At 70.6% G+C, this 109,466-nt stretch carries 95 protein-coding genes and 1 riboswitch; of the genes, 39 read left to right on the top strand and 56 right to left on the bottom strand.

Annotated features, from left to right (window positions below; translation table 11 throughout):
• Positions 1 to 662: 662 nt before the first annotated feature.
• The 3 genes from ABZ896_RS11240 to ABZ896_RS11230 all read left to right on the top strand — a co-directional run bounded on the left by ABZ896_RS11240 (position 663) and on the right by ABZ896_RS11230 (position 3,195).
• Positions 663 to 896, top strand: coding sequence for a hypothetical protein (locus ABZ896_RS11240; protein WP_360925497.1), 234 nt, complete (start codon positions 663 to 665; stop codon positions 894 to 896).
• Positions 897 to 1,498: 602 nt separating this feature from the next.
• Positions 1,499 to 1,987, top strand: a complete 489-nt coding sequence (locus ABZ896_RS11235; RefSeq protein ID WP_360925495.1) for a DUF6668 family protein — start codon at positions 1,499 to 1,501, stop codon at positions 1,985 to 1,987.
• Positions 1,988 to 2,601: 614 nt separating this feature from the next.
• Positions 2,602 to 3,195 (top strand): NAD(P)H-dependent oxidoreductase, encoded by a 594-nt coding sequence (locus ABZ896_RS11230; RefSeq protein ID WP_360925492.1) that lies wholly within the window; start codon positions 2,602 to 2,604, stop codon positions 3,193 to 3,195.
• A 15-nt stretch (positions 3,196 to 3,210) separates the two neighbouring features.
• Here the strand turns inward: ABZ896_RS11230 and ABZ896_RS11225 are convergent, their stop codons facing one another.
• The 5 genes from ABZ896_RS11225 to ABZ896_RS11205 form a co-directional block, all read right to left on the bottom strand.
• On the bottom strand, positions 3,211 to 4,158 hold the full coding sequence (locus ABZ896_RS11225) for an ABC transporter permease (RefSeq protein WP_360925489.1): 948 nt from the start codon (positions 4,156 to 4,158) through the stop codon (positions 3,211 to 3,213).
• Positions 4,145 to 5,137, bottom strand: a complete 993-nt coding sequence (locus tag ABZ896_RS11220) for an ABC transporter ATP-binding protein (RefSeq protein ID WP_360925486.1) — start codon at positions 5,135 to 5,137, stop codon at positions 4,145 to 4,147. Before ABZ896_RS11220 ends, ABZ896_RS11225 begins: the two co-directional genes overlap by 14 nt.
• Before the next feature lie 71 nt (positions 5,138 to 5,208).
• Positions 5,209 to 6,450 carry a sigma-E factor regulatory protein RseB domain-containing protein gene (locus ABZ896_RS11215; protein WP_360925483.1) on the bottom strand — a complete coding sequence of 414 codons (1,242 nt, stop codon included), beginning with the start codon at positions 6,448 to 6,450 and terminating at the stop codon, positions 5,209 to 5,211.
• A 254-nt stretch (positions 6,451 to 6,704) separates the two neighbouring features.
• Entirely contained in the window at positions 6,705 to 7,664 is a 960-nt protein-coding gene (locus ABZ896_RS11210) for a CHRD domain-containing protein (RefSeq protein ID WP_360925479.1), read from the bottom strand.
• A gap of 110 nt (positions 7,665 to 7,774) precedes the next feature.
• Positions 7,775 to 8,785, bottom strand: a complete 1,011-nt coding sequence (locus ABZ896_RS11205) for a polyprenyl synthetase family protein (RefSeq protein WP_360925476.1) — start codon at positions 8,783 to 8,785, stop codon at positions 7,775 to 7,777.
• A 209-nt stretch (positions 8,786 to 8,994) separates the two neighbouring features.
• Between ABZ896_RS11205 and ABZ896_RS11200 the strand changes: the two genes are divergently transcribed.
• The 3 genes from ABZ896_RS11200 to ABZ896_RS11190 all read left to right on the top strand — a co-directional run bounded on the left by ABZ896_RS11200 (position 8,995) and on the right by ABZ896_RS11190 (position 13,492).
• Entirely contained in the window at positions 8,995 to 10,515 is a 1,521-nt protein-coding gene (locus ABZ896_RS11200; RefSeq protein ID WP_360925473.1) for a peptide MFS transporter, read from the top strand.
• 10 nt (positions 10,516 to 10,525) lie between these two features.
• Entirely contained in the window at positions 10,526 to 12,562 is a 2,037-nt protein-coding gene (locus ABZ896_RS11195; RefSeq protein WP_360925471.1) for a CocE/NonD family hydrolase, read from the top strand.
• Positions 12,563 to 12,831: 269 nt separating this feature from the next.
• Positions 12,832 to 13,004, top strand: a riboswitch (cyclic di-AMP (ydaO/yuaA leader).
• 5 nt (positions 13,005 to 13,009) lie between these two features.
• A complete protein-coding gene (locus ABZ896_RS11190) occupies positions 13,010 to 13,492 on the top strand; it encodes a transglycosylase SLT domain-containing protein (RefSeq protein WP_360925468.1) in 483 nt (160 codons plus the stop codon).
• Here the strand turns inward: ABZ896_RS11190 and ABZ896_RS11185 are convergent.
• The 5 genes from ABZ896_RS11185 to ABZ896_RS11165 all read right to left on the bottom strand — a co-directional run bounded on the left by ABZ896_RS11185 (position 13,489) and on the right by ABZ896_RS11165 (position 18,630).
• Entirely contained in the window at positions 13,489 to 14,301 is an 813-nt protein-coding gene (locus ABZ896_RS11185; RefSeq protein ID WP_360925466.1) for an HAD family hydrolase, read from the bottom strand. The genes ABZ896_RS11190 and ABZ896_RS11185 overlap by 4 nt on opposite strands.
• 85 nt (positions 14,302 to 14,386) lie before the next feature.
• The gene (locus tag ABZ896_RS11180) at positions 14,387 to 15,415 is read right to left on the bottom strand and encodes a LacI family DNA-binding transcriptional regulator (protein WP_360925463.1); all 1,029 of its coding nucleotides are present in this window, start codon (positions 15,413 to 15,415) and stop codon (positions 14,387 to 14,389) included.
• A 22-nt stretch (positions 15,416 to 15,437) separates the two neighbouring features.
• Positions 15,438 to 16,322, bottom strand: coding sequence for a carbohydrate ABC transporter permease (locus ABZ896_RS11175; protein WP_360925460.1), 885 nt, complete (start codon positions 16,320 to 16,322; stop codon positions 15,438 to 15,440).
• Positions 16,319 to 17,302 carry a sugar ABC transporter permease gene (locus ABZ896_RS11170; RefSeq protein ID WP_360925457.1) on the bottom strand — a complete coding sequence of 328 codons (984 nt, stop codon included), beginning with the start codon at positions 17,300 to 17,302 and terminating at the stop codon, positions 16,319 to 16,321. Before ABZ896_RS11170 ends, ABZ896_RS11175 begins: the two co-directional genes overlap by 4 nt.
• Positions 17,299 to 18,630: a sugar ABC transporter substrate-binding protein gene (locus tag ABZ896_RS11165; protein ID WP_360925454.1), complete on the bottom strand. Its 1,332-nt coding sequence runs from the start codon at positions 18,628 to 18,630 to the stop codon at positions 17,299 to 17,301. The genes ABZ896_RS11170 and ABZ896_RS11165 overlap by 4 nt, the downstream gene beginning before the upstream one ends.
• Before the next feature lie 387 nt (positions 18,631 to 19,017).
• Here ABZ896_RS11165 and ABZ896_RS11160 point away from each other — a divergent pair, with 387 nt between their 5' ends.
• From ABZ896_RS11160 to ABZ896_RS11150, 3 genes are all read left to right on the top strand, one after another.
• A complete protein-coding gene (locus ABZ896_RS11160) occupies positions 19,018 to 20,181 on the top strand; it encodes an arabinogalactan endo-1,4-beta-galactosidase (RefSeq protein WP_360925451.1) in 1,164 nt (387 codons plus the stop codon).
• A gap of 308 nt (positions 20,182 to 20,489) precedes the next feature.
• A complete protein-coding gene (locus ABZ896_RS11155; protein ID WP_360925448.1) occupies positions 20,490 to 20,885 on the top strand; it encodes a hypothetical protein in 396 nt (131 codons plus the stop codon).
• 372 nt (positions 20,886 to 21,257) lie between these two features.
• The gene (locus ABZ896_RS11150; RefSeq protein WP_360925445.1) at positions 21,258 to 21,992 is read left to right on the top strand and encodes a hypothetical protein; all 735 of its coding nucleotides are present in this window, start codon (positions 21,258 to 21,260) and stop codon (positions 21,990 to 21,992) included.
• A gap of 56 nt (positions 21,993 to 22,048) precedes the next feature.
• Here ABZ896_RS11150 and ABZ896_RS11145 read toward each other — a convergent pair whose 3' ends face one another.
• Together ABZ896_RS11145 and ABZ896_RS11140 are read right to left on the bottom strand one after the other, a co-directional pair.
• Positions 22,049 to 23,248 carry an NAD(P)-binding domain-containing protein gene (locus ABZ896_RS11145; protein WP_360925442.1) on the bottom strand — a complete coding sequence of 400 codons (1,200 nt, stop codon included), beginning with the start codon at positions 23,246 to 23,248 and terminating at the stop codon, positions 22,049 to 22,051.
• A 70-nt stretch (positions 23,249 to 23,318) separates the two neighbouring features.
• Complete coding sequence (locus ABZ896_RS11140; protein ID WP_360925439.1) at positions 23,319 to 24,563, bottom strand: ATP-grasp domain-containing protein; 1,245 nt, start codon at positions 24,561 to 24,563, stop codon at positions 23,319 to 23,321.
• 247 nt (positions 24,564 to 24,810) lie between these two features.
• Between ABZ896_RS11140 and fahA the strand changes: the two genes are divergently transcribed.
• From fahA to ABZ896_RS11100, 8 genes are all read left to right on the top strand, one after another.
• Positions 24,811 to 26,034, top strand: a complete 1,224-nt coding sequence (gene fahA / locus ABZ896_RS11135; RefSeq protein ID WP_360925436.1) for a fumarylacetoacetase — start codon at positions 24,811 to 24,813, stop codon at positions 26,032 to 26,034.
• Positions 26,035 to 26,238: 204 nt separating this feature from the next.
• Complete coding sequence (locus ABZ896_RS11130) at positions 26,239 to 27,180, top strand: M56 family metallopeptidase (RefSeq protein WP_360925433.1); 942 nt, start codon at positions 26,239 to 26,241, stop codon at positions 27,178 to 27,180.
• Positions 27,181 to 27,397: 217 nt separating this feature from the next.
• Positions 27,398 to 28,183: a GntR family transcriptional regulator gene (locus ABZ896_RS11125; protein WP_360925430.1), complete on the top strand. Its 786-nt coding sequence runs from the start codon at positions 27,398 to 27,400 to the stop codon at positions 28,181 to 28,183.
• Between the two features lie 114 nt (positions 28,184 to 28,297).
• The gene (locus ABZ896_RS11120) at positions 28,298 to 28,525 is read left to right on the top strand and encodes a ferredoxin family protein (RefSeq protein ID WP_018568287.1); all 228 of its coding nucleotides are present in this window, start codon (positions 28,298 to 28,300) and stop codon (positions 28,523 to 28,525) included.
• A gap of 16 nt (positions 28,526 to 28,541) precedes the next feature.
• Entirely contained in the window at positions 28,542 to 29,891 is a 1,350-nt protein-coding gene (locus ABZ896_RS11115; protein ID WP_360925427.1) for an ABC transporter substrate-binding protein, read from the top strand.
• Positions 29,888 to 30,811, top strand: coding sequence for an ABC transporter permease (locus ABZ896_RS11110; RefSeq protein ID WP_360925424.1), 924 nt, complete (start codon positions 29,888 to 29,890; stop codon positions 30,809 to 30,811). Before ABZ896_RS11115 ends, ABZ896_RS11110 begins: the two co-directional genes overlap by 4 nt.
• Complete coding sequence (locus ABZ896_RS11105; RefSeq protein ID WP_360925421.1) at positions 30,795 to 31,622, top strand: ABC transporter ATP-binding protein; 828 nt, start codon at positions 30,795 to 30,797, stop codon at positions 31,620 to 31,622. Before ABZ896_RS11110 ends, ABZ896_RS11105 begins: the two co-directional genes overlap by 17 nt.
• A 41-nt stretch (positions 31,623 to 31,663) precedes the next feature.
• Entirely contained in the window at positions 31,664 to 34,552 is a 2,889-nt protein-coding gene (locus ABZ896_RS11100; protein ID WP_360925418.1) for a fumarate reductase/succinate dehydrogenase flavoprotein subunit, read from the top strand.
• Between the two features lie 108 nt (positions 34,553 to 34,660).
• Here the strand turns inward: ABZ896_RS11100 and recQ are convergent, their stop codons facing one another.
• Positions 34,661 to 36,634, bottom strand: a complete 1,974-nt coding sequence (gene recQ, locus ABZ896_RS11095) for a DNA helicase RecQ (protein WP_360925415.1) — start codon at positions 36,632 to 36,634, stop codon at positions 34,661 to 34,663.
• Positions 36,635 to 36,918: 284 nt separating this feature from the next.
• On the opposite strand from recQ, the gene ABZ896_RS11090 reads away from it, so the two are divergent.
• Positions 36,919 to 37,485 (top strand): hypothetical protein, encoded by a 567-nt coding sequence (locus tag ABZ896_RS11090; protein WP_360925412.1) that lies wholly within the window; start codon positions 36,919 to 36,921, stop codon positions 37,483 to 37,485.
• A 56-nt stretch (positions 37,486 to 37,541) separates the two neighbouring features.
• Here ABZ896_RS11090 and nuoN read toward each other — a convergent pair whose 3' ends face one another.
• The 14 genes from nuoN to ABZ896_RS11020 are packed head-to-tail and all read right to left on the bottom strand — an operon-like array spanning position 37,542 to position 53,610.
• Positions 37,542 to 39,191 carry an NADH-quinone oxidoreductase subunit NuoN gene (gene nuoN, locus ABZ896_RS11085; protein ID WP_360925409.1) on the bottom strand — a complete coding sequence of 550 codons (1,650 nt, stop codon included), beginning with the start codon at positions 39,189 to 39,191 and terminating at the stop codon, positions 37,542 to 37,544.
• On the bottom strand, positions 39,188 to 40,759 hold the full coding sequence (locus ABZ896_RS11080) for an NADH-quinone oxidoreductase subunit M (protein ID WP_360925406.1): 1,572 nt from the start codon (positions 40,757 to 40,759) through the stop codon (positions 39,188 to 39,190). Before ABZ896_RS11080 ends, nuoN begins: the two co-directional genes overlap by 4 nt.
• A gap of 5 nt (positions 40,760 to 40,764) precedes the next feature.
• Complete coding sequence (nuoL, locus tag ABZ896_RS11075; RefSeq protein WP_360925403.1) at positions 40,765 to 42,738, bottom strand: NADH-quinone oxidoreductase subunit L; 1,974 nt, start codon at positions 42,736 to 42,738, stop codon at positions 40,765 to 40,767.
• Between the two features lie 14 nt (positions 42,739 to 42,752).
• Positions 42,753 to 43,052: an NADH-quinone oxidoreductase subunit NuoK gene (gene nuoK / locus ABZ896_RS11070; protein WP_004927567.1), complete on the bottom strand. Its 300-nt coding sequence runs from the start codon at positions 43,050 to 43,052 to the stop codon at positions 42,753 to 42,755.
• Entirely contained in the window at positions 43,049 to 43,891 is an 843-nt protein-coding gene (locus tag ABZ896_RS11065) for an NADH-quinone oxidoreductase subunit J (RefSeq protein ID WP_360925400.1), read from the bottom strand. Before ABZ896_RS11065 ends, nuoK begins: the two co-directional genes overlap by 4 nt.
• Complete coding sequence (gene nuoI / locus ABZ896_RS11060; protein ID WP_360925397.1) at positions 43,888 to 44,529, bottom strand: NADH-quinone oxidoreductase subunit NuoI; 642 nt, start codon at positions 44,527 to 44,529, stop codon at positions 43,888 to 43,890. Before nuoI ends, ABZ896_RS11065 begins: the two co-directional genes overlap by 4 nt.
• Positions 44,522 to 45,886: an NADH-quinone oxidoreductase subunit NuoH gene (gene nuoH, locus ABZ896_RS11055; RefSeq protein WP_360925394.1), complete on the bottom strand. Its 1,365-nt coding sequence runs from the start codon at positions 45,884 to 45,886 to the stop codon at positions 44,522 to 44,524. Before nuoH ends, nuoI begins: the two co-directional genes overlap by 8 nt.
• The gene (locus ABZ896_RS11050) at positions 45,883 to 48,387 is read right to left on the bottom strand and encodes an NADH-quinone oxidoreductase subunit G (RefSeq protein WP_360925391.1); all 2,505 of its coding nucleotides are present in this window, start codon (positions 48,385 to 48,387) and stop codon (positions 45,883 to 45,885) included. The genes nuoH and ABZ896_RS11050 overlap by 4 nt, the downstream gene beginning before the upstream one ends.
• Positions 48,384 to 49,733, bottom strand: coding sequence for an NADH-quinone oxidoreductase subunit NuoF (gene nuoF, locus ABZ896_RS11045; RefSeq protein ID WP_360925388.1), 1,350 nt, complete (start codon positions 49,731 to 49,733; stop codon positions 48,384 to 48,386). The genes ABZ896_RS11050 and nuoF overlap by 4 nt, the downstream gene beginning before the upstream one ends.
• Positions 49,730 to 50,590 carry an NADH-quinone oxidoreductase subunit NuoE gene (nuoE, locus tag ABZ896_RS11040; protein WP_360925385.1) on the bottom strand — a complete coding sequence of 287 codons (861 nt, stop codon included), beginning with the start codon at positions 50,588 to 50,590 and terminating at the stop codon, positions 49,730 to 49,732. Before nuoE ends, nuoF begins: the two co-directional genes overlap by 4 nt.
• On the bottom strand, positions 50,587 to 51,924 hold the full coding sequence (locus ABZ896_RS11035) for an NADH-quinone oxidoreductase subunit D (protein ID WP_360925382.1): 1,338 nt from the start codon (positions 51,922 to 51,924) through the stop codon (positions 50,587 to 50,589). The genes nuoE and ABZ896_RS11035 overlap by 4 nt, the downstream gene beginning before the upstream one ends.
• Positions 51,921 to 52,685 carry an NADH-quinone oxidoreductase subunit C gene (locus tag ABZ896_RS11030; protein WP_360925379.1) on the bottom strand — a complete coding sequence of 255 codons (765 nt, stop codon included), beginning with the start codon at positions 52,683 to 52,685 and terminating at the stop codon, positions 51,921 to 51,923. The genes ABZ896_RS11035 and ABZ896_RS11030 overlap by 4 nt, the downstream gene beginning before the upstream one ends.
• Positions 52,682 to 53,236, bottom strand: a complete 555-nt coding sequence (locus tag ABZ896_RS11025; RefSeq protein ID WP_003998928.1) for an NADH-quinone oxidoreductase subunit B — start codon at positions 53,234 to 53,236, stop codon at positions 52,682 to 52,684. The genes ABZ896_RS11030 and ABZ896_RS11025 overlap by 4 nt, the downstream gene beginning before the upstream one ends.
• 14 nt (positions 53,237 to 53,250) lie before the next feature.
• Positions 53,251 to 53,610, bottom strand: a complete 360-nt coding sequence (locus ABZ896_RS11020; protein WP_007383963.1) for an NADH-quinone oxidoreductase subunit A — start codon at positions 53,608 to 53,610, stop codon at positions 53,251 to 53,253.
• 735 nt (positions 53,611 to 54,345) lie between these two features.
• Here ABZ896_RS11020 and ABZ896_RS11015 point away from each other — a divergent pair.
• Complete coding sequence (locus ABZ896_RS11015) at positions 54,346 to 55,158, top strand: C40 family peptidase (RefSeq protein ID WP_360925375.1); 813 nt, start codon at positions 54,346 to 54,348, stop codon at positions 55,156 to 55,158.
• A gap of 66 nt (positions 55,159 to 55,224) precedes the next feature.
• Here ABZ896_RS11015 and ABZ896_RS11010 read toward each other — a convergent pair whose 3' ends face one another.
• The gene (locus ABZ896_RS11010; RefSeq protein WP_360925372.1) at positions 55,225 to 57,063 is read right to left on the bottom strand and encodes an FAD-dependent oxidoreductase; all 1,839 of its coding nucleotides are present in this window, start codon (positions 57,061 to 57,063) and stop codon (positions 55,225 to 55,227) included.
• Positions 57,064 to 57,152: 89 nt separating this feature from the next.
• On the opposite strand from ABZ896_RS11010, the gene def reads away from it, so the two are divergent.
• Positions 57,153 to 57,785, top strand: coding sequence for a peptide deformylase (def, locus tag ABZ896_RS11005; protein ID WP_360925369.1), 633 nt, complete (start codon positions 57,153 to 57,155; stop codon positions 57,783 to 57,785).
• A gap of 124 nt (positions 57,786 to 57,909) precedes the next feature.
• On the opposite strand, the gene ABZ896_RS11000 is transcribed toward def, so the two are convergent.
• The gene (locus ABZ896_RS11000) at positions 57,910 to 59,205 is read right to left on the bottom strand and encodes a geranylgeranyl reductase family protein (protein ID WP_360925366.1); all 1,296 of its coding nucleotides are present in this window, start codon (positions 59,203 to 59,205) and stop codon (positions 57,910 to 57,912) included.
• 120 nt (positions 59,206 to 59,325) lie between these two features.
• Between ABZ896_RS11000 and ABZ896_RS10995 the strand changes: the two genes are divergently transcribed.
• Positions 59,326 to 59,850 (top strand): GNAT family N-acetyltransferase, encoded by a 525-nt coding sequence (locus ABZ896_RS10995; RefSeq protein ID WP_360925363.1) that lies wholly within the window; start codon positions 59,326 to 59,328, stop codon positions 59,848 to 59,850.
• Positions 59,851 to 59,933: 83 nt separating this feature from the next.
• Positions 59,934 to 60,281, top strand: a complete 348-nt coding sequence (locus ABZ896_RS10990; RefSeq protein WP_360925360.1) for a PASTA domain-containing protein — start codon at positions 59,934 to 59,936, stop codon at positions 60,279 to 60,281.
• Between the two features lie 40 nt (positions 60,282 to 60,321).
• Here the strand turns inward: ABZ896_RS10990 and ABZ896_RS10985 are convergent, their stop codons facing one another.
• The 4 genes from ABZ896_RS10985 to ABZ896_RS10970 are packed head-to-tail and all read right to left on the bottom strand — an operon-like array spanning position 60,322 to position 65,053.
• Positions 60,322 to 61,017, bottom strand: a complete 696-nt coding sequence (locus tag ABZ896_RS10985) for a demethylmenaquinone methyltransferase (protein ID WP_360925357.1) — start codon at positions 61,015 to 61,017, stop codon at positions 60,322 to 60,324.
• A gap of 35 nt (positions 61,018 to 61,052) precedes the next feature.
• Complete coding sequence (locus ABZ896_RS10980; protein WP_360925354.1) at positions 61,053 to 62,366, bottom strand: acyltransferase; 1,314 nt, start codon at positions 62,364 to 62,366, stop codon at positions 61,053 to 61,055.
• On the bottom strand, positions 62,367 to 64,649 hold the full coding sequence (locus tag ABZ896_RS10975) for a bifunctional polysaccharide deacetylase/glycosyltransferase family 2 protein (protein WP_360925351.1): 2,283 nt from the start codon (positions 64,647 to 64,649) through the stop codon (positions 62,367 to 62,369).
• A gap of 20 nt (positions 64,650 to 64,669) precedes the next feature.
• Positions 64,670 to 65,053, bottom strand: a complete 384-nt coding sequence (locus tag ABZ896_RS10970) for a hypothetical protein (RefSeq protein WP_360925348.1) — start codon at positions 65,051 to 65,053, stop codon at positions 64,670 to 64,672.
• A gap of 305 nt (positions 65,054 to 65,358) precedes the next feature.
• Between ABZ896_RS10970 and ABZ896_RS10965 the strand changes: the two genes are divergently transcribed.
• Entirely contained in the window at positions 65,359 to 66,390 is a 1,032-nt protein-coding gene (locus ABZ896_RS10965; RefSeq protein WP_360925345.1) for a chitinase, read from the top strand.
• A gap of 85 nt (positions 66,391 to 66,475) precedes the next feature.
• On the opposite strand, the gene ABZ896_RS10960 is transcribed toward ABZ896_RS10965, so the two are convergent.
• The 3 genes from ABZ896_RS10960 to ABZ896_RS10950 all read right to left on the bottom strand — a co-directional run bounded on the left by ABZ896_RS10960 (position 66,476) and on the right by ABZ896_RS10950 (position 69,121).
• A complete protein-coding gene (locus tag ABZ896_RS10960) occupies positions 66,476 to 67,057 on the bottom strand; it encodes a hypothetical protein (RefSeq protein ID WP_360925342.1) in 582 nt (193 codons plus the stop codon).
• Between the two features lie 18 nt (positions 67,058 to 67,075).
• Positions 67,076 to 68,275, bottom strand: a complete 1,200-nt coding sequence (gene mqnC, locus ABZ896_RS10955; protein WP_360925339.1) for a cyclic dehypoxanthinyl futalosine synthase — start codon at positions 68,273 to 68,275, stop codon at positions 67,076 to 67,078.
• A gap of 120 nt (positions 68,276 to 68,395) precedes the next feature.
• Complete coding sequence (locus tag ABZ896_RS10950; RefSeq protein ID WP_360925506.1) at positions 68,396 to 69,121, bottom strand: A24 family peptidase; 726 nt, start codon at positions 69,119 to 69,121, stop codon at positions 68,396 to 68,398.
• Positions 69,122 to 69,345: 224 nt separating this feature from the next.
• On the opposite strand from ABZ896_RS10950, the gene ABZ896_RS10945 reads away from it, so the two are divergent.
• Positions 69,346 to 71,736, top strand: coding sequence for an endonuclease/exonuclease/phosphatase family protein (locus ABZ896_RS10945; protein WP_360925503.1), 2,391 nt, complete (start codon positions 69,346 to 69,348; stop codon positions 71,734 to 71,736).
• A 7-nt stretch (positions 71,737 to 71,743) separates the two neighbouring features.
• Here ABZ896_RS10945 and ABZ896_RS10940 read toward each other — a convergent pair whose 3' ends face one another.
• Both ABZ896_RS10940 and ABZ896_RS10935 read right to left on the bottom strand, forming a co-directional pair.
• Positions 71,744 to 73,453, bottom strand: coding sequence for a serine/threonine-protein kinase (locus tag ABZ896_RS10940; RefSeq protein ID WP_360925336.1), 1,710 nt, complete (start codon positions 73,451 to 73,453; stop codon positions 71,744 to 71,746).
• A 38-nt stretch (positions 73,454 to 73,491) separates the two neighbouring features.
• A complete protein-coding gene (locus tag ABZ896_RS10935) occupies positions 73,492 to 74,340 on the bottom strand; it encodes a menaquinone biosynthesis protein (protein WP_360925333.1) in 849 nt (282 codons plus the stop codon).
• 282 nt (positions 74,341 to 74,622) lie between these two features.
• On the opposite strand from ABZ896_RS10935, the gene ABZ896_RS10930 reads away from it, so the two are divergent.
• Complete coding sequence (locus ABZ896_RS10930) at positions 74,623 to 74,826, top strand: cold-shock protein (protein ID WP_003992177.1); 204 nt, start codon at positions 74,623 to 74,625, stop codon at positions 74,824 to 74,826.
• A 107-nt stretch (positions 74,827 to 74,933) separates the two neighbouring features.
• Here ABZ896_RS10930 and ABZ896_RS10925 read toward each other — a convergent pair whose 3' ends face one another.
• Positions 74,934 to 75,500 (bottom strand): XRE family transcriptional regulator, encoded by a 567-nt coding sequence (locus ABZ896_RS10925; protein ID WP_360925330.1) that lies wholly within the window; start codon positions 75,498 to 75,500, stop codon positions 74,934 to 74,936.
• A 68-nt stretch (positions 75,501 to 75,568) separates the two neighbouring features.
• Between ABZ896_RS10925 and ABZ896_RS10920 the strand changes: the two genes are divergently transcribed.
• The 3 genes from ABZ896_RS10920 (at position 75,569) to ABZ896_RS10910 (ending at position 77,253) form a co-directional block, all read left to right on the top strand.
• Entirely contained in the window at positions 75,569 to 76,237 is a 669-nt protein-coding gene (locus ABZ896_RS10920; RefSeq protein WP_360925327.1) for an AzlC family ABC transporter permease, read from the top strand.
• Positions 76,234 to 76,548: an AzlD domain-containing protein gene (locus ABZ896_RS10915; RefSeq protein WP_360925324.1), complete on the top strand. Its 315-nt coding sequence runs from the start codon at positions 76,234 to 76,236 to the stop codon at positions 76,546 to 76,548. The genes ABZ896_RS10920 and ABZ896_RS10915 overlap by 4 nt, the downstream gene beginning before the upstream one ends.
• Positions 76,549 to 76,620: 72 nt before the next feature.
• On the top strand, positions 76,621 to 77,253 hold the full coding sequence (locus ABZ896_RS10910; protein ID WP_360925321.1) for a methyltransferase domain-containing protein: 633 nt from the start codon (positions 76,621 to 76,623) through the stop codon (positions 77,251 to 77,253).
• A gap of 25 nt (positions 77,254 to 77,278) precedes the next feature.
• Here the strand turns inward: ABZ896_RS10910 and kstD are convergent, their stop codons facing one another.
• Together kstD and ABZ896_RS10900 are read right to left on the bottom strand one after the other, a co-directional pair.
• The gene (kstD, locus tag ABZ896_RS10905) at positions 77,279 to 79,015 is read right to left on the bottom strand and encodes a 3-oxosteroid 1-dehydrogenase (protein WP_360925318.1); all 1,737 of its coding nucleotides are present in this window, start codon (positions 79,013 to 79,015) and stop codon (positions 77,279 to 77,281) included.
• 63 nt (positions 79,016 to 79,078) lie between these two features.
• Positions 79,079 to 79,621 (bottom strand): DUF6817 domain-containing protein, encoded by a 543-nt coding sequence (locus ABZ896_RS10900; protein WP_360925315.1) that lies wholly within the window; start codon positions 79,619 to 79,621, stop codon positions 79,079 to 79,081.
• Between the two features lie 169 nt (positions 79,622 to 79,790).
• On the opposite strand from ABZ896_RS10900, the gene ABZ896_RS10895 reads away from it, so the two are divergent.
• From ABZ896_RS10895 to ABZ896_RS10875, 5 genes are all read left to right on the top strand, one after another.
• Entirely contained in the window at positions 79,791 to 80,672 is an 882-nt protein-coding gene (locus tag ABZ896_RS10895; protein WP_360925312.1) for a LysR family transcriptional regulator, read from the top strand.
• Between the two features lie 102 nt (positions 80,673 to 80,774).
• The gene (locus ABZ896_RS10890) at positions 80,775 to 81,164 is read left to right on the top strand and encodes a hypothetical protein (protein ID WP_360925309.1); all 390 of its coding nucleotides are present in this window, start codon (positions 80,775 to 80,777) and stop codon (positions 81,162 to 81,164) included.
• 3 nt (positions 81,165 to 81,167) lie between these two features.
• On the top strand, positions 81,168 to 81,854 hold the full coding sequence (locus tag ABZ896_RS10885) for a hypothetical protein (RefSeq protein WP_360925306.1): 687 nt from the start codon (positions 81,168 to 81,170) through the stop codon (positions 81,852 to 81,854).
• Between the two features lie 229 nt (positions 81,855 to 82,083).
• Positions 82,084 to 88,281, top strand: coding sequence for a DNRLRE domain-containing protein (locus tag ABZ896_RS10880; RefSeq protein WP_360925303.1), 6,198 nt, complete (start codon positions 82,084 to 82,086; stop codon positions 88,279 to 88,281).
• A 93-nt stretch (positions 88,282 to 88,374) separates the two neighbouring features.
• Positions 88,375 to 88,620, top strand: a complete 246-nt coding sequence (locus ABZ896_RS10875; protein WP_360925300.1) for a hypothetical protein — start codon at positions 88,375 to 88,377, stop codon at positions 88,618 to 88,620.
• Here ABZ896_RS10875 and ABZ896_RS10870 read toward each other — a convergent pair whose 3' ends face one another.
• Together ABZ896_RS10870 and ABZ896_RS10865 are read right to left on the bottom strand one after the other, a co-directional pair.
• Positions 88,621 to 89,703 (bottom strand): ABC transporter substrate-binding protein, encoded by a 1,083-nt coding sequence (locus ABZ896_RS10870; protein WP_360925298.1) that lies wholly within the window; start codon positions 89,701 to 89,703, stop codon positions 88,621 to 88,623.
• A gap of 7 nt (positions 89,704 to 89,710) precedes the next feature.
• Entirely contained in the window at positions 89,711 to 90,124 is a 414-nt protein-coding gene (locus ABZ896_RS10865; RefSeq protein ID WP_360925295.1) for an ATP-binding protein, read from the bottom strand.
• Positions 90,125 to 90,240: 116 nt separating this feature from the next.
• On the opposite strand from ABZ896_RS10865, the gene ABZ896_RS10860 reads away from it, so the two are divergent.
• On the top strand, positions 90,241 to 91,095 hold the full coding sequence (locus tag ABZ896_RS10860) for a helix-turn-helix transcriptional regulator (protein WP_360925292.1): 855 nt from the start codon (positions 90,241 to 90,243) through the stop codon (positions 91,093 to 91,095).
• Positions 91,092 to 91,274: a DUF397 domain-containing protein gene (locus ABZ896_RS10855; RefSeq protein ID WP_360925289.1), complete on the top strand. Its 183-nt coding sequence runs from the start codon at positions 91,092 to 91,094 to the stop codon at positions 91,272 to 91,274. Before ABZ896_RS10860 ends, ABZ896_RS10855 begins: the two co-directional genes overlap by 4 nt.
• Here the strand turns inward: ABZ896_RS10855 and ABZ896_RS10850 are convergent.
• The 5 genes from ABZ896_RS10850 to ABZ896_RS10830 form a co-directional block, all read right to left on the bottom strand.
• Positions 91,255 to 92,154, bottom strand: coding sequence for a hypothetical protein (locus ABZ896_RS10850; RefSeq protein WP_360925286.1), 900 nt, complete (start codon positions 92,152 to 92,154; stop codon positions 91,255 to 91,257). The genes ABZ896_RS10855 and ABZ896_RS10850 overlap by 20 nt on opposite strands.
• Before the next feature lie 144 nt (positions 92,155 to 92,298).
• Positions 92,299 to 92,712, bottom strand: a complete 414-nt coding sequence (locus ABZ896_RS10845; RefSeq protein WP_360925283.1) for a hypothetical protein — start codon at positions 92,710 to 92,712, stop codon at positions 92,299 to 92,301.
• A 720-nt stretch (positions 92,713 to 93,432) separates the two neighbouring features.
• On the bottom strand, positions 93,433 to 93,906 hold the full coding sequence (locus ABZ896_RS10840; RefSeq protein ID WP_360925280.1) for a carboxymuconolactone decarboxylase family protein: 474 nt from the start codon (positions 93,904 to 93,906) through the stop codon (positions 93,433 to 93,435).
• A gap of 79 nt (positions 93,907 to 93,985) precedes the next feature.
• The gene (locus ABZ896_RS10835; RefSeq protein ID WP_360925277.1) at positions 93,986 to 95,899 is read right to left on the bottom strand and encodes an AMP-dependent synthetase/ligase; all 1,914 of its coding nucleotides are present in this window, start codon (positions 95,897 to 95,899) and stop codon (positions 93,986 to 93,988) included.
• 215 nt (positions 95,900 to 96,114) lie between these two features.
• On the bottom strand, positions 96,115 to 98,061 hold the full coding sequence (locus tag ABZ896_RS10830) for an AMP-binding protein (protein ID WP_360925274.1): 1,947 nt from the start codon (positions 98,059 to 98,061) through the stop codon (positions 96,115 to 96,117).
• 311 nt (positions 98,062 to 98,372) lie between these two features.
• On the opposite strand from ABZ896_RS10830, the gene ABZ896_RS10825 reads away from it, so the two are divergent.
• Both ABZ896_RS10825 and ABZ896_RS10820 read left to right on the top strand, forming a co-directional pair.
• The gene (locus tag ABZ896_RS10825) at positions 98,373 to 99,704 is read left to right on the top strand and encodes a 3-oxoacyl-ACP reductase (RefSeq protein WP_360925271.1); all 1,332 of its coding nucleotides are present in this window, start codon (positions 98,373 to 98,375) and stop codon (positions 99,702 to 99,704) included.
• Positions 99,705 to 100,105: 401 nt separating this feature from the next.
• Positions 100,106 to 101,161, top strand: coding sequence for a MaoC/PaaZ C-terminal domain-containing protein (locus ABZ896_RS10820; RefSeq protein ID WP_360925268.1), 1,056 nt, complete (start codon positions 100,106 to 100,108; stop codon positions 101,159 to 101,161).
• Positions 101,162 to 101,321: 160 nt separating this feature from the next.
• Here the strand turns inward: ABZ896_RS10820 and ABZ896_RS10815 are convergent, their stop codons facing one another.
• From ABZ896_RS10815 to ABZ896_RS10785, 7 genes are all read right to left on the bottom strand, one after another.
• The gene (locus ABZ896_RS10815; RefSeq protein ID WP_360925265.1) at positions 101,322 to 101,972 is read right to left on the bottom strand and encodes a TetR/AcrR family transcriptional regulator; all 651 of its coding nucleotides are present in this window, start codon (positions 101,970 to 101,972) and stop codon (positions 101,322 to 101,324) included.
• A gap of 196 nt (positions 101,973 to 102,168) precedes the next feature.
• Entirely contained in the window at positions 102,169 to 102,483 is a 315-nt protein-coding gene (locus ABZ896_RS10810; protein WP_360925262.1) for a DUF4229 domain-containing protein, read from the bottom strand.
• 75 nt (positions 102,484 to 102,558) lie between these two features.
• On the bottom strand, positions 102,559 to 103,083 hold the full coding sequence (locus ABZ896_RS10805) for a GNAT family N-acetyltransferase (protein WP_360925259.1): 525 nt from the start codon (positions 103,081 to 103,083) through the stop codon (positions 102,559 to 102,561).
• Between the two features lie 16 nt (positions 103,084 to 103,099).
• A complete protein-coding gene (locus ABZ896_RS10800; protein WP_360925256.1) occupies positions 103,100 to 103,753 on the bottom strand; it encodes a UdgX family uracil-DNA binding protein in 654 nt (217 codons plus the stop codon).
• Positions 103,754 to 104,075: 322 nt separating this feature from the next.
• The gene (gene mqnE / locus ABZ896_RS10795) at positions 104,076 to 105,239 is read right to left on the bottom strand and encodes an aminofutalosine synthase MqnE (RefSeq protein ID WP_360925253.1); all 1,164 of its coding nucleotides are present in this window, start codon (positions 105,237 to 105,239) and stop codon (positions 104,076 to 104,078) included.
• Positions 105,240 to 105,277: 38 nt separating this feature from the next.
• Positions 105,278 to 105,733 carry an Lrp/AsnC family transcriptional regulator gene (locus ABZ896_RS10790; RefSeq protein WP_360925250.1) on the bottom strand — a complete coding sequence of 152 codons (456 nt, stop codon included), beginning with the start codon at positions 105,731 to 105,733 and terminating at the stop codon, positions 105,278 to 105,280.
• A gap of 61 nt (positions 105,734 to 105,794) precedes the next feature.
• Positions 105,795 to 106,457: a UbiX family flavin prenyltransferase gene (locus tag ABZ896_RS10785; RefSeq protein WP_360925500.1), complete on the bottom strand. Its 663-nt coding sequence runs from the start codon at positions 106,455 to 106,457 to the stop codon at positions 105,795 to 105,797.
• 110 nt (positions 106,458 to 106,567) lie between these two features.
• Here ABZ896_RS10785 and ABZ896_RS10780 point away from each other — a divergent pair, with 110 nt between their 5' ends.
• Positions 106,568 to 107,170 (top strand): rhomboid family intramembrane serine protease, encoded by a 603-nt coding sequence (locus tag ABZ896_RS10780; RefSeq protein WP_360925247.1) that lies wholly within the window; start codon positions 106,568 to 106,570, stop codon positions 107,168 to 107,170.
• Positions 107,171 to 107,434: 264 nt separating this feature from the next.
• On the opposite strand, the gene ABZ896_RS10775 is transcribed toward ABZ896_RS10780, so the two are convergent.
• Positions 107,435 to 107,809 carry a peptidoglycan-binding domain-containing protein gene (locus tag ABZ896_RS10775; RefSeq protein ID WP_360925245.1) on the bottom strand — a complete coding sequence of 125 codons (375 nt, stop codon included), beginning with the start codon at positions 107,807 to 107,809 and terminating at the stop codon, positions 107,435 to 107,437.
• A 282-nt stretch (positions 107,810 to 108,091) separates the two neighbouring features.
• Here ABZ896_RS10775 and ABZ896_RS10770 point away from each other — a divergent pair.
• The coding region (locus ABZ896_RS10770) for an AfsR/SARP family transcriptional regulator (RefSeq protein ID WP_360925242.1) at positions 108,092 to 109,466 on the top strand (1,375 nt) is incomplete at its 3' end.

Below are 109,466 nucleotides of genomic sequence, written 5' to 3'. Positions count from 1 at the left end.
ATGTCGCCCCCTGGAAGTGTCTTGACCACTGTGTGCCCTCCGTATGATCCCGCACCCGGCCCCGGTGGTCTGACACCCCGCCAGAGTGATGTATACGACGCGAAAGGTGCCGGCGTGGAAGCGGGTGGGGGTGTGGAGTCGCCGGGGCTTGTGGGGGTGGGCGGTGAGACAGGGGCGGCCGGGGGTACGGAGTCGGCGGCGGTGCTTGTGGGGGTGGGTGGAGGCAGGAGGGCGGGGGCTGGCCAGGAGACCCGGTCGGTCGGGGGCTCCGGGGTGTGGGGGGCCGGGGGCAAGGGGGTGGTGCTCGGCGGCAGCGGCGCAGCGGTGCCCGTGGGGGCGTCCATCACCGGGGGTGGGCCGAACTCTCCGCGTGGGGGTACGGCCGTGCCGGGGGCCGGGGCGGGCTGCTGCGCGGCGGGCGGCAGCCGACGCAGCACCTGGGTCGGGGACGGCTCTACGTCAGTCGGCTCGGGTGCGACGGGCAGCGGGCGCAGGCGGTAGGTCGGGGACGGGTCCTGCGGGGGCTCCGGGAGCTGCGGCGAGGGGCGCGCGTCGTCCGCGGGGTCGGCGGGTTGCCGTAGGAGATGGGTGTCGTTCGTGGGCTCGGCGGGTCGGCGGAACAGGTGCGTGTCCTGAACGGGCTCCGGGAGCCGGCGTAGGAGATGCGTGTCCCGCACCGGCTCCGCGACGGATCGCTCGAAGCGGTCCGTGTCCTGCGGGGGCTCGTGGGACTGCCGTACGGAATGCGCGTCCTGCACAGGCTCTGCGGGCTGCCGGAAGGGGGGTGGGCCCTGGGCCGGCTCCGCGGGCTCCCGCACGAGGTGCGTGTTCTGCACCGGCTCCGCGGGCTCCCGCACGAGGTGCGCGTCCTCTTCCGGTTCCGGAGACTGCCGTAGGGGATGGGGGTTCTGACCCGGCTCCGCCGGCTGGCGTAGGAGGTGGGTGGGGCGTTCCTCGGGGGCTGGTTCTTCGGTGGGGGCTGGGGGCCACGCGGGGGTGAGGGGGGCGGGGTGGGGTGTCGGGCCCTGTGCCGGGTCGGGCGCCGCAGGCATCCGGCAGGGTTCCGCCGTGAAGCGGCTGGAGCCGTCCGTGGCGATCTCCAGGGGGACCACATAGCCGATGCGCTCGTCGTGGACGGTCGCGTGGATGGCGTGTCCCGCGGTGCGGGCGAGGGCGTGGAGGTGGGTGAGTACCGCCTGGTGGAGCTCCTCGCCGCCGGACGAGGTGACCGGTGTGCCGGCGACCGTCGCGGCCGGCCCCGCCAGGGACACCCGGACCTCGATGGGTACGGCGGGTGCGGTCCCGCCCTGCTGGTCCCGCTTCTTGTCGCGGCTGAGTCGAGACATCTCATCCCTCACGGTCGTGCACGTACTGTCGAGTCTCTCCGCTCCCCCACGGTTCTCACGTCACCGTGATGTCACAGGCCTGTTCCAGCGACGGCCGCGACGACGTGCAGCATCGGCGACGGGGCGAGGGATGGCAAGGGCGGGAACCGGGCATGCGGACAGGGGTGCGGCGAGAGGTGGCGAGCGTGTGGCAGGGGCCGGAGATGTGGATCCGCGGTCCGGTGAGCGTGTCGGGACGGCGGTTCTCCTGGGTGGGTACGCACGGCGGCGCCGGGGTCTCCACCCTGGCCGCGGTCTACGGCGGCCACGACGGCGGACGCGACTGGCCCGGCCCCGGCGCGCCGACCTCCGTCCTGCTCGTCGCCCGGACCCACGCCCACGGGCTGCTGACCGCCCGTCGCGCCCTGGAGGTCTTCCGGCGCGGTGAGGCTCCGCCGGGGCTCGACCTCGACGCGCTCGTCCTGGTCGCCGACGCACCCGGCCGACTCCCGAAACCACTGGCCCAACAGCTGCGGGAACTGGAGTCCGCGATCGACGTCCACCGCGTCCCCTGGGTACCGGCGTGGCGCCTGGGCGACCTGGACTCCACACCGCCCCGCGAGACGGCGGCACTGTCCCGGCTCATGGGCACGCCCGGGTGAACGACCCCAACCGCCCGGCCGTGGCGACCCGGTGGATCGGATCCGCCGGGGGGGGTGACGGGGGTATCGGGGGCTACCGGGGCCGCTGAAGCCGCTGGGACCGCTGGGACCGCTGGGGGCACGAGAGCCACGGGGGTCGCGGGGCCACGAGGAACAAGGGGGCCATGGGGACCACAAGGAGCACAAGGGCCATGGGAACCACGAGGACCACGGGCGCCTTGGAAACCACGAGGACCACCGGAGCCACGAGAGCCACGAGAGCCACGGGAGCCACGGGAGCCACCGAGCCTGTCGGATCCGCCGCGTTCGGCAGCTTCGCAAGGCCCACCGGATCCGCGAGGTCCACCGAGCCCATCGAGTCCGCCGAACCCACCGAATCCGCCGGGTCCACCGAATCTGCCGGGCCCGCCGAATCCGTCAGATCGGCCGAGCCCGGCACGCCCCCCGAGTCCGCCGAGGTTCGGACCCGACGGGTGTCCGGTCGGGCTCCAGTTGGTCGCGCGGCACGGGCGGGAGGACTCGCTGCTCCAGGTCGCCGATTGCCCTGATTGATTGCGTGTGCATAAAATGCGTGCGCAATCAGATTCCTCGTGCGCCGACCTCCGGGAGCCCTCATGACCCGCCGCTTCCTGTTCGTCCTGAGCAGCAGCCGCAACGACGGCAACACCGAGCTGCTGGCCCGCCGCGCCGCCGAGCAACTGCCCACGGGCGTCGAGCAGGAGTGGATCAGCCTCGCCGAGCACCCGCTGCCCGACTTCGTGGACCTGCGCCGGGACAGCGACCACGTACGCCCGCCCGAGGGCAGTGTCGCGGCCCGTCTGCTGGACGCCACGCTCGCCGCGACCGACGTCGTGATCGCCTCGCCCCTGTACTGGTACTCCGTCTCCGCCCACGCCAAGCGCTACCTCGACCACTGGTCGGGCTGGCTGCGCACCCCCGGCCTCGACTTCAAGGCGACCATGGCCAACCGCACCCTCTGGGGCGTCACCGCGCTCGCCCACGAGGAGTTCGAGGTCGCGGACCCGCTGGTCGGCACGCTCCGCAACTCGGCCGCCTACATGGGCATGCGCTTCGGCGGAGTCCTGCTCGGCAACGGCAGCCGGCGCGGCGATGTCCTCCACGACGCTGCCGCCCTGACCCGCGCGAAGACGTTCTTCGCCCAGGAGGCCCCGCTCGCCCGCTTCCCCTATGAGGCGGAAGCGGCCTGACCTCGGCGCAACGCCCTACGCCGTGATGTCCTTCGCCGTGAACCGGGCCCAGGCCGCCGAACCGAACACCGCCGCGTACAGGCCCTGGAGTTCGAGGTTCTTCACCAGGTCGTCCCAGTAGACCGGTTCCCGCATGAGGTCCGCGAAGGACAGCCAGTAGTGGGAGAAGAGATACGGCTGGATCGCGTGCAACTGCGGTATCTGGTCCAGGATCTGGATCGTGATCAGCAGGCCGACCGTCGTGGCCATCGCCGCGATACCGCTGTTCGTGAGGGTCGACACGAACAGGCCCAGCGCGGCCACGCCGACGAGTGACGCGGCGACCACCAGCGCGATCAGGAACGCTCTGCCCAGCCCCTCGGCGAACGTGATCTGTGTGCCGGAGATCGTCGTGAGATCGCCGAGCGGGAACAGCAGCGCGCCCACCGTGAGCGCCGATATCGCCACCACCAATGTCGCCACCAGGCAGAACGCCATCGTCGTCGCGTACTTGGTGAGGAGCAGGCGGGTGCGGCCGGCCGGGGCGACAAGGAGGTAGCGCAAGGTGCCGGCGTTGGCCTCACCCGCGATCGCGTCGCCCGCGATCACGCCGATCGCCATCGGCAGGAAGAACGGGAGGGTGGCGGCGAGGGCGGTGAAGACCAGGAACAGGCCGTTGTTGGTGACCTGGGAGATGAAGGCCGGGCCTCCGCCGCCACCGCCGCCTCGGTCCGGGCCTGTCGAGTCGCCGGTTTCGATCTTGATCGCGATGCCGATGAGGATGGGGACGGCGGCGAGGACGGTGAGGAGGGCGAGGGTGCGCCAGCGGCGGAAGGTGGTGTGGAGTTCGTTGCGAAGGAGGGTGCCGTAGAAGGTTGTACGGCGGCTTGCGGGTTGTGGGGGCTGAGCGCGCCCACGCGGCGGTAGCCCCAGATTCGATGCAGCCCCGCGCCCCTGAAATGCCTCCATCTCAGCCTGCGACATCGAAGCCCTCCCCTGTCAGTGCCACAAAGGCGTCTTCCAGGGACGGTCGCTCCACCCCGAACCCTCGGACCCGTACCCCTGCCTTCACCAACGCCGCGTTGATGTCCGCCAGTTCACGGGTCGGGGGCTCGGCCGTCACCTGGTCGTCCGTCACCACCACGTCGCCCACGCCCTGTTCCTTCAGGATCCGCGCCGCATCCCCCGTGTCCGGCGTCGTCACCACCAGGCGGCCCCTCGCTCCCGCCGCCAGGTCCGCCACCGGGCCCTGGGTGATCAGGTGGCCCTGGGTCATCACCGCCGCGTGGGTGCAGACCTGTTCGATCTCGTCGAGGAGGTGGGAGGAGAGGAAGACCGTCGTGCCGTCGGAGGCCAACTCGCGGACCAGGGAACGGATCTCGCGCATGCCCTGGGGGTCGAGGCCGTTGGTCGGCTCGTCCAGGACGAGGAGCTTGCGGGGCTGGAGGAGGGCCGACGCCAGCCCCAGTCGCTGCTTCATGCCGAGCGAGTACGCCTTCGCCTTCTTGCCGGCGGCGGCCGCGAGGCCCACCCGGTCCAGCGCCGCCGCGACCCGGGCGCGCCGGGTGCGGGGGTCGGCGGTCGGGTCGGCGGCGTCGTAGCGTACGAGGTTGTCCCGGCCGGAGAGGAAGCCGTACAGGGCCGGGCCCTCGATGAGGGCGCCGACGTGCGGGAGGACGGTCCGTGCGGAGCGCGGCATGGGGTGGCCCAGGACGCGCGCCGAGCCGGAGGTCGGCTCGATCAGGCCCATCAGCATGCGGATGGTGGTGGTCTTGCCCGAGCCGTTCGGACCGAGGAAGCCGAAGACGCTGCCCGCCGGGACGGTCAGGTCGAGCCCGTCGACGGCGAGCTGCCCACCGCGGTAGCGCTTGGTGAGGGCGCGGGTGTGGATGACACCGGCCGCTGCGTCCTCACCGGCGTCCGACCCCTCCGGATCCGGCTCCGTGGCGGACCGCTCGCCCATCGGCTTCCTCGATTCGTCGTGCCTCGTGCGGCGACGCGGGTCATGTCCTCGCGTCGCCTCCCCGCGTCCCCTTACTTCCCCGCGTCCGCCGCCTTCACCAGCGCGTCCTTGGTGACCGCGCCCACGTACACCTTGCCGTCGTCGGTGATCAGGGCGTTGATCAGGCGGGTCTTGAAGACGGTGCCCTCGCCGAACTTCCCGGAGACCTTGTCGCCGAGCGAGTCCAGGAAGCCGCCGAAGTCGCCGCCGCCCGCCTCGGAGCCGGACGGTATGCCCTGGCCGCCGGTGTCGAAGGTGGCGATGGAGTCCCAGCCGTCCCCGATGACGTCGAGGCCCTTGAAGTCCTCGGCCTCACCGGAGGCGCCACCGGGGAGCTTGGGCAGGTCCTTCGGGAGGTCCTTGCCGTCGGAGTCGGAGTGTTCGGACGCCTTCGGGGCGTCCTCCTCGGTGACCTTCGCGCCCTTCGGCGGGGTGAAGTCGAAGGTGGAGGCGGCCGGCTTGGCGAAGGTGACCTGGGTGAAGCCCGCGTCCACCACGGCCGCGCCGCCGCTCGCCGGGGTCAGCGTGAACTTCAGCGGCAGGCCGGTCTTCGCGTCCACCGCCACGGTGATCCGGCCGACCGTCGTGCCCTCGTCCTTGGGCTTGATGACGAGCCGGTAGGCGTCTCGGCCCGCGACCTGCGCGGTGCCGTCCACCGTCACCGAGGTGGTCTTGTCGACCGCCTTGAGGGCGTCCTCGGCGAAGTCCTTGGGCGTGGCCGGGACTTCTTCCTGCTGGCCGTCGCCCTTCTCCACGGTGGTGTGGAAGACGGAGTTGGACCCGCTGTCGTAGCCCCAGACGTCCTTGCCGTTGTGGATGAGGCTGTACTCGGCCGCGTCCTCCAGGAGCGAGACCTTCTGCTTGTCCTCGCCGTCTGCCGCGACCCGCAGCGTGTGCGTGCCGGAGGCGAGTTCGGTGAGCTTGGTGGACGGGTCGGCGGACGAGCCGTCCCCGGAGGAGGACCCGGCACCGGAGCCGAGGCTCTTCTCCAGGCCGCCGAGGTCCGGCAGGCCGAGGTCGGTGGTGATCTTCACGGTGCCCGACAGCTGCTGCACGTCGGACGTGGCGATCTTCTCGATGAGTTCCTGTGCGCTGATCTTCGGCAGGTCGGGGTCACCGGAGTCGGCGAGCGCCGGGACGAGCCCGATGGTCGCCGCGGCGACTCCCACCACTGTGGCCGGCACGAGGTACCGCGCGGCCTTGCGCCGGCGCGCCGAGCGCAGCTCCTCGGCGTCCGCGGCGCTCACGCTGTCGTCGGATTCGAACGGTGCCATGTGTGCCTTACCTCCGTCGTCGGCGGCGGCTGTTCAACTCCCGTGCGTACACCCCGTAGCCGCCATTCTCACCCGAATCGGTGAGGAGTGGTGTTTTCCGTGGTGTCCATCTGACCAAATCCGCCGGGATGATTCGTCAGCCCTCGGAGCCAACTCCGCGTACCTCTCGGGTATGACACGACACGACGGCGCCCCCTAGTACCCGTAGGGGACGCCGTACCTGCCGGCGGGTCAGCCGCGACCGAACCGGAGCATCAGCCCCGCAGGAACAGGTAGTCCGCCTGGTACGGCACGCCGACGATCGCGCCCGGTCGGCACGAGCCCGCCGGGGCGACCCCGCCGACCGTGTTCAGCCGCAGGATCTCCGTGGTGTCGGCGAGCAGCCCGCGGTGCTTGCCGGACTGCTTGGCCTTGAGGTCGAGCTCCGGGATGTTCGTCTCCCCGTTCGGGGTCTTGGACAGGAGCTTTCCGGTGACCGCGCTGCGGTCGGGCGCGATCCACTGCGGGGTACCCGAGTTGGGCTTCACGAAGGAGTGCGCGATCCGGCCGCCGAGCACGGCCGCGACATCCCGCTGGGCGAAGGCGTGGCCGCCGCCCTGGGCCGGCTTGCACTCGTAGATCTGCCTGCCCTTGACCACGGACGCCTGGAAGTTGCCCAGCGCGTCACGGAAGTCGAAGGAGGCGACGGTGACCTTGTGGAACTGGCCGCGGACGGCTCCGCCCGGGAACTGCTTGGTGTGCAGGTTGGCGTAGAACGAGCCCGGGTCGGACTTGAGCTTGGCGAGCAGCGCCTTGTCCTTGACCTTCACGGTGCCGGTGACGCTGTTGCGCCTGCTGTTCTTCAGCAGGTCGGTGAACTCCACCTTGATGCCGCCGTTGACACCCCGGGCGCCCTGGTGGATGTGGAGGGCGGTGGGCCGGTCGACGCCGGCCCACTTGACGGCGACGGAGATCCGGTCGCCCTTCACCTTGAGGAACTCCACGGCGGCGCCGTCCTTGTCGCCGACGGCCGGACCACCGGCGACGGGAACCTCGTTGGCGCCGCGGAGGCTGGCGGCGAGGACGGTGCCGCGATCGGTCTTGCCGCTGTGGGCGACCGCCGGGACGACCCCGGCGGCGACACCGGCGAGGGTGGTCAGCCCTATGCCGGTGACGATGAGGCTCTTACGGCGTGCAGAGAACGTCGGGCTCGAGAACGTCGTGTTGATGCCCATGATTCTGATTTCTCCCCGTATTGCGGCCGACGCCCCCTGCGTCGGCTTCTGTGCATGCAATACGGAAGGGATCTCAGATTGGATTTAGTCCAATGCTGTGACGTGTATCACTAACCCGCGCGGTGCACCACCGCGTCGCACAGCTCCACCAGCGCCGCCTTGGCGTCGCACTCCCGCAGCGGGGCCAGCGCCGCCCGGGCCTCCTCCGCGAAGCGCACGGTGTCCCGGCGGGCCTGCTCCAGCGCCGGGTGGGCGCGCAGCGCGACCAGCGCCTCCGCGTGCCGTACGTCGTCCGTGAGGTCGGAGTCGAGCAGTTCGCACAGCGCGAGGTCCTCGGGCAGCCGAAGCCGCTCGGCGCGCTCCCGCAGCCGCAGCACCGGCATCGTGGGGATGCCCTCGCGCAGGTCGGTGCCCGGCGTCTTGCCCGACTCGTGGGAGTCGGAGGCGATGTCCAGGACGTCGTCGGCGAGCTGGAAGGCGACGCCGAGGCGCTCGCCGTACTGGGTCAGGACGTCCACGACCGTCTCGTCGGCGCCGGACATCATCGCCCCGAAGCGGCACGAGACCGCGACCAGGGAGCCGGTCTTGCCGCCGAGGACATCCAGGTAGTGCTCGACCGGGTCCCGCCCGTCGGAGGGGCCCGCGGTCTCCAGGATCTGGCCGGTGACCAGGCGTTCGAACGCCTCGGACTGCACCCGGACCGCCTCGGGGCCGAGGTCGGCGAGGATGTGCGAGGCACGGGCGAACAGGAAGTCGCCGGTCAGCACCGCCACGGAGTTGCCCCAGCGGGTGTTGGCGCTGTCGACCCCGCGGCGCACGGCCGCCTCGTCCATCACGTCGTCGTGGTACAGCGTGGCCAGGTGGGTCAGCTCCACCACCACGGCCGACGGCACGATGCCCGGCGCGTAGGGGTCGCCGAACTGCGCGGCGAGCATCACGAGGAGCGGGCGGAACCGCTTGCCCCCCGCGCGCACGAGATGCTGGGCGGCCTCCGTGATGAAGGGGACCTCGCTCTTGGTGGCTTCGAGCAGTCCTTCCTCGACAGCCGCCAATCCGGCCTGGACATCGGCTTCCAGAGCCTGGTCCCGCACGCTCAGCCCGAACGGCCCGACGACGGTCACGAGGGGTCTCCTGTCTGCTGGTGTCTACTGGCTGGTTACGCGGAATGTCGATAGGTCGCTGCCATCACTCAAGTCAGCGTATCCGGTCACCTTTGGATCACCGATAGCGCCCGCCCCGTCCATGCCAGGCGGTATCGGATCACGACCGGTATGTTTTTGATCACCTGAAATGACCGGATATCTGTTGACTTGCAGGGAAGAAGCGGCCCGTGTCCCGAACCGACGTCGCCACAGAGCCCGAAGAACCCGCAGGTCCCGGAAGCCTCCCGCGCCCCGAGGACGACACCGCCTTCTTCGGCCAGCCCAGGGGCCTGCTGACCCTCTCCGGGCTGGAGGTCTGGGAGCGGTTCTCGTTCCTCGGCATGCAGGCCATCCTCGTCCTGTACTTCGCCGACACCGTGGCACACGGCGGCATGGGCATGTCGGCCGGTACGGCCGCCTCCGTCTCCGCGGCCTACGGCACCCTCGTCTACCTGGTCTCCGTCGCCGGCGGCTGGCTCGCCGACCGCATCCTCGGCTCGTACCGCGCGGTCCTGTGGGGCGGCGTCCTGATCGCCTGCGGCCACTACGCCATGGCCGTCCCGACCGGGACGATGACCTGGGTGGGCCTCGGGCTCATCAGCGCCGGCACCGGGCTCCTGAAGCCCAACGTGGCCACCATGGTCGGCAAGCTGTACCGCACCGACGACGAGCGCCGGGACGCCGGTTTCGCGCTCTACTACATGGCGATCAACATCGGCGCCTTCGCGGGCCCCCTGATCACCGGCTGGCTGGGCGACCACCAGGGCTGGCACCGGGGCTTCTCGGCGGCGGCGATCGGCATGACCTTCGGGCTGATCCAGTACGTCCTGGGCCGCCGTCACCTGGCCGGGCGCAAGCACTCGGCGGAAGTCGCTCTCGCGCCGCCTGCCATGAGACGTGCGGTTCGTCTGATCTTCATAGGTATCGCCGCCGTGAGCACAACAGCCGCCGCCCTGGCCCTGGCGGGCTGGCTCACCATGGCCCGCTTCGTCGACCTCCTCACCCTCGTCTCGGTGATCGCCCCGGTCGTCTACTTCACGGTGATGTTCACCAGCCCCCGGGTCACCCGGGAGGAACGCGGCCGCCTCAGGCCGTACATCGTGCTCTTCCTGGCCTCGACGGTCTTCAACTTCATCCTGTTCCAGGCCTACTCGACGATGATGCTGCTGGCCTCCACGAACGCCGAGACGGCCATCCTCGGCTTCGACTTCCCGGCCAGCTGGTACGCCTCCGCGCTGGGCGCCTTCGAGGTCGGGCTCGCGCCCGTGGTCGCCGCCCTGTGGGTGCGTATGGGGCACCGCCAGCCGCACGCCTCCAACAAGATCGCCATTGGGGTGGTCCTCGGCGGTCTGTCGTTCCTGCTGATGGTCCTGCCGACGAGCGGGCACAAGGGCGACGACTACCTGATGTCCGCCTGGTGGATCGTCGGCTCCTATCTGCTGCTGGGCCTCGGCGACATCCTTCTGGAGACCTCCGGAATGTCGGCCACCACCAAGCTCGCTCCTACGGCCTTCTCCAGCCAGACCATGTCCCTGTGGTTCCTGTCGCTCGCCCTCGCGAACGGCATCCAGGCACAGACGGTGAAGCTCTACGACGACGTCTCCCAGCCGGCCTACTTCGGCGTCAACGGCGCGATCGCGGTGGCCGCGGGCGTCGCCGTCATGGCCGCAGCACCCTGGCTGCGCCGCACCATGCACCCCGTCCACTGAGGTCACGCTCATGCGCATCCGTACGTCCTTCCCCCACGAGACGACCCACGAGGACGTCCGCATCCCGTTGCCGGACGGGACGCTCCTGTACGCGCGCGTGTGGCGCCCTCTCACCCCTCAACCGGTACCCGCGATCCTCGAATACCTGCCGTACCGCCTCACCGACTGGACCGCGCCCCGCGACCGGCAGCGCCACCCCTGGTACGCGGGTCACGGCTACGCCTCCGTGCGCGTGGACGTGCGCGGGCACGGCAACAGCGAGGGCCTGCCGACGGACGAGTACTCGGCGACGGAACTCACCGACGGGGTCGAGGTGGTGAACTGGCTGGCCGCACAGCCCTGGTGCGACGGCGCAGTGGGCATGTTCGGCATCTCCTGGGGCGGCTTCAACTCCCTCCAGATCGCGGCCCTCGCGCCCGAGCCGCTCAAGGCGGTCGTCACCGTCTGCTCCACGGACGATCGCTATGACAACGACGTGCACTACATGGGAGGTTCCGTCCTCGCCGTCGACATGCACGCCTGGGCGGCGACCATGCTCGCCTTCGTCTGCCGCCCGCCGGACCCGCTGTACGCGGGCGAGTCCTGGCGGGACCTGTGGCTGAAGCGCCTGGAGGCGGTCGAGCCGTTCGTGCACACCTGGCTGGACCACCAGAAGCGCGACACCTATTGGCGCCACGGCAGCGTCTGCGAGGACTACGGCGCGATCGACGCGGCCGTCCTCGCGGTCGGCGGCTGGCACGACCCGTACCGCGACACGGTCCTGCGTCTGGTCGAGCACCTGCCCAAGGAGCGCGTACGGGGCCTGATCGGCCCCTGGTCGCACCAGTACCCCGACCGCGGCCTGCCGCCCGGCCCGGCGATCGGCTTCCTCCAGGAGACCCTGCGCTGGTGGGACCAGCACCTCAAGGGCATCGACACCAGCGTCATGCGAGAGCCCCTCCTGAGGGCCTACGTCAGCGACTCGCACCCCCCTGCCACCGTCTACGACACCCTCCCGGGCCGCTGGGTCGGCGAGCCGTCCTGGCCCTCGCCGAACGTCCGGATCATCACGTACGGCCTTCAGGGCGCCCCTGTCCCGGTCCGCTCCCCGCAGCACACGGGCGTGGACGCCGGCCGCTTCTTCCCCTTCGGCAACGACGCCGACCTGCCGCCGGACCAGCGCGAGGAGGACGCCCGCTCGGTCTGCTTCGAGTTCGCGGTCGGCGAGGAGACCCGGGTGCTGGGGCGGCCGCGGGTACGGCTCAGGGTGCGTTGCGAGGTACCGCGCGCACAGGTCGTCGCCCGGCTGTGCGACGTGGCCCCGGACGGCTCCTCGACCCTGGTCACCCGGGGCGTGCTGAACCTCTCGGCGCGCCACGGACGCGACCGGGCGGTGCCCTGGGAGCCGGGGGCCACCGAGGAGGTCTCCTTCGAGCTGAACGGCATCGGGCACGCCTTCCCGCCCGGCCACCGCATCCGGCTCGCCGTGTCCTCCGCGTACTGGCCGTGGATCTGGCCGCAGCCGGGCTCGGAGGCGGGCTTCACGCTGGACCCGGCGGGAAGCTTCCTCGAACTGCCGGTACGCGCGCGTGAAGCGTCCTCGGAGGGCGCCGGCAAGGACGCCTCCAAGGAGACCCCCTTCGAAGAGATCTCCTTCGAGGAGCCGGAGCAGTCCGAACCCCTCGGCGTCAGTTACCCGGCCACCTTCGACGAGCCCCGCCCCGAGCGCCTGGTCGTCCGGGACGTCGCCAAGGGCGAGTGGCGTCTTGAGGTCGACCCCCGGTACGGCGGCACGCGCGTGTACCCCGACGGTCTGGAGTTCACCGAGGACGCGCTGGAGACGTACACGATCCAGGAGGCGGACCCGCTGACCGCGCGCACCCGCTCGGACTGGTCGATCCGGCTGCACCGCCCGGAACTCGGCTGGGACACGACCGTCCGCACCCGCTCGGAGATCGGCTGCGACGGGACGGACTTCCTCACCTCGAACGAGGTGATCTGCACCGAGGGCGGCGAGGTGGTCTTCCACCAGACCTGGGAGAAGCGGATCCCACGGACGGCCGGTTAACGATGAGTTGACGCCAGATGACCGTTTCACCCCACTTGCGATCGGGCGTGACTTGGCTCACTCCAACAGGCGGTCCGCGACGGATCCGACGCCGCCTCACCCCCCTTTGCCCGAGCCCGCGTTGAGGCTTGGCGGCCGCAAAGGATCAAGCGGCCCATAAGCCTCACACGCAGGTCAATAGGCGCAGTGTGTGAATCCGGCACTTGTTCCGGACATGTGCTCTCGCATACGTTCCCGGCCTGTCGGGCGGACGCCGAATCCTGCCGCCGCCCGTACACCCACCGAGAACCACGGCAGGAGCGGGGGACCCAGGTAAGTCGCCGGGCCGGGCGTCTTCGGACAAACCGGTACGGCTCGGGGTGAAGTCACGCCTTTCGTGGGCGTGGCCGGGCAGCTCCCGCCCGAACCCGACAGCTCACCTCGCAGGCGACGGAGAGGAACTTCGCCATGCCTGCTGCCGCTCAGCACCGTCACCGCCGCCAGGGCCGTCTCGCCCGCAAGCTCGCCGTCCTCGGCACCGGGGCCGCCGTACTCGCCCTCCCGGTCATCGGCGCGACCAGTGCCTCCGCCGCGACCGTGCCGGTCCAGACCGCCACCTCGCTCGGGTACGCCAACACCCTCGACGGCTGGATCCGCGCGTCCCTCGCGGTCATGGCCGAGAACGGCATCCCGGGGTCGTACAACGGCATCTACCGCAACATCATCCGGGAGTCCTCGGGCAACCCGTACGCGATCAACAACTGGGACTCCAACGCCGCCGCGGGCACCCCGTCCAAGGGCCTGCTCCAGGTGATCGACCCGACGTTCAACGCGTACCACGTCACGAACACGTCCTGGGACCCGTACGACCCGGTCGCGAACATCACCGCCGCCTGCAACTACGCGGCCCAGCGGTACGGCTCCATCGACAACGTGTGGGGCGCCTACTAGGCGAGCCTGAACAGTCTTTCGAGGACGACGGCGATGCCGTCGTCCTCGTTCGACAGGGTCACCTCGTCGGCCACGGCCTTGAGTTCGGGATGGGCGTTGGCCATCGCGACACCGTGGGCCGCCCAGTCGAACATGGGGATGTCGTTGGGCATGTCCCCGAACGCGATGGTCGTCTCCGGGCCCAGGCCCAGATGGTCGGCGGCCAGCGCGAGACCGGTCGCCTTGGTGATGCCGCATGGCTGGAGTTCGACGGTGCCGGGGCCGGACATGGTGACCGTGGCCAGCGAGCCCACCACCGAGCGCGCCGTCACCGCCAACTCGTCGTCAGACAGGTAGGGGTGACGGAGCAGCACCTTGCTGATCGGCTCGCACCACAGGTCGTCGCGGCGCCCGACCCGCACCGCGGGCAGCGTCGGATGGGGCATCAGATAGCCCGGCTCGATGAGCGTGAGCCCGTCGACGCCGTCCTGGTCGACAGCCGCGTACACCTGCCCGACCTCCGCCTCGATCTTGCCGAGCGCGGTCTCGGCCAGCTCCCGGTCCAGGGTCACCGACCACAGCAGACGGTCCGCGCCGGCGTCGTACACCTGCGCGCCCTGTCCGCACACCGCGAGCCCCGTGCTGCCGAGGTCGTCGAGGAGCGGCCGCACTCTGGGCGCGGGGCGTCCGGTCACGACGAGATGCTTCGCACCCGCCTCCGCCACCCGTTCGAGCACGGCCCGGGACCGGTCGGAGAGCGTGTCGTCGGCCCGCAGCAGCGTTCCGTCCAGGTCGGTGGCGATGAGTGAATATGCGGTGGAGGCGGCCATGATCAGAGAATACGGTCGGCAGGCCCGTGCGACTCGACGCGAACCGGACGGCTGCTGCTTTCACATACGTTGACGTGTGTTCCGGTTACGCGGAGCCCCGTACGACCAGTTCCGTCGGCAGGATCACCCCGGCCGTGTCCTCGCCCGCGATCTGCGCGAGCAGCATGCGGACCATCTCGGCGCTGATGCGTTCGAAGGGCTGGCGCATGGTGGTGAGGGCGGGCGCGATGGAGGTGGCCGCGTGCGAGTCGTCGAAGCCGCCGACAGCGATGTCATCCGGGACCGAACGCCCGCACTGCTGCAGGACGTTGACGACCCCGAGGGCCATCAGGTCGGAGGCGACGAAGACCGCGTCCATGTCGGGTGCCTGCGCGAGCAGCGTACGGGCCGCCTGTTCGCCGCCGCTGCGGCGGAAGTCGCCCTCCACCACGAGCGCCGGGTCGTAGGGCAGGCCCGCCTCGGCGAGCACGTCCCGGTAGCCGGCCAGCCGGTCGGGGCCGCCCGGCATGTCGAGCGGCCCGGTGACCATGCCGATGCGGCGGCGGCCGCCCGCGAGCAGATGGCGGACCATCTCCTGCGCGCCGTCGCGGTCGGCGGCGGCCACGTAGCTCACCTTGGAGCCGAGCCCTATCGGCTTGCCGCAGACCACCAACGGGATCCCGGCGTCGTGCAGTTCGGCGGCGACCGGGTCACCGCTGTGGTTGGAGAGCAGCAGCACCCCGTCGACGTGGCCCGAGGTGATGTACCGGGTCAGCCGGCGCCGGTCGTCGTCGCTGGCGGCCAGCATGAGCAGCAGCGGGATGTCGTGCTGGGCGAGGTGCTCCGTGCAACCGCGCAGCAGGATGTTGAAGTTGGGGTCCTCGAAGAACTTCTCCTGCGGTTCGGTGAGCAGGAAGGCCACCGAGTCGGACCGGCCGGTGCTCAGGCTGCGGGCGTGCCGGTTGACGACGTATCCCGTCTTCCTGATGGCGGCCTCCACCGACCGCCGGGCGGCCGGCGAGACGTAGTGGCCGCCGTTCAGGAACCGGGAGACGGTACCGCGCGACACGCCCGCCTCCCGGGCCACGTCATGGATGGTGGGAGGCCGGCGACGCCCGTTCGCACTGGTGGTCATGTTCCTCGTAACGCAGAAGTGACTAGGACTTGATGGAGCCGCTCAGCAGGTCCAGGGACCAGAAGCGCTGGATCACCAGGAAGAGGGCGATCAGCGGGAGGATCGCGAGCAGGCAGCCGGTGATGACCAGGGTGTAGAGGGCCGGCTGCGAGGCGCCCTGGGCGAGCAGCGTGTACAGGCCGAGGGTGATCGGGAACTTCTCGTCGTCCGCGAGCATTACGTAGGGCAGAAGGAAGTTGTTCCAGATCCCGACGAACTGGAAGAGGAACACCGTGATCAGGCCCGGCATCATCATCGGTACGGCGATCCGCGAGAAGATCCTCCACTCGCTCGCGCCGTCCATACGGGCCGCCTCCATGAGCTCGGCGGGCACCGACGCGGCCGCGTAGATCCGGACCAGATAGACGCCGTACGGCGACAGGATCGACGGCAGCAGCATCGACCAGTACGAGTCGGCGAGCCCCAGCTTCGCCAGCAGCAGGTACTGCGGTACGGCGAGCACGATGCTCGGCACCAGCACCCCCGCCAGGATCATCTTGAAGATGGCCTCGCGGCCCCGGAAGGCGAAGCGGCCGAGCGCGTAGCCGCCGGCGGCGGACACCGCGGCCGAGAGCAGGGCACCGAAACCGGCGTAGAAGGCCGAGTTGGCCATCCACCGCCAGTAGATGCCGTCCCGGTAGTCCGTCAGGTCGCCGAGGTTGGAGAAGAGGCCGGTGCCGGGGGCGAAGCTGAAGGTGGAGAAGAGCTCCGAGCGGTCCTTGGTCGCCGCGATGACGACCCAGGCGATGGGGACCATGCAGTACAGGGCGCCGAGGAGCAGGACGAGGGTCGGGACCCAGGCGGTGCGCCGGGCGCGGGCGGCCCTGGTGGGGGCGGCGGTGTCGGCGCTGAGGGTGAGGGGGGTCATGCCCGGTCCTCCCGGGTGTAGCGGTCGGAGATGCGCAGCAGCGTGAAAGAGAGGACGAACGTGGCCAGGGCCAGGACGACCGCGGTGGCGGAGGCGCCGTAGATGTCGGACTTCAGGAAGGCGCTGTCGTAGATGGCCATCAGCGGGCTCCAGGTGCTCTGGAGGTTGTTCGTCAGGGGCTTGAGGGTCATCGGCTCGGTGAAGACCTGGAGGGTGGCGATCACCGAGAAGAAGAAGGTCAGGACCAGGGAGGGCATGACGATGGGGATCTTGATCCGCAGAGCGATCGCGAGGTTGGACGCGCCGTCGAGACGGGCCGCCTCGTAGATGTCCGGCGGGATCGCCCGCAGCGCGGTGTAGATCACGATCATGTTGAAGCCGGTGCCGCCCCAGACCGCGATGTTGGCGAAGGAGAGGTACAGGTTGCCGCCGTCGAACAGGTCCGGCTGCGGGAGGCCGAACTTGTCCAGCATGTAGTAGAAGGGGCTGACCGACGGCAGGTAGAGGAAGCCCCACATGAGGGCGGCGATGATGCCCGGCACGGCGTACGGCAGGAAGATCATCAGCCGTGCGAAGGGCGCGCTGCGCGCCTTCGGGGTGTCCAGCATGAGCGCGAAGACCAGCGCCAGGCCCAGCATGGTCGGGATCACGATGAGGCCGTAGCCGAAGGCGCGCAGCACGCTGTGGCCGAACTCCGCGTCGTGGAGGACGTCGGTGTAGTTGCCGAAGCCGTTCCAGACCTGTTCGCGGGCGCCCTTGCCGAGGCCGATGCCCTTGACCTTCACCCTGTGCAGGCTCAGCCAGATCGCGTAGCCGATGGGGATCACGGTGAAGGCGGCGAAGAGCGTGAGCGTGGGCACCAGGAACCAGTACGGTGCGCTGCGGCCCTTGCGGCGGGGGCGGACGGACGTGCTGGTGCCGCCCGCCAAGGGGCCGACCGCGGTGATGCGGTCGGCGCCCTTGAGCGGAGTGCTGGTCATGCCTCGGTCACCTCGAAGCCCTGCTTCTTCATGTCGGCGAAGGTCTTCGACTGCACGGTGGCCAGGGCGGAGACGAACTGGGACTCCTTCTTCGCCTTGGTGGCCCCGCCGAAGCTGTCCTGGAAGGCGGTGTACGCGGTGTTGACGTTCGGGCCCCAGGCCGAGGCGGCCGTGGTCGCGGCGATCTCACCGGCCGTGGTGTAGAAGTCCGACTGGTTGGAGAAGAACTCCGGCGTCGACAGGACCGAGCCGGACTGGCCCTTGGTCGCCGCCGGGTAGATCGCGACCTCCTTGACCAGGGCGGCCAGCGCCTCCGGGTCGGTGTTCAGCCAGGTGGCGAACTTCGCGGCCGCCTCGGCGTGCTTGGAGTCGGTGGAGACGCCGGTGGAGGAGCCGCCCCAGCTGCCGGTGACGCTCTCGCCCGACTTCCACTGCGGCAGCGGGGCCATGCGCCACTTGCCCTTGGTGTCGGGAGCGGAGGAGACCAGCACACCGGGCGCCCACACGGCGGAGACCCAGGCGAGGTGGGTGCCCTCGTTGAGCGCCTTGTTCCAGGCCGGGGTGTACATCGGCTGGTTGTCGATGACGCCCTCCTGCACCAGCCCGCCCCAGAACTCGGCGACCTGCTTGGTGGCCGCGTCGTCGATGGCGACGGTCCACTTGCCGGCCGAGTCGACGGTCCACCACTTGGCGCCCGCCTGCTGGGACAGGCCCGCGAACAGGCCCGGGTCGTTGGAGGAGAAGGTGGTCAAGTAGGCGTCCGGGACAGCCTTCTTGGCGGCGCGGGCGGTCTCGGCGAACTCCGTCCAGGTCTTCGGGACGCTGAGCCCGTGCTTCTTGAAGAGGTCGTCGCGGTAGTAGAACATCAGCGGCCCGGCGTCCTGCGGGATCGCGTAGAGGGCGTCCGTACCGAGGGTGACCATGCCCCACAGCCCCTCGGCGAACTCGGACTTGGTGCTGCCCGCGTACTTGGTGAGGTCGGCGAGGACGTCGTTGGAGACCAGGGTGGGCAGCGACTGGTACTCGACCTGGATGAGGTCGGGGGCGTTGCCGGCCTTCTTCGCGGTGATCAGCTTGGAGACGATCTCGGCGCCGCTGGCCTGCTTGGACACCGTGACCGTGATGTCCGGGTTCTTCTTGTTCCAGATCGCGGCGACCTTCTCCATGTTCGGAGCCCACGACCAGTAGGTCAGCTTGACCGGCCCGCTGTCGCTGCCGCCGGAGTCGTCGTCGGAACCGCCGCAGGCGGCGAGGGTGCTCGTGAGGCCGACGGCTGCTGCCCCGGCGAGGATGCTGCGCCTGCTGATCTGGCGGCGGTGGATCGACATCTTTCATCTCCCCTGACTGTGAACCAGCCGGACTCGGACCGTCCCGCTTCGCGGCAACCGCCGTGGGGGGAGGTTCTGCGACACGTGACCGAGAGGCTGTGCGCGAGGGCCGCGCGGCTCTGTGATCGTGCACAGTAGAGAATTGTTTCCGCCCCTTGTCAATGGCGAGTGCGTGGGGTTACCTACTTGTTGCCCGCCGATAGCTGGGGCGAGGGGGGCTGTGCACGATCACAGAAACTGAGGGAGTTTCGTGGTCGTACGGCAGACCGCGGGGAGATTTCGCGGCCTGCCGGACGGCTCTCCTCGCCCCGTTCTCCGGCCTTCTCGCCCCGTGATGCCACCGTGTTCCGGCCATCTCCGGGGCCGTCCGTGAAAGGACCCTTTGACATGCGCAGACGCAGTGTGCTGGCCGCCGCCGGGGCGGCCGCGCTGGCCGCTCCCGTGGTGGGGGCGGCTCCCGCTTGGGCTTCGGTTGGGGCCGCTGAGGCCGCTGGGGCCGCTGGGGCCGGTGCCCGCCGTCTTGAGATCCGTGGTGTGGACATCTCCTCGCTGCCGAAGAACGAGGACCACGGCGCCGTGTACCGCACCCCGGACGGCCGCCGGGCCGACCCGGTCGCCCTGCTCGCGTGGGCCGGCGTCACCCACGCCCGGCTGAAGGTCTGGGTGAACCCGGCCGACGGCTACAACAACAAGGCGCACGTCCTGCCGCTGGCCCGCCGGCTGAAGCGGGCCGGGATCGGCATCTGGGTCGACTTCCACTACTCCGACACCTGGGCCGACCCGGCGCACCAGACCAAGCCGGCCGCCTGGGCGGACCTGGACGTGACGGCTCTGACCAGGGCGGTCTACGACCACACGGCGGATGTTCTCGGCGCGCTACGGAGGCAGGGCACCCCGGCCCAGCTGGTGCAGATCGGCAACGAGCTCAACGGCGGACTGCTCTGGCCCGAGGGCAACTGGGAGCACTTCGACAACATGACCGCCTTCCTCAAGGCCGGTCTGAGCGCGGCCCGCGACACCACCCCGCGCGTCCGCACGATCCTGCACCTGGCGAACGGCGGCGACAACGGGCTGTACCGCTGGTGGTTCGACAACGTGGTGTCGTACGGCGTCGACTTCGACATCATCGGACTGTCGTACTACCCGTTCTGGCACGGGCCGATCGCGGGCGCGGCCGCCAACATGGCCGACATCACGGCGCGTTACGGCAAGCCGTGCGTGATCGCGGAGACGGCGTACCCGTTCACGCTGGAGAGCGAGGACTCCGTCAACGACATCATGAACAGCCCCTCGCAGCTGACCGAGGGCTATCCCGCGACGCCCGAGGGACAGGCCGCGTGGCTGCGCGCGGTGGCCGACCTCGCGGCGGCCGTCCCCGGCGGACAGGGGCTCGGCTACTGCTACTGGGAGGGGCTGTGGACCTACCGCGCGGGCAGCGGCTGGGACTCCACGGACCCGGCGTCCGGGAACGCGTGGGAGAACCTCGCGCTGTTCGACTTCCAGGACCGTGCGCTGCCGGGGCTGCGGACGTTGGGGCGGTATCGGGGGTAGGGCTGTAAAAGGGCGGACGGGGGGTGTCGGCGGCGCAAAGCGGGGGAGCGTGTCGGCGGCGCGGTGCGGGTGGGCGGTGCGAGGCGCCGGGGGCGCGTCGGCGGTGCGGGTGGGCCGTGCGAGGCAGGTGGGCCGGGGTGTGCATGGGGCGCAAGGTGGCTTCGTCCGGGGCGCCGCCGTCCTCGGCGGTGTAGCTGGCTCCACCCCGCATACGCCGGTCCGCTCCATCGTGGCGGCGGGCGCGGGGCGGAATCGTGGACGGCACCGGGGTCCTCCGGAACGGACCGAACCGAAAGGCCGTCATCGCCATGCGCCGTCGCCGTACCTTCACCGTCGCCACCGCCCTCACCGCCGCCGCCCTGACCGCCGTCCTCGTCACCGGCTGCGATCCCGACGACGTCGACAACTCCCTGGACTGCCTGTCGAACGCGGATACGATCTCCGACAGCCTGAAGGCCATCCACGAGGCCGGGTGGGACGCGGTGAAGGATCCCTCGCGCACGGAGGAGTCCATCGAGACGATCGACAAGAACCTCGACAAGATCAACGCCGACACGGACGACAGCAAGGTCGACAAGGCCGTCGAGGACCTGGACAAGGCGGTCAGGGACTACAACAAGTCCATCCTGAACGGCGACACGAGCCCGGACTCCAGCAGGATCGACGCGGCGGCGGACCGGCTGAAGGAGGTCTGCACATCGTGAGGGCGAGGGGCGCGTGAGGGACGAGGGCGGGGACCGGGCCGTCGGCCGGGACAGGGACGGGGGCTCGGGCCGAGGAGCCGGCGAGCGGGGCGAGGGCCGAGTGTCGGGGCGAGCCGGACAACCGGGCGAGGAGCGGGCCGGGGGCCCAGCTGAGGCGCGCGGGAAACGCGGTGAGCGGACTGAGAGCCCAGCCCAGGCGCGCGGGAAACACGGTGAGCGGGCCGAGGGGCCGGCCGGGGAACACGGGGAACGCGGTGAGCGGGCCGAGGGACCGGCCCAGGCGTGCGGGGAACGGGCCGGGGCCGGTCTGGGGACTGGTCTGTGGAGGGAGCCGGGGGCCGTGTCGGGGCGCCGGAGTTGTCGCGGAGTGAGGTGCGGGACGAGGTCCGGGACGCGCTCGTCGCCCGGGCCGAGGCCGACGGCGCGGTCGTCGGGTTCGCGTTCACCGGGTCGCAGGCGCTCGGCACGCAGGACCGCTGGTCGGACACGGATGCCGTGCTGGCCGTCCGGGGCGACCTCGCGGCGACCCTGGAACGCTGGACGCGGTGGGTCTACGACACCTTCCGCGCCCGGCACCACTGGGACCTGCCGACCGGCTCGGGCGTCGTCCGGGTCTTCCTGCTGCCGGGGTGGCTGGAACTCGACCTGACGTTCGCCCCGGAGGCGGAGTTCGGTCCCCGGGGCCCGCAGTGGCGGACGGTCTTCGGCGAACCGGCCACGCTCCCGCCCTTCGCGAGCCCTTCCGTCGAGACCCTGACCGGCCTCGTCTGGCACCACGCCCTGCACGCCACGATCTGCCTCCACCGCGACCGCGTCTGGCAGGCCGAGCACTGGATCAGCGCCCTGCGCGACCACGCGATCACCCTGGCCTGTCTCCGCCTGGGCCTGCCCACCGCCTACGCGAAGGGCGCGCACCTCCTGCCGGAGACGGTGACGTCCCGGCTGGCGGCCACCCTGGTCCGCGCACCGGAGCATGCGGAACTACGGCGCGCCCTGACCGCGGCCGTCGAGCTCGCGACGACCGAGATCGCACACACCGACCCCGAACTCGCCGCCGTCCTCCGCCCGATGTTCGAGGAACTCCTCGACCCGGACACCTGGAGCTGACGGAAACGTCGGCGGCTCGGGCCCCGCATCCGATCGGCCCACCAGGTCCGCGTCCGTCAACCGTGCGCCCCCGCAAGGTGCTTCGCCAGCCGGGGTGAGGCGAACTCCGTGCCGCACACGAACCGCATCACCGGTCCGTACGACGCCGCCGCCGGAAGTCCGGTGAAGTAGAGCCCCGGTACGGAGGAGACGTAGCCGGCGCCCAGCCTGGGCGTGCCCCGGCTCACCGCCAGTTCCGTACGGAGTTCATGGCCGAGGAAGTCCATCGCCGCGAGGTCGACGCGGTAGCCGGTCGCCGCGATGACGTGGTCCGCGGAGAGCCGGTCGGTCGCCCCCGTCGCCGTACGGACCCTGAGCACCGGCCGGCCGTCGAGCGTGGCCGCGCCCTCGATGCCGTTCACCTCGGTGACCCGCACCTGACCCTCGAAGCGCTCACGCAGCCACCACGCGCCGAGCGGCCCGAGGACGCGGCGCACCAGGTAGTGGCGGACCTGCGCGGGCAACTGCCGGTAGGGGTGCGGGTAGTAGCTGAGCGCCCACAGCGACCAGGCCCGCCCGAACGGCGATTCGGGCCGCAGCCGGGGCTGCTTCCACGGCGGCGCCCCGAAGGCCACGCTGCCGCGCCCGCGCGCCACCACCCGCACCCGCGCGCCCGCCTCCGCCGCGAGGACGGCTGTCTCCAGCGCGGACTGCCCGGCGCCCACGACGATCAGCTCCTTGCCCGCGTACCGGGTGAGGTCGTGGTGCTGGGAGCTGTGCGAGACCGGCGCGGTGGGGGCGGGCCCGTCCGGTGCGGCGGCGGCCAGCTCCGGAGGCAGGTGGGAGAGCCCCGAAAGGCCGGTCGCGACCACGACCGCCCGCGCGGTGAACGACTCCCCCGAGTCCAGCTTCAGGTCGAAGCCGGCCCCCCGCCGGTCCACCGAGACCACCCGCACCCGCTCCAGCTCGGGGACCAGCTTCTGCTGGAACCACTCGCCGTAGCCGATGAAGGTCTCCACCGGGATGATGTCCTCGTCGGTCACCAGCCGGGGTATGCCGGCCGCGTCGCAGTAGTCGACCAGGGTGTGACCCGGTTGCGGGGCGTCGAAGGTGGAGGCCGCCGGCGTCGACTTCAGGAGCATGCCGACGGGCATGTTGTCCCGCCAGCTGACCATGGGGTCGCCGAAGACCCGGACGGGTATGCCGCGGGCCCGCAGATGGGCCGCGGTCGACAGGCCGAACGGCCCGGCGCCGATGACTGCTACCGGTTGGATCACGAAGTCCCTCCCCAGGACGTCACTTCGTCACTTCGCGGTGGTGCCGATCTCCACAGGGCGGTGCCGTCGGTCATTTCACGGCACCGCCGGCGCCACGGCGGTTGGTCCGCCACAGCTGATACAGGTGCTTCGCGCCCGGCCGCACGAAGCGCGCGAGCATCGTGAGGAACGGCAGCGGGTCGTCACCCGCGAGCCAGGCCAGCTCGGTCCCGCTCGGCCGCGCGGGCGCGTGCGGTGTCGTATAGCCGCTGCGGCGGTAGGCGAGGAGAGCGGGCAGGTCGATGTTCTCCACGACATAGCGGTGGCCGGCGCGCTGTTCCCCCTCCGGGACGGCGCGCCCGGTCAGGTCCAGGTGCATGGCGCGGACCACGTCCACCCCCGACTCGCTCTCGAAGAGCCGGAACTGGGCCCCCATGCGGGGGTTGAAGTCGAGCAGCTTGTACTGACCGTCGCGCCGGTCGAAGCGCAGGTCGAGGTCGATGATGCCGGTGTAGCCGATCTGTTTGATGAAACGTGCGGCGAGGTCCGCGAGTTCCGGGTTGTCGACGACGTACGCGTTCGCCGTCATGCCCGCGTGCGGCGGCCAGGAACGCACCTTGACCCCGGTGAACATGGCCAGCGGGGTGGAGTCCCGGTCGAAGTAGGCGTGCACGATCCAGTCCTCGGCCTCCTCCCTCGGCAGGTACTCCTGGAGGATCACCCCGGGCCGCTCGCCCCAGTCACGGGCGAGGGCGAGCAGCCCTTCACGGGTGGCGATGCGGGTGGTGCCGCCCACGGCCGGCCGGGTGCGCCGTACGAACGCCTCGCGGTTCTTGGCCACCACCGGGAAGCGGGCCTTCTCGGCGAAGGCCACGATGTCGTCGTACGACTGCGGGAAGGCCGCGGACGGGCTCGCGATGCCGTGTTCCACGCACAGTTCGTGCAGCCCCTGCTTGCTGGCCAGGCGGCGGGGCAGCCCGGGCTCGACGGGCGGGAAGAGGAAGCGGCGGCTCAGTTCGAGCTGGTGCTCGGCGATCAGGACCGCGGCCTCCTCGTCGGTCGGCACCAGGACGGCCGGGCGGCCGATCCGGCGCCCGATCCGCAGCAGTCCCTCCACCAGGTATCCGGGATCCTCGGTGCCGGTCGTCGGCCAGACGAAGGCACGAGTGAGGTACCGCGAGGCCGCGGCGGGCGTGTAACGGTCCTCCGTGATCGCGTACATGGGCACGCCCAGGCGCCCCAGACTGCGGATCGCGCCCACCCCGCCGTGGTGCAGCGGGTAGTCGCCGAACTTGACGATCAGGGCCGGTACTTCGCTGTCGGCCCCGAAAGACACACTGCTGCCGCTCCTGGCCACGGGTCCCCCCACGCGTCCCCCTACGGACGCGACCCCACCCATCCCGCCCGTGTCTCGCAAAGGACGCTAAGCCGGAACGGATCCTTCCGACTATCCCTTAACGGGACATTGCTAACTCTTTAGCCGTATTGCGAACCCTTTAGACACTGCCGCGACGGGCGGCCCGGCCGTAACGTGTGGCCCGACCACGGCACGCACGGCACCCGCGAAAGTGAGGCAGCACCCCATGCCCCCCTTCGATCTGCCCGAGGGCGACCCCTTCGGCTCGCACAATCTCCCGTACGGCGTCTTCTCCCTCCTCTCCTCGGACCCGGCCGAACGGCGCGTCGGCGTCCGGCTCGGCGACCACGTCCTCGACGCCGGCGCCGCCGCCACGGCCCTCGACTCGCCCTACGCCGCCCTGCTCGCCCAGCCGTCCCTGGGCCCGCTCCTCGCCGCGGGCCGCACCGCCTGGTCGGACGTACGGCGTGCCCTCACCGCCTGGGTGACGGTCCCCGCCCACCAGGAGGCCGTCGCCCACTGCCTCCACCCCCTGTCCTCGGTGACCCTGCACCTCCCCTTCGAGGTCGCCGACTACGTCGACTTCTACGCCTCCGAGAACCACGCCCGGAACGTCGGCCGCATCTTCCGCCCCGACGCCGCCGACTCCCTGACCCCCAACTGGAAGCACCTGCCAATCGGTTACCACGGCCGCTCGGGGACGGTGGTGGTCTCGGGCACGGAGGTCGTACGGCCCTCAGGGCAACGGAAGGCTCCCGCCGACCCCGCTCCCGTCTTCGGCCCCTCCGTCCGCCTGGACATCGAGGCGGAGGTCGGCTTCGTGGTCGGCGTACCGTCCCCGATGGGGCGCCCGGTGCCGCTCGCGGACTTCGGGGAGCACGTCTTCGGGCTGTGCCTCCTCAACGACTGGTCCGCCCGCGACCTCCAGGCCTGGGAGTACGTCCCCCTCGGCCCCTTCCTCGGCAAGTCCTTCGCCACCTCGGTGTCCGCCTGGATCACCCCGCTCGACGCCCTGGAGCCGGCGCGGGTCGCACCCCCGGAGCGGACCCACCCCCTGCTGCCGTACCTGGACGACACGGCGGCCGAGCCCTGGGGCTACGACCTGCGCATCTCCGTCGCCGTCAACGGCCACGTGGTCTCGGAACCTCCCTTCTCCACCATGTACTGGACCGCCGCCCAGCAGCTCGCCCACATGACCGTCAACGGAGCCTCGCTGCGCACCGGCGACCTGTACGGCTCGGGCACGGTGAGCGGACCGACCGAGCGCGAACGCGGCTCCCTGCTGGAACTGACCTGGAACGGCCGCGACGCCCTCGAACTCCCCGACGGCAAGCGGACGTTCCTGGAGGACGGGGACGTGGTGACCCTGTCCGCGTGGGCCCCGGGACCGGACGGGGTCCGGGTGGGACTGGGCGAGGTCACCGGACGGGTGGTGGCCGGGGGCGCGTGAGGGGGTGGGCGGGCCGGGTCCATTGGGGCCCGTGTGACGGTCGAGGTCGTCCGAGCCCTGCCGTAGGCCGCCCGGCCCCGGCATACTGGCGGCGGGTGGCATGCGCGGGACGACGCACTCGCCGCCCCGCACAGCGTCACCCGGAGCCCGTCCAGGGCTCTGCCTCCCCTTGCCCTTGCTCCCACCAGGATCCGGAGCCCGTGGATGACCGTCTGCCTGCTCCTGCTGAGCGTCGTGGCCGTGACCGCCGCCGTGCCGGTCCCGCGCGCGCTGACCCGGGCCGAGTGGCCGGAGCGGGACCCGGTGGTCGGGCTGTGGGTGTGGCAGTGCCTGGTCGCGACCGTCCTGCTGTGCTGTCTGACCGCGCTGGTGCTGGGCGCGGCCGCGGTCTTCCACACCGTCCGCGACCACGTCTTCGCCCCGGCGCCCCCGGCCGTGACCGCGGCGTACGACCTCTCCGCCGCACCTGCCTGGGCCTCGGCCCTCACCCTGCTGCTGGCCGCGGGCGCCGCCTGGACGACGGCGATGCTCGGCCGTGAGCTGGTCGAGGCGCGGCGGCGCCGCGGTCTGGCCCGCGCACACCTGCGGGAGCGGGCGCCGGATCTGCCGGCCGGTCTCGGCGACGCCGTACGCGGTCCGCTGCTGGTGCTGGAGGACGAGTACCCGGACGCCTGGTGGATGCCCGGCAACCCGCCCCAGCTGATCGTCACGACCGGTGCGCTGCACCGCCTCACCGACCATCAGCTCGACGCGGTCCTCACCCACGAGCGCGGACACGCCCGCGCTCACCACGACTGGCTGCTGCACCTGTCCACCGCGCTGGCCACGGGCTTTCCGCGGGTGCCGTTGTTCGCCCACTTCTGCGACCAGACGCATCGGCTGGTGGAGCTGGCGGCGGACGACACGGCGTCCCGGCGGTGCGGGCATCTGACGACCGCGTTGGCGCTGATCGAGCTGAACCAGCATCGGGGGGTGCTGTCCTGTGCGTCGAGTCATCGGTTGCTGGGTGAACGGGTGGACCGGTTGCTGGAGCCGTCGCCTCGGCTCGGGCGGCGGCATCGGGCGTTGACCGCGGTGGTGGCTTCGCTGGTGCCGTTGCTGCCGCTGCTGATCGTTTTCGGGCCCGGGTTGTCGGTGCTGGCTTAGTCGGCCGGTTGTTCGGGTGCGGCTGGGTGGGGGCTGGTCGCGCAGTTCCCCGCGCCCCTCAGGCAAGCCCACTTGCCCCTTACCTCCCAGTCGTCCGGTGGCAGATCTCCTCCACACCTTCCAGGAACCCCAGGTCAGCGGCTCAACCGGCGGAGCCGCTGGTGGCGCAACACTCTCGCAACACTCCATTCCCTACCCCCTCGGTATGGTTCACGCCATGCCTCATCCCGACCGTTTCCGCGACCACGCCGGCCAGGGCGCGACCACCGTCGCCGCCCGGGCCCGGCGACGGCTGCGGGCGGATCAGGCACGGCAGCTCGCCGATCTGCTCCGGCACCAGGTGCTCGCCGGCGGCTTTCCGGCGGGCACGCTTCCCCACGAGTCCACTCTCGCCGCCGACTACCGAGCCTCCCGCAACACGGTCCGCCAAGCCCTGGACCTGCTGCGCGCGGAAGGCCTGGTGGACCGGCTTCCCGGGGTCGGCACGGTGGTCGTCGGCCAGAAGTACCCCCATGGCCTCGACCGCCTGATGGGCCTCGCGGAGACCCTCCGCGAGCACGGCACGGTGACCAACGAGGTCCGCACCATGGGCCCCGCTCCCGCGCCCGCCCCCGTCGCCGAGCGCCTCCACGTCCAGCCCGGCACCGACGTCCTCTTCATCGAGCGCCTGCGCCGGCTGAACGGACTCCCCCTCTCCCTCGACCTCACCTACATCCCGCTCGACATCGGCACCGCCCTGCTCGGCGCCGACCTGGAGAACACCGACGTCTTCCGGCTCCTGGAGACGATCACCGGACAGCCCCTGGGCCACGCCGGGATCACCCTGGAGGCGGTGAACGCGGACGCCCACTCCGCCGCCGTACTCGAAGCCCCGCGCGGCTCCGCCGTACTGATGCTGGAACGCCTCACGCACCTCGCCGACGGCCGCCCCGTCGACCTGGAGTTCATCCGCTTCCGCGGCGACCGCATCACCATGAGCGGCCTGCTGCGCCGGTCTCTGTGACCACCCCCCTCTCGTCCCTTCCCCCTCTCACTTCTTCATCGTTCGGCTGATCCGCTTCGGTTCACGGCCGCGCGAAAAATCTCAGGACATCTCAGGAAATCTCTGGAGACAGCCATGCCCTTGGCGCCCCAGCGGGCCGACGTGCCCGTGACCATCGACGAGTCCAAGTGCATCGACGGCTGCACGCTCTGCGTCGACATGTGCCCGCTGGACTCCCTGGCCATCGACACCAGCAGCGGCAAGGCCTACATGCACGTCGACGAGTGCTGGTACTGCGGCCCGTGCGCGGCCCGCTGTCCCACCGGAGCCGTCACGGTCAACATGCCCTATCTGCTCCGGTGAGAGGCCCCGAACTCCCATGAAAACCAAGCCAGTTGCCGCAGCCGTCCTGCTCCTGCTCCCGTTGACCGCCTGCGGCGGCAACGCGGCGGCCGGAGACGGCGGCTCCACCGTCACCGTGACCGTCGGCTACCAGTCCAAGACCATCAACACGGTCACCGCCGGCACCCTGCTGCGCTCCCTCGGCTACTTCGAGAAGCAGCTCGACGCCCTGCACGACGGCCACACCTACAAGGTCGACTGGCAGGACTACGCCACCGGCGCCCCGATCACCGCGCAGATGACCGCCGGGAAGATCGACATCGGCTCGATGGGCGACTTCCCCCTGCTCATCAACGCGGCCCGCGGCAAGCAGCTCGGCAAGCCCACCCACCTGGTCTCGGTCACCGGCTACAACCTCCGCGGCGGCCTCAACACGATCGTCACCTCCCCCGACTCGAAGCTCGCCTCGCTGCAGGACCTGCGCGGCAAGAAGGTCTCCACGAGCGTCGGCTCCGCCGCCGACGGCACCCTCGTACGAGCCCTGCAGCGCGCCGGGATCAACCCCGACAAGGGCATCGAGAAGCTCAACCAGCAGCCCGCGGTGGGCGCCTCGGCCCTCGCCGCCGGCAGCACGGACGCGCTCTCCCAGTTCGTCGCCTGGCCGGGCCTGCTCGCCTTCCAGGGCAAGGCGAAGGCCCTGTACGACGGTGCCGAGCTGAACCTCCCCACCTTCCACGGCGTCACCGCCCGCGAGGACTTCGCGAAGAAGCGCCCGGCCGTCCTGGAGGCGTTCTTGAAAGCCCAGGCCCAGGCGACGGACTACCTCAACGACCACCCCGTCGACGCCTCCGAGAAGGTCGCGAAGGCCACCGGGCTGCCCGCCGAGGTCGTCTACCTCTACAACGGCGCCCACGGCATCTCCACCTTCGACCCCGCGATCAAGCCCCAGCTGGTCTCGGCGCTCAAGGAGGACGTGTCGGTCCTGAAGTCGGCCAAGCTGACCGGCGACGTGGACGTCGACTCCTTCGTCGACGACCAGTACGTCAAGAAGGCCCTCGGCGCGGACTACGCCAAGCGACTCGCGGCGACGCCGCCTGCCGCGGCTTCGGCGAACGAGGTGTGGCCGAAGGGTTCCGAGAAGACGGTCGCCTTCAAGTCCCCCGCCGAGCTGCTGGGTTACGTGGCCGCGCACCGGGACGGCATCCGCGCCGCCTACGTCCCCGACGCCACCACCGGCACCCTCTGGTTCGCCGACAAGGCGGTCTGGGTGGCGGACGGCGACCAGCTGCTGCCGTTCGTCGCCCCGGAGACCGCGCAGGCCTACGTCGCCGCACACGGCGGTGCCCGGGTCATCACGTACGCCGACGCCCTGGAGCAGGCGTCGTGAGCCGGCCCCTGCCGAAAGCCGGCCGGTACGCGCTGAGGGTGGCCTCGCTCGCCGCCGCCCTCGGTGTGTGGCAGCTGCTGACCAGCCTCGACATCGACCTGTGGCTGCGCTTCTCGCAGTTCCCCACCGTCACCGATGTGGCCCGCACCTTCGCCGACCGGCTCTCCGGCCCGGACTACTGGACGGACCTCACCGACAGCCTCACCCGCATCCTCACCGGCTTCCTGCTGGCCGCGGTGCTCGGTGTGGCGACGGGCGTGCTCGTGGCACGCTCCCGACTCGCCGAGGACCTGCTCTGCCCGCTGCTGGAAGTGGTCCGCCCGATCCCGGCGATCGCCCTGGTCCCGGTCGCGATCCTGCTCTTCCCCTCCAACGAGCAGGGCATTGTCTTCATCACCTGCACCGCCGCGTTCTTCCCGGTCCTGGTCTCCACCCGGCACGCGGTCCGCGCGCTGACCCCCACCTGGGAAGAGGCCGTACTGACGATGGGCGGCGGCCGGTGGCGGATCCTCGCCTCGGTCGTCCTGCCGGGCGCGCTGCCCGGCATCTTCGGCGGGCTGTCCGTCGGCATCGGCGTCTCGTGGATCTGCGTGATCTCCGCCGAGATGATCTCCGGCCAGTACGGCGTCGGTTACCGCACCTGGCAGGACTACACGGTCGTCGACTACGCGGGCGTCTTCGTCGGCATGGTCACGATCGGCATCCTCGGCTGGCTCACCTCCACGGCCGTGGAGCTGTTGGGGCGCCGTCTGACGCGGTGGCTGCCGAGGACGTCGTACGACGCCGGTGGCCGGCCCAGGACGACACGGACCGCACGTCCGGCACCACCCGCGCCCGCCCCCGCTACCGGCACCGGCACCGGCACCGGCACCAAGCCCAGCTCCGAGAGCGAGGAGGCACGTGATGAGCACCTCGTCTGACATCACCGAAGCGTCTGACACCACCGGAGCAGCCGTTACGGCACCCAGGGCCACCGCCGATGCCGCTCCTGCCCCCGCCCGCGGCACCCGTCTCACCCTCACCGGTGCCGGGCTCGGCCGTCCCGGCGCGCCCGTGCTGGACGGTGTCGACCTGGATGTCGCTCCCTGCGAGATCCTCACCGTCGTCGGCTCCTCCGGGTGCGGCAAGTCGACCCTGCTGCGCACCCTGGCGGGCCTGTTGCCCCTGCTCGCGGGCGAGGTCGCCCAGGACGGCCGGCCCCTGACCGGTCCCGGTGCCGACCGCGCCCTGGTCTTCCAGGAGGACGCCCTCCTGCCCTGGCGCACCCTGCGCGCCAACGTCGAACTCCCGCTCGCCATCCAGGGCTCGCCCCGCGCGGAACGCCGGAACCAGGCCGAGGCCTGGCTCACGCGCGTGGGACTCGCCGACCACGCCCGGCAGTTGCCGCACCGCGTCTCCGGCGGACAGCGCCAGCGCGCCCAGCTCGCCCGGGCCCTCGCCGCCCGGCCCCGTGCCGTCCTCATGGACGAGCCCTTCGGCGCGCTCGACGCCCAGACCCGCGCCGGGATGCAGGACCTGCTGGTGGAGGTGCTGGCGGGCACGGGCGCCACCGTCGTCTTCGTCACCCACGACGTCGACGAGGCCCTGTTCCTCGGCGACCGCGTGGCCCTCCTCGGGAACGGCCGGCTGACCGCCGTACGCGAAGTGCCGCGTCCGCGCGACCGTTCGGCGCACGACGACCCGGCGCGGCTCGCACTGCGGCGCGAAGTCCTCACATCACTCGGTTCTTGAAAGGCCCTGTCTTGAACGGCCATGTCCTGAAAGGCACCCCGGTGGACACCCCCCTGACGATCCCCGCCCTCACCGACGCCGAGGAACTGCGCTGCGACGTGCTCGTCGTCGGCGGCGGCACCGCCGGCACCATGGCCGCCCTGACCGCCGCCGAGCACGGCGCCGACGTGATCCTCCTGGAGAAGGCGCACGTCCGGCACTCCGGTGCGCTCGCCATGGGCATGGACGGCGTCAACAACTCGGTCATCCCGGGCCGTGCCGAGCCCGACGACTACGTCGCCGAGATCACCCGCGCCAACGACGGCATCGTCGACCAGTCCACCGTCCGCCAGACCGCCACCCGCGGCTTCGGCATGGTGCAGCGGCTCGAGTCGTACGGCGTGAAGTTCGAGAAGGACGAGCACGGCGACTACGCGGTCCGCCAGGTCCACCGCTCCGGCTCCTACGTGCTGCCGATGCCGGAGGGCAAGGACGTCAAGAAGGTCCTCTACCGGCAGTTGCGGCGGCGCGAGATGCGGGAGCGGATCCGCATCGAGAACCGGGTGATGCCGGTCCGTGTGCTGACGGCCGAGGGGCGGGCCGTGGGGGCGGTCGGCTTCAACACGCGCACGGGGGCGTTCGTGACGGTCCGCGCGGGCGCGGTGATCCTGGCTACGGGCGCGTGCGGCCGACTGGGGCTGCCGGCCTCCGGATACCTGTACGGCACGTACGAGAACCCGACCAACGCGGGCGACGGGTACGCCATGGCCTACCACGCGGGCGCCGAGCTCACCGGCATCGAGTGCTTCCAGATCAACCCGCTGATCAAGGACTACAACGGCCCGGCCTGCGCCTACGTCGCCAACCCCTTCGGCGGCTACCAGGTCAACCGGCACGGCGAGCGCTTCGTCGACTCCGACTACTGGTCCGGGCAGATGATGGCGGAGTTCGCGGCCGAGGTCGCCTCCGACCGGGGGCCGGTCTACCTGAAGCTGAGCCACCTCCCCGAGGAGTCGATCTCCTCCCTGGAGTCGATCCTGCACTCGACGGAGCGGCCCACGCGAGGGACGTTCCACGAGGGCCGTGGCCACGACTACCGCACCCACGACATCGAGATGCACATCTCCGAGATCGGCCTGTGCGGCGGCCACTCGGCCTCCGGCGTACGGGTCGACGACCACGCCCGTACGACCGTCCCCCGGCTGTACGCCGCCGGTGACCTGGCCTGCGTACCGCACAACTACATGATCGGCGCGTTCGTCTTCGGCGACCTCGCGGGCGCGGACGCCTCCCAGTACTCGGCGTACGAAGGGGAGTTGCCCGCCGACCAGCTCCGCGAGGCGCACGAGCTGATCTACCGTCCGCTGCGCAACCCGGACGGCCCGCCGCAGACCCAGGTCGAGTACAAGCTGCGCCGCTTCGTGAACGATTACGTGGCCCCGCCGAAGTCGGGTGCCCGGCTGTCGCTGGCCCTGGAGCACTTCGAGCGGATGCGTGCCGACATCGCCGCGATGGGTGCCCGTACCGCGCACGAGCTGATGCGGTGCGCCGAGGTCTCCTTCATCCGCGACTGCGCGGAGATGGCCGCGCGGGCGTCCCTGGCCCGCACGGAGTCCCGCTGGGGCCTCTACCACGACCGCCTCGACCACCCTCAGCGCGACGACGCCTCCTGGTTCCACCATCTCGATCTGCACAAGTCCCCCTCCGGTGCGATGGAGTTCACGGCCCGTCCCGTGGCTCCCTATCTGGTCCCGGTCGAGGAGTTCACCCCGACCGGCGGTCCCTCCCGGCACCTGGGCGAGGTGCACCCGGAGGAGGTGGCGACGGCCGGCGCACGGGACCGGGCACCGGTGGCGGCGGGGGCCGCTGCCGTGGGGGGCCAGGTGGGCGCCGGGTCCGGTGCCGTCACGGGTGAGGCCGGGGCCGTGGCCGGGATCGGGAGCGGTGACGCCGATGACGGCCAGCCCAGTGCCGAGAGCGTCGGGCTCCTGGACCCGCACTCCCCCTCGTCCGCCTCCCAGACCTCCACCCGCCTCCTCGAACTCGTCGCCCTCGCCGAGGAGCAGCCCGAACTCGGGGCTCTCCGGCCGTACTTGACCGACCCCGTCCCCGCCGTCCGGCGCGAGGCCGTCGCCGTGCTGACCGAGGCGTTGCCGCCGGGGACGGGTCCCGCCCTGGCCGAGGCGCTGCGTGACCCCGCTGCCGAGGTCCGCGCCGCCGCGGCCGCCTCACTGCGGGAGCTCGTGGAGACGCTCCCCGCCGAACCCGCCCTGCGCGACGGTCTCGCCGCCGCCCTCTCCGAACCGGACCCCGTCGTCCGCGCCGCCTCCCTCGACGTCCTGCGCGCCCTGCGCCTCGGCGACGCCGAACTCTTCGCCGGCTCCCTGTCGGACGCCGAGATCCCCGTCCGCATCGAGGCCGTCCGCGCCCTGGTCTCCGTCGACGCGGTCACGGAACTCACCCGCGCGGCCACGGCGGACCCGTCCCGCGAGGTCCGGGTCACGATCGCCAAGTCACTGGCGACGGTGTGGGCAGGACGGACAGTGGGACATACGGCGGACGGATCGGGCCCCGCGGTCCTCACCGCCCTCTCCCACCTCGCCGAAGACCCCGACGTCCTCGTCCAGGCCGCCGCCTACGCCGCGCTGGGCACCACCGGCTGCCCTGAACCCCTGGCCCTCCGCGCGGTGACCGCTCTCGCCGGTCCCGCCTGGCAGGTCAGGTCCGGCTCCGCGACCGCGCTGTCCGCTGCCGATCCGGACGTCGCCGTCCCCGCCCTGGCCAAGGCCCTCGCTGATCCCAACGCCGACGTCCGCAAGGCCGCCGTCCTGGCCCTGACCCGCCACACGGCCACCGAGGACGCCCGCGCGGCCCTCGCCACGGCCACGACCGACTCGGACGCGGACGTCAGGGCCTACGCGAACCGGGCGCTGCAGCCGGCGACGCCATGACCCACACCGGCGTCAACCGACGCTCGCCGTGACCTACAGGGCCGTCACACGGACCGCCGATCCCCCACGGCCCGCCCGCCCCGCAGCTCCCCCCCCGGAGCCCGTCGCCTATATCCAGTCCTCGGGCTCCGGCTCCGCGTCCATCTCCGGCCAGTCGTCCTCGCCGCCCACCGCACCGACGGTCGGCGCCGCTCCCGGCGCCCCGCCCAACCCGGCCAGCACCCCGAGCACCCCCTCGCCATACGTCACGAGCTTCTTCTCGCCGACCCCGCCGACGCTCCCGAGCTGTGCCACCGAGGTCGGCCACACGGTCACGATTTCCCGAAGGGTCGCGTCGTGGAAGATGACGTACGCCGGGACGCCCTGCTCCTTCGCCTGCTCGGCCCGCCACGCCCGCAGCGCCTCGAACGCCGGCAGCAGCGACTCCGGCAACTCGGCCGCCACGGCCTTGCCCTTGCCCCGCCCGGAGCCCGAGGACCCGGAGCCGCCCGCCGACCGCGAGGTCACCGGCTTCTTCGGCTCCTTGCGCAGCGGCACCTCCCGCTCCCGCCGCAGCACCGCCCCGCTCGCCTCGGTCAGCACCAGCGTGCCGTACTCACCCTCGACCGCGAGCAGTCCCTGCGCCAGCAACTGCCGGACGACACCCCGCCATTCACCCTCGGCTAGTTCCTCGCCGATGCCGAACACGGACAGCTGGTCGTGGTCGAACTGGATGACCTTGGCGGTGCGCTTGCCCAGCAGGATGTCGATGATCTGCACCGCGCCGAACTTCTGTCCGCGCTCCCGCTGGAGCCGCACCACCGTCGACAGCACCTTCTGCGCCGCGACGGTGCCGTCCCAGGTCTCCGGCGGGATCAGGCAGGTGTCGCAGTTGCCGCAGCCCGCCGGGTCGGGGTCCTGGCCGAAGTAGACCAGGAGCTGGCCCCGCCGGCACTGGGCCGTCTCGCACAGCGCCAGCATCGAGTCCAGGTGGGAGGCGGCGCGGCGCCGGAACGCCTCGTCACCCTCGCCGGACTGGATCAGCTTGCGCTGCTGTATGACGTCGTTGAGGCCGTAGGCCATCCAGGCCGTGGACGCGAGGCCGTCCCGGCCCGCGCGGCCGGTCTCCTGGTAGTAGCCCTCGACCGACTTGGGCAGGTCGACATGGGCCACGAAACGGACGTCCGGCTTGTCGATGCCCATGCCGAAGGCGATGGTCGCCACGACGACCAGGCCGTCCTCGCGCAGGAACCTGGACTGGTGGGCCGCGCGGGTGCCCGCGTCCAGGCCGGCGTGGTACGGGACCGCCTCGATGCCGTTGCGCGAGAGGAACTCGGCCGTCGCCTCCACCGACTTGCGCGAGAGGCAGTACACGATGCCCGCGTCGCCCGCGTGCTCCTCGCGCAGGAAGCTCAGCAGCTGCTTCTTGGGGTCGGCCTTCGGCACGATCCGGTACTGGATGTTGGGCCGGTCGAAGCTCGCCACGAAGTGCCGGGCGTTCGGCATGTTCAGCCGCTGGGTGATCTCCTGGTGCGTCGCGTGCGTGGCCGTCGCCGTGAGCGCGATCCTCGGCACGTCCGGCCAGCGCTCGCCGAGCAGGGAGAGCGCCAGGTAGTCGGGCCGGAAGTCGTGGCCCCACTGGGAGACGCAGTGCGCCTCGTCGATGGCGAAGGCGGCGATCTTCCCGCGCGAGAGCAGGTCGAGCGTGGAGTCGAGCCGCAGCCGCTCCGGGGCGAGGTACAGCAGGTCCAGCTCCCCGGAGAGGAACTCGGCCTCCACGACCCGGCGCTCGTCGAAGTCCTGCGTGGAGTTCATGAACCCGGCGCGCACGCCGAGCGCCCTGAGCGCGTCCACCTGGTCCTGCATCAGCGCGATGAGCGGTGACACGACGATGCCCGTACCGGGTCTGACCAGGGACGGGATCTGGTAGCACAGCGACTTGCCGCCGCCGGTCGGCATGAGGACCACGGCGTCCCCGCCGGCCACCACATGCTCGATGATCTCTTCCTGCTCGCCGCGGAAGGCCTCGTATCCGAAGACCCGGTGCAGCGTGGCCAGTGCCTCGCTGTCGGTCGCGCCCGGTGTCCCGGTGGTCCCTGGCATCTCGCTGATCCCGCCCATCCCGCCCATAGTCCCGTCCCCCGTACGTCGTCCCTCGACCACTGCCTCCACGATAGGGGCCCGGACTGACACCGTCGGAGTTATCCACAGGCCGGGCCCGGTGACGTTCCGTGATCATTCGATCGGACCCTGTCACATGGCGCACCCGTTCGAGCCGGGCACATGCTGCTCGGGCGGGCCGGCGAGGTCCGCCCCCTGCCCACACGGGGCACCCGAGCGCGCCTCGTCTCCCCGCCCGAACTCCCAGCGCCCCAAGGAGAACCACCATGGCCCCTCGCCCCCTGAAGGCAGTCCTCACCGTCGCGGCGGCAGCGGCCTTCTCACTGACCGCCGTCCCCGCGCAGGCGGCGCCCACGGACCCCGACCCGGCCGCCTGGGCCCAGCTGACCACGACGTACACCGCGACCGGCAAGTACGGCTACGCGCCGCTCGCCGTCGCCGACGGCTTCAAGCCCACCCCCTGCGTGCCCGGGATGGGCTACCACTACGTCAACCCGGCCAACGTCGGCCAGACCGACCCCGCGAAACCCGCCGCCCTCCTCTACGTGGACGGGCCGCACGGGCGCAAGCTCGTCGCCGTCGAGTGGGTCGTCCAGGCCAAGGACGGCGTGGCCAGACCGACGATGTTCGGCGAGGACTTCCAGGGCCCGGACACCCTGCCCGACCCCCTGGGGCCCAGCTACACGCTGCATGCCTGGATCTACAAGACCAACCCCAGCGGCCTCTTCAACCCCACGAACCCCGACGTGACGTGCGGTCCCGCGGCGCCCACCAGCACGCCTCCGCAGCCCGAGTGGCTCGCCGACATCGACTGGACCGACCTGGTCACCTGAGCGCATGCGAAGAGCCCCGGCCCCCTCGTGGAGGGAACCGGGGCCCTGTCGTCCGCTCAGCGCACGAACACTCCCGCCTGGTTGGCCAGGTCCAGGAAGTACTGCGGCGCCACACCGAGCACCAGGGTGACCGCCACACCGACCGCGATCGCCGTCATGGTGAGCGGCGACGGCACGGCCACGGTCGGTCCCTCCGGGCGCGGCTCGCTGAAGAACATCAGCACGATCACCCGGATGTAGAAGAACGCGGCGATCGCCGAAGAGATCACACCGACCACGACGAGCGGGGCGGCCCCGCCCTCCGCCGCCGCCTTGAAGACGGCGAACTTCCCGGCGAAGCCGCTGGTCAGCGGGATGCCCGCGAAGGCCAGCAGGAACACCGCGAACACGGCGGCCACCAAGGGTGAACGGCGGCCCAGCCCCGCCCACTTGGACAGGTGCGTGGCCTCGCCGCCGGCGTCACGGACGAGCGTGACCACCGCGAACGCGCCGATCGTCACGAACGAGTACGCGGCCAGGTAGAAGAGGACCGACGAGACGCCGTCCGGCGTGGTCGCGATGACACCCGCGAGGATGAATCCGGCGTGCGCGATCGACGAGTACGCCAGCAGCCGCTTGATGTCGGTCTGGGTGATCGCGACGATCGCACCGCCCAGCATGGTGACGATCGCGACGCCCCACATGACCGGCCGCCAGTCCCAGCGCAGGCCCGGCAGCACGACGTAGAGGATCCTGAGGAGCGCGCCGAACGCGGCCACCTTGGTCGCCGCCGCCATGAAGCCGGTGACGGGGGTCGGCGCGCCCTGGTAGACGTCCGGCGTCCACATGTGGAACGGCACCGCGCCGACCTTGAACAGCAGGCCCATGACGATCATCGCGGCGCCGATCAGCAGCAGCGCGTCGTTGCCCATGGTGTCCGCGAGGGCCGGATCCACGGTGGTGACGGTCCCGTCGACGACCTGCGCGATCGTGCCGTACGACATCGAGCCCGAGTAGCCGTACAGCAGCGCGATGCCGAACAGGGTGAACGCGGAGGCGAACGCCCCGAGCAGGAAGTACTTGACCGCGGCCTCCTGCGACAGGAGCCGCTTGCGGCGGGCCAGGGCGCACAGCAGGTACAGCGGGAGCGAGAAGACCTCCAGGGCCACGAACAGCGTCAGCAGGTCGTTGGCCGCGGGGAAGATCAGCATGCCGGCGACGGCGAAGAGCAGCAGCGGGAACACCTCGGTGGTGGTGAACCCGGCCTTCACGGCCGCCTTCTCGCTGTCGCTGCCCGGCACGGAGGCGGCCTGCGCGGCGAACGAGTCGGCCCTGTTGCCGTGCGTCTCGGGGTCGAGGCGGCGCTCGGCGAAGGTGAACAGGCCGACCAGGCCCGCCAGCAGGATCGTGCCCTGCAGGAACAGGGCCGGTCCGTCGACGGCGATGGCGCCCATCGCCGCGATGCCCGCGCGGGTGGTGGCGTACCCGTCGGCGGCGAGCGCCACGACCGCGGCGAAGGCCGCGACGAGCGCCACCACGGACACGAACAACTGGGCGTAGTAGCGGGCCTTGCGGGGCACGAAGGCCTCGACCAGCACCCCGACGAGCGCCGCGCCGACGACGATCAGGGTGGGCGACAATTGCCCGTATTCGATCTTCGGCGCGTCGATCTTGGAGATCGGGTCGGCCGCGGTTGTCCACAGGCTGTGGACGACTGTCGCCGTCACTTGGCCGCCTCCGTCTCGGGCTTGGGATCCTTCTTGTGTACGTCGGACATGGTCGACTTCACCGCCGGGTTGACGATGTCGGTGACCGGCTTCGGGTAGACGCCCAGGAAGATCAGCAGGACGACCAATGGGGCGACCACCGCGAGCTCGCGCAGGCGCAGGTCGGGCATCGCGGAGACCTCCGGCTTCACCGGGCCCGTCATCGTCCGCTGGTAGAGGACGAGGGTGTAGAGCGCGGCGAGCACGATGCCGAAGGTGGCGATGATGCCGATCACCGGGTAGCGCGCGAAGGTGCCGACCAGGACCAGGAACTCACTGACGAAGGGCGCGAGCCCGGGCAGCGAGAGGGTCGCGAGGCCGCCGATCAGGAAGGTGCCGGCGAGCACCGGGGCGACCTTCTGGACACCGCCGTAGTCGGCGATGAGCCGCGAGCCGCGCCGCGAGATCAGGAAGCCGGCCACCAGCATCAGCGCGGCCGTCGAGATCCCGTGGTTGACCATGTAGAGCGTCGCGCCGGACTGGCCCTGGCTGGTCATCGCGAAGATGCCCATGATGATGAAGCCGAAGTGCGAGATCGACGCGTACGCCACCAGCCGCTTGATGTCCCTTTGTCCTACGGCGAGCAGCGCCCCGTAGATGATGCTGATCACCGCGAGGACGAGGATCACGGGGGTGGCCCACTTCGAGGCCTCCGGGAAGAGCTGGAGGCAGAAGCGGAGCATCGCGAAGGTGCCCACCTTGTCGACGACCGCCGTGATGAGCACGGCGACCGGGGCGGTGGACTCCTGCATGGCGTTGGGCAGCCAGGTGTGCAGCGGCCACAGGGGCGCCTTCACCGCGAAGGCGAAGAAGAACCCGAGGAACAGCCAGCGTTCGGTGTTGGTCGCCATGTCGAGCGAGCCGTTGGCGCGCGCCTGGGCGATCTCCTGGAGGCTGAAGTTCCCGGCGACCACGTAGAGGCCGATGACCGCGGCCAGCATGATCAGACCGCCGACCAGGTTGTAGAGCAGGAACTTCACGGCGGCGTACGAGCGTTGGGCCGCCGCCTTCTCGTCGGAGCCGGCGTGGGCCCGGTCCCCGAAGCCGCCGATGAGGAAGTACATCGGGATCAGCATGGCTTCGAAGAAGATGTAGAAGAGGAAGACGTCGGTGGCCTCGAAGGAGATGATCACCATCGCCTCGACGCCCAGGATCAGGGCGAAGAAGCCCTGCGTCGGCCGCCACCGCTTGCTGCCGGTCTCCAATGGGTCGGCGTCGTGCCAGCCCGCGAGGATGATGAACGGGATCAGCAGGGCGGTCAGCGCGATGAGCGCCACCGCGATGCCGTCCACGCCCAGTTCGTAGCGGACTCCGAAGTCCTTGATCCAGGAGTGGGATTCGGTGAGTTGGTAGCGGTCGCCGTCCGGGTCGAAGCGGACCAGGACCGCGATCGCCAGGGCCAGGGTGCCGAGCGAGACGAGCAGGGCGAGCGACTTGGCGGCGTTGCGCCGGGCGGCCGGGACGGCGGCCGTGGCGACCGCCCCGATCGCCGGGAGCGCCGCCGTCGCTGTCAGCAGAGGAAAGGACATCGGTATCAGACCGCCCTCATCAGCAGGGTCGCGGCGACGAGGATGGCCGCACCGCCGAACATCGAGACCGCGTACGACCGCGCGTAGCCGTTCTGCAGCTTGCGCATCCGCCCGGAGAGGCCGCCGACCGAGGCCGCCGTGCCGTTGACGACGCCGTCGACCAGGGTGTGGTCGACGTAGACCAGGGACCGCGTGAGGTGCTCGCCGCCGCGGACCAGGACCACGTGGTTGAAGTCGTCCTGGAGCAGGTCGCGCCGGGCGGCCCGGGTGAGCAGCGAGCCGCGCGGGGCGACGACCGGCACCGGGCGACGGCCGTACTGGAGCCAGGCGATCGCGACACCTAGGACCATCACGGTGACCGTGGCCGCGGTGACCGTCGTCGCGCTGATCGGCGCGTGGCCGTGGTCGTGCCCGGTGATGGGCTCCAGCCAGTTGAGGAACCGGTCACCGATGCTGAACAGGCCGCCCGCGAAGACCGATCCGAAGGCCAGCACGATCATCGGGATCGTCATGGACTTGGGCGACTCGTGCGGGTGCGGCTCGGCGTGTTCGCCGTGGGTCTCCGCGGCCGGTTCCACGCTCGGCTCGGCCGGGGACGGCGTCTCGGCACGACGCCACCGCTCCTCGCCGAAGAACGTCATCAGCATCACGCGCGTCATGTAGAAGGCGGTGATGGCCGCGCCCAGCAGGGCGCAGGCGCCGAGGATCCAGCCCTCGGTGCCGCCCTTGGCGAAGGCCGCCTCGATGATCTTGTCCTTGGAGAAGAAGCCGGACAGGCCCGGGAAGCCGATGATGGCGAGGTAACCGAGGCCGAAGGTGGCGAAGGTGACCGGCATGTACTTCCTGAGGCCGCCGTACTTCCGCATGTCGACCTCGTCGTTCATGCCGTGCATGACCGAACCGGCGCCGAGGAAGAGCCCGGCCTTGAAGAAGCCGTGCGTCACCAGGTGCATGATCGCGAAGACGTAGCCAATGGGGCCGAGTCCGGCGGCGAGCACCATGTAGCCGATCTGCGACATGGTCGAGCCGGCGAGCGCCTTCTTGATGTCGTCCTTCGCGCAACCGACGATCGCACCGAACAGGAGCGTGACCGCACCGACGACGGTGACGACGAGCTGGGCGTCCGGGGCGAGGTTGAAGATGTTGGCGGAGCGGACGATCAGGTAGACGCCCGCGGTCACCATGGTCGCGGCGTGGATGAGCGCCGAGACCGGGGTCGGGCCCTCCATCGCGTCCCCGAGCCAGGACTGCAGCGGCACCTGGGCGGACTTGCCGCAGGCGGCGAGCAGCAGCATCAGGGCGATGCCGGTGAGGGTCGCCTCGGAGGCGCCGGTGACGAGCCCGGGCTTCTCATGGCTGCCGAGGACCGGGCCGAAGGCGAAGGTGCCGAACGTCGTGAACATCAGCATGATCGCGATCGACAGGCCCATGTCGCCGACGCGGTTGACCAGGAAGGCCTTCTTCGCCGCGGTGGCCGCGCTGGGCTTGTGCTGCCAGAAGCCGATCAGCAGGTAGGAGGCGAGACCGACGCCCTCCCAGCCGACGTACAGCAGCAGGTAGTTGTCAGCGAGGACGAGCAGGAGCATCGCCGCGAGGAACAGGTTCAGATAGCCGAAGAAGCGGCGACGGCGCTCGTCGTGCTCCATGTACCCGATGGAGTACAGGTGGATGAGCGAGCCGACGCCGGTGATCAGCAGGACGAACGTCATCGACAGCTGGTCGAGGCGGAAGGCGACGTCCGCCTGGAAGCCCTCGACCGGCACCCAGCTGAACAGGTGCTGGGTGAGCGTGCGGTGTTCGGCGTCCTTGCCGAGCAGGTCGGCGAAGAGGATGGCGCCGAACACGAAGGAGGTGCCGGCGAGGATGGTGCCGATCCAGTGGCCGACGGCGTCCAGCCGTCGGCCGCCGGTCAGCAGGACCGCCGCTCCGAGCAGGGGCGCCGCGATGAGCAGCGCGATCAGGTTCTCAGCGTTAGTCACGGTTCAGCGACCCCTTACAGCTTCATCAGGCTGGCGTCGTCGACCGAGGCCGAGTGGCGGGAACGGAACAGCGACACGATGATCGCGAGCCCGACCACGACCTCCGCGGCGGCGACGACCATCGTGAAGAAGGCGATGATCTGGCCGTCGAGATTGCCGTGCATCCGGGAGAAGGCGACGAACGCGAGGTTGCAGGCGTTGAGCATGAGCTCGACGCACATGAACACGACGATCGCGTTGCGCCTGATCAGGACACCGGTGGCGCCGATCGTGAACAACAGGGCGGCGAGGTAGAGGTAGTTGACCGGGTTCACTTCGACGCCTCCCTCTTGAAGGTGGCCGACTCGATCGCGGCCCGCTCCAGGCGCTCCTCGGAACGCTGCTCCAGGGCCTTGAGGTCGTTCAGCGCCTCGGTGGACACGTCACGGATCTGGCCGCGGTCGCGCAGCGTCTTGCTGACGGTGAGCTCCGACGGGGTGCCGTCGGGCAGCAGGCCCGCGATGTCCACGGCGTTGTGCCGGGCGTAGACGCCCGGGGCCGGCAGCGGCGGGACGTGCTTGCCCTCGCGGACGCGCTTCTCGGCCAGCTCACGCTGGGTCAGGGCGCGCTCGGTGCGCTCGCGGTGGGTGAGCACCATGGCGCCGACGGCGGCCGTGATCAGCAGGGCGCCGGTGATCTCGAAGGCGAAGACGTACTTGGTGAAGATGAGGGTCGCGAGCCCCTCCACGTTGCCACCGGAGTTGGCCTGCGCGAGGCCGTTGAACTGGTTGAGCGAGGCGTTGCCGATGCCCGCGAAGAGCAGGACGCCGAAGCCGAGGCCGCACAGAAGGGCCAGCCAGCGCTGGCCCTTGATGGTCTCCGTCAGCGAGTCCGCGGCCGTCACTCCGACGAGCATCACCACGAACAGGAAGAGCATCATGATCGCGCCGGTGTAGACGACGATCTGGACGACGCCGAGGAAGTAGGCGCCGTTGGCGAGGTAGAACACCGCCAGGATGATCATGGTCCCGGCGAGACAGAGCGCGCTGTGCACGGCCTTCTTCATGAAGACGGTGCACAGGGCGCCGATCACGGCGACGGTGCCGAGGACCCAGAACTGGAAGGCTTCGCCGGTGGAGGTGGCCGAGGCGGCGAGCTGAAGGGGCGCGGTCATCGGCCGATCACCTTCTCCGACGCCGGCTCGCCCTCACCGAAGGTGGATTCGGCCTCCTGGACCACCTCGCCCTTGGAGACGGCGGCCTGCTGGACCGTGCCGGGCGCGGCCTCCGTGACCAGGCCCCGGTAGTAGTCCTGCTCGTCGGTGCCCGGGTAGATCGCGTGTGGGCTGTCGACCATGCCCTCGTCGAGACCGGCGAGCAGCTGCTCCTTGGTGAAGATGAGGTTGGCGCGGCTGCTGTCGGCCAGCTCGAACTCGTTGGTCATCGTCAGCGCGCGCGTGGGGCACGCCTCGATGCACAGGCCGCACAGGATGCAGCGGGCGTAGTTGATCTGGTAGACGCGGCCGTACCGCTCCCCCGGGGAGTAGCGCTCCTCGTCGGTGTTGTCGGCGCCCTCCACGTAGATGGCGTCGGCGGGGCAGGCCCAGGCGCACAGCTCGCAGCCGACGCACTTCTCCAGGCCGTCCGGATGGCGGTTGAGCTGGTGCCGTCCGTGGAACCGCGGAGCGGTGGTCTTCTGCTGTTCCGGGTACTGCTCGGTCAGCCGCTTCTTGAACATGGCCTTGAAGGTCACGCCGAAGCCGGCGACGGGGTTCATGAAACCGGGTTTGGTCTCCTTGGGCTCCTCAGCCATCGGACGCCTCCTTTCCATCCAGAGATCCGTCACTCTGAGTATCGGGCCCACCACTGACAATCAGCTCCCGCTCCTGGCGCGAGCGGCGCCGCGGTACCGGAGGCAACTCCTGTCCGGGCAGCGGCGGGACGGGGAATCCGCCCGCCATCGGGTCGAATCCGGCGGGTTGTTCGGCGGGCTGCGCGGCCGCCTTCGACTTCTCGCGGAACATGTCGGCGACGAAGGAGAGCAGCAGCAGGACCAGGACTCCGCCGCCGATGTAGAGGGCGATGTCGGCGAAGTCGTAGTTCTCGTTGCGCAGGGTCCGCACGGTCGCGACGAGCATCAGCCAGACCACGGAGACCGGGATGAGGACCTTCCAGCCGAGCTTCATCAGCTGGTCGTAGCGCACGCGGGGGAGCGTGCCGCGCAGCCAGATGAAGAAGAACAGCAGCAGCTGCACCTTGATGACGAACCAGAGCAGCGGCCACCAGCCGTGGTTGGCGCCCTCCCAGAAGGTGGAGACGGGCCAGGGGGCCCGCCAGCCGCCGAGGAAGAGCGTGGTCGTCACGGCCGAGACCGTCACCATGTTCACGTACTCGGCGAGCATGAACATCGCGAACTTGATCGAGGAGTACTCGGTGTTGAAGCCGCCGACCAGGTCGCCCTCGGACTCCGGCATGTCGAAGGGGGCGCGGTTGGTCTCGCCGACCATCGTGATGACGTAGATGATGAAGGAGACCGGCAGCAGGACGATGTACCAGCGGTCCTGCTGCGCCTCGACGATCGCCGAGGTCGACATCGACCCGGAGTAGAGGAACACCGAGGCGAAGGCGGCACCCATGGCGATCTCGTACGAGATCATCTGTGCGCAGGAGCGCAGGCCGCCGAGGAGCGGGTAGGTGGATCCGGAACTCCAGCCCGCCAGGACGATGCCGTAGATGCCCACCGAGGCGACCGCGAGGATGTAGAGCATCGCGATCGGGAGGTCGGTGAGCTGCATCGCGGTGCGGTGGCCGAAGATCGAGATCTCGTTGCCGGACGGGCCGAAGGGGATCACCGCGATCGCCATGAAGGCCGGGATGGCGGCGACGATCGGCGCGAGGACGTAGACGACCTTGTCGGCGCGCTTGACGATGACGTCTTCCTTCAGCATCAGCTTGATGCCGTCGGCGAGCGACTGGAGCATGCCCCAGGGGCCGTGCCGGTTGGGGCCGATGCGCAGCTGCATCCAGGCGACGACCTTGCGCTCCCAGACGATGGAGAACAGCACGGTCACCATCAGGAACGCGAAGCAGAAGACGGCCTTGACGACGACGAGCCACCAGGGGTCGGTGCCGAACATCGAGAGGTCTTCAGCGGCGGAGTACGGGCTCATGCCTCCACCTCCTTGGGGGCGTCGGCGGCGAGCGTGGCCGGGCCGATGCGGACGAGGGAACCGGGCACCACTCCGGCGTCGGAGGACACTCCCCCGCCGGTGGAGTTCAGCGGGAGCCAGACCACCCGGTCGGGCATCTCGGTGACCTGGAGCGGCAGTTCGACGACTCCGGCGGGGCCGGTGACGGCGAGGAGGTCGCCCTCCTTGACGCCCGCCTCGGCGGCCGTGGCGGCCGACACGCGCGCGTGGGCCGCGTGTCGCGTCCCGGCGAGCGCCTCGTCGCCCTCCTGGAGGAGGCCCTGGTCGAGCAGCAGCCGGTGTCCGGCCAGGACGGCCTCTCCGGCGGCGGGCCGCGGCAACTGGGCCGCGGACTCCAGGGGTTCGGTGGCGCGCGGGCCGTCCCAGGGTCCGAGCCGGTCGATCTCCGCGCGCGTGGTGCGCAGATCCGGCAGTCCCAGGTGGACGTCCATGGCGTCGGCGAGCATCTGCAGCACGCGCGCGTCGGTGGGCGCGAGGCGGCGGGTCATCTGGTCGGGCTTGAGGGCGGCCTCGAAGAAGCGCACCCTGCCCTCCCAGTTGAGGAAGGTGCCGGCCTTCTCGGCGACCGCGGCGACCGGGAGGACGACGTCCGCGAGTTCGGTGGCCTCGCTCGGCCGCAGTTCCAGCGACACCAGGAAGCCGACTTCGCGCAGCGCCTCACGCGCGCGTGCCGGATCGGGCAGGTCGGCGATCTCGACGCCCGCGACCACCAGGGCCTGGAGTTCTCCGGACGCCGCGGCCTCGACGATCTGCCCGGTGTCCCGCCCGTAGCGGTGCGGGAGTTCGGCCACGCCCCATGCCGAGGCGACCTCGTCCCGCGCGCGCGGGTCGGTGGCCGGACGCCCGCCCGGCAGCAGCGACGGCAGCGCGCCGGCCTCGACGGCCCCGCGCTCACCGGCCCGCCGCGGGATCCACACCAGTTGGGCGCCGGTGGCGGAAGCGGCCCGTGCGGCGGCGGTGAGCCCACCGGCCACAGCGGCCAGCCGCTCTCCTACGACGATGACGGCGCCCTCGGTACGCAGCGCCTCGGCGGCCTGTGCACCGCCCTCCTCCAGGCCGACCCCGCCCGCGAGCGCGTCCAGCCATTCGGTCTCGGTGCCGGGAGCGGCGGGCAGCAGCGTGCCGCCGGCCTTCTCCAGGCCCCGGGTGGCGTGCGTGGCGAGCGAGAACACCTTCTGCCCATGCTTGCGCCAGGCCTTGCGCAGCCTCAGGAAGACGCCGGGCGCCTCCTCCTCGGCCTCGAACCCGACCAGCAGAACGGCGGGCGCCTTCTCCAGAGCGGAGTACGTGACGCCCGTACCGTCGAGGTCACGGCCGCTGCCGGCGACCCGCGCGGCCAGGAAGTCGGCTTCCTCGCTGCTGTGCACGCGCGCGCGGAAGTCGATGTCGTTGGTGTCGAGGGCCACGCGCGCGAACTTGCTGTACGCGTAGGCGTCCTCGACGGTGAGCCGGCCCCCGGTGAGGACTCCGGCCCGGCCGCGGGAGGCGAGCAGCCCCTGCGCGGCGATCTGGAGCGCCTCCGGCCAGGAGGCGGGCACGAGTTCGCCCTCCGGGTTGCGGACGAGCGGCGTCTGGAGCCGGTCGCGCTGCTGGGCGTAGCGGAAGGCGAACCGCCCCTTGTCGCAGATCCACTCCTCGTTGACCTCGGGGTCGTTCGCCGCGAGCTTGCGCATGACCTTGCCGCGCCGGTGGTCGGTGCGGGTCGCGCAGCCGCCGGAGCAGTGCTCGCAGACAGAAGGAGAGGAGACGAGGTCGAACGGACGGGAGCGGAATCGGTACGCCGCCGAGGTGAGCGCGCCGACCGGGCAGATCTGGATGGTGTTGCCGGAGAAGTACGACTCGAAGGGGTCGCCCTCGCCGGTGCCGACCTGCTGGAGCGCGCCCCGCTCGATCAGCTCGATCATCGGGTCGCCCGCGACCTGGTTGGAGAAGCGGGTGCAGCGGGCGCACAGCACGCACCGCTCGCGGTCCAGCAGCACCTGCGTGGAGATCGGCACGGGCTTCTCGTAGGTCCGCTTCTTGCCTTCGAAGCGGGACTCGGACTGCCCGTGGGACATCGCCTGGTTCTGCAGGGGGCACTCGCCGCCCTTGTCGCAGACCGGGCAGTCCAGCGGGTGGTTGATGAGGAGCAGCTCCATCACACCGTGCTGGGCCTTCTCGGCGACCGGCGAGGTGAGGTGGGTCTTCACCACCATGCCGTCGGTGCAGGTGATGGTGCAGGAGGCCATCGGCTTGCGCTGGCCCTCGACCTCGACGATGCACTGGCGGCAAGCGCCGGCCGGGTCGAGCAGGGGGTGGTCGCAGAACCGGGGGATCTCGATGCCGAGCTGTTCGGCGGCCCGGATGACCAGGGTGCCCTTGGGCACGCTGATCTCGGCGCCGTCGATCGTCAGAGAGACGAGGTCTTCCGGCGGGACCGCCGCCTCTCCCCCGCCTGAGGGGGCGCTCGTGGTCACCGTCATGCGTTCACCTCCGGGCGGTCCGCCCAGGCCGTCGACTTGGCCGGGTCGAAGGGGCAGCCCCGGCCGGTGATGTGCTGCTCGTACTCCTCGCGGAAGTACTTGAGCGAGGAGAAGATCGGCGAGGCGGCGCCGTCGCCGAGGGCGCAGAACGACTTGCCGTTGATGTTGTCGGCGATGTCGTTGAGCTTGTCGAGGTCGGACATGACGCCCTTGCCGGCCTCGATGTCGCGCAGCAACTGCACGAGCCAGTACGTCCCTTCGCGGCACGGGGTGCACTTGCCGCAGGACTCGTGGGCGTAGAACTCGGTCCAGCGGGTGACGGCGCGGACGACGCAGGTCGTCTCGTCGAAGCACTGCAGGGCCTTGGTGCCGAGCATGGAACCGGCGGCGCCGACGCCCTCGTAGTCGAGGGGGACGTCGAGGTGCTCGTCGGTGAACATCGGCGTGGAGGAGCCGCCCGGCGTCCAGAACTTCAGCCGGTGGCCCGGCCGCATTCCGCCGCTCATCTCCAGCAGCTGGCGGAGCGTGATGCCGAGCGGGGCCTCGTACTGGCCGGGACTGACGACATGGCCGCTGAGCGAGTAGAGCGTGAAGCCCGGGGACTTCTCGCTGCCCATCGACCTGAACCAGTCTTTGCCCTTTTGCAGAATCGCGGGAACCGACGCGATCGACTCCACGTTATTCACAACAGTCGGGCACGCATACAAGCCCGCGACCGCAGGGAAAGGGGGACGGAGCCGCGGTTGACCACGGCGGCCTTCGAGCGAGTCGAGCAGTGCGGTCTCCTCACCGCAGATGTACGCGCCCGCGCCCGCGTGCACGGTGAGTTCGAGATCGAGGCCGCTGCCCAGGATGTTCTGTCCGAGGTAGCCGGCCGCGTAGGCCTCGCTCACGGCCGAGTGCAACCGCCGCAGCACAGGGACGACTTCACCGCGCAGATAGATGAAGGCATGCGAAGACCTGATGGCATAACACGCGATGATCATGCCCTCGATGAGGCTATGCGGGTTCGCGAAGAGGAGCGGGATGTCCTTGCACGTCCCGGGCTCCGACTCGTCGGCGTTGACAACTAGATAGTGCGGCTTTCCATCTCCCTGCGGAATGAACTGCCATTTCATTCCGGTGGGGAATCCCGCGCCGCCGCGCCCGCGCAGACCGGAGTCCTTGACGTACGCGATCAGGTCGTCCGGCGACATCGCGAGCGCCTTACGGAGCCCCTCGTATCCCTCGTGCCTCTTGTAGACGTCCAGCGTCCAGGACCTGTCCTCGTCCCAGAAGGCCGACAGCACGGGTGCGAGCAGCTTCTCGGGGCTGTTGTTCTTCAGTTCGGGTGCCAAGGTCATCACTCCCCCTCCTCGGCGGCGGGCCCGGCCGGGTGGGCCGGGTCGGAGGCCGACGTGTCCTGTGGCGCGTCGTGTGAGCTCAGGTGCTCCGCCGGGGACGGGTCGTGGACGTCCCGGTCCTGCGGTGCGCCGTCGCGCGGATGGACCACGCGCGCGGGTGCGGTCTCTCCCCTGGCCAGGCGGAGGCCCACCAGCGACGCCGGTCCCGCACTGCCGCTCTCCTCGACGGCCCCTGGCCGCTCGTCGGGAAAACCGGCAAGGATCCGCGCGGTCTCCTTGAAGGTGCACAGGCGCGCCCCGCGCGTGGGCTCCACGGCCCGTCCCGCGCGCAGGTCGTCGACGAGGCGCTTGGCGCTGGCCGGGCTCTGGTTGTCGAAGAACTCCCAGTTGACCATCACCACCGGCGCGAAGTCGCAGGCCGCGTTGCACTCGATGTGCTCCAGGGTGACCTTGCCGTCGTCGGTGGTCTCGCCGTTGCCGACCCCGAGGTGCTCCTGGAGCTCCTCGAAGATCGCGTCGCCGCCCATCACAGCGCAGAGGGTGTTGGTGCACACACCCACCTGGTAGTCACCCGACGGCTTGCGCCGGTACATGGTGTAGAAGGTGGCGACGGCGGTCACCTCGGCCGTGGTCAGCTCCAGCACGTCCGCGCAGAACTGCATCCCGGTGCGCGTGACATGGCCCTCCTCCGACTGCACGAGGTGCAGCAACGGCAGCAGGGCCGAGCGGGAGTCCGGGTAGCGGGCGATGACCTCGCGCGCGTCCGCCTCCAGGCGGGCTCGGACGTCGTCCGGGTAGGCGGGCGCGGGCAGTTCGGGCATGCCCAGGCTGACGCCCCGCTCGGAAGATGAGGTGGTCACCGGTCGACGCCTCCCATCACGGGGTCGATGGACGCGACGGCGACGATGACGTCGGCGACCTGGCCGCCCTCGCACATCGCCGCCATGGCCTGAAGGTTGGTGAAGGACGGGTCGCGGAAGTGGACCCGGAAGGGGCGGGTGCCGCCGTCGGACACCGCGTGCACCCCGAGTTCGCCCTTGGGCGACTCGACGGCCGCGTACGCCTGTCCCGGCGGGACGCGGAAGCCCTCGGTGACCAGCTTGAAGTGGTGGATCAGGGCCTCCATGGAGGTGCCCATGATCTTCTTGATGTGGTCGAGGGAGTTGCCGAGCCCGTCCGGTCCCAGGGCGAGCTGGGCGGGCCAGGCGATCTTCTTGTCGGCGACCATGACCGGGCCGGGCTGGAGCCGGTCCAGGCACTGCTCGACGATGCGCAGCGACTGGCGCATCTCCTCCAGGCGGATCAGGAAGCGCCCGTAGGAGTCGCAGCTGTCGGCGGTCGGGACGTCGAAGTCGTAGGTCTCGTAGCCGCAGTAGGGCTGCGCCTTGCGCAGGTCGTGCGGCAGGCCGGTGGAGCGCAGGATCGGGCCGGTGGCGCCGAGGGCCATGCAGCCGGCGAGGTCGAGGTAACCGACGTCCTGCATACGGGCCTTGAAGATGGGGTTCCCGGTGGCGAGCTTGTCGTACTCCGGGAGGTTCTTCTTCATCTTCTTCACGAACTCGCGGATGTGGTCCACCGCGCCGGGCGGCAGGTCCTGCGCGAGTCCGCCGGGGCGGATGTACGCGTGGTTCATCCTCAGGCCCGTGATGAGCTCGTAGATGTCGAGAATCATTTCACGATCACGGAATCCGTAGATCATGATCGTGGTGGCGCCGAGTTCCATGCCGCCGGTGGCGATGCAGACCAGGTGCGAGGAGAGCCGGTTCAGCTCCATCAGGAGCACCCGGATGATCTCGGCCCGCTCGGTGATCTGGTCCTCGATGCCGAGGAGCTTCTCGACGGCGAGGCAGTAGGCGGTCTCGTTGAAGAAGGACGTCAGGTAGTCCATGCGCGTCACGAACGTGGTGCCCTGCGTCCACGTGCGGAACTCGAGGTTCTTCTCGATGCCGGTGTGGAGGTAGCCGATGCCGCAGCGGGCCTCGGTGACCGTCTCGCCGTCGATCTCCAGGATCAGGCGGAGCACGCCGTGGGTGGAGGGGTGCTGCGGGCCCATGTTGACGACGATGCGCTCGTCGTCGGCCTTGGCCGCGCTCTGGACGACCTCGTCCCAGTCGCCACCGGTGACCGTGTAGACGGTGCCCTCGGTGGTCTCGCGCGCCGAAGCGGCGGAGGCGGATGCGTGGGAAGTGCTCACGAGTACGACCTCCGCTGGTCCGGAGCCGGGATCTGGGCGCCCTTGTACTCGACGGGGATGCCGCCGAGGGGGTAGTCCTTGCGCTGCGGGTGGCCCTGCCAGTCGTCCGGCATCATGATCCGCGTCAGGGCCGGGTGACCGTCGAAGACGATCCCGAAGAAGTCGTAGGTCTCGCGCTCGTGCCAGTCGTTGGTCGGGTACACCGAGACCAGGGACGGGATGTGCGGGTCCGCGTCCGGGGCGCTGACCTCCAGGCGGATCAGCCGATTGTGGGTGATCGAGCGCAGGTGGTAGACGGCGTGCAGCTCGCGGCCCTTGTCGTGGAGGTAGTGGACTCCGCTGACGCCGGTGCACAGTTCGAAGCGCAGGGCCGGGTCGTCGCGCAGGGTCTGTGCGACGCGCAGCAGGTGCTCGCGCTCGATGTGGAAGGTGAGCTCGCCGCGGTCGACGACCGTCTTCTCGATGGCATTGTCCGGGAGGAGTCCCTGCTCCTCCAAGGCGCCTTCCAGTTCGTCGGCGACCTCGTCGAACCAGCCGCCGTAGGGGCGGGCCGCCGGTCCCGGGAGGCGGATCGAGCGGACCAGGCCGCCGTAGCCGGAGGTGTCGCCGCCGTTGTTGGCGCCGAACATGCCGCGCTGGACGCGGATCTCCTCACCGCCCTCGCCGCGCTGGCCGGGGAGGTTGGAGGCGCCGAGGTCCTTCTCGGGGTTCACCCCGTTCGAGCCCCCGTCGGCGCCGTTCACACCGTTCGCGTCGCTCACCGCAGCAGCCCCTTCATCTCGATCGTGGGCAGGGCCTTGAGCGCCGCTTCCTCCGCCTCCCGGGCCGCCTCCTCGGCGTTCACGCCGAGCTTGGAGGTCTGGATCTTCTGGTGGAGCTTGAGAATCGCGTCCATCAGCATCTCGGGCCGCGGCGGGCAGCCGGGGAGGTAGATGTCGACCGGGACGATGTGGTCGACGCCCTGCACGATCGCGTAGTTGTTGAACATGCCGCCCGAGGAGGCGCAGACCCCCATGGAGATGACCCACTTGGGGTTCGGCATCTGGTCGTAGACCTGCCGGAGCACCGGCGCCATCTTCTGGCTGACCCGGCCGGCGACGATCATGAGGTCGGCCTGGCGGGGTGAGCCGCGGAAGACCTCCATGCCGAAGCGGGCGAGGTCATAGCGTCCGGCGCCGGTGGTCATCATCTCGATGGCACAGCAGGCGAGGCCGAAGGTGGCCGGGAAGACGGACGCCTTGCGCACCCAGCCCGCGGCCTGCTCGACGGTGGTCAGCAGGAAGCCGCTCGGCAGTTTTTCTTCGAGTCCCATGAGTTAAAGGCCCCTCAGTCCCATTCCAGGCCGCCCCGCCGCCATACGTACGCGTAGGCGACGAAGACGGTGAGCACGAAGAGCAGCATCTCCACGAGCCCGAAGACACCCAGGGCGTCGAAGGTGACGGCCCAGGGGTAGAGGAAGACGATCTCGATGTCGAAGACGATGAAGAGCATCGCCGTCAGGTAGTACTTGATGGGGAAGCGCCCGCCGCCGGCCGGCGTGGGGGTCGGCTCGATGCCGCACTCGTAGGCCTCGAGCTTGGCCCGGTTGTACCGCTTCGGACCGATCAGCGTGGCCATGACCACGGAGAAGATCGCAAAGCCTGCCCCGAGGGCTCCCAGTACGAGGATGGGCGCATAGGCGTTCACCGCTCCTCGCTCCTCTCAGTCGGCACTGACTGCTGGCGATGGCATCGGACTCACACCCGCTTCCTACGGCGTTCTCACCTTCCGTTCGTCCCAACGAAGATCGAGAACATGTGAAGCAGGTCACAAGCCCAACTGACCCGCATCTTATGCCCGCCGGTCTGTGATCTGCGACACGGGGTATTGCACAAGCTTTGTGATCTCCACCACCCGACAAGGGATCATGAAGCCGGATCGGCGGCGATCTTCGTACGGCAAGCGCCCAAGTGATCACCAGAGGTGACATTTCCGCTAGTGGATGCGGGTCGAGGGAGGCGTCTCCATATCAAGAGAGTTCCACTGCATGCAAATTGGTGCTGGACTCGGCGCCTTGATAGTGCGCCGCATTCACACATCAGAAGGAGGGGTGGGGACGGATGTGGACGCGTGCACGCGTTCACGAGCGGCGGCCGCCCGCAGACGCAGCCGCCGTCGTAACCGTTGCGTGACCTCCGCCACACGAGTGAGAGCTTCACGAGAAGGGGGCTTGGCCATCGGTCTCAACCGGTGGTAGGTGCGGGGCAATTCGGACGTAACAGCGAAAGGGCATGATCACAGGCTTGATCACCTGAGTCCGCAATGTCCGTTACGGCGTCAATAAAGAGAGACGCAGCAGGGTTTCGGGGGCACCGTTGAACAACTGTGGCGCAGCACACGTTTCTTGAAGGTATGGAGGAGCCCCTGATACCGGTTGTTCTCATGTCCCACACCGCTCACATACGCAGCCACCGGAAACCCCGCCGCAGCGCGACGACTTCGATCGCCGTGCGTGCCGGAGTCGCCGGTGGCGTCCTCAGCATGGCAGCGGCGGGCGCGTCGGCTTCGGCGTTCGCCGCCGAGTCGACGACGCAGACCCTCGAACTGCCCACCCTCTCGGCCGACCTGGGCAGCCAGGTGGCCGAGACCGCCGACGCGATGCAGCAGGCCGCGGCCAACTACCAGCTGCAGGCCGAGCGCGACTCGGCCGCCGCCGCGGCCGCCAAGCAGGCCAAGGCCGACCTCGCCGAGGCCAAGAAGAAGGCAGAGGCGAAGAAGAAGGCGGAGGAGGCCCGCCGGGCCGCCGCCGAGGAGGCCGCCTCCCGCAGCACGGAGCGGGCCACCCTGTCCGCGTCGGCGAGCGCGAGCACCTCCACCTCCACCTCCACGAGCACGGCGACCGGTTCGGCCGCCGCGGTCATCGCCTTCGTCAAGGCGCAGATCGGGGACGCGTACGTCTCCGGCGGCACGGGCCCCAGCTCGTGGGACTGCTCCGGCCTCGTGCAGACCGCCTTCAAGCAGGTGGGCATCGACCTGCCGCGCGTCTCGCAGGACCAGTCGACGGCCGGCACCCAGGTCTCGCTGAGCAACCTGCAGCCGGGCGACATCCTGTACTGGGGCAGCGCGGGCAGCGCGTACCACGTCGCGGTGTACGTCGGTGACGGCATGTTCGTCGGCGCGCAGAACCCGTCCACGGGCGTCGCCGAGAAGCCGCTGTCCTACGACCCGCCGACCGGCGCGGTGCGGGTGCTCTGACGAGCGACCACGGCTCAGTCGTACGGAAGGGACCGCTACCGCCCGGGGGCAGCGGTCCCTTCCGGCTCACCCCAGGTCGAAGGTGTTGGGCAGGCCCAGCCGATAGCGCACCTCGTCGACCCGCTTGAGGGGTTCCATCTCCGGGGGCCGGTACAGCTCCCACACCCGGCAGCGCTCGGCGTCCGAATTGTCCGCCTCCAGCAGGGCGTTGACCGCGAGCCGCGCGGACTCGTTGGCGCCCTCCATCGTCGCCAGGTCCACGTCGGTGCGGACGTAGTCGCCCGCGAGGAAGAGGTTGGGGACCCTCGTACGGGCCGTGGGGCGGTTGTGGAGCGTCCCGGTGGGGTGGATGAGGAGTTGCTCCCGGTTCCGCGGCTCGAGGCCGCCCAGGCCCGTCACAGCGGGATCCATGAACCAGCCGAGCCGGTCCTCGTCGCGCAGCACGGTCCTGCCGGAGTCGTTCAGGCCGTCCTTCAACTGCGCCCAGAGTTCGGCGACGACCTCCTCCTTGGTGCACTCACGAGCCGTCTTCCCGTACAGGATGCCCGGCTTGTCCCACTCGGAGATGATCGCGGACAGACAGTCGTGCGCCCGTCCGTCGCCGTAGTCGCGCGCGAAGTCCCGGCCGTCCCAGAACTGCGCCTGGCCGACGCCGGTCACCGACCAGGGTGAGTCGAGGCAGTTGATGTGGCCGTGCACGACCGGGGTGGGCGTGCGGAGGTAGAACATCACCCCGGTCATCCAGTCCGTCCGCAGGGCGTCGCAGCGGGCGAGCTGCGGGTCCGCCGCGCGCAGGGCCGGGCCCCACGTCACGCGCGCGTGCTCGACGGGGAGGGCGCAGACGTAGTGGTCGGCGGTGATCGTACGGTCGTCGCCGCCGTCGCGGGCCGAGACGTGGACGCCGGTGACCCGGCCGCCGCCGTACAGGATCTCCCGGACCTCGGTGCCGAGGTCGAACTCGACCCCCAGGGAGCGCAGGTGGGTCTCCCAGGGGTCGATCCAGGCCTCGCTGGTGGGGGCGTTCAGGACGCGGTCGACGTCGGCGTCGGGGCCGTCGAGGCCGCGGCCGAGCAGGCCCCAGAGGATGAGGGCCTCGATGATGACGCGGCCGACCGTGCGAGTGGAGGCGACTTCCGCGCGGGTGGCGACGAGGTTGCGGGTCTGGCCGATGCCGAGGAGCGTCCGGTACTCCGCGCTCATCTCCTCCGCGCGGATGAAGTCCCACCAGGGGGTCCGCTCCCACTGGTCCTCGCGGCGGGCGTCGCAGCTGGTGAGGTGGACCAGCACGCGGTCGGCGAAGTAGGCGGCCTCGTGGGCGGGGAGGCGGGTGGCGAGGTCCAGGACGGAGAGGATCTGGTCGCGGATCCAGGACGGGGTGAGATCGCCGGGGGCCGGCGGGGTGGTGGCGCGACGCAGCGGGAAGTGCAGGTCGGGGCGGCCGGAACCGCGGGCGAACAACTCCTCGGTGGCGTTGCGGAGGTTGCCGCGGACCCCGCCCGCGTTGCCCGCGAAGGGGATGCGGCGCATGGTGTCGGGGAGGTTCCGGTAGAAGCCGGGGAAGAAGCGGAAGCCGTGCTCGGCGGGGAGGTCCGCGCGGCCGCCGGACGCCGTGCCCGGGACCGGCATCGAGCGGGCCTTGCCGCCGAGGACGTCGTAGTACTCGTGGACGGTCACCGAGTAGCCGCGCTCGGCGAGTTCGTGGGCGGCGCTGAGGCCGGAGACGCCCCCGCCGAGGACGGCGACGCGCGTGCCGGACGCCGACGCGGACATGGACGCGGACCCGGACACGGCGGGCGCGGACGCCGCCCGTCCCGCACCGCCTAAGACGAGGGCCGCTCCCCCGGCACCGGCCAGGAACCGTCTGCGGGAGTGGCCATGGGGCTGTCGCAGGTGTTCTGTTGTCATGGGCAACGGAGGGTAAGGAGGGGTGCCGGAGGCCGGAAGCCCGTTGCCCCACCGCCCACAGCATCCTCACAACAAGGAGAAACACACCCATGCCCAGCGTCTTCGTACAAGGCAGGCCCGCCGGCCCGTCCTACCCCCGGATCGCGCCCGAGGCCCGGCGCGGAAAGGTCCGGCGCGTCACCGAGGTCGGCGAGGAGGTCCTGCACAAGCCGTGCCGGGACGTCACCGAGTTCGGACCCGACCTCGCCGCGCTGATCGACGACATGTTCCTGACCATGTACATCGCCGAGGGAGCGGGACTCGCGGCGAACCAGGTCGGTGTCGACCTCAGGCTGTTCGTCTACGACTGCCCGGACGACGACGGGGGCCGGCATGTCGGGCACATCGTCAACCCCGTCGTCGAGGCCCTCGACCCGGCCGGGCGCAGGCTGCTCGACGACAGCGAGGGGTGTCTGTCGGTGCCGGGCGCGATCATGGACGTACCGCGTCCGGACCGGGCCGTGGTGCGCGGGTTCGACAGGGACGGCGAGCCGCTCGTGATCGAGGGGACCGGGTACTTCGCGCGGTGCCTGGAGCACGAGACCGACCATGTGAACGGACGCGTGTATCTGGACCGGCTGTCCGCGCGGGACCGTAAGGACGCGCTGCGGCAGGTGGCCGCCCGGCGCGAGGAGGTCTTCGCGCGCCGGGCCGCCAACGTCGAGGCGCTGAACGGCGGTTAGCGGCCACGGCTAGCGCCGGTAGGAGTGAACCAGTGCCCAGACCGACACCGTGATGAGGATGACGAACAGCGGTAACGCGAGCCCTGCGTCCATCCCTCCACGGTGCTCCGGTCCGGGCCCCGCGTCACGCCTTCGGCGCCGCCTTGCTGAGGCCGTTGATGATCCGGTCCATCGCGTCGCCGCCCGTGGGGTCCGTGAGGTTCGCGAGCAGCTTGAGCGTGAACTTCATGAGCAGCGGGTGGGTCAGCCCGCGCTGGGCCGCGATCTTCATGACCTTCGGGTTGCCGATGAGCTTCACGAAGGCGCGGCCCAGCGTGTAGTAGCCGCCGTAGGTGTCCTTGAGGACCTGCGGGTAGCGCTGCAGGGCCAGTTCGCGGCTGCCGGGGGTCGGGCGGGCGTGGGCCTGGACGATGACGTCGGCGGCGATCTGGCCGGACTCCATGGCGTAGGCGATGCCCTCGCCGTTGAAGGGGTTCACCAGGCCGCCGGCGTCGCCGACCAGCAGCAGGCCCTTGGTGTAGTGCGGCTGGCGGTTGAAGGCCATGGGGAGGGCGGCGCCGCGGATCGGGCCGGTCATGTTCTCGGGGGTGTAGCCCCACTCCTCGGGCATGGACGCGCACCAGGCCTTGAGCACCTCGCGCCAGTCCAGCTCCTTGAAGGAGTCGGAGGTGTTGAGGACACCCAGGCCGACATTGGAGGTGCCGTCGCCCATGCCGAAGATCCAGCCGTAGCCGGGCAGCAGCCGGTCCTCGCCGGGGCCGCGGCGGTCCCACAGCTCCAGCCAGGACTCCAGGTAGTCGTCCTCGTGGCGGGGCGACTCGAAGTACGTCCGTACGGCCACGCCCATCGGGCGGTCCTCGCGGCGGTGCAGGCCCATCGCGAGGGAGAGCCGGGTGGAATTGCCGTCGGCGGCGACCACCAGGGGCGCGTGGAAGGTGACTTCGCGCTTGTCCTCGCCGAGCTTGGCGTGGACGCCGGTGATACGGCCGGTGCGGTCGTCGATGATCGGGGCACCCACATTGCAGCGCTCGAAGAGGCGCGCCCCGGCCTTCTGCGCCTGGCGGGCGAGCTGCTCGTCGAAGTCGTCGCGCTTGCGGACCAGGCCGTAGTCCGGGTAGGAGGCGAGATCCGGCCAGTCCAGCTGGAGGCGGACCCCGCCGCCGATGATGCGCAGGCCCTTGTTGCGCAGCCAGCCGGCCTCCTCGGAGACGTCGATGCCCATGGCCACGAGCTGCTTGGTGGCGCGCGGGGTGAGGCCGTCGCCGCAGACCTTCTCGCGCGGGAACTCGGTCTTCTCCAGGAGCAGTACGTCGAGTCCGGCCTTGGCGAGGTAGTACGCGGTCGTGGAGCCGGCCGGCCCCGCGCCGACGACGATGACATCGGCGGTGTTCTCGGACAGGGGCTCGCTCACGACGGTCACGGCGGGATCTCCCCAAGCTCGGATCAAGTTCGGAATCAAGTTCGGAATCCGCGTGCCGAGGGGCACTGGACACGGGCAGTCTATTCAGCAGAATTGATCACCCGGCTGAAGGGCTGCCCTGTGAACCGACCTCTCCCCGTGGTACGGCTGCGTGTTCCCACCGACGAGGACGCGCTCGCCTGGCATCGGGTCTTCGACGACCCGGACGTCATGGAGTTCCACGGCGGCAAGTCGGCGGAGCTGTCGGTCTACGAGGAGCTGACCGCGCGCCAGCGGCGGCACGACGCCGAGCTGGGCTTCTGCCTGTGGACCATGGTCGACGAGAAGGGCGAGGTCATCGGCTTCACCGGCGCGCAGCCGTGGCCGCAGGACTGGGGTCCGACGGGGGAGATCGAGATCGGCTGGCGGCTCGGCCGGGCCTACTGGGGCAAGGGGTACGCCACCGCGGCCGCGCAGATGACCCTGGAGCGGCTCAGGGCGGCCGGTGTCACGGACGTGGTCGCGATGGTCCGGCCCGGCAACGAACGGTCCGTGGCGGTCACCGAGCGGCTCGGGATGACCCTCGCGGAGACCTACCCGCACCCGCGGTTCGCGGAGAACGCGCTCTGTTTCCGGCTCACCCTGCGAAACGGTCACGCACGGTAGCGATCTGCTACAGAAAGAAACCCGGCACTTCCGGGCGCCATGGCGCGAGAGTTACCCTGCCTGTACCGCTGGGGGTGACATCTGTGCGCATAACACCCAAATCGCCCGAAGTCCGCGTCCCGCGTCTGGTCGGTCTGATGGCCGTGGACGCGCGCGAGACGGCGCAGGCGCAGGGCCTGTTCATCAACGCGCCGGACCGCAAGGACTTCCACCTGGCCGTCGTCGACTATGTCGTACGCCAGTACCCGCAGGCCGGCGCGGAGGTGCCGCGGGACTCGGTGGTGTACGTGTGGTTCGACCTCGGCCCGGGCGAGGGTGGCGGGGGCGTCCATGAACCCCGTATCCCGAAGCCCCCCAGGGGCGGCCTCCAGCGCGAGCTGGACGAGCCGGGCGACCCGTACGCGGTGCGCTGCACGACGGGGTTCGGCTGAGCCCTGAGCCGAGCCCCGAGCCCGAGCCCCGTGTGCGGACTCAGCTCCCCTTGACGCCCCGGTGCAACGCCACGATCCCGCCGCTCAGGTTGCGCCAGGCCACCTTCGACCAGCCGGCCTTCTGGAGCCGCTCGGCGAGCGCCGGCTGGTCGGGCCAGGCGCGGATGGACTCGGCGAGGTAGACGTACGCGTCGGGGTTGGAGGAGACCGCGCGGGCGACCGGCGGCAGCGCCCGCATCAGGTACTCGGTGTAGACCGTGCGGAAGGGCGCCCAGGTCGGGTGCGAGAACTCGCAGATCACGACCCGTCCGCCGGGCTTGGTCACCCGGTACATCTCGCGCAGCGCGGAGTCGGTGTCCTGGACGTTGCGCAGCCCGAAGGAGATCGTGACCGCGTCGAAGACATCGTCCCGGAACGGCAGCTTCGTCGCGTCGCCCGCGGTGAACGGCAGCCAGGAGTGGTTCTTCTTGCCGACCCGCAGCATGCCCAGCGAGAAGTCGCAGGGCACGACATAGGCGCCGGTCCGCGCGAAGGGCAGCGAGGACGTGGCCGTACCGGCGGCCAGGTCCAGGATCTTCTGGGCGGGGCGGGCGTCGACGGCCCGGGCGACCTCCTTGCGCCACACCCGGTCCTGGCCGAGCGAGAGCACGTCGTTCGTCAGGTCGTACCGTTCCGCCACGTCGTCGAACATCGAGGCGACTTCGTGCGGCTGCTTGTTCAGGGAGGCGCGGGTCACCCGCCCATTCTTGCAGTACGACCTCCACGGCCCGCTCAGGGGAGCAGCCGCGGCCTCTTCTTCCCGGCCACGTCCTCCACCCACCCGCACACCAGCACGAACACCGCGATCAGCACCCACCCGATGCCGAACATGAACCACTGGCTCTCCAGCGGCAGCCACTTCTCGAAGGCGGGCACGTTCCAGAACTGGTCGATCAGCGGGACCGCGAGGATCAGCGCGATCTCGTGCCACAGGTAGATCGTCACCGCGCGGGAGTTGAAGATCGTGACGATCCGGTCGGTGCGCCGGAACCGGGTCAGCCAGGCGAAGTCGATCCCGAACCACGACTTGGCCCACATCAGCAGCATCACGTACCCGGCGGACCAGAAGGCCTGGGCGAGCGGGATGTCGTCGAGGTCGTACGAGCCCGTCTCGGCCTGGTGCGTGAAGGCGTACCAGCCGCCGAAGCCGATCGCGGCGAGCGAGAGGGCGACCACGGCGAAGGGCTTGAGCCGCTCCAGGACCCTGTCCCGGTGCGCGAAGCCGAGGATCCAGCAGAACAGGAAGGTGGCGAGGTCGGTGAGCGCGCTGCCGAGGCGGTTGTCGGGCGGCTCCCACAGGAAGTGGAAGACCACGATCGGGGCCAGGGAGAGCAGCAGGACCGGCACCGGGGCCAGCCGGAAGACCTTCAGGAGCAGCGGGGAGAGCAGGACGAACCAGAGGTAGGTCCGCAGGTACCAGAGGATCTCCCAGGCCTGGATCGCCCACTGGTTGCCCGGCGGATCGCCCAGCGGCACGATCCAGAAGACGATCTGCCAGCCCGGCATCCAGTCGTGGATCAGCATCGCGAGGACCACGAAGACGCCCCAGAACCAGAACGGCGGCAGCAGGCGCCGCATCCGGCTCTTGACGACCTTGAACGCCGGGCGCTCCAGGGACTTCGCCATGAGGGTGCCGGCGAGGCCGAACATGATGCCCATGGAGGGGAAGACCATGCCCGCCCAGGCCCACCCGAAGGTGTGATAGGTGACGACCCGGATCAGGGCGACGGCCCGCAGGGTGTCGAAGTAGCGGTCCCGGCCCGGGGGCCGGGGCGAAGGCTTCTCCTCCTCCGCCCCGGCGTCGGTGGGAGCAGCGGGCTCCGGTTCAAGAAGCGGCTCAGGCTCCAGCACCGGCTCCGGTTCCGGCTCCAGCACCGGCATCGGCGCCGTAGCCTCCGGCACGCCGTACCCGTACTCCACATACTGCTGCGGATACGGCTGCTGCGCATACTCCGAGTACCCCTGGTCCTGCCCGTACGCGTGCGCGTGGCCGTGCCCGTCGCCGTACCCCTGGCCGTACCCGTACCCCTGCTGCTCCCAGCTCATCTAGCTCACCCCTGCCGGAGTGCCGACCTCGCCGGTGCGCTTCAGCTTCTGCCAGCGCAGGCGGCCGCCCGTGAGCGCCGTGATGCAGGAGTGGATGAGGACGAGGTACATCATCTGCCGGTAGGCCAGCTGCTGGAGCGGCATCATCAGCAGGTACCGGTACTTCTCCTTGTCCAGCCGGAAGGCGTACGCGGCGCAGACCAGCTGGATCCCCAGCACCGCCAGCCACGCGTACAGGGCCGCCTGGAAGTCGACGAAGATCATCGAGTACGCGGTGAACACGTCGATCAGCGGGGCGAACACCGGCGTGACGATCTGGAAGATGACCACCAGCGGCATGCCGACCCGGCCGAAGCGCCCCGAAGGACCCTTGTCGGTGAGGGACTTGCGGTGCTTCCACAGCGCCTGCATGGTGCCGTACGACCACCGGTAGCGCTGCGACCACAGCTGCTTCAGGGAGCCCGGCGCCTCGGTCCACGCGCGCGCGTGCTCCTGGTAGACGACCCGCCAGCCCGCGCGGTGCATCGCGATGGTGATGTCGGTGTCCTCGGCGAGGGTGTCCTCGCTCATCCCGCCGACCTGGAGCACGGCCTCGCGGCGGAAGGCGCCGATCGCGCCCGGGATCGTCGGCATGCAGCGCAGCAGGTCGTACATCCGGCGGTCGAGGTTGAAGCCCATCACGTACTCGATGTGCTGCCAGGCCCCGATGACCGTGTTGCGGTTGCCGACCTTGGCGTTGCCCGCGACCGCGCCGACCTCCTCATTGGCGAAGGGCTGCACCAACTGCCGTACGGTGTCCGGCTCGAAGACGGTGTCGCCGTCCATCATCACGACGATGTCGTAACTGGCGCTGCGGACACCGTTGTTGAGCGCGGCCGGCTTGCCCGCGTTCTCCTGGCGGATGACCCGGACGTTGGTCATGCCGAGCGAGCGGGCCGCCTCGCGGGCGATCTCGGAGGTGCCGTCCGAGGAGCCGTCGTCGACGACGATGACCTCGATCGGGTGGGTGCTCTTCGACAACGACTCCAGGGTGTTGGCGATGCACTCCTTCTCGTTGTACGCCGGGACGATCACGCTCACCGGGCGGGTGATCGTCGGCCCCCAGCTGAAGCGGCGCTTGTTGCGCTGTCTGTAGTGGCGGCGGGCGAGGATCAGCATCATCCCGAACCGGCTCATGACGGCGACGCCCACGACCACGAGCCCGACCGAGAGCGCGGGCACCGTGTACTCAGCGACGGCGACGGCCACGACCAGGGCCTTGCCCTCGTAGAGGGTGGTGCCGGTGGCCTCGCGGTGGGCGGCCTGGAGACGGGCGGTGCCGTTCGGCGCCCCGCCCTGGAGCTGTCCGCCCGCGGCACCGGCCGGCGCGTTCGCCTGCTGTCCGGCCCCGGCGCCCGTGTTCTGGGCCTCGACGACTCCGCTGATGGTGGTGAAGGTGTAGCCCTTCGCCTTCATCTTCTCGATGTACTTCGGCAGCGCCTTGATCGTCTGCTCGCGGTCGCCGCCGGCATCGTGCATCAGCACGGAGGCGCCCGTGGTCCCGGACGGCGTCGCCCACTTGACGATCTTCGAGACGCCCGGCTTCTTCCAGTCGTCGCTGTCGGTGTCGACGAAGACGCTGGTGTAGCCCTCCTCGCCGAGCTTCTCGTAGACGGGCCAGCTGTAGTTGTCGATGGCGTCCGTCTCCGAGGAGTACGGCGCCCGGAACAGCGTGGTGGTGATGCCGGCCGCGCCCGCGAGGGCGAGCTGCGTCTGGGTCATCTCGCGCCGGATACGGGCGTCGCTCTGGTAGGAGAGGTCGACGTGGGTGAAGGTGTGGATGCCCACCTCGTTGCCGTCGTCCACCATGTCCTTCACGATCGACGGGTAGCGCGAGACCATCGAGCCGACCACGAAGAAGGTCGCGGGCACGTCGTACTTCTTCAGGATGTCCAGCACCTGGGGCGTGTACGTCGGGTTCGGGCCGTCGTCGAAGGTGAGCGCGATCGTCTTGGCCGGGACGGAGGTCGTCGTCGCCTGGCCGCCCCGGAAGCTGATGATCGGCCCGCCGTTGAGGATCTTGTCGGGCACCTTGCTGGAGCTGGCCCCGTCGCGCACCCGCTCGTCGCCGCCGACCTCGGCGCGCAGATAGCCGTCCAGCAGCATCACGCTGGTCAGTCCGAGCAGGAGCAGCATGGCGAGGATGACCCGCGGTTTCTGCAGCGCCGCGGCCTTGCCCGCCGCCCGTTCGATACGGGAGGGAGCACGCCGGCGGCCCCGCGACGGCGTCGTGGTCGAAGTCATGAGGTGGCCCCCGTTCCGGACTAGTTGGCGGTGGCGGACGCGGTCGGCGTGGGCACGCCGGACGGCAGCGCGGGCGGAGTGCCGGTGGGCCGTACGACGTTGCCGGTGCCGCCCTGCTCGGTGAGGCCGCCGGGGCCGCCCCGGTTCTGGCCGCCCGGGCCGTTCTGGCCGCCGCCGAAGGGCAGCAGCGTGGTGCTGGACACGCCGATGCCCATGAAGGCGAGGCCGAGGACGACCGCGTACCCGAGGGACAGGGCACCGGCGAGGAGACCGATCCGGCGCAGCAGCTTGGAGCGGCGACCGGAGTTGTCGACGAACACGGGTCCGTCGGCGGACTCGTTGCCGCGTTTGCGGCGGCGACCGCGTGCGGCGGCGCGGCTTTCGATAGCGGGCTCGGTTTGCATTCCTCAGACGCTAAGGAGTCTTTATGTGACCGAAACGCGTCTTCTTGTGAGGCGCTTATGAGAAACGCCTTAACCTGTCATTTCCCTGAGAGATTCGGGGAACCCCTGCGCAACCGGTCCGGGAGGGAAGTGAGTTGAATACACCTTTTGGCGTGACCGATTGGTCCGGTTCACTCCTTCCCTCCCATGTATTGCCTGTGTGTTGTCGATGCCCCTGAACACCAGCTGCGTATGAGACGTTCTCCTTTCGAATAGGGCTTTGTTTCGATCCTGAGACGAAAATCACGAGAGCGGGTGCAGGCACAATGCGGGCTTTGCTGAGGCCGACGGTCGGGGTCGTCTGTCTGTTTGCGGTGGGTGCGGCGGGGTGCTCCGCGGGCTCCGACAGCAGCACGGACGCCGTACCGGAACCCTCACGAACGAGCAGTTCCCCACAGAGCAGTTCGCCGTCGGCCACGACCACCTCGTACGCCCCCTACGTCAGCGCCGAGACCGCCTCCGCCAACGACTCCGCGGGCTCCCCGGCCACGTACAACCTCGCCTTCGTGATCGCCGACGGCAGCGACTGCACACCGACCTGGAACGACTCCGCCGCGATCGGCGACTCGACCGTGAAGTCCCGGATCAGCGCGCTCACCGACGGCGGTGCCGAGGTGCGGGTCTCCTTCGGCGGGGCCTCCGGGAAGGAGCTGGCGCAGACCTGCTCCAGCGCGGCGAAGCTGGCGGCGGCGTACGGGAAGGCGCTGGACGCGGCGGGGTCCTCGCTGGCCGACTTCGACATCGAGGGGGACGTGCTGACCGACTCCGACTCGGTCGACCTGCGCTCGCAGGCGATCGCGCTGCTGCAGAAGGAACGCACCGACCTGTCCGTCTCGTTCACGCTGCCCGTGATGCCGTCGGGGCTCGACGACGACAGCGTGGCGCTGCTGGAGTCCGCCAACAACAGCGGGGTGCAGGTCTCGACGGTCAATCTCATGACCATGAACTACGGGGAGTCGTACGACGGGGACATGGGGGACTACGCGCTCACCGCGGCGGCGGCCGCGCACACGCAGCTGAAGTCGGTGTTCGGGACGTCGGACGCGACGGCGTGGGGGGCGATGGCGTTGACGTCGATGATCGGGGTCAACGACGTGGACGGGGAGACGTTTTCGCTGTCGGACGCGGCGCAGGTGCGGAGTTTTGCCGAGTCGAAGGGGATCGCGTGGGTGTCGATGTGGTCTGCGGCGCGGGATCAGGCGTGCGAGTCGGGGAGTTCGGGGGATGATGACGCGGCGACGGATTGCAGTGGGGTTTCGCAGGAATCGGGGGCGTTTGGGGAGGCGTTCTCTGGTTGAGTTTCGGCCGTCGGGCCGGTGGGGGCTTGTCGCGCCCACGCGGCGGAGCCGCAAATCGATACAGCCCCGCGCCCCTTAAAAGCTCTCACCGTGCGCGGTACAGCAAGCGACCCGCGATCACCGTTGCCACACACGACGACGCGCCGATCTTTGCCAGTGCGGGTTCGTCTGGTGCGTCGAAGACCGTGAATGTGGCGTCCACGCCGGGGGACAAGGGCTCCCAGCGCACATCCTCAAGATTCCGGCCCTTCAGCAGGTCAAACACGGGCTCACCCACCACGGCCCGTTGCACAATCCGCAGACCCGCCCGTCGTACGGCGTCCAGGGCAGCCGGTCTCCGCAGGTTCCCCGCCACCGCCACCGTCCCGTGCGCCAGCATCCGCTGGACTCCCCGCCTCGCGCTCGCGCCCCAGTGGACCTCTGTCACGTCCTCGCGTGGGTCCGGGTGGTAGGTCTGTTCCAGGAGTTCGGGGCCGTGCGGGTTCACCAGGCCCGGGGTGAGGACTCCCGGCCAGCGGCGCACCCTTGCCGTCGGGTGGGCGGCCGCCAGCACCTCGTACACCTCTACGGCCGTGATCCGCTGTCCCTCGATCAGGACCGCGCCGTCGCGCAAAGGCTCACCGCCGCCGCCCGGGAGGAGCAGCGGGGCCCTGTGGATCGTCAGCAAGCTTCCCCCGTCGACGCCCTAGTTGGAGGCGAGGATCTTCAGCTCGGGGTGGGCCGTGCCGCCCGCGATGGCCGTCGAGGAGATGTGGGACATGACGCGCGCGTCGACCGGGTCGTTCGCCGGGTCGTCGTGGACGACGAGGTGCTCGTACGTCGTGGAGCGCTGGGCCGGGACACGGCCCGCGGTGCGGATCATGTCGATCATTTCCTGGAGGTTGGAGCGGTGCTTGGCTCCCGCCGCCGAGACGACGTTCTCCTCCAGCATGACCGAGCCGAGGTCGTCGGCGCCGTAGTGCAGCGTGAGCTGGCCCGCGTCCTGGCCGGTGGTGAGCCAGGAGCCCTGGATGTGGGCGATGTTGTCCATGAAGAGCCGGGAGATCGCGATCATCCGGAGGTACTCGAAGATCGTGGCCTGGGTGCGGCCCTTCAGGTGGTTGTTCATGGGCTGGTAGAGGTACGGGATGAAGGCGCGGAAGCCGCCCGTGCGGTCCTGGACGTCGCGGATCATGCGCAGGTGCTCGATGCGCTCGGCGTTGGTCTCGCCGGTGCCCATGAGCATGGTGGAGGTGGACTCCACGCCCAGCCGGTGCGCGGTCTCCATGATCTCCAGCCAGCGCTCGCCGGACTCCTTGAGGGGGGCGATGGCCTTGCGGGGGCGCTCGGGGAGCAGCTCGGCGCCGGCGCCGGCGAAGGAGTCGAGGCCGGCGGTGTGGATCCGCTGGATCGCCTCCTCCACCGTCACCTTGGAGATCCGGGCCATGTGCTCGACCTCGGACGCGCCGAGGGAGTGGATGACCAGCTGCGGGTACGCCTTCTTGATGGCGGCGAAGTGCTTCTCGTAGTACTCGACGCCGTAGTCCGGGTGGTGGCCGCCCTGGAACATGATCTGCGTGCCGCCGAGTTCGACGGTCTCCGCGCACCGGCGCAGGATGTCGTCGAGGTCGCGGGTCCAGCCCTTGTCCTTGGCGGTGGGCGGGGCGTAGAAGGCGCAGAACTTGCAGGCCGTGACGCAGACGTTCGTGTAGTTGATGTTCCGCTCGATGATGTACGTCGCGATGTGCTCGGTACCCGCGTACCGGCGCCGTCGTACGGCGTCGGCGGCGGCGCCGAGCGCGTGCAGCGGGGCGTCGCGGTAGAGGTCGAGCGCCTCCTCCGGCGTGATCCGCCCACCGTCGGCGGCACGGTCGAGCACGGACTGAAGGTCGGCCTTCTCGGTCACCGGAGCGTCCCTTTCGTAAGGAATCGGGAGGTGTGCGCGAAGCGCTCTGAATAAGGGTGGTGGTGGGAGACGGGCGGGCGGACGCGCCCAGCCTACGCCAGGGGACCGACAGCGCTGAGGTCAGGCCGCGTACGCCCCGATCAGCAGGCCCAGGTACGCCCCCGCGATCAGGAACGGGCCGAAGGGGATCGTCGTCTTCCGGTTCGCCTTCCGTGCCACGACCAGGGCGCCGCCGTACAGCGCGCCCAGCAGGAAGCCGGCGAAGGTGCCCAGGAGGAGTGTCGGCCAGCCGTACCAGCCGAGGGCCGCGCCCGCGCCGAGGGCCAGCTTGACGTCGCCGAAGCCCATACCGCCCGGGTTGATGCGGTAGAGGAGGTAGTAGAAGGCGCCGAGCGCGAGGCTGCCGTAGAGCGCGGTCGGCCAGTGGCCCGTGTGCTCCGGCACCAGGGAGAGCAGCGCGAGCAACCCCAGCGCGGCCGCCGCGAGCGGCAGCGTCAGGACGTCCGGGAGTCGTCGTACCCGCAGGTCGACGAGGGCGAGCAGCACGGCGACGGGCGTCAGCAGCAGCCAGACGGCGAGGTCGGGACGGGTGTCCGTGGCGAGCGCGAGCAGCACGCAGAGGAGGGCGGTGAGGGCGGAGACGAGGGGGGTGCGGGGGCCGTACACCGACCTGCACTCCCCGCAACGCCCCGGCCCGAGCCACCCTCGGACGAGGTGCCCCTCGGGGCAGACCGAACGCCAGGACTCCTCTGCCGGTACCGACAACCGATAAGCCGCCCGTGGCAGCAGCGCCCCCGCGCCCGCCCCCCACACAGCGGCCACGGCGACGACCGTGAGCGTGTCCAGCACCCGTCACCCCCACATATCACCAACCTGTTCCCCCGATTTAACACACACCCCTTGGCACCGCCCTTTCTACGCGCGTAACTTGAGCCGACTCCCCACAGGTCCCCCCACGCCAAGCCCAACCACCGCGCCCCAGCGGAGCGTTGACCGTCCAACCCGAGGAGACCGCCAGCGTGTCCAGGCCCTCACGCAGAAGATCCGGCGCCCGTCGCGCCGCGTACCCGCTGATATCCGTAGGCGCAGCGGGCGCACTCGCCCTCACCGCGATCCCCGCCGCCTTCGCCGCCCCGTCCGCCACCGCGGTGATCGCCGAGGTGTACGGCGGCGGGGGCAACTCGGGCGCCACCCTGACCCGGGACTTCGTCGAGCTCGCCAACGCGGGCTCCGACGTCCTGGACCTGTCGGGCTACAGCGTGCAGTACCTGCCCGGTTCGCCCTCCGCCTCCTCCGCCTGGCAGGTGACCTCCCTCGCCGGTACGGTCGCCGCCGGCGGCCGGTACCTGGTCGGCGAGGGCACCGGCAGCGGCGGTACGACGGCCCTGCCCACCCCCGACGCGTCCGGCGCGATCGCGATGAGCGCGACCACCGGCACCATCGCCCTGGTCTCCGGCACCACCGCGCTGGCCTGCAAGACCGCCGCGGACTGCGCCGCCGACACCCGGATCGTGGACCTGGTCGGCTACGGCACCGCGGTCGTCCGCGAGGGCGGCGGCCCCGCGACCGGCGCCTCCAACACCGCCTCCGTGGCCCGCGCCGAGTCCCTCGCCGACACCGACGACAACGCCGCCGACTTCACCGCCGGGACCCCCTCACCCGTCAACTCGGCGGGCCAGACGCCCGGTACGGGCGACGGCGGCGGCGACACCGGCGGCGGTACGACCGACCCCGGCACCCTCCGCGTCCACGACATCCAGGGCACCACCCGGCTCTCCCCGTACGCCGGCAAGGCGGTCACCCGGGTCCCCGGCATCGTCACCGGCGTCCGGACCTCAGGCTCGAAGGGCTTCTGGATCCAGGACCCGACCCCGGACGCCGACCCCCGCACCAGCGAGGGTGTCTTCGTGTACACCGGCTCGGCCACGCCCGCCGTGGCGGTCGGCGACTCCGTCCTGGTCACCGGCAAGGTCAGCGAGTACTACCCGGGCAGCGGCAACCAGTCGGTCACCGAGATCACCGGCCCGGTCACCACGGTCCTGTCCTCCGGCAACACGCTGCCCGCTGCCGTGACCCTGGACGCCTCGTCGGTCCCGGACGCCTACACGCCCACCGCCGGCGGCGGCAGCATCGAGTCCCTCCCGCTCGAACCCACCACCTACGCCCTGGACTTCTACGAGTCCCTGGAGGGCATGCGCACCACGTTCTCCGACGCGCGCGTGGTCGGCGCCAGCGACGCGTACGGCGAGCTGTGGGTGACGGTCAAGCCGGACGAGAGCCCGACGAAGCGCGGCGGCACTCTCTACTCCTCCTACGACCAGCAGAACACCGGTCGCGTGGAGGTGATGTCGCTCGACACCACCACCGCCTTCCCCGCGGCGAACGTCGGCGACGAGCTCTCCGGCACCACCACAGGACCGCTCGACTACTCCACCTACGGCGGCTACAACGTCCAGGCGACCCAGCTGGGCACCCTGGTCGACAACGGCCTCAAGCAGGAGGTGACCCGCCGCCAGAAGGGCGACGAGCTGGCGGTGGCCACGTACAACGTGGAGAACCTGGACGCGCTCGACGACCAGGAGAAGTTCGACCGCCTCGCGCAGGGCGTCGCCGTCAACCTCAGGTCGCCGGACGTCGTGGCCCTGGAGGAGATCCAGGACGACAACGGCGCGACCAACGACGGCACGGTGAGCGCCGAGCAGACCCTGACCCGGTTCACCGACGCGATCCGCGCGGCGGGCGGCCCGCGCTACTCCTGGCGGTACATCTCCCCCGAGAACAACAAGGACGGCGGCGAGCCCGGCGGCAACATCCGCCAGGTCTTCCTCTTCAACCCCAAGCGGGTCTCCTTCGTGGACCGGGCGGGCGGCGACGCCACGACGGCGACGAGCGTGGTGAAGACCCGCAAGGGCGCGACCCTCACGTACTCCCCCGGCCGCATCGACCCCACCAGCGACGCGTGGGACAGCAGCCGCAAGCCGCTGGTCGGTGAGTTCCTCTTCCACGGCGAGTCGGTCTTCGTGATCGCCAACCACTTCACCTCCAAGGGCGGCGACCAGTCCCTGCACAGCCGCTACCAGCCGCCGGCCCGCAGCTCGGAGACGCAGCGCGCCAAGCAGGCCGCGGAGGTGAACACCTTCGTCAAGTCGCTGCTGGCGGCGGACAAGGACGCGAAGGCGGTGGTCCTGGGCGACCTGAACGACTTCGAGTTCTCGAACACGGTCACCACGCTGACGGACGGCGGCGTCCTGAAGGACCTCGTCACCACGCTGCCCGCCGCCGAGCGCTACACCTACGTCTACGACGGCAACTCCCAGACGCTGGACCACACGCTGACGACCCCGGCCGTCACGCACTACGACTACGACGTGGTCCACCTCAACGCGGAGTTCGCCGACCAGGCCAGCGACCACGACCCGCAGATCGTGCGGATCGACGTGAGCAGGTGCCGGGGGCACTGAGCCCGGTTCAGTCCACCTTGGACAGCCTGGCCTGCGGATACCCCTCCGCCGCACTCTCCGACACGTACTTCAGGTCGTCGCCGGCCGGAGCGATGCGGACCGTGTGGGCGGCGGGGTTGCAGCCGGAGTGGTTGTCCTTCGCGCCCACGGAGGTCGCCACGAGTTCGGTCGTGGTGACCTCCTTGAGCGTCAGGATGTCGTTGCAGACCGCGCCGATGGCGTCCGTCTGGCGCATCCGGCCCAACTCCTCGCCCACGACCACCCGGCGGACCGTCAGCCGGAAGGTCCCCATCGGGACGGCACCGTCGAGCCCGCTCGCCGGCCCTTCCCAGGTGCCCACATAGCTCGCGGGGACCTGGGCGGCCGAGTCGTCCGTGGGGAGGGAGGTGGGCGTGGGGGGCGGCGCGGAGGTGGCCGACGCCGACGCGGATCCGGACGCCGACGCGGAGGCCCCCGGTGGTCGCGCCGCCGAGTCCGAGCCGCTCGAATCGTCGTCGCCCCTGCCGGGCAGCAGATCGAACACGAACACCGACCCCACGGTCACCGCGGCGAGCGCCCCGGCGACGGCGAGCGCGACGGTGCAACTCAGCCGACGGCCCCGCCCGTTGTCGCCCGGCGCGGAGGAGGCGGCCACGGAGACGGAGACCTTCCCGGGCCGTTGGCCGGAAGGATCCGAAGGCGGCACCACGGTCTCGTACGGCGACGCGTCCCGCGGCTCGGGAAGGGCCGGGACCACTTGCTGTTCCATCACCGGCGCCGGTCCGAACGCCCCCACCGAAGGGCTGCTGAACCCCACCGGGCCCGACGGCGTCTCCTCGACCGCCGTCTCCAGGTTCAGCAGGTGTACGGCGCTCCGGCTCACCTGTTCCACCAGCGCGCCCGGCAGCCAGCCGCCCGTGACGAGGCGGGCCGCGCCCTCCGGGGCGAGGCGCCGGGCCACCTCCCCGGGCGTCGGCCGTTCCTGAGGCGACTTCGCGAGGCAGGCCGCGGCGATCTCCCGTACGTCACCGTCCAGCGCGCCGAACTCGGGCTCCTCGTGGACGACCTTGTAGAGGAGCGCGGCGGAGGAGTCCCCGGGGAACGGCGGCTGTCCCGTCGCCGCGAACACCAGCACCGCGCCGAGGGAGAAGACGTCGGCTGCCCCGGTGGCCCCCTTGCCGAGGATCTGCTCGGGCGACATGTATCCGGGCGAGCCGATCGAGACGCCGGTGGAGGTCAGGGAGGCCGTGCCGTCGGTCGCCCGCGCGATGCCGAAGTCGATCAGGAGCGGGCCGTCCAGGGTGAGCAGCACGTTCGACGGCTTCACGTCCCGGTGCACCAGCCCCAGGTCGTGGACGGCCGCCAGCGCCTCGGCGAGGCCCGCCCCCAGGGCCCGTACGGAATGACCCGGCAGCGGACCGCCGTCCGCGACGGCCGCGCTCAGGGACGGACCGGCCGCATACCCCGTGGCGACCCACGGCACCGCCGCCTCCGGGTCCGCGTCGAGCACCGGCGCGGTCCACGCCCCGCCCACCCGCCGGGCCGCGTCCACCTCGCGCCGGAAGCGGGCGCGGAACTCCTCGTCGAGCGCGAAGTGCGGGTGCACGATCTTGACGGCGACGGTCCGTCCTCCGGCGCTGCGGCCGAGGTAGACCCGCCCCATCCCGCCGGACCCGAGCCGCCCGAGCAGGCGGTAGGGACCCACGGCACCGGGCTCGTCCACTCCGAGCGGCTGCATACTGCCTCCCCCAACACCCCGTACCCACCAGATGCAGGTTAGGGCCGGAGCAGTTCCACCTTCACGTCCGCGGGGAAACCCGTTGTCGGACCGACGCGGCGGGCGAACTCCGCGACCGCCTCCAACTGGGGGGCGCCGAAGCGGAAGTCGAGGGTGGTGAAGTACTTCTCCAGGACCTGCTCGTCGAAGGACTCCCAGCGGGCCGCCTGCTCGGCGACCTTGCCGACCTCCTCCAGGGAGAGGTTGCGGGAGTCGAGGAAGGCCTCGTGGACCCGGCGGGTGATGACCGGCTCGCGCTCCAGGTAGTCCCGGCGGGCCGCCCACACCGCGAAGACGAAGGGCAGCCCGGTCCACTCCTTCCAGAGCGCGCCGAGGTCGTGCACCTGGAGGCCGTAGCGCGGACCGTCCAGCAGATTGGCCCGCAGCGCCGCGTCTCCGATGAGTACGGCGGCCTCGGCCTCCTGCATCATCAGGCTGAGGTCGGGCGGGCAGGTGTAGTAGTCGGGCCGGACGCCGTACCGCTCGGCGAGCAGCAGCTGGGCGAGGCGCACGGAGGTGCGGGAGGTCGAGCCGAGGGCGACCCGGGCGCCGTCCAGCTCGTCCAGGGGGACCTGCGAGACGATCACGCAGGACATGACCGGGCCGTCGCAGCCGACGGCGATGTCCGGGAAGGCGACCAGGTCGTCGGCGTTGCGCAGGAACTCGACGAGGGTGATGGGCCCGATGTCGAGGTCGCCCCGCACCAGCTGCTCGCTGAGCTTCTCGGGGGTGTCCTTGGTCAGCTCGAAGTCGAGGAGGGTGCCGGTTCTCGCGAGCCCCCAGTACAGGGGCAGGCAGTTGAGGAACTGGATGTGGCCGACGCGCGGCCGGGTGCGAGAATTGTCCACATCGCGAGACTAGACCCCTTGCGGTACGGTCTAGCCTTCGGCCCCCGGGTCAACGCTCACACGATCTTCAAACGTCCGGGTGACGTGATCTTGACCTCTATTGCTTTCGGCTGCCTGCGTGCTAGGCTCGCCGCAAGTTGCAGTTTGGTTTCCCTTGCAGTACAGAGCCTGCGGAGCATGTGACCGCGGGCTCTAGTCGTTTTCAGACGTATGCAGTGCGGCATTAGCTTTCACACTTGCAGGTTCTGGAGCAGGGCAACCCTTTGGGCCCAAGGAGGGCTTATGGCTACCGGAACCGTGAAGTGGTTCAACGCCGAAAAGGGCTTTGGCTTCATCGCCCAGGAGGGCGGCGGCCCGGACGTCTTCGTCCACTACTCCGCCATCAACGCGAGCGGCTTCCGTTCGCTGGAGGAGAACCAGCAGGTCTCCTTCGACGTCACCCAGGGCCCGAAGGGCCCGCAGGCGGAGAACGTCACCCCCGTCTGAGTGATCCAGACTCCGAGGCGATCCCGTCTCTGATCCGGACCTGAGAGCAGTACCCAAGGAGCCCCGAGCCGCACGGCATCGGGGCTCCTGCCTTCCCCGCAGGGCCTTCAGACATGCTGCATGACCAGCACGAACGTCGTCCCGGGCGCGAGCGCCTCGTAGGAATGGGCGACATCCCCGCGATACGTCATGTAGTCGCCGGACCCCAGCTCGACCTCCTCCCCCGACGGACCGGCCTTCAGCCTCCCCGTGCTCACGACCAGATGCTCCACAGATCCCGGAATATGCGGCTCCGATTCCCGTACCGCCCCGGGTTCGGCCCGTAGGTGATAGATGTCCCGCCGCGCCCCGGGCGGGCTGGCCGACAGCAGCGTGGCCGCGAACTCCGCCTTCTCGGAGGCCACGCTCGGCCCCTGCCCCGCCCGGACGACCCGCACGGACGGCGCCGGCGGCTCCACCAGCGCGCTGAACGGCACCCCGAGCGCCACCCCCAGCGCCCACAGCGTCTCCACGCTCGGGTTCCCGCCGGCCGCCTCCAGCTGGGACAGCGTGGACTTGGCGATCCCGGCGCGCTTGGCCAGCTCGGAGAGGGAGAGCCCAGACCGGGCGCGCTCACGCTTGAGCGAGGCGGCGATCCAGTCCAGGGGGAGGCGGGGCGGGGGGCTGTCGGTCATTTCGTTCGCTCCATCGGTACGACCGTTCGCCTTGACGAACGAGGTGGCTTCCGTCCAGTGTAGTGAACATGCGTACGTTCTACCGAACACCCTTGGTCCGTGACAGCGCGCTCGTCTGGCTCGCCGGTGGGATCGTCGGCGTCTCCTTCGGAGCGATCGCCGTGGCCGGGGGCCTGCCGGTGTGGGTGCCGGTGGTGATGTCCCTGGTCGTGTACGCGGGCTCCGCCCAGTTCAGCGCGGTCGGTGTGCTGCTCGCCGGGGGCGGCCCGCTCGCCGCGGCGGCCACCGGCCTCCTCCTCAACACCCGTACGGCGGCCTACAGTCTGGCCGTGGCGGACATCCTGGGCCGGCGTTGGACGACCCGCCTCGTGGGCGCCCACCTGGTCACCGACGAAACGGTGGCCTTCGCCCTCGCCCAGCCCGACCCCGCCCGCCGCCGCGCGGCCTTCTGGATCTCCGGCCTCGGCCTGTTCGCCGTGTGGAACGCGGGGGTCCTGCTGGGCGCGCTGGCGGGCAGCGCCCTGGGCGACACGGCCACATACGGCCTGGACGCCGCGTTCCCGGCGGTCCTGGTCGCGCTGGTCCTACCGACCCTGCGCACGGATTCGGCCGTACGACGTTCCGCGCTGCTCGGCGCGGCGATCGCCCTGTCGGCGACACCGGCCGTCCCGGCGGGGGTCCCGGTGCTACTGGCCCTGGCGGGCCTGGTGGCGTACGGCCGAAGGGACTCCGCATGAACGCGACGGTGACGATGATCCTGGCGCTGGCGGTAGGGACGTACGCGTTTCGGTTGGTGGGACCGGTGTTGCACGGGCGGGTGCAACTGCCGGGGCGGGTACAGGAGTTGCTGTCGGCCGGGGCAGTGGTGTTGTTGGTGGCGCTACTGGCGACGGGCGCGCTGACGGAGGGCGGTGGTTTCGCGGGGTGGGCGCGTCCGGCGGGCGTGTTGGTGGGGGCGGCGCTGGCATGGCGCAGGGCCCCGTTCGCGGTGGTGGTACTGGGAGCGGCGGCTGCGACGGCAGTACTGCGCGGTCTAGGCGTGACTTGACCGACCTAGGGGCGCGGGGAACTGCGCGACCAGCCCCCACGAACCCGCACCCACCCACTACCGTCCCCACCCATGACCGACTTCGTGACCACCACCCGCACCTTCTACGACGCCATCGCCGAGGACTACGCCGAACTGTTCAGGGACCCTCTCGCCGACTCCCCTCTGGACCGCGCCACACTCGCCGCTTTCGCCGGACTGCTCGGTGAGGGCGCGGCCGTCGCCGACCTCGGCTGCGGCCCCGGCAGAGTCACCGCCCACCTCTCCTCCCTCGGCCTCGATGTCTTCGGCCTGGACCTCTCGGAATCGATGCTGACGATCGCCCGCCGCGAAAACCCCGGCCTCCGCTTCGAACAGGGCTCCATGCTGGCCCTGGACCTCCCGGACGGGCACCTCACCGGCGTCGTCTCCTGGTACTCCTCCATCCACACCCCTGTGGACGAACTCCCCTCCCTCTTCGCCGAGTGCCGCCGAGTCCTCACCCCCGGCGGCCACCTCCTCATCGCCTTCCAGGTGGGCGACGTCCCCAACCGCCACGAACAGCCCTGGGGCCACCCGGTGGCCCTGGACTTCCTGCGCCGGCAGCCGGACCAGGTCATGGGCCTGCTCAGGGCGGCGGGGTTCGCCCCCGTCTCCCAGACGGTGCGCGAACCCCAGGGCACGGAACCGACCCGCCAGGCCCACCTGATCGTCCGCAAGGACTAAGGACTAAGGACTAAGAACTGAAGGGCTAGAGAACCCCCGCCAGATCCCGCGCCGCGATGTACCCGAACGTCATCGCCGGCCCGATCGTCGAGCCCGCGCCCGCGTAACTGTGGCCCATGACGGCCGCGCTGGCGTTCCCGGCGGCGTACAGACCCGGGATCACCGAACCGTCAGGGCGCAGCACCCGCGCCCGCGCGTCCGTCCGCAGGCCGCCCTTCGTACCGAGGTCGCCGGGGACGATCCGGAAGGCGTAGTACGGGGGCAACCACAGGGGCGCGAGGCAGGAGTTGGGGAGGATCGCGGGGTCCGTGTAGTAGTGGTCGTAGACGCTGTCGCCGCGCCCGAAGTCGGTGTCGTCCCCTTTCAGCGCGAGGGAGTTGAAGCGGTCGACGGTGGTGCGCAGGGCGGCCGACGGCACCCCGATCGAGGTCGCGAGGGCGTCCAGCGTCCACTCCTTGTGGGCGGCGCCGGAGCTGTACCAGTCGGCGGGCAGGACGAAGGTCGGCGCGACGTCCTTGAAGAGGTACCGGTTGCGGTAGTTCTGGTCGACGATCAGCCAGGACGGGATGTCGGGGTCGGTCGGGTTGCGCTCGTACATGGTGTGGACGACGTCGCTGTAGGGCGCGGCCTCGTTGACGAAGCGCCGCCCGGCCGCGTTGACGAGCAGACCGCCGGGGAGCGTGCGTTCGGCGAGGCAGAAGTACGGCTCGCCGGGGAGCGGGATCGCCGGGCCCCACCAGGCGTCGTCCATCAACGCGAGTCCGGCGCCGACCTGTTGGCCCGCTCGGATGCCGTCGCCGGTGTTCTCCTTCGCGCCGACGGTCCACTCCGTGCCGATGGGCTGTTGCTGGTACTGCGCCCGCATGGCCGCGTTGTGCTCGAAGCCGCCGGAGCCGACGATCACTCCGCGCCGGGCGCGGTAGAGACCGGCGGGGGTCACGGCTCCGGTGACGGCGCCGTTCTCGACGTACAACTCGGTGAGGGGTGTGTTGAGTTGGACGGGTACGCCCGCGGTCATGAGTCCCTTGCGCAGTCCCGCGGCGAGGGACTGGCCCATGGTGAGCGGGGTCTGGCCGAGCAGGGCGGCCTGGGTGCCGCGGGCCAGGCATTCGGCGGCGACGGCGGCGCCCTTGACGCTGACCGCGGACAGGGCGAGCCACTTGTAGTCGGCGCTGAACACGACCAGTCCGGCGGGGACTTCGAGGTACGGCGGGTTCAGGTGGGCGAGTTCGGCGCCGAGGATGTTGCCGTCGAGCTGGTCGGGTTCGATGGAGCGGCCGTTCGGGAGGCCGCCGGGAAGTTCGGGGTAGTAGTCGCTGTAGCCCTCCATCCAGCGGAAGCGGAGGGGGCTGTTGGCCATGACGAAGGAGATCATGGCGGGGCCGTGGGCGAGGAAGGCGTTCTGGCGGGCGGCGGGGACGTCGGAGCCGACGACCGCGGCGAGGTAGGCGGCCGCCTTGGCCGGGGTGTCGGGGACACCGGCGGCGAGGACGACGGGGTTGTTCGGGATCCAGATCCCGGCGCCGGAACGGGCGGCGGAACCGCCGAAGGTCGGCGCCTTCTCCAGGACGACGGTGCTGAGTCCCTGTTTGGCGGCGGTGAGCGCGGCGGTCATCCCGGCGGCACCGGATCCGATGACGACGACGTCGTACGTCCCGAGGAGCGGCGGGGCGGCGGCCCGCGCTTCCGTCCGCACCCCCACGGCGACGGACGCCCCGGCCCCGGCGCCTCCGGCGAGCACACGTCTTCGGGTCACGCTCATGATCGGCCCCCTGCGCTTGGTATGGACGAAGGGTCCGGAATGTCGCGCGGGGGTCTTGAGAAGTCAAGACGCGTGAAGCACGGCGAAGGTGTCACGCCAGGCGGCCGCGCTCAGGAGAGGCCTGAACCGGGTGAGCAGTGCGAGCAGTTCGGGCCCCCACCGCTCGCGGAACGCGAAGTCCCGTCGTGCCAGGTCGAGTTCGTTGGCGGCGGTCAACTCGGCGAAGTCCCGGCACAGGGCCGGGTCGGGGGTGTGGCTTCGCCCGGTGAAGCGGTCCCGGAAGAAGGGCTCCAAGAGATGGGGGTACGTGGCTCCGCGGTCACAGCTCGCGTAGAAGTGCACGATCGTCTCGGCCTCCGGGCCGATCACGGCGGCGAGTTCGGAGCGGCGGTCGAGCGGGAGCAGGGCGGTGGGGAAGCCGTCTGTGCCGTAGAAGGCGTGGCAGAGACCGGCGAGTTGGAGCTCCTGACGGGCGCCCCATAGCGCGAGCTGGATGCGGACGCGTTCGAGGTGGGTGAGGAGGGTGCCGCCGGGGTGTGGGGCGGTGTGGGCGCCGAGCCGGCGTAGCAGGGCTCGGGCTTTGTCGGTGGTGGCAGGCGTGGGCACGGGTGGGGTCCCTTCGGCCGGCGGGGCCCTGGGGAGCTTGGGTCGGCACCCGCCCCTTCCCGGGTGGGGGCGGGTTGCCGCCTGGGCCCTGGGGAGATGGTCGTACGTGGGGGTGGGGCCAGTCAATCCTATGGATTTGTCGGTAACTCCAAGTGTTAGCTTGGGTGTTGTGACCCTCGACGATCTGCGTGTCTTCGTCGCCGTGTGCCGGGCGGGGAGTCTCAGCGCCGTGGCGCGGGATCTCGGCTGTACTCAGTCCGCGGTGAGCCAGCACGTGAAGCGACTGGAGCGGGAGACGGGCGTGAGCCTGCTGGAGCGGCAGCCGCGGGGTGTCGTACCGACCCGGGCGGGCCGCGTGCTGGAGACGGCCGCAGCCGACGGCATCGCCGGACTGGATCTGGCGCTGCGGCGGCTGCGGGAGATGGTCGACGGGGAGAGCGGCTCGGTGCGGGTGGCGACCGGCGCGACGACCGTACGGCACTTCATGGCGGACGCGGTGGTCGCCTTCCGGCGCCAACACCCCCGGGTCAACCTGGAGTTCAGGACCGAGTCCTCCAGCCGCGGCTGCTTCGACGCGCTCGCGGACAGCAGCCTCGACCTCGCCTGGATCACCCTGGGCGGGCCGGTGCGCGGGATCGAGCAGCGCCCGGTGATGGACCTCCCGTGGGTCCTGGCGGTCCCCGCCGACGACCCGTTGGCCGACCGGTCCCGTGTCGGGGCCGAGGACCTCCTCGGCGTACGACTGCTGCGGCTGCCCCCGAACTCCACCTCGGCCGCCCATCTGGACGCCGCGTTCGCCGAGTTGGGCGTGAGACCGGAGTTCGACACGGGAGTGGCGGACTGGGACACCGCGATGCTGCTGGCGGAGCTGGGGCTCGGGCGGGCGCTGGTACCGGAGTTGCCGGGTGTCCGCGGCGGACTGCGGCTGATCCCCTTCCCCGCGCTGCGTCCGCTGTCGGTGGGGTGGGCGGTGCGGAACTGGACGGCGTTGTCGCCGTCGGCGCGGGCGTTCGCGGACGCGGTGGTCGCGAGGTGCCACCGTCAGTCGTGAACAGTCGCGAACGCGTCGCCCCAGAAGGCTTTTCGGGCCACACTGTGGGTGCATTGTCCAGCGACGGATCAAGTGACCGGTCATCAGCGGGAGCAGGGGGACATGGACGGTGTGCTGAAAGTCGACGTGGTCGTCGTACCCGATCCGGAGGTCGATCCCGAGCGGGCCGAGCGCGTCACCCGCGCCCTGCGCGCCGAGATCGCCGCTCTCGACATCGAGTCGCTCCACTCCCGCCCCGCCGGACCCCTCCCCGAGGGCGCCAAGGGCACCGACCCGGTGACGGTCGGCGCGATGGTCGTGGCGCTGAGCGCGGCCGGTGGGGTGTTCCCGGCGCTGATCGACACCGTGCGGGACTGGCTCGCCCGTTCCGCCGCCCGGCACCGGGTGTCCGTGACCATCGACGGGGACACGATCGAGCTGGAACGCGCCACCGACGCCGAGCGCCGGGCCCTGATCGAGGCGTACGTCCGACGGCACAGGGACGCCGGATAAGCCATGGCCACAGGCCGCCGACTGACCCTGCTGGTCGCCACGTACGACTACCGGGCCACCGGGCTGCGGGGGCTGACCGCCCCGGCCCACGACGCCGAGGCACTCGCCGCGGTGCTGCGGGACCCCGAGATCGCCGGTTTCGAGGTCCTCCCCCCGACCACCCCCTACAAGACCCTCGTCGACGCCGTGACGAACATGAGGTTCACCCCTGACGGCAAGGTCCTCGTCACGGCGGGCTTCGACGGCACGGTAAGGCTGTGGGACCTGAGGACGGGCAGGCCGACCAACATCCTCGACGGCACCGGTGGCGTGTCCACCATGGTCCTCAGCCCGGACGGCACATCGATCGCCACGCGGGGGAACGACTCCACCGATACCCGGCTGTGGAACAGGGAGACCGGCGCCCCGACCATCGACATGTACTCCCCCGGCGGCGGAAGATTCAGCTCCGACAGCACGCTCTTCGCGTACGCGGACGCCTACGGTGTGCGGCTGCGGAGCGTGGACCCGACGGCCGCCCGGACGGCCGACTTCTCGCCACCGGGGACGGACTCGGCACCGTACGCCTGTGGAAGCAGTGAGTTTGCCGTTTTCTCACCCATTGCTCCATGTCTTCTTCCATCCCTGAGGAAAATCTCACCGCGGACCTACCTCGGGGCGAAGAGGTGCAAATACCCCCTTCCGCAGTGAGCCCTTGGTCTGCCCTTGGTGACCCACTGGGCCGGAATTGGGTGTTCGTTGAGTGCCGCATGTGGGTCCCCTGAGCGCACTCGGACCCTTTCGTGAAGATCGGTTCGTTTCTGTTGGCTCCGCGCCGTGAAATGCGAAACGCGTGGAGTGACGAGGGAGGGAACTGATAGTGCGTCACAGACCCATGCCCGCCGGGCGAAGACTGAGACGGACCGCCGTCGGAGTGGTCATGCTGCTCGCCGCCGACGCGGCCCTGATGTCGATGGACACCGGTGCCGCGTTCGCGGCGACCACCGCCACCACGGCCTCCACCAAGTCGCACGCGGCCGGGAAACTCGGTCCCGCCGAGGCCCAGGACGAGGCGTCCGCGATCCTGATGGCCCGTCTCCAGCACCGCAGGATCGAGGTGCTGTCGGAGCGTTCCGCGGACTCGACGACGTACGCGCTGCCCAGCGGGGAGTTGCAGACGGAGGCGTTCGCCGGGCCGGTCCGGGTGAAGCGGGACGGCGCGTGGAAGGACATCGACACCTCGTTGTCCGACACCGGCGCCGACCTCACCCCGGCCGCGAGCGCGGCGGACATCGCGGTCTCGGACGGCGGGGACACCGCGCTGGCGTCGGTGACCAAGGGCAAGCAGTCCTTCGGGCTGGGCTGGCAGGACAAACTGCCCACCCCGTCGGTGAGGAACAGCACCGCCTCCTACGCCCTGGGCAGCGGCCAGACCCTCTCGGTCACCGCGCTGGCGCAGGGCTTCTCGGAGGACATCAAGCTCGCCCAGCAGCCCGCCGACGGCACGGTGTCGTACCGGATCCCTCTGGATCTCAAGGGACTTGTGCTCTCCCAGGCCGACTCCGGGCACCTGCTGCTGAAGGACCACGGCGGCAAACTGGTCGCCGAGGCGCCGGCCCCGATGATGTGGGACGCCTCCAAGAACCCGGCGTCCGGTGAATCCGACCACCAGCAGCAGGTCACGACCAAGGTCGAGACGGCCGCCGACGGTGCGCAGACCCTGGTGCTGACCCCGGACAAGGACTTCCTGGCCACCGCCCAGTACCCGGTGACGGTCGACCCCACCTCCACCCTCGCGGTGACCACGGACACCTGGGTGCAGACCCCGGACTACCCCGACTCCCAGGTCTCCTCGACGGAACTGAAGTCGGGTACGTACGACGGCGGTACGGACATCGCGCGCTCGTATCTGAAGTTCGACGTGTCGAAGTTCGTCGGCAAGCACATCACGGACACGAACCTCGCCCTGTACTCGTACTACTCCTCGACCTGCTCCACCTCGGGCGCGGGCACGCAGGTACGGCGGATCACCTCCACCTGGTCGTCCTCGGACGTCACCTGGTCCACCCAGCCGTCGACCACGACCACGGGCGCGGTGACGAACACGGCCGCCAAGGGCTACTCCAGCACCGACTGCCCGGCCGGTACCGAGAACTTCGACATCGACGCCATCGTGCAGGCCTGGGCGGGCGGTTCGGCCAACTACGGCCTCCAGGTCCGCGGCGCGGACGAGGCCGACTCGTCGACCTGGCGCCGGTTCCGCTCGGTGAACTACGTCTCGGGCGACAACTCGGTCGAGCCGCACCTGACGGTGACCTACAACTCGTATGCCACCACGAGTGCGTTGGCGGTCTCGCCGAGCAGTGTGAACGCGTACAGCGGGAAGCGGTACATCACCACCTACACGCCGACCCTCTCCGCGAAGGTGACGGACGCGGACGGCTCCTCCGTCAAGGCGCAGTTCGAGATCACCAACGACCCCGCCTACAGCAGCGAGGCCACCTACTCGAACACCGTCACCAGCGCGTCCGTCGCCTCCGGCGGCACGGCCACCTACGCGGTGCCCAGCACCGGCGCGCTGCCCGCGCAGCACATGCGGATGCGGGTACGCGGCTACGACGGCACCGACTACGGCGCCTGGTCGTCGTACCTGTACTTCGTGCCGAACGTCGCCAAGCCCGCAGCGCCCACGGTCAGTTGCACCCCGTACACCCAGAACACCTGGACCGCGAAGGCCGACAGCGGTGCGACCTGCACCCTGGACACCTCCTCGACCGACGGTCAGGGCTACCTGTGGGGCCTGGACGACTCCAGCACCCCCAAGTCGGTCTACGACACCGCGGACGGCAACGGCGGTGACCCGCTGACCATCACCATCGCCCCGGGCGAGGACTGGCACACGCTGTACGCCAAGACGATCGACTCCGGCGGCAACCTCTCCACCACGACGACGAAGTACGCCTTCGGTGTCGGCGACGGCGCGGGGCTGCTGACCCCGTCCGACGGCGACACGGCCGCCCGCCGGGTCAGCCTCACCTCGACCGGCAAGACGACCTACACGGGCGTCACCTACCAGTACCGGCGCGGTGAGACCGACTCCTGGGCCGACGTGCCCCTGGCGGATGTCACCAAGTCCTCCGACAACTCGGCGGTCTCGGCCTGGCCGGTCGCCGTGACCGGCGGTTCCCCGGCCGCGCTGACCTGGAACATCACCACCTCGCTGTCCCAGGACGGCCCGATCGACGTGCGCGCCGCGTTCACCGACGGCACGACGACCGCGTACTCGTCGTCCCACACGGTCACCGTGGACCGCAACGCGGGCACCGCGCCGAGCGCCCAGGTCGGCCCCGGCTCCGTCAACACCCTCACCGGTGACTACGGCCTGTCCGCCACCGACGCCTCCGGCTTCGGCCTGTCCGTCTCGCGCACCGCGTCCTCGCGCCGCCCGACCGCGGGCTCGGACGCGGAGGGCCAGGTGGCGATCTTCGGCCCGCAGTGGACCTCCGGGACCACCGCGGAGATCACCGACTCCGACTGGGCCTACATCCGCAAGACCTCCGGGACCTCTGCCACCACCGCCACCGCGGTGTCGCTGGTGGACGTCGACGGCGACGAGACCGGCTTCACCGCCACCTCGGCGGGCGGCTGGAAGCCCGAGCCCGGCTCGGAGGACCTGACCCTGACCGGTTCCGTGACCGGCTCCTTCACCCTGAAGGACGACCAGGGCACCACCACCACGTTCGCCAAGGTGGACCCGGCGGCCACGACCTGGCAGGTGTCGAGCACCTATCTGCCGACCGACAACTCCACCACCAAGGTGGTCTCGGAGAAGGTCACTTCGGGCAGCGCCACCCTGGCCCGCCCGAAGTACGTCATCGCCCCCACCTCCGCCGTCGCCAACTCGACCTGCGAGACCACGCCGTCGACCAAGGGCTGCCGGATGCTGGAGTTCGTCTACGCGACCTCCACCACCGCCACCTCCAGCGCGCTCGGCGACTACACCGGACAGGTCCAGCAGATCAAGGAGTGGGCCACCGACCCGGGCGCCTCGGCGGCCACCGCCACCGTCGTCTCCCAGTACTCCTACGACAGCTCCGGCCGCCTGCGCGAGCAGTGGGACCCGCGGATCAGTCCGGCCCTCAAGACCGCCTACACCTACGACAGTTCGGGCCGCGTCGCCACCCTGACCCCGCCCGGTGAACTCCCCTGGACCTTCACCTACGGCACCGCCGGCAACGCCGCCACCGCGGGCGCGGGCATGCTCCTCAAGGCGTCCCGGCCGAACCTGACCGCGGGCACCAAGAGCACCACCGACGGCACCACGGCGACGACGAGTGTCGTCTACGACGTCCCGTTGTCGGGCACCAAGGCCCCCGACGCGCTGGGCACTTCGGACGTGGCCGCCTGGGGCCAGACGGACGTCCCCACGGACGCCACCGCCGTCTTCCCCGCCGACTCCGTGCCGTCCTCCAACACCGGCTCGGACCTGGCCGCCTCGGCCTACACCCGGGCGACCATCACCTACACCGACGCCTCCGGACGCGAGGTCGACACCGCCACACCCGGCGGCCACATCACCACCACCGAGTACGACCGCTTCGGCAACACGATCCGTGAACTGACCGCCGCCAACCGCGAAGTGGCCCTCGCCACCGGCGGAAACGGCCTGGCCGAGCAAGTCGCCCTGTCCATCGACCAGATGAGCAGCGCCGACCGCGCCGAGCAGCTGTCGACGAACTCGGTGTACTCCTCGGACGGTCTGCGGGAGACCGACGAGTACGGCCCGCTGCACCAGGTGACCCTCACCTCGGCGCTCGCGGCGGGCAGCGGCGGCACCGACCTGGCGGCGGGCTCCGAGGTCGCGGCCCGCCAGCACACGGTCAACTCCTATGACGAGGGCCGCCCGACCGACGGCACGGCCACCGTCGCCAACCAGGTCACCACCACCAAGGTGGGCGCCTTCGTGGACGGTTACCCGTCCGACGGCGACGTGCGTACCTCAACGACCCAGTACGACTGGGTCAAGGGCCTGCCCACCGCGGTCGTCACCGACCCGTCCGGGCTGGCGCTGACGAAGACGACGTCGTACGACTCCCAGGGCCGGGTCACCAAGACCACCCTGCCGAAGTCGTCCGGCTCGGACGCGGGCGCCACGGTCACCACGTACTACGCGGCCACCGGCACCGGCGCGTGCAACGGCAGGCCGGAGTGGGCCGACCTGGTCTGCTCCACCGGCCCGGCCGCCGCCATCACCGACGGCGGCTCCAACCCCGCCCAACTGCCCACCAAGACCGTCGAGTACGACCGCTGGGGCAGCACCGCCAAGATCACGGAGACCGCGAACTCGGTCACCCGCACCACCACCGACACCTACGACGCCGCGGGACGTCTCACGACCACGGCGGTCAGCGGCGGGGTGGGCACCGCGGTCCCGGACACCACCACGACCTACGACTCCGGCAGCGGTGACGTGGCCACGGTCACCTCCAACGGCCAGACCATCACCCACACCTACGACCAGCTCGGCAGGGAGATCTCCTACAACGACGGCGCGGGCAACACCACGGCCACGCAGTTCGACGCGCTCGGCCGCCCGGTGCAGACCACCGACTCAGCGCCCTCCACGACCACTTACACCTACGACACCGCCAAGGACCCCCGCGGCCTGGAGACTTCGCGCACCGACTCGGTCGCGGGCACCTTCGCCGCGACCTACGACGCGGACGGCGGCCTGGCCACCGAGTCCCTGCCCGGCGGCTACACCCTGACCACCACCCAGGACGAGACCGGCGCCGAGACCTCCCGGGTCTACACGCGGGACAGCGACGGCACGGTCGTCGCCTCCGACACGGTCGACCACTCGGTGCAGGACCAGACGGTCGCCGACACGGACACCAACGGGCAGACCCGCAGCCGTACTTACGGCTTCGACGCGGCCGGACGTCTGACGAGGGCGGATGACACCGACCCGGACGGCGCCTGCACCCGCCGCGACTACACCTTCGACAAGAACACCAACCGCACCGCCCTCGCCACCCTGGCGGGCGCCGTGGGCGCGGACTGCACCTCCACCGGCGCCACCACCACGTCGTACACGTACGACAGCGCCGACCGTCTGACCACCTCGGGCACGGTCTACGACGCCTTCGGGCGGACGACCACCCAGGCCTCCGGCGCCACCATCGGCTACTACGCCAACGACCTCGTCCGGCAACAGACTTCGGGCACCGCCCGGCAGACCTGGAGCCTGGACGCGGCCGGACGCCTCGCCGCCTGGACCACCGAGACCCAGGGCACGGACGGCACCTGGACCCAGACCGGGTCGAAGACCAACCACTACGGCTCGGGCGGTGACAGCCCCGACTGGGTACAGGAGAGCGCTTCGACGATCACCCGCGACGTACAGGGCATCGACGGCGACCTCGACGCGGTCACCAGCGCCACCGGAAGCACGGTGCTGCAACTGACCGACGTCCACGGCGACGTCACGGTCCAGCTTCCGCTGGACACCTCCGTGGCGCCGACCTCGCAGTCCTACGACGAGTACGGCAACCCGGAGGACGCCACCGCCGCCGCCCGCTACGGCTGGCTCGGCGGCAAGCAACGCTCCACCGAGACCGTCACCGGCGCCGTCCTCATGGGCGTCCGCCTCTACGACCCCACCACCGGACGCTTCCTGTCGATCGACCCGGTACCGGGAGGATCGGCGAACGCGTACGACTACGGCAACGGCGAACCACTGGACCACTACGACCTCGACGGCCGCTGGTGGGGCCATCGCTCCTTCTGGAACGCGGTGTCCTTCTTCAGCTACCGCTCATGGATCGACGCCGGAGGCGCGGGACTCCACGGGCACTACCGCAAGGCGTGGCACTACGCGTCCGGCGGTACGGGCTCTGTCACGGCCGGGCACTTCCACGGCTCCTTCTGCAACCGGTTCTGCCGATACGGAGCACGCCACGCCCGGCGCACCGGCTGGCACCTCTTCGGCCGGGGTGTGGCCCGGACCTTGGGCTGGGAGGTCAGTGTGGTCGCGACCGGTCTGGACTACTGGCACACGAGAGGACCGGTCACCACCTACCGGCGGACCTACTACGCCCCCGGTTACCGCTACGGCTCCTACAACCGCTATATCTGACCCACAGTGCACAAGAGGGGTCCCCGGCCGGTTCCGGTCGGGGGCCCCTCCGGCCGCCGAGAGACGACACCCCCACGGAGAAACGGACAACGCATGGCCATCCCCCCTGACTCGGTGCGCGGCCTGATCCTCTTCGCGCGCCCCGCCAACCCCTGGGTGCTTCTCTCCGCCCGGCTCACCGTCTGGGTGGCCCTCTCGGTGCTGGCCGCCCTCACCCCCGTCTACAACGCCGGCGCCCCTGTCTGGGTCTGGCCGTTCGCCCTGGTCGCCTGTCTGCTCATGGCGGGCCAGGCAATCGGCGCGATGCGCGGCAAGAGGTCCGGCTCTCGCTCCGGGTGATCACCCCTGGCCTTCCCCCTCGGAGTGAAGGACACGGAACCGGTCGGGGTGTGCCGGGTCGCGGTCGGCGACCTGGACCGATGGGACGGTCGACTGCCAGACGCCGATGCCCGGTCGGCGGGAGAACCCGATCCGGCCCCGGGTGCCCTCGACCGCCACGCTTCCCCAGGACGCGGCGATCCGCGCCCGGTCCGGGCCGTGGGAGCGCAGGATGTCGGCGAGGACCACGACCGTGTCGTAGCCCTCGAAGGCGACGAAGGAAGGTGCCGTGCGCAGTCCCTCCCGGAGGGCCGTCTCCACCCGTAGGCCCAGGGGCCCGAGCCGCTCCGGCAGATAGCGCAGGAACGGGATTCCGGCGCCGTCCGGGCCCAGCAGCCCCACCCATTCGGCGAACTCCGGCTGCCCGGCGGGCGCACCCAACAGGAGCCCGGCCAGGCGCTGATCAGCGCGGACGGCCCGGACGATCGGCACGGCCGGTTCCGGATGGCCGGTCAGCAGGAGGAGCGCGGTCGCGCCGGAGCGGACCAGCTCCCCCGTTTCGAATGCCTCCGCGTCGAGTTCTACGACGGTCCCGCCGCGCGGCGCGAGACGGTCACGCAGAATCCCCGTCCCGGCCGCCCAGTAGACGCTCGGCTGGGCCGCCACGGCGATGCGGCGGTGGCCCGCGCGGAGGAGGAAGTCCGCGTAGGTGCGCCAGCCGCTGGACTGGGGTGGGGAAAGACGGGCGACCCAGTCCGTCGGGTGCTCGGTGAGCGTGTCGAGCACCGCGGACGAGACGAGGAACGGTACGCCGAGGGCATCCGCCCTGGTCGCGGCGGCACGCGCGACGACGCTGTGATACTCCCCCGCCACGGCGACCACCCCCAGCCCGGCCAGCTCCTCCACCGCCGCCTCGGCCCGCCGCGGATCCGCCGCGGTGTCCCGCACCACCAGCTCCAGCGGCCGCCCGCCGATCCCACCCCTGTCGTTGACATCCGCTACGGCCGTCTCCAGCCCGGCGAGCAGATGCCGGCCCGCCTCCGCCCAGCCGGGCCGGGTGAGGGGGACGAGAACGCCGATCCGCACTGTGCTCATGCCGGACATTGATATCTCACAGCCCGATCTCGGCCCACACCGTCTTGCCGACGTCCCGTTCCGTGACGCCCCACGCCCGGGCGAGCAGCGTGACGAGGATGAGCCCGCGCCCGTGCTCGCCGTCTTCGTCGGTCACGAAGCGGAGTTGACGATCACCTCGCGCATCACTCACCTCGATACGGAGCGTGTCCTCGGGGAGCAGGAGGAGACGCAGCTCGAAGTCGCGTCCCGGTACGCGTCCATGGGTCACCGCGTTCGCGGCCAGCTCGGCGACGAGGTGCTGCGCGGTGTCGTTCGCCTCGGTGTCATGGGGGTGCCCCCAGATCCCGAGCTGCGCGGCGGTGAGTCTGCGGGCGAGACGGGCGCCGCGTGGGGTGGCGCTCAGACGCTGGGTCAGTTCGTCGGTGGGGGTGGAGATTTCAGCGTTCACGTGACTGAGGGTGGTGGGTTGTCTCTACGCTGACCAGGGGCGACTCGGCGACTGTCGGTAGCCGTACGAGCCCGCTGTGTCGGTGTACGAGTCGTCGGGTGGGAGGGGTGGGGCCGGTGATCGAGCGGAGGCCTGAGACGCCTGCGGAGGCCGAGGGGACGACGGCGTTGTTCGTCGCCCTGGGCAAGATGCTGAAGTTCCTGCGCGAGCAGAAGGGGCTGACCCAGAAGGAGTTCGCGAAGCTGGTGGGATACGGCCCCGACGCGATCTCGGCGATGGAGCGGGGAGTACGGATCATCCGGCCGGAGGTGTTGAAGCAGGCCGACGAACTGCTGGACGCCGGGGGCCTGTTGCTGGAGGTGATCCCGGACGTCGAGACGGCGATGACCAGGACACGGACCCGGCATCCGGAGTGGTACCGGAGTTACGCGGGGTTGGAGGCGGAGGCGGTCGAGCTGCACTTCTACGCCAACAGCGGTGTCCCCGGGCTGTTGCAGACCGCGGACCACGCCCAGGCCGTCTTCGTGAAGCGCCGGCCCTTTCTCGACCAGGAGACGATCGAGAGGCGAGTGGCGGACAGGCTCTCCCGGCAGCAGGTCTTCGACCGTGACCCCGCTCCGATCGTGAGCTATGTCCTCGAAGAGGTCCTGCTGGACCGGCCTATCGGGGGACGGCGCGTGCACGCGGATCAGCTTCGGCGCATGCTGCACGTAGGGCGGATGCAGAACGTCGAGATCCAGGTGATGCCGACCGAGGTGGAGGAACACCCCAGCCTGGACAGCGCGTTCAACCTGCTGACGCCCAAGGGACACGGTCAGGTGGCGTACACCGAAACCCAGGGATACCCCCGGCTGCTCACCGATCTGGAAGAGGTCCGCAAGATCGCGGACCGCTATGGGATCATGCGAGCGATGGCGCTCTCCCCCTCAGAGTCCCGGAAGTTGATCGAGCAGAAGCTGGAGGAGCTATGAACACCGAGCAGCTCACCTGGTTCAAGTCCAGCTACAGCAGCGGCGAAGGCGGCGAATGCCTGGAGGTCGCCGTCACCCCCGCCACCATCCACCTCCGTGACTCCAAGCACCCCCAAGGCCCCCACCTCACCCTCTCCCCCACCACCTGGTCGGCCTTCCTCACCCACCTCCCCCAGTGACCGCCGGTTCCGGATTCGCCGCCAGCCAGTCCTGAAGCTCACGGTGTCGGAACTCGTACGCGCTGCCCGAAAGGCGGAGCAAGCCGGCCTCGTGGGACCAGTGGAGGAACGGGGCCAGGTCCCACGGGAGTTGACCTCTGTTGCGCAGGAGGAAGGCCACATGCCGAGGGACTGTGGGAGCGAGGGCCAGCATGAGGCCGTGGACGATCAGGAACGAGATGATCACCACCGAAACCGGCTCACACCCGACAGGACAACCTGAAGCCGGGAAAGGAACGCTCCCAGGTACGCGGAGGAGATAGCGCCAGGCGGAGGGCGCGGCCTCCCCGTCGGTCCCCGCGTCCGACCAGACGAGTTCGACGTACACCTTGGTCCGCTCGTCGAGGAGGAAGGGGAGCAGCGAGGCGAGAAGGGCCATGACGGCGCCGTAGCCAAGCGTCGCTTTGACCAGCTGCCGTAGGGCGACCTTGCGACTCCGCCGCCGCATGATCGGCAGGGGTGCCGGCTGGGGGTTCCACAAGCAGTGGATGAGGACCACACCGCAGGTCCCCACGAGGAGAATGGAGGCGACCTTCGCAGGGTCGTCGTTCCGGGCAACGGACGTGCATATCACGGTGAGCAGGAGCCAGGGTACGGCGGCCATTCCCGCCTCGACGGCCCGCGTCCACCCGGCCGGCAACAGCCGCCACAGCCCGTGCGGGGTGAACTCACCGCGGGTGCCGAGACCTCTGGCGAGCCAGGCGAGCCGGCGGTACACGTCTGCGAGGTCGTGGGTTTCGTCGTCCGTCCCCGTCGGGTGGGTGCGGCTTGCGGCGGTGACATAGCGACCCAGGAGGTGGTTCCTCAGGGAGCCGGGGTCCGGGCACGAGAGAAGCTCCACGGGATCACCCTCCTCGGCGTAGAGGCCGGCCACGAGGGTCAGCCGCCAAGGCGTGTCGAGAGCCGTGGCGAGTTGTCCCGTCGGGTGGGCCTCCAGTTCCCGGAACAGTGGGCTCCAGTTCGACGCGGGTCACTCCCGCCGGAGTCACACGGGCCTGGAGGAGTCGGTCGTACCAGTCCGTACGGCAGGTGAGGACGTAGGGCATGCCCCGGCGCCCGTCGAGCCAGACGTCGAGCGCCCGCAACAGATCGGCGGCCCGCGATTCGGCAGCGCCGACGCCGTCGGGTCCATCTCGTCCAGACCGTCGAGCACGGGGATGACCTTGCGAGCGGTGACGAGCGCGTGAGCCGTGATCTTGGGCAACTTGTACTCGTCCACGAGGCGTTCCTGGAGCCAGCGCGTGAAGGCGCCGGCGTCCCGGGGCCCCCGCGAACCACTCCACCCCGGCAGCGCCAGCCGCACCGGCACCGGTTCGCCCGGACCTCGCCGCTCCAGCAGCGCGAGGACGAACTCGCTCGCGAGCATGGTCTTGCCCGCGCCGACGTCTCCGGTGATCACCAGGCGTCCTGAGGGGACGGAATCGTAGTAGTCGCTGATCCTCCCGAACTCCCCGTAAGCAGGCGCCTGTAGGGAGCCGGAGGTTGACGGCGGTCCATCGATCCGCCGGAAGGCCAGGTTCACGGCGTGTGTGCTTCCGGCCCCGAAGTCCCCGAGCAGCCGCCGCCGTCGCTCACCGAGCCACCACCGCCCCCCCACGTGTCCATGCCGACACCATCCCGCAGTCGGGTCCGATCGGTCAGCGGGGCGGAGACTTCGGCTTCGCCGTGCAGGCGATGAGAGATTGGCGCATTTATCCCGCTCCCGCCCGGAACGGGCCTGGTCGCACGCCCTGGAGCCTGGGACAAACGCGCCAATCGTCAGCAGCCCCCTCGGCCGAGCCGGGTGGGCGGCTGGGAGTTGGCCATGAGCATCGCCGTGGGTGTTCCGCAGGGTGTCCGCTAGTTCGGTCGCCAAGGAGCGGCCGATCCCCGAGGAGGCCCAGGTGACCACCGCCACGGGTCCGCGGGGAGGGTGCCGTACGGGGCCACGGCGTTGACCATCACGGCCCATCCGTCCCGTCCTCAACTCGCTTCTCCCGACTCGGCGTTCACCGCGGTGAATCGCGTCCAAGCAAGTCAATCAGGTGACTTGACAAGTGACTCGATCGGCATGGTGAGTGGCCGGAGTCCGTGGTACCGGACGGGCGGAGTCACCGCCGCTGACCGCCCTCGCGGGCCGTCAGCCGAACATGCCCGGCTCGTAGTCGCCCGCCGGCTGCTGGGTCATGACGTTGATGCGGTTGAAGGCGTTGATGATGGCGATCAGCGCGACGAGGGCGCCGAGTTGCTCCTCGTCGTAGTGCTTCGCGGCGTTCGCCCAGACGTCGTCCGGGACGCCGCCCGCCGCGTCGGCGACGCGGGTGCCCTGCTCGGCCAGCTCCAGGGCCGCGCGCTCGGCCTCGGTGAAGAACTTGGCCTCCCGCCAGGCGGCGACCAGGTTGAGGCGCACCTGGGTCTCACCGGCCGCCAGCGCGTCCTTGGTGTGCATGTCGACGCAGACGCCGCAGCCGTTGATCTGGCTGACCCGGAGCAGGACGAGTTCCTTCGTCGCGGCCGGCAGCGGTGAGTCGGAGACCACCTTGCCCGCGGCGATGAAGTGCTTCAGGGCCTTGCCGACGGTCGGGTTGGTGAAGAGGTTCAGACGGGGTTCCATAGCGCACTCCTTGGTGTCGTCAACTGCCTGTACCAAGAAGACGGATCGGCCGCGCGGAATGTGACACGCCCCGGTCCGGCTAACGCTCGTACAACCCCTCGACCTCCCCCGCGAAGTCCCGCATCACGGCCTCCCGCCGGAGCTTCATCGAGGGGGTCAGATGGCCCGCCTCCTCCGTGAAGTCGGTCGGCAGGATCGTGAAGCGGCGGATGGACTCCGGGCGGGAGACCATCTTGTTGGCCTCGTCCACGGCACGTTGGAGGATGGCCCTCAACTCGTCGTCGGTGACGAGGAGTTCCGCGGGTACCGCGTGTTTGCCGTTCATCTGGCGCCAGTGGTTGACGCCGTCCATGTCGAGGGTGATCAGGGCCGAGATGTAGGGGCGGCGGTCGCCGAGGACGAGGCACTGGGAGATCAGGGGGTGGGAGCGGAGCCAGTTCTCCAGCGGGGCCGGGGCCACGTTCTTGCCGCCCGCGGTGATCAGGATCTCCTTCTTGCGGCCGGTGATCTCCAGGTAGCCCTCGTCGTCGAGGCGGCCGATGTCGCCCGTGGGGAACCAGCCGTCGGCGGAGGCGGGGGCCACCCCCTCGCCGTGCGGGTCCCAGTAGCCCCGGAACACCTGGCCGCCGGCGAGCAGGATCTCGCCGTCGGCGGCGATCCGGACGCGGGTGCCGGGGAGCGGCCAACCCACCGTGCCCAGACGGGGTTTCAGCGGCGGCGTACAGGTCGCGGCCCCCGTCGACTCCGTCAGGCCGTAGCCCTCGTACACCTCCATGCCCGCGCCCGTGAAGAAGGCGGCGAGCCGGCGGCCGAGCGGGGAGCCGCCCGAGATGATGTGGCGGATGCGGCCGCCCATCGCGTTGCGGATCTTGCGGTAGACCAGCGGGTCGTAGAAGGCGCGGGACGTCTTCAGGGCGGCGCTCGGGCCCGAGCCCGTACCCGCCTGGCGGGCCTCCAGCGCCTCGGCGTAGCGGACCGCGGTGTTCGCCGCGCGGTCGAAGGTGCCGACCCGGCCGCCGCTCTCCGCCTTGGCGCGGGCGTTGTTGAAGACCTTCTCCAGCATGTACGGGATGACGAGCAGGAAGGTCGGCTTGAAGCTGCCGAGGTCGGCGAGCAGGTCCTCGGCCTGGAGGCTGGGCGCGTGGCCGAGGCGGACCCGGGCGCGGATGCAGGCGATGGCCACCATCCGGCCGAAGACGTGCGACATCGGCAGGAAGAGGAGGGTGGCGAGGTCCTCCGTGGCCTTCGACTTGAAGACGGGGTAGAGGAGTTCGACCGCGTTGTCGACCTCGGCGAGGAAGTTGCCGTGGCTCAGCACACAGCCCTTCGGACGGCCCGTGGTCCCTGAGGTGTAGACGACGGTGGCGACCGTGGCGGGGCCCAGCATGCCCCGTCGTACGCCGATCTCCTGGTCCGGGACGTGCTGGCCCAGCTCCCCGAGCCGCTCCACATGGCCCTTCTCCATGACCCAGAGGTGGCGCAGGTCGGGCAGCCTGCTCAACTCCGGTCCCAGCGCGGCGGCTTGGCCCGTCGTCTCGGTCACCAGGGCGACCGCGCCGGAGTCCTGGAGGATGAACCGGGTCTGGAAGACCGAGGAGGTCGGATAGATGGGGACGGTGACCAGACCGGCCGCCCAGGCGGCGAAGTCGAGGAGCGTCCACTCGTACGTCGTCCGCGCCATGACCGCGACCCGGTCGCCCGGCATCAGCCCCTCGGAGATCAGGCCCTTGGCGACCGCGAGCACCTGCGCGGCGAACTCCGCGGCCGTCAGGTCGATCCAGTCGCCGTCCTGGGTACGCCGGCTGACCACCCGCTGCTCCGGCGCCGCCTCCGCGTTGTCGAAGGGCAGGTCGGCGAGCGAGCCATGGGTCACCGGCGGGGCGAGCGGCGGGACCGACACCTCCCGGACCTCTCCGTCCAGGCGCACGATCTCGGGCTCGACGAGGACCGGCTCGCCGTCGTAGTCGGTGCCGGAGGTGTAGGAGAGGGACATGGGGCGGCTCCTGGGGCGCGCGGTGGGTTTCCGCACTACTGCTTGGATACGCGCGATGCGTGCCCGAATGTTCACCAGGGGTGCACGACTCGGGTGTTACCGATGGTTAGCATGGCGATCCTAGGCATCCCGCGTGGTGGGTTCGTGCGGATTCGGGGCGGGTCCCGGGCCGGGCCTGTGCAACCTCGGGTGCAAAATGAGCCCCTGTCACCTCCTCAGGGCTTCACCGGCCGCCCCTCGTACATCGCGTCGATCCAGCCCCCGAACTCCTCGGCGACGACGTCCCGTTTCAGCTTCATCGACGGCGTGAGGTGGCCGTTCTCCTCGGTGAAGTCCACCGGCAGCACGGTGAAGCGGCGGATCGACTCCGGCCGGGACACCAGCTTGTTGACCTCGTCCACCGCGCGTTGCAGCACGGCCCGCAACTCGTCGTCGTCCAGGACCAGTTCGGGAGGAACCGGATGCTTGCCCCGCATCCGGCGCCAGTGACTGAGCCCCTCCACGTCCAGGGTGATCAGGGCCCCGACGTAGGGGCGGCGGTCGCCGACCACCATCACCTGCGAGATCAGCGGGTGCGCGCGCAGCCAGTTCTCCAGCGGCGCCGGGGCAACGCTCTTGCCGCCCGCGGTGATCAGCATCTCCTTCTTGCGGCCGGTGATGTAGAGGTAGCCCTCGTCGTCCAGGTGGCCGAGGTCGCCGGTGGCCAGCCAGCCGTCGTCGGTCGCGGGGGCCAGCCCGTCGGCGTACGCCTGCCAGTAGCCGCGCAGGACATGGTCGCCGGCCAGCAGGACCTCGCCGTCCGCGGCGATGCGGACGCGGGTGCCGGGCAGCGGCCAACCGACCGTGCCCAGCCGGGGTTTGAGCGGCGGGGTCACGGTCGCCGCGCCGGTCGTCTCGGTGAGGCCGTAGCCCTCGTAGATCTCGATGCCCGCGCCGGCGTAGAAGGAGGACAGCCGCCGGCCCAGCGGGGAGCCGCCGCAGATCATGTAGCGGACCCGGCCGCCCATCGCCTTGCGGATCCGGCGGTAGACCAGCGGGTCGTAGAAGGTGCGGGCCGCCTTGAGCGCGGCGTTCGGGCCGGGCCCGGCGCCGGTGTGCTGGGCCTCCAGCGCCTCGCCGTAGCGGCAGGCGACGCCCACCGCGCGGTCGAACGACGTGACGCGGCCGCCCGACTCGGCCCGCGCGCGGGCCACGTTGAAGACCTTCTCCAGCATGTAGGGGATGGTGATGAGACAGGTCGGCCGGAAGCTCGCCAGGTCGGGCAGCAGCTCCTCCGACTTCAGGCTCGGCGCGTGCCCGAGCCGGACCCGGGCGCGCACACAGGCGACCGCGACCATCCGGCCGAAGATGTGGGCCATCGGCAGGAAGTGCAGGATCGCCGCCTCCTCGCTGGTCCGCGAGCGGAAGACGGGATAGAGCAGCTCGATCGCGTTGTCGACCTCGGCGAGGAAGTTGCCGTGGGTGAGCGCACAGCCCTTCGGACGGCCGGTGGTACCCGAGGTGTAGACGACGGTCGCGAGCGTCTCCGGGCTCAACATCCCCCGCCTTACGGCGACTTCGGCGTCCTGCACCTGGGAGCCGTGCTCGGCCAGGCGCTCCACATGGCCGCGCTCCATCGCCCACAGGTGGCGCAGGTCCGGGAGTTGGTGGAGTTCGGGCCCAAGTGCCGCGGCCTGTGCGGCGGTTTCGGTGACGAGGGCGACCGCGCCGGAGTTCTGCAGGATCCAACGGGCCTGGAAGACCGAGGAGGTGGGGTAGATCGGCACGGTCACCAGGCCCGCCGCCCAGGCGGCGAAGTCCAGGAGCGTCCACTCGTAGACGGTCCGCGCCATGATCGCGAGCCGGTCGCCGGGCACCATCCCCTCGGCGATCAGGCCCTTGGCCACCGCGAGCACCTCGGCGGCGAACCGCTCCGCCGTCACGTCCACCCAACCGCCGCCCTCCGTACGGCGGTTGAGCACGACGTCGGTGGGGGCGAGCCGCGCGTTGTCGAAGGGCAGCTCGGCGAGCGAGCCGTGCGTCGACGTCGGGACGAAGGGCGGTACGGCGACCTCGCGCACCACTCCGTCCAGGCGCCGGATCACGGGTTCCACGAGCACCGGGGTGCCGTCGTAGGTGGTCGCGTGAACCGCCGCGACTGCGGGTGGGGGTGAGGTGGACACGGGCGACTCCAGACGTTCACCAGAGTTGCCCTGCGGGGAGTTTCCGCAGGTCGGACAGGAGATCGTATTGCCCGCGCGTGATGAGGTCGTGAGGGTTCGGCGATGGTCCGGCGGCGGGAGTGTGCAGTCTGGCCGCTTTTCTTGACGCTCGGTAGCTACCGGGCGGTATGCTGAAACTTTTTCACTTTCGCCACGGGTGTCACTTCCGCCGCATCTCTCCCCCCTAGGGGCCCTTACCTCGGGTAACCTGACTCCGGAGTTTCTGACTCTGGAGTAAGAAAGCCGTCGAGTGGACGACCGGGGAGACGGGCATGGCCGACCGCTATCTGAGCTTCACCGCCACGGCACCGGGCCGTTTCCTCACCCGGCGCCTCGGGCTGCCGCAGCCGGCGGAGTTGCGTCGCTGGTCTTCGCAACAGCCGTCCTTGGACGGCGGGTTGCTGCTGCTGACGGCGGGCAAGTCCGACCTGGACCTGACGGTGACGGGTCTGCCGTTCTCCTCGTCGGCGCCGACCGCCGGGGTCCTGCTGGACGCCACCGGGGTCCGTGACGTGTCGGATCTCGCCTCGGTGCACGCGGCATTGCACCCCGTCGTGCGGTCGATCGGAGCGAGCGGGCGGGTCGTCGTCCTGGGCTCGCCCCTCGACCCCGCCGACCATCACCAGGCCGCCGTCCAGCAGGCGTTGGAGGGGTTCACCCGGTCGTTGGGCAAGGAGATCGGGCGGGGGCGGACGGTCAATCTCGTACGGCTGAGGGAGGTGCGGGCGGCGGAGTCGACGTTGCGGTTTCTGTTGTCGCCGAAGTCGGCGTATGTGAGTGGGCAGGTGATCTCGGTGGGCGCGGGATCTGGCTCCGGCTTGGGCTCGGGCTCCGGCTTGGGCTCGGGTGAGGTGTCCGTGGAGGATCCGGGTCAACCCCTGCTGGGGCGGACCGCGTTGGTCACCGGGGCTGCGCGCGGGATCGGTGCGGCGGTCGTCGAGACGCTGGCGCGGGACGGGGCGCGGGTCGTCGTACTCGATGTGCCGTCGGCTCTTGAGGACGCGTCACGGCTGGCCGAACGGCTGGGCGGTACCGCGCTCGCGCTCGACATCACGGCCGCGGACGCGGGGCGGCGGATCGCCGAGGCGCTGCCCGACGGGCTGGACGTACTGGTCCACAACGCGGGGATCACCCGGGACCGGCGACTCGTCAACATGCCTGTGGATCGGTGGAGTTCGGTCCTTGAGGTCAACCTCGGGAGCGTGCTGCGCACGACGGACGCGCTGCTGTCGTCGGGAACGTTGCGCGCCGGCGGCCGGATCGTCGCCACGGCCTCCATCGCGGGGCTCGCCGGAAACGCGGGCCAGACCAACTACGGCGCGAGCAAGGCGGGCATCGTCGGCCTGGTGCACTCGCTCGCACCGCGCGCGCTCGCGGAGCACGGGGTGACGGTCAACGCGGTCGCCCCCGGTTTCATCGAGACAAAGATGACGGCGGCCGTCCCGCTGTTCATCCGGGAGGCAGGCCGACGCATGAACTCCCTTGCCCAGGGCGGCCTTCCGGCGGACGTGGCGGAGACGACGGCGTGGCTGGCACATCCGGGATCGGCCGCGGTGAACGGGCAGGTCATACGGGTGTGCGGGCAGAGCCTGCTGGGGGCGTGATGGCGGTGCACTCGGAGGATGTACCGGCGGAGGGGGCCGGGGTGGGTGGGTCCAGGTCGGGTGAGCCCAGGTCGGGTGAGTCCTGGTCGGGTGAGCCCAGGTCGGGTGAGTCCTGGTCAGGTGGGTCCAGGTCGGGTGAGTCCTGGTCAGGTGAGTCCTGGTCGGGCGGTGGGCGGGGTGGTGGCTCCGGGGACGGTGAGGCGGGGACGGGCGGGTCGTGGTCCGGCAGCGCGCGGGGCGGTGGCACGGGAGCCGGTGACTCTTCGGCCGGCGAGGCAGGCGCCCGCTGGGCCTGGGCGGACGGTGGGCGGGGCGGTGGCGCGCGGGCCGGTGGTGTGGGTTCCGCCAGGTCCGCCAGGTCTGCGCTTGTTCTCGCGCAGGCGCCCGCTCTTGGGCCGCTGTTGCTGCGAGGGGCGCTGCGGTCGCCCTTCAAGCGGCCCGCGCCCGACGCGGACTTCCCCCCGACCCGGCTCGTGCTGCCCGGACTGCGGGTCGACCTCGCGCGGCTCGCCGCGTACGAGCGGGTGTGCGGGTTCCCGACGGGCGACGACGCGCTGCCGGTGACGTATCCGCACGTGCTGGGCTTTCCGCTGGCGATGAGCCTGATGAGCGGACGGACCTTCCCACTGCCGCTGCTCGGACTCGTCCACACGTCGATCGAGATCACCCGGTACCGGGCGGCGCCGGCCACCGGCGAGTACGAACTCACCGTGTACGTCGAAGGGTTGGGCCCACACCGACGCGGAACCGAGGCCGCCGTGGTCACGGAGCTGCGGGCGGGCGAGGAGCTGGTGTGGGAGTCGGTGAGCACGTATCTGGCTCGGCACGGGGTGGACTCGGGGCGGCCGAACGCGGGACAGGCAGACTCGGGACGAGAGGACTCGGGGCGGGCAGACTCGGGTGAGGCGGCCGACACCGCTCCACCGAACGCACCCACCGCCGGGCCGGAGGCGGAGACACCGCACCACCCGCCCACCGGCCCGGAGGCGCACGCACCGCACCACCCGCCCACCACCCCGGAGGGACACGCACCGCACCCGCCCACCACCCCGGAGGGACACGCACCGCACCCGACCACCGGCCCCGAGGGACACGCACCGCACCCGCCCACCGAGCCGGAGGCGCACGCACCGCTCCCCGCCATGGCCGAATGGCGGCTGGCCGGAGACATCGGCCGCCGGTACGCCGCCGCGTCCGGCGACCGCAACCCGATCCACCTGTACCCGCTCACCGCCCGCCTCTTCGGCTTCCCCCGCGCCATCGCGCACGGCATGTGGACGGTCGCCCGCTGCCTGGCCGCACACGGCACCCCCGAAGCGGCCCTGGTACGCGCGGAGTTCAAGGCACCGGTGCTGCTGCCCGGCACGGTGACCTACGCGGCGGACGCCGAACGCTTCGAACTGTGCGGCGGGGACCGCGTCCATGTGACGGGCGGGGTGTACCCCCTCACGTCCTGACGAGCGGGATGTACCCCTCATGTCCTGACGAGCAGGGCGTACCCCCTCATGCCTTGACGAGCAGGGCGTACCCCCTCACGCCTTGACGGGCGGGACGTACCCCCTCACGTCCTGACGAGCGGGACGTACCCCTCTCCTCCTAACGGCCGCCGGGCCGCGCCTACCCGCTCACGTCCTGGCGCGTCCACGGCCGCCCCTCCATCAGGTTCCCCAGCCCGGCCCACGCGAAGTTCATGAGCGTGCCGGTGGACTGCCTCGCCGTGACCCCCTCGGTCGCGTTCGCCCAAGCGGCCAGCGACTCCGCGGCGCCGACCAGGGCCTCCGCGAGCCCGGCGACCTCGCGCTCGGGCAGGTCGGGGTCACGGTGCGCCTCCCGCGCCGCGACCACGATCAGCTCGGTCACGAACGCGACGATCTCCTCGCGCATCGCGGTGACCTCCGCGGCGAACGCCTCCCCGTGGATCCGGGCCTGGAGATGCAGCACCGACCAGCCGTACGGGTTCTGCGCGGTGTGCGTGAAGAACGCCAGCAGCCCGTCCCACAACTGCCGGTCCGCGGGCACCCCGGTGACCACGCCGGCCCGGATCGCCACGGTGAGCGCGGCCGCCTCCCGCCGGATGCACGCGGTGAAGAGGTCTTCCTTGGAGTTCAGATACAGATAGACCAACGGCTTGGACACACCGGCGAGTTCGGCGATCTCGTCCATCGACGCCGCCATGTACCCCCGCTGCCCGAAGATCCGCACAGCGGCATCCAGCATCTGCTGCTCACGAACCGCCCGCGGCATCCGCTTAGCCTTCACTGCACCCATGGCCCAAGCGTACGGTCCGACCCCGCGGAATCCTCCCCCCGAGGTGGCGGACTGGCTCTGCCGGGCGGCTCGGTCGGCGTGGGCACGCTCCTCCAGGCGCGGCAGCAGGGGCGTTCGGCGCAGGAGGTGTTGTCGGCCGTGCGTGCGGCTCAGGGGGTGGTGGGGCGGTTGCGCGTGCGATGAGCCCGCGGGTCGTTCAGGACGTCTGGGGGGCCTGGCCCTGGGAGCGGGCGGCGGCCTCGTCGACCGCCTCGTCCTCCTGGGAGCGGTTCGCCTCCAGGTTGCTCTTCATCCGGTCGACCCGCTGGGCGACCTGGATGGAGGCGCGGTCGCGTTCCTTGCGGAGGGCCACGAAGCTGATCGGGGCCGAGATCAGGAGCGAGAGCAGGACGATCCACATGCCGTTGGAGGCGCCCAGGCCGCGCGGGGCGAGGCCCGAGTAGACGAGGCCCCAGACGACCACGAGGCAGCCCACGAAGATCCCGAGGCGCATCAGCGTGTAGCGGAGCATGTCAATCCACTCTTCCGGTTCATAAATGGGGCACCGTCCAGTGAAGCACGCCGGGCACGCGATCTTCGACGGGGGTCAGGTGAGCGGCAGCAGCATGATCACGTCGTCGCGGTCGTCCCCGGGGGCGACCCGTATCGCGCCGGGGATCCGGCCGACCTCCTTGTAGCCGCAGGAGCCGTAGAAGCGCTCCAGGCCGAGGCCGCCGCGGCAGGTGAGCCGGATCGCCTCGATGCCGTCGATCCCGCGGGCCGCGTCCGCGGCGGCGGCGAGCAGGTCGCGGCCGTAGCCGCCGCCCTGGTGGCGGGGGTGGACCATCACCGTGTAGAGCCAGAGCCAGTGGGTCATCAGCCGGTGCGTGTTGAAGGTGAGGAACGCGGTGGCCGCGACCCGTCCGTCCGCGTCGTGTCCGACCAGCAGCCGGGCGCGGCCGTCCGCCATCGCCGCGAAGTGCTTCACCAGCTCGGGGCGTATGGTCTCGCGCTCCACGGGCGCGACGAAACCGACGGCACCGCCCGCGTTGCTGACGTCCGTCCACAGGTCGAGGATGCCGTCGCGGAGGGCGGGAGTGACGGCCGGGTCGAGAGTAAACGTAAGGGACACAGCGCCATCGTAAGCCTTACGACAGCACGCGTGCCGCCACCTCGAGATCCGCGACCAGCCCCCGGTACGCCGCCTCGCGGTCGTCCGACCGCAGCACGGAGGACGGGTGCACGGTGGGCACCAGCCGCTCCGGCCTCCCGTGGATCTCCTCCTCCAGCACGGTTCCGCGCACCTGCGTGACGCGGAAGGAGGAGCCGAGGAGGGCCTTCCCGGCGGTGGCCCCGAGTACGACGATCAACTCCGGCTTGACTACGGCGAGTTCGGCGGCCAGCCACGGCCCGCAGGCGGTCATCTCCCGCAGCGTCGGAGCCTTGTGGATCCGCCGCTTCTTGGGCTCGGGCTGCGTGAACTTGAAGTGCTTGACGGCGTTGGTGACATACGCCTGGTCGGGATCGATCCCCGCCTCCGCGAGAGCGCGGTCGAGCAGCTTCCCGGCGGGTCCGACGAACGGCTTCCCCTGCCGGTCCTCCTGATCCCCGGGCTGCTCCCCGACGAGCATCACCCGCGCGTCCACCCTCCCCGCCCCGAACACGGTCTGCGTGGCGTCCCGGTGCAACGGACAGCCCCGGCACTCCGCCGCCGCCCTCCGCAACCCGGAAAGCCCGCCCCGTTCCGGAACAAAGGGCTCGGCACTGTACCGCTCCTCCGGAGCGGAGGTCCGCGGACTCATACCACCCGAGTACCCCTCGTCCAAGCCTCCATGTCGCGAGCCGGATCAGCCGGCCGAAATCACCGCCGCCACATCTGTCCGACATTGCGCGAAGGGCGCCTCGTGGGCCACTTTCGGTGCCGTGACGACGAGAGACTCGGCGAACGCCTCCACCTCGGGATCGGGCCGCCAGTCGGTCTCCGACTCACAGCGGACCGAGACGAGGGAGCCGTCGGCGGAGAAGCGCAGTCGGTGGCCGCCTCGGAAGGAAAGGTCGCCGTCACCCCTGGCTGCCGGGTCAGCAAGCCCATTCAATTCCCCCCTTTGAGCTGGGGGAAGCCCTTCACACGCGCATCGGCTGGGGGGATTCGCGGCGGGTCGGGTTCGGGCCGTCGTACTCGCGGATGATCTCGTAGCGGGTGTTCCGTTCCACCGGGCGGAAGCCCGCGTCGCGGATCAGGTCGAGGAGGTCCTCGCGGGTCAGTTTGTTGGGCGTGCCGTAGTTGTCCGCGTCGTGGGTGATCTTGTACTCGACCACCGAGCCGTCCATGTCGTCCGCGCCGTGCTGAAGTGCGAGCTGCGCGGTCTGGACGCCGTGCATCACCCAGAAGACCTTGACGTGCGGGACGTTGTCGAAGAGGAGGCGGGAGACCGCGAAGGTCTTCAGCGCCTCGGCGCCGGTCGCCATCTGGGTACGGGCCTGCAACCTGTTGCGGACCTTGCCGTCCTTCATGTCCACGAAGTCGTGCTGGTAGCGCAGCGGGATGAAGACCTGGAACCCGCCGGTCTCGTCCTGGAGTTCGCGGAGGCGCAGGACGTGGTCCACCCGGTGGCGCGGCTCCTCGATATGGCCGTAGAGCATCGTGCTCGGGGTCTTCAGACCCTTCTCGTGCGCCAGACGGTGGATCCGCGACCAGTCCTCCCAGTGGGTCCTGTGGTCTACGATGTGCTGGCGGACCTCCCAGTCGAAGATCTCCGCGCCACCGCCGGTCAGCGACTCCAGGCCCGCGTCGATCAGTTCGTCCAGGATCTCCGACGCCGAGAGACCCGAGATCGTCTCGAAGTGGTGGATCTCCGTCGCCGTGAAGGCCTTCAGGGACACCTGAGGCAGCGCCGCCTTCAACTCCCGCAGCGAGCGCGGGTAGTAGCGCCACGGCAGGTTCGGGTGCAGGCCGTTGACGATGTGGAGTTCGGTGAGGTTCTCGCTCTCCATCTCCGTCGCGAGCTTCACCGCCTCCTCGATGCGCATCGTGTACGCGTCCTTCTCCCCCGGCTTGCGCTGGAAGGAGCAGTACGCGCAGGACGCCGTGCACACGTTCGTCATGTTGAGATGCCGGTTGACGTTGAAGTGGACCACGTCGCCGTTCTTGCGCGTCCGCACCTCGTGCGCGAGTCCGCCCAGCCAGGCCAGGTCGTCCGACTCGTACAGCGCGATGCCGTCCTCACGGGTCAGCCGCTCACCGGCCCCGACCTTCTCCTCCAGCTCGCGCTTGAGCCCGACGTCCATACGACACCCTTTCTACGACGACCTGTCCCACCGTACGTCTACGCCTCCTCGGGCAGCTCCCCGACCCGGTTCTCCCACTTGGTGGACAGCACGATCGTGGTACGGGTACGGGAGACGCCCTTGGTGCCGGACAGCCGCCGGATGGTCTTCTCCAGGCCGTCGACGTCGGTGGCCCGCACCTTGAGCATGTACGAGTCGTCGCCCGCGATGAACCAGCAGTCCTCGATCTCGGAGAGGTCCTTCAGCCGCCGGGCCACGTCCTCGTGGTCGGTCGCGTCGGAGAGCGAGATACCGATGAGGGCGGTGACGCCGAGGCCGAGCGAGGCGGCGTTCACGGTGGCGCGGTAGCCGGTGATGACACCGGCCGCCTCCAGCCGGTTGATGCGGTCGGTGACGCTGGGTCCCGACAGGCCGACGAGGCGTCCCAGCTCCGCGTACGAGGCCCGGCCGTTCTCCCTCAGGGCCTGGATGAGCTGCCTGTCCACCGCGTCCATGCGATCGAAGCCTTCCACTGAAAAGTGCCGTAAGTGATGAGAGGTACTGCTGTGCCGTGCCCTACCGGTCGGTGCCCGCCCCGCCGCCCAGCTCGCCCCGCCAGCGCCGGTACAGCCCGTGCTCGACGCCCGCCGCGTCCAGCACCCGCCCGGCGACGAAGTCCACCAGGTCCTGGATGTGGGTGGCGCCCGCGTAGAAGCCGGGCGAGGCCGGGACCACGCTCGCACCGGCGTCGTCCAGCGTGACGAGGTGCCGGAGGGTCTGGCCGTTCAGGGGGGTCTCCCGTACGGCCACGACCAGCGGCCGCCGCTCCTTCAGTGTGACGCTCGCCGCGCGCTGGAGCAGATCCTTCGAGAGCCCGAGGGCGACACCGGCGACGCAGGCCGTGGAGGCGGGGACGATCAGCATCCCTTTGCTGGGGTACGACCCCGAGGACGGGCCCGCGGCGAGGTCCCCGGCGTTCCAGTACCGCACGCCGCTGATGTCGGCCTCGTGCGTGCCGGGCTTGCCGTCGGCGCCCCGGGCCAGCCATTCGCGCAGGTCGTCCTGCCAGTGGGCGTCCCGGAAGGAGATACCGGTCTCGTCGAGGAGGGTCAGCCGGGAGGCCCGGGACACGACGAGGTCGACTGCCTCGCCGGCGTCGAGGAGGGCCCGGAGCACCGACGCGGCATACGGGGTGCCGGAGGCGCCGGAGACCCCTACGATCCAAGGCGTACGGCGCATCTCTCCTGGCTTGACTGGGTTCACACCCCCGAGCCTATCCGGCGCTGCGGGGTGGGAACCGGCCAAGGGGGTCGGGGCGTTCTCAGGTGGGGACGGGTGAGGGGGCTGTCATGACGGATACGCGACTGGAGTGGACCCAGGGCGACAGGGCGAAGGCCGCGGCCAAGCTGATGCTGGGCTGGGTGGCGTTGCTGTGGGTGCTCGAAGTGGTCGACGTGGTGAGCGGGCACGCGCTGGACGGGCTGGGCATCACCCCGCGCGAGCCGTCCGAGCTGGTCGACGTCGTCCCGGCCGCCTTCATCCACTTCGGGTTCGCCCATGTGGCGGCGAACAGCGTCCCGCTCCTGGTCATGGGCTTCCTCGCGGCGCTGGGAGGCATCCGGCGTTTCGCGATGATCTGCGCGGCGATCATCGTGGCCGACGGGCTCGGGGTCTGGCTGATAGCCCCGGCCCACACCAACACGGCGGGCGCGTCCGGCCTGATCTTCGGCCTCTTCGGCTACCTCCTGGTGAGCGGCTTCGTGGAGCGCCGCCCGTGGGGAGTCGTGGCGGGCCTGCTGGTCGGCGCGGTGTGGGGCGGCGCGATCCTGGCGGGCCTGGCCCCGACCCAGACGGGGGTGAGCTGGCAGGCGCACCTGCTGGGCCTCATAGCGGGCGTGGGCACGGCGTTCGTCTTCCGACGCCGGGCGACTCCGGCGGCGCTCACGTCGTAGGGGCGCGGTCGGGGGGAGCGGCGTAGGGGCGCGGTCAGGGGTCCGTCGGCGGGTCGGGCAGAGACCGGTCGGCGGTCGGTCGACGGTCGGGCAGAGACCGGTCGTCGGTCGGTCGGCGGGCCGGGCAGAGACCGGTCGTCGGTCGGTCGCGGGGTGATCCAGGGTGTTCGCCACGTGCCGAGGCGGCGCCGGGGTGTGGCGCCGCCTCGGGGGCCGGGCCCCGGGTGCTCGGGGACCGGCATCAGGGAGTGCTACGGCCGTGCGTCAGCAGGCGTAGGAGCTCGACGCGGCCCAGTAGTTGAGCTGCCCCCAGGTGATGGGACCGATGATGCCGTCGTCGTCGATGCCCACACAGCGCTGGAACCTCACCACCGCGGCCCGGGTGTTCGAGCCGAAGTAGCCGTCCACCGTGAGGTTGTCACCGGTCATGGCCCAGTTCAGCTCGCACTGCGCCTGCTTCACCGCGATCTTGTACGCGCTGGGCGCGTAGGAGAGCTCGGGCTGGCTGCCGGTGTACTCGCAGCGGCCGGAGATGATCGCGGCCTGGGCGGGTGCCGCGGTGACGAGCGGCAGGGCGCCGGCGACACCCATGGTCGCGAGACCGGCCACCAGCAGCGAGACGATGCGCTTACGGATCATTGTTTTCCCCCTGTAGGAGTTGCCTGCGGCGGGACCGGAGCGCTCCCGCTCGCGCCGCGGGCGGGCGTCCGGCCGGAACCACTGTCGGACCGGGTGCTGCAAGCGGGGCGCAGTCCCGGTGCAGTCCTGGCGCAATGGCCGTGCAGTGGCGGCTGGTTCTGGGGTTGTTCGACCGGCTGGTGAGCGCGGATCCTGGACGCGGGATATTCGGGGGATATTTCGGGGGGAAAAGTGGAGTTCCGTCTGCTCGGCCCTGTGGAGGTATGGGCTTCGGGCCGGCCCTTGGCACCGTTCGCGCGGAAGCCGACCGCGCTGCTCTCGGCCGGGCTGCTCGACGCCGGGCGGGTGGTGTCGGTCGACCGGCTGATCGACGCCGTATGGGGTGAGGACCCGCCGGACACGGCCGCCAAGCTGGTGCAGAGCTATGTGTCCCGGCTCAGAGGGGTGCTGCACCGGCCGGACCGTCCCGAGGTGATCGTGACCCGGCCCGGCGGCTACCTCTTCCTTCCGGGGCCGGACGGACTCGATCTGCGCCGCTTCCAGGAACTGCTGGAACGCGGCCGTACGGAGGCGGGCAGGGGCGAGCACGCGACGGCCGCGAACACCCTGGAGGCGGCGCTCGGCCTGTGGCGCGGGCCCGCGCTCGGCGGCCCGGCGACCTCGTCGCTCCAGCTGGAGGCGGCACGGCTGGAGGAGATGCGGATGACCGCCGTCGAGGAGATGCTCGACGCGCGGCTGGCGGCGGGCGGTGGGGCCGAGCTGGTGGGTGAGCTGACCCGGCTGGTGGCCGGACAGCCACTGCGGGAGCGGCCGCGCGGCCTGCTCATGGCGGCCCTGCACCGCTGCGGGCGCCGCGCGGAGGCTCTACGGGTGTACCGGGACGGCCACCGGGTGCTCCGCACCGAACTGGGAATCGAGCCGAGCCACGCCTTACGCGACCTCCACACCCGCCTCCTGACAGGCGACACCCGGGACGCCACGGGTCCTGCGGACGGCGTGCGGAACATCGGGGAGACCGCCGACCGCACGGACCGCCTGCGGAACATCGGAGACCCCGCCGACCGGGCCGACCCCATGCGGGACACCGGAGGCCTCACCAACCAGGCGGACCACGCACGGGACAACGGGGACCCCGCCGACCGCACGGACCGCCTGCGGGACACCGGAGACCCCGCCGACCGGACGGGCCACACGCGGGACACCGGAGACCCCGCCGACCGGACGGACCACATGCGGGACACCGGAGACCTCGCCGACCAGGCCGACCACGCACGGAACCTCGCGAACACCCCCGACCTGACGGACCGTATGCCGAACCACGGGGACCGGACCCGCACCCCGACCACCACCCCGGCAACCGGCTCGCCCCCCACCCCCGCCCACGTCGGCCGCCCCACCCCCCGTGTGCGACGCGGCCGCCCCGGCAGGAGACCCGTCCTGTCGCCGCCCGCCCAGCTCCCCGCCCCTCCGCACCGGCTGACCGGACGCGACGCCGAGGCGGACCGCCTCGTGTCCGCCCTGCTCGGCACCGAGGCCGACACCAGCACCGGCACTGACGCCGACACCGCCACCCGGCCCGAACCCTCGCCCGAACCCCACCCCGGCCCCCACCCCGGCACTACGACTCTCCCTCGGCTTTCCCGCCGCGACTACGGAC

Origin of the sequence: Streptomyces sp. NPDC047072, from assembly GCF_040643855.1 — a bacterium.
Classification (GTDB): domain Bacteria; phylum Actinomycetota; class Actinomycetes; order Streptomycetales; family Streptomycetaceae; genus Streptomyces.
This window is presented reverse-complemented; position numbering and strand designations above follow the sequence as displayed.

Bases quoted from the DNA above. Each gene is read 5' to 3' on its own strand.
- ABZ896_RS11170 (WP_360925457.1), bottom strand. From the start codon at position 17,302: ATGACCAGCACTCCGCTCAAGGGCGCCGACCGCATCACCGCGGTCGGC.
- kstD (WP_360925318.1), bottom strand. From the start codon at position 79,015: ATGAGCGTGACCCGAAGACGTGTGCTCGCCGGAGGCGCCGGGGCCGGG.
- ABZ896_RS11050 (WP_360925391.1), bottom strand. From the start codon at position 48,387: ATGACGGTGACCACGAGCGCCCCCTCAGGCGGGGGAGAGGCGGCGGTC.
- ABZ896_RS10835 (WP_360925277.1), bottom strand. From the start codon at position 95,899: ATGTCCCTCTCCTACACCTCCGGCACCGACTACGACGGCGAGCCGGTC.
- ABZ896_RS10925 (WP_360925330.1), bottom strand. From the start codon at position 75,500: ATGACCGACAGCCCCCCGCCCCGCCTCCCCCTGGACTGGATCGCCGCC.
- ABZ896_RS10920 (WP_360925327.1), top strand. From the start codon at position 75,569: ATGCGTACGTTCTACCGAACACCCTTGGTCCGTGACAGCGCGCTCGTC.
- ABZ896_RS11190 (WP_360925468.1), top strand. From the start codon at position 13,010: ATGCCTGCTGCCGCTCAGCACCGTCACCGCCGCCAGGGCCGTCTCGCC.
- ABZ896_RS11210 (WP_360925479.1), bottom strand. From the start codon at position 7,664: ATGGGCATCAACACGACGTTCTCGAGCCCGACGTTCTCTGCACGCCGT.
- nuoH (WP_360925394.1), bottom strand. From the start codon at position 45,886: ATGAGCCCGTACTCCGCCGCTGAAGACCTCTCGATGTTCGGCACCGAC.
- ABZ896_RS11090 (WP_360925412.1), top strand. From the start codon at position 36,919: ATGGCCCCTCGCCCCCTGAAGGCAGTCCTCACCGTCGCGGCGGCAGCG.
- ABZ896_RS11220 (WP_360925486.1), bottom strand. From the start codon at position 5,137: ATGGGCGAGCGGTCCGCCACGGAGCCGGATCCGGAGGGGTCGGACGCC.
- ABZ896_RS10775 (WP_360925245.1), bottom strand. From the start codon at position 107,809: ATGATCCGTAAGCGCATCGTCTCGCTGCTGGTGGCCGGTCTCGCGACC.
- ABZ896_RS11195 (WP_360925471.1), top strand. From the start codon at position 10,526: ATGCGCATCCGTACGTCCTTCCCCCACGAGACGACCCACGAGGACGTC.
- ABZ896_RS10875 (WP_360925300.1), top strand. From the start codon at position 88,375: ATGGCCATCCCCCCTGACTCGGTGCGCGGCCTGATCCTCTTCGCGCGC.
- ABZ896_RS10880 (WP_360925303.1), top strand. From the start codon at position 82,084: ATGCTGCTCGCCGCCGACGCGGCCCTGATGTCGATGGACACCGGTGCC.
- ABZ896_RS11015 (WP_360925375.1), top strand. From the start codon at position 54,346: ATGTCCCACACCGCTCACATACGCAGCCACCGGAAACCCCGCCGCAGC.
- ABZ896_RS10790 (WP_360925250.1), bottom strand. From the start codon at position 105,733: ATGGACGCGGTGGACAGGCAGCTCATCCAGGCCCTGAGGGAGAACGGC.
- ABZ896_RS10815 (WP_360925265.1), bottom strand. From the start codon at position 101,972: ATGGGTGCAGTGAAGGCTAAGCGGATGCCGCGGGCGGTTCGTGAGCAG.
- ABZ896_RS11025 (WP_003998928.1), bottom strand. From the start codon at position 53,236: ATGGGACTCGAAGAAAAACTGCCGAGCGGCTTCCTGCTGACCACCGTC.
- ABZ896_RS10800 (WP_360925256.1), bottom strand. From the start codon at position 103,753: ATGAGTCCGCGGACCTCCGCTCCGGAGGAGCGGTACAGTGCCGAGCCC.
- ABZ896_RS10965 (WP_360925345.1), top strand. From the start codon at position 65,359: ATGCGGGCTTTGCTGAGGCCGACGGTCGGGGTCGTCTGTCTGTTTGCG.
- mqnE (WP_360925253.1), bottom strand. From the start codon at position 105,239: ATGGACGTCGGGCTCAAGCGCGAGCTGGAGGAGAAGGTCGGGGCCGGT.
- ABZ896_RS10840 (WP_360925280.1), bottom strand. From the start codon at position 93,906: ATGGAACCCCGTCTGAACCTCTTCACCAACCCGACCGTCGGCAAGGCC.
- ABZ896_RS11125 (WP_360925430.1), top strand. From the start codon at position 27,398: ATGCCTCATCCCGACCGTTTCCGCGACCACGCCGGCCAGGGCGCGACC.
- ABZ896_RS10885 (WP_360925306.1), top strand. From the start codon at position 81,168: ATGGCCACAGGCCGCCGACTGACCCTGCTGGTCGCCACGTACGACTAC.
- ABZ896_RS10890 (WP_360925309.1), top strand. From the start codon at position 80,775: ATGGACGGTGTGCTGAAAGTCGACGTGGTCGTCGTACCCGATCCGGAG.
- ABZ896_RS10915 (WP_360925324.1), top strand. From the start codon at position 76,234: ATGAACGCGACGGTGACGATGATCCTGGCGCTGGCGGTAGGGACGTAC.
- ABZ896_RS11180 (WP_360925463.1), bottom strand. From the start codon at position 15,415: ATGACCACCAGTGCGAACGGGCGTCGCCGGCCTCCCACCATCCATGAC.
- ABZ896_RS11130 (WP_360925433.1), top strand. From the start codon at position 26,239: ATGACCGTCTGCCTGCTCCTGCTGAGCGTCGTGGCCGTGACCGCCGCC.
- ABZ896_RS11225 (WP_360925489.1), bottom strand. From the start codon at position 4,158: ATGTCGCAGGCTGAGATGGAGGCATTTCAGGGGCGCGGGGCTGCATCG.
- ABZ896_RS10785 (WP_360925500.1), bottom strand. From the start codon at position 106,457: ATGCGCCGTACGCCTTGGATCGTAGGGGTCTCCGGCGCCTCCGGCACC.
- ABZ896_RS11105 (WP_360925421.1), top strand. From the start codon at position 30,795: ATGAGCACCTCGTCTGACATCACCGAAGCGTCTGACACCACCGGAGCA.
- ABZ896_RS11230 (WP_360925492.1), top strand. From the start codon at position 2,602: ATGACCCGCCGCTTCCTGTTCGTCCTGAGCAGCAGCCGCAACGACGGC.
- ABZ896_RS10870 (WP_360925298.1), bottom strand. From the start codon at position 89,703: ATGTCCGGCATGAGCACAGTGCGGATCGGCGTTCTCGTCCCCCTCACC.
- ABZ896_RS10910 (WP_360925321.1), top strand. From the start codon at position 76,621: ATGACCGACTTCGTGACCACCACCCGCACCTTCTACGACGCCATCGCC.
- ABZ896_RS10855 (WP_360925289.1), top strand. From the start codon at position 91,092: ATGAACACCGAGCAGCTCACCTGGTTCAAGTCCAGCTACAGCAGCGGC.
- ABZ896_RS10940 (WP_360925336.1), bottom strand. From the start codon at position 73,453: ATGCAGCCGCTCGGAGTGGACGAGCCCGGTGCCGTGGGTCCCTACCGC.
- ABZ896_RS11185 (WP_360925466.1), bottom strand. From the start codon at position 14,301: ATGGCCGCCTCCACCGCATATTCACTCATCGCCACCGACCTGGACGGA.
- ABZ896_RS10930 (WP_003992177.1), top strand. From the start codon at position 74,623: ATGGCTACCGGAACCGTGAAGTGGTTCAACGCCGAAAAGGGCTTTGGC.
- ABZ896_RS10970 (WP_360925348.1), bottom strand. From the start codon at position 65,053: ATGCAAACCGAGCCCGCTATCGAAAGCCGCGCCGCCGCACGCGGTCGC.
- ABZ896_RS11080 (WP_360925406.1), bottom strand. From the start codon at position 40,759: ATGTCCTTTCCTCTGCTGACAGCGACGGCGGCGCTCCCGGCGATCGGG.
- ABZ896_RS11235 (WP_360925495.1), top strand. From the start codon at position 1,499: ATGCGGACAGGGGTGCGGCGAGAGGTGGCGAGCGTGTGGCAGGGGCCG.
- ABZ896_RS11120 (WP_018568287.1), top strand. From the start codon at position 28,298: ATGCCCTTGGCGCCCCAGCGGGCCGACGTGCCCGTGACCATCGACGAG.
- ABZ896_RS10780 (WP_360925247.1), top strand. From the start codon at position 106,568: ATGACGGATACGCGACTGGAGTGGACCCAGGGCGACAGGGCGAAGGCC.
- ABZ896_RS11175 (WP_360925460.1), bottom strand. From the start codon at position 16,322: ATGACCCCCCTCACCCTCAGCGCCGACACCGCCGCCCCCACCAGGGCC.
- fahA (WP_360925436.1), top strand. From the start codon at position 24,811: ATGCCCCCCTTCGATCTGCCCGAGGGCGACCCCTTCGGCTCGCACAAT.
- ABZ896_RS10980 (WP_360925354.1), bottom strand. From the start codon at position 62,366: ATGAGCTGGGAGCAGCAGGGGTACGGGTACGGCCAGGGGTACGGCGAC.
- recQ (WP_360925415.1), bottom strand. From the start codon at position 36,634: ATGCCAGGGACCACCGGGACACCGGGCGCGACCGACAGCGAGGCACTG.
- ABZ896_RS10810 (WP_360925262.1), bottom strand. From the start codon at position 102,483: ATGCTCCGCTACACGCTGATGCGCCTCGGGATCTTCGTGGGCTGCCTC.
- ABZ896_RS11215 (WP_360925483.1), bottom strand. From the start codon at position 6,450: ATGGCACCGTTCGAATCCGACGACAGCGTGAGCGCCGCGGACGCCGAG.
- ABZ896_RS11155 (WP_360925448.1), top strand. From the start codon at position 20,490: ATGCGCCGTCGCCGTACCTTCACCGTCGCCACCGCCCTCACCGCCGCC.
- ABZ896_RS11165 (WP_360925454.1), bottom strand. From the start codon at position 18,630: ATGTCGATCCACCGCCGCCAGATCAGCAGGCGCAGCATCCTCGCCGGG.
- ABZ896_RS11010 (WP_360925372.1), bottom strand. From the start codon at position 57,063: ATGACAACAGAACACCTGCGACAGCCCCATGGCCACTCCCGCAGACGG.
- ABZ896_RS11160 (WP_360925451.1), top strand. From the start codon at position 19,018: ATGCGCAGACGCAGTGTGCTGGCCGCCGCCGGGGCGGCCGCGCTGGCC.
- ABZ896_RS11240 (WP_360925497.1), top strand. From the start codon at position 663: ATGCGTGTCCCGCACCGGCTCCGCGACGGATCGCTCGAAGCGGTCCGT.
- ABZ896_RS10825 (WP_360925271.1), top strand. From the start codon at position 98,373: ATGGCCGACCGCTATCTGAGCTTCACCGCCACGGCACCGGGCCGTTTC.
- nuoI (WP_360925397.1), bottom strand. From the start codon at position 44,529: ATGGCTGAGGAGCCCAAGGAGACCAAACCCGGTTTCATGAACCCCGTC.
- ABZ896_RS11065 (WP_360925400.1), bottom strand. From the start codon at position 43,891: ATGACCGCGCCCCTTCAGCTCGCCGCCTCGGCCACCTCCACCGGCGAA.
- def (WP_360925369.1), top strand. From the start codon at position 57,153: ATGCCCAGCGTCTTCGTACAAGGCAGGCCCGCCGGCCCGTCCTACCCC.
- ABZ896_RS11115 (WP_360925427.1), top strand. From the start codon at position 28,542: ATGAAAACCAAGCCAGTTGCCGCAGCCGTCCTGCTCCTGCTCCCGTTG.
- ABZ896_RS10975 (WP_360925351.1), bottom strand. From the start codon at position 64,649: ATGACTTCGACCACGACGCCGTCGCGGGGCCGCCGGCGTGCTCCCTCC.